The organism is Allorhodopirellula heiligendammensis, from assembly GCF_007860105.1.
Taxonomy (GTDB): Bacteria; Planctomycetota; Planctomycetia; order Pirellulales; family Pirellulaceae; genus Rhodopirellula; species Rhodopirellula heiligendammensis.
In genome coordinates this window covers 2,434,896-2,550,238 of the sequence record NZ_SJPU01000002.1, presented here as the reverse complement: position 1 = coordinate 2,550,238, position 115,343 = coordinate 2,434,896, and the positions used below count along the sequence as shown (strand labels likewise).

Genomic DNA, 115,343 nt, shown 5'->3' with positions numbered 1-115,343 from the left:
AGGTAGCTCGATTTGAAGGCTTGACGAAGACGGGTGCGGCGAGAGTGGAATCTCTCCAGCAATGGCAAACCAATCTTGCCAGTGCACAAGCTTCGATTGCCGAAAGCCGCGCGAACGTCAAGAAGGCACGTCTCGCGTACGAATCCGATATCGACGGTGTGAATACGCAAGTCGCTGAGATCCAGGCCAAGTTGCAGCAGGCGGAATACTACTTGGAACAAACCACGATCTACGCCCCCGAAGATGGATTCGTGATTAACCTCCAGGCGCGGCCTGGACTTGTAGTGGGCGCGCTCCGCATGGGGGCGATCGCCAGCTTCATCTGCGACGAAGATCCGTATGTGTTGGCTCCCTTCTGGCAGGAACACTTGAAGTACGTTAAGCCCGGCCAAGACGTCGAAGTCGCCCTGGACTTTTTCCCAGGATATATCTTCAATGGAAAAGTAGAAGCGATCTGGTGGGCGACGGGTCAAGGTCAGATGACACCGTCAGCAAACTTGCCAGAATTCGGAGCTCAACCGATACCCAAAGGAAAGTTTGCGGTCCAAATTCGCATGGACGCAGACAAAATTGACCGCCTAAGTGCTGGGGGGCAAGGGGCTGTGGCGATCTATACAGGCAACAACACATCGCTCAAGCCGTTTCGCAAGATCGAAATTCGGGCTTACAGTTGGGGGAACTGGTTGTATCCATTGCCATTCTAACGGTCATGGCGTTCAACAGGCGGGGGTGGAGACCGTCCTGTCAATTGCGTTAGCGGAAGGGACTCAATGAAGACGGGCTCTTCGATCATCTCGACGGGGAAATTATCGATCTCGATCATGGGAAGGTAGTTTCGCCAGTCAACCTGCCAGCCGCCCCCGATTGCCTTGTAGACAGACACTAGGTTGGTTGCGACGTCACCGCGTACCTCCGCCAATTGGTTCTCCTGAGCGACAAGCAGACGTTCCATCACGAACACACGATTGAAGTCTGCCGTGCCTCCCTGGTACTCTTGGTTAGCGGTGGTCACCGCTTGCCGAGTCGCCTCTACGGCGTCGTGTAACTGCACTTCCTGTTGCTGTGAATTCAGGAACGCCACTAGCGAATTTTCAACGTCAGCGTTGGCCTGCAGCGCCGTTTCCTGATAATTCAATACCGCCTCTCGGAATCTGGCGGTTTGGCCATCGACTCGGGCAAGAAGCCGTCCGTAGTTCAACACGTTCCATTGGAATCCAGGTCCCACACCACCGGTTACGCTGGAGGCACCAAACAGGTCGACGAGTTCTTCGGAAGCCACACCGATCGATCCGGAAATGGCAAAGCTGGGAAACATCTCTGCCGCAGCGATGCCAATTCTGGCGCTTTCGGCAGCGGCTTGCCGTTCCGCAGCCCGCACATCAGGGCGGCGGCGAAGCAGTTCGGCTGGGATTCCGACGGCGACTTCACGGGGGGCCATGGGGATCGGAGCGCTGCCTAACTCGGGCAACAAATCGGTTGGCGGGATGCCCTGCAGAATGCAAAGCGAAATCACTGCTTGACGCAGTTGAGTTCTCAAACTGTAGACAGATGCTTGGGTTGCGGACAAGTTAGCCTGGGCTTGATCAACATCTAACCCGGTGGCAACTCCACCCTCAAGCCGACGGCGGGCTAGATCGAGTGATTTTTGCTGGGTTTCGACGTTGGCTGCTGTTAAAGCCAACCGCTCCTGCAGCGTTCGAATCTCGATGTAGGTCGCAGCTGTCTCAGCGATCAGAGTCACCAACACGTCGTGGTAGTCGTCGCCCGATGCCGCCAATTCAGCGTCGGCTGCCTGTAGATTTCGACGGTACTTGCCCCATACATCGATTTCCCAAGAGGCATCGAATCCGGTGGACCAACTGTCAAATGACCGCGGTAGAAATCCAGGCGGATCGAGACTCTGTGGTATCGTCGTCGTGCTGATCTGGTCACGGCTGTAGTCACCGCGGATCTGCTGGTGTTGTGGGAAGAGCCTACTCGCAGCAATTTGCCGTTGATATCGAGCTTGCACCACTCGGTTGTATGCGATCCGCAGTGTCAGGTTTTGCTGCCGAGCGCTGTCGACCAGCTGTGCCAGCATCTGGTCGTTGAAGACGTGCCACCAAGCGTCGTCGTCGACTCCTTGCGAATCACTGATGACAGCTGGGTTGGTCTGGTCAATCCATTGCGCAGCGATCGGCGTCGCGGGCGGGCAATAGTCGGGACCCACCGGTTTTAAGAAGCCGTTGTAGAACCGGCAGCCGGACAAACAGGTCACTGATGTCACGAACATCACGATCGCTGCGATGCATCCTTGTCGATTGAGCGATTGCATGATTGTTCGTTTTCCATTTCCGCCAGCCTAGACCTGACCTTTCCAGGAGCGCTCGCGCCCAGCTTGCATCAGCCTGACGTTTCAAGCGGAGCTATGCGTAGAATCGGCATAACATTCATGGCAGTTCAGCCAAAGATGGCATCGCACGCCTGCGAGCCAGTGACGAACCGGCGTAATCCGAATAGATTGCCATGGGGCTGGCAGGCCCCTGGATAATCCACGGAATTGTACTAAGCGTTAAAGATGGCGCAGTCGTGCACTTTCGGCGCGTCTTAGCGAGCGATCAGTACGCTGCAGTGGACGTGATGGAGGACGTAGCGAGAGGTGCTCCCGAGGAAGATCCGCGAGATGGCCCCTCGTCCGGTGTCGCCGACAACGATGAGGTCGCTGTGGCTTCGGGCAGCATACTCAACGAGCCCTTTCCCCACGTGTTCGACCTCGATGCTGTGCCCTTCTGCGTTCGCACCACACTCCGAAAATCGTGCAGCGGCGGCGTCGGCACAACGACGCGCTATGGTGCGTCGCCGGGCAGCCTCTTCCATGGTCGTCGCGAGAATATCCTCTCGGAATACTTCCAGCTTGACCGATGCCGTGACTGCAGTGAGATGATGATCAGCGGTCCACGCGAACTGGCAAATGCGATCCAGCAGCTTATTCGATACCTCTCGTTCGTCCACCGCGATGATTGCTTTGCCGATGTTTCCAGCGGCGACGTCCTGCGCGGGTTGGCCATCGGAGGTCGTTGGAACACGGACCACTAGCACGCTGCAGGTGGCATGTGTGGCGACGTAGTCACTGACGCTGCCGAGCAAGACTCGTTCGAATGCGGAGTGTCCTTTGGCAGCAACGACAACGAGATTGACCTGCTGCTCCTTGGCTCGCTCGACGATGCAGTGGCCGATGTGTCCCGTCATCTGGTGGGAGGTGACCATCGCATCGAGTTTGCTAATCGCAGCGCGTGCCGACTCGATTGCTTGCCGTGAAATCTCCTCTTGGTGCTCGATGAACTGTGGATACCAAAGCTCCGTTTGCCCGGTGAGCACCACGTCGGGTGGATTGACCACCGTCAAGATTTCCACCTCGGTCGACGCAGGCAATGGAAAAGTCGCCAAGTACCGACACGCAGCGAGTGAGTGGGCCGATCCATCGACGGCAAGCAGTATCTTCATCGGTGTTTCTCTTGTTGATATTGGTTGTAACCGTAGGTTGGGACCCATTGTCCCATCCAGAATTTTGTCCCCGCCAAGATTTTGTTTTGGTGAGCCGAGTTCGGTAGGGCATGAGGTGACAGCGCCCAACCGACTGCTGCTGCGTCTGAGCACGCCACATCAAAGTCCCCGCAAGATCATAGCCCCCGCCATCTGCTGGAGGCGGCCCTAAACGACACTGATCCTTGCGAAATCTCGCACGTCTTCTTCGAGGGCGGCGATCCGATCAATTAGCCGGGTGTCTGCGGCCTCCAGATCTTGAGACTCGATCGCATCCAATCGCGTGAATATGTAGAACTTGACTTTGGGTTCCGTACCGCTCGGACGGACCGCCACGTAGTTGCCTTCCTCCATCATGTCGAGGATAATCAAGTTGCCGACCGGGCCCTGTAGCGAATCGACGACAGGAGAATCGCCTAGTGTTGTTCGCGTTTGAGATTCATAGTCGCGGACATACGCGACTGTCATGCCGCCGAGACTGCGGGGCGGATTCTCTCGAAACGCCTTCATCAGCGATTTCATAGCGGCCATGCCCTCGCTGCCCTCCATGAATACGTTGATCAAATCTTCGCGGTGCAGACCGTGTTGCCGGTATAGCTCGCCAAGGTAATCGTGCATGGACTGCCCCTTGGCTTTGAGTTCAGCGGCTAGCTCGCTCATTAACATGCAGGCCACCGCCCCGTCTTTGTCACGTGCATAGGAGCCAACGAGGTATCCGTGGGACTCTTCACAACCGTACAGAAAGTTTTCCGGTCCCTCGTGGTCCATGGTTTCCGCAATGTATTTGAAACCGACCAATAAATCGCCCACGCAGCGGACCTGATGGGCGGTCGCAATCCGGCGTACCAATTCGCTCGTGACGAGCGTCTTGACGACATACGATTGGTCGTTGATCGTTCCCGCCGCAGCCGCTTTATCGAGTATGAAGTTCGCGAGCAAGGCGGCGATTTGGTTCCCGGTGAAGGTGCTCCAAGGACCCTTGGAATCGGTGCCCAGCGGCGCGGCCACGCCCAGCCGATCGCAATCGGGATCCGTTGCCATGATGAGATCGAAACCCTCTTGTCGGGCCTGCTCGATCGGTTTCTCGAAGACCGCTTTGTTTTCCGGGTTCGATACGTGTCCGGGCACGTTGGGGAAGTCGCCGTTGGGCTGGCGATGAGGCTCGTAAACCACGACGTCTTCAAATCCATCCCGCTGCAGCAGCGGAACCACGGCGGCCTCGCCGACGCCATGCAAGGGTGAATACAGGATTCGCACATCTCGCGGGCCGGGGAAGCGACATTCCGACGCAGCGTCGATGTAGGCGGCATCGATGCGGTCGGTAACTATTTCAACCTGTCCGTCAGCCAGCGCTTGCTCGAAATTTGCCCGCTTGATCTCCTGGCAATTCATCACACCTTCGATGATCGCTTTGTCGTGGGGCGGCAACACCTGAGCGCCGCTGGACCAGTATACCTTCACCGCATTATCGCTCGGCGGGTTGTGGCTGGCTGTCACCATGATCCCACAGTCGCACTGGAGATGGCGAACCGCAAAGGAAAGTTGTGGTGTCGCCCGGTAGTCATCAAGCAGATACACATTGATGCCCGCGGCCACCATGATCTCAGCACACAATTCCGTAAAGTGTCGTGAGCGGTGTCGAGTGTCGTACGCGATGGCACATGACAGTGATTTTTTTCCGCCATGATATTGGACGACGTAATCGGCCAGGCCCTGAGCACTCTCACCAATCGTACGATCATTGATCGCGTTGGAGCCAATCTCGTACATCCGCCCCCGGCGGCCACCGGTACCGAACGGAATAATCGTCCAGAAGACGTCATCGAGTTTCTGCCACTGCTGGTCGGAGATGTGCCGCAGAACGCTCTCTCGGTAATCACGATAGCGGTTTTCGGTCAACCAGCAGCGGATGTTCTCTACCGCACCGGCTGTGATTTTCCCATCCTGGCAAGCCATCTCGACGGCAGTCAACGCGGTTTGGACTTGCGGCGATTCGGAAAGTGCGGGGTCGGATGCCATGATGGTGCTGCTCTCAGGAAGAGGGAATCGGAAGACGCGATGTCCCACTAGTCTAGAACTTTGCAGGCCTGCCGACCACTAAGCAGGTCCGAGGAATTCGCTCAGCTAGATTGCATTGGCTGTTCACTCGTCTCAGTGCGGTCGATCGAAGTGATTTTGCTGATGGAACGGTGAGCAGCCTGCCTTTAAGCTTGGCCACTACTACGTCTCGCCTCACAAAATTAACGGCTAGGTATCGCTCCCGCGGATGATTAAAAACCGCCCGTCATGCCAGTTCAGCTGACGAGGCCCTCAGTCACGGTCATGAAGACGTCCTCGAGCGTTGGGTCGCGGTCATTGAACGATCTAATTTTCACACCCTGAGTGATCAGATAGTCCAGTAGCTGGGCAAGTCCTGCGTCGTCGGTCTCGAGTTCGGCGATGACGCGGTCCGGGCGAATCTCGAGATCCCGTAGCGCGGGGCTACTTCGCAGAATCGAAATGCCCGCTTCGCTATTCTCGGTAAAGGCGATCTCGACCATGCGGTTGCGGCGAATCTTTCGGTACACCTGCTCGATCGGTCCGTGCATTAGCAACTGACCGCGCTCGATGATTCCAATGGAGGTGCAACAGTCGGCTAGCTCCGTCAGAATATGGCTGCTGATCAAAATCGTCTTGCCCATTTTTCGGAGTTCCTTCAGCAACGCCTTGACCTCCACTCGAGCTCGCGGATCAAGCCCACTGGCGGGTTCATCTAGGATCAGTACCGGTGGATCGTGGACTAAAGTCTTCGCCAAACACAGCCGCTGCTTCATGCCCCGGGAAAGCCCGTTGACATAGTCATTGCGTTTGTGCCCGAGGTCGAGCAGCTCCAAAACGTTGTCGATGATCGGCCCTCGGGCCGCACGATTGATGCCGTAGGCGACAGCGAAAAAATCAAGAAACTCCCACACCTTCATGCCGTCGTACACGCCAAAGTTGTCGGGCATGTATCCGATCGAGCGTCGCACACCCATGGGGTCGCCCATCACATCGAATCCCGCAACTTCACCGCTGCCACGGGTCGCTTTGAGCAGCGTTGCGAGAAAGCGAATGGTTGTGCTCTTGCCCGCTCCATTGGGACCGATGAACCCAAACGTCTCCCCTGCCTCAATATTTAAGTCAATTTTGTCGACGGCCGTGAACTCGCCGTAGTCTTTGCCAAAGCCTTCAAGATGGATCATGCGAAACTTTTTGTGGAATTCAGGCAAACGGAAGGAACGGGGCGTCGCTGAAACGTCATCATACAGCAGATCGCCCCCATACCGTTTCACGGAATAGGGGGAGCATTCCGGACCGGCGATAAATGGCCAATGCGGGTGGATTGGCTTGATCCACCGCCAAAATCAATCGCTCGGTGCCGTGCTGCTGACAGACCTTGGTGATCATGCGGATTATCGCCTGCCCATAATCGCGTCCGCGGTACTCGGGAATAATGCCCATGTAGACCAACTCGATCACACATGCTGGATTTATCTGCGCAGGTTGGCTTGCGGAGGGGGCAGGATGGCGAGCTAAAATGACGCAGCCGATTGTGCTTGGTTCGTCGCCCGCCTGGCATACTTCTGCAACGGTGTACCACAGATCGGGCGAGTAGGTTTCAACGGAGCGGTAGTTTCGGACGATGTCTTGCGCGGTACGGAACTGGACCAGTGGTGGGCAGTCTAGTGAATCCACGTAGGTTCGCTCGACCAGGTCTTCAAAGGCGGTCATCTGAGTAGCATCGGTCGCGTCGAGCGGGATCGCAATGACGTTTCGCTGTTCCCGAGCGCCTGAGTTTTCATTGGTACCCTGCCGCCCTCGATGGGGCCCTCGATGGGGCCATGACCCCGTCGCATCGGCATTCAATGACAGGTACTGAAGGGTTCCCAGCCGAGTAAAGCCCATGGCGCGGGGCCAGCTTCCGACATCAGGCCTCGATTGGATCTCAGAAGATAGGACCTCAGGAGATTGCATGCCAGAAGTTGCCTCGGTGGTCGCTGAATCTGCTGACTGGGGGGCCGTCGGTTGCGGTGCTACTGCATCAGTTGCCCATTGGATGAATCGAACATCAGCTCGCCAGAAATTCAGTGCTAGTTGCTGCCAGATTGCGATCGCATGGGATTTTGACACACATGGTGCGGACAAACGTGTGTCCCCCCTAACTGTCGCAGGAGTGCGGCGAAGCGGAAAGCTGGGCTGGACCCAATCCACATGGAGTATCGTGGCGGTGTCGCTCTCAGGGGCCAGAAACGCGATTGCCATCACGCTTTCATTCAAATCCGGTTGCCCAGCCCCAGCGGCGAGACATACCAATCGCTCCTTGTGTTCCGACCGCAAAATATCCTGGATTTGGTCCGTGATCAGACTTGCTCGGGTCGGCGATAGTCGACTGAAGGCATGCGGGAGCAGGGTCGCGAGTTCTGCCAGCGTCACATCCCGTACGGATAACGAGTTAACTTGCTCAGCGTGGCTTTCCCCTGCTGCGGCGGCTAAATTAGAGGGTAGCGACGGATTTGACTCGCGGGTCATAGAGGCGAATCTACTTACCGACGCCGAGGTAACGATGGGGTTCAGCGACGTCGTGGAGGGAAGATGGAATCAATCTTTCGTGCGTTCGACGTCCTCCATCCTACTGATCACAGAAGTTAATAACATGGGATCTCAACCCAATCCTCTCGAGTACCTTTCATGACTAAGTCCCCTTCGCAACTGAAAACACGCTTGCTCAATATCCTGTTGACCGGTGTCATGCTGGCGATGGTGTGGCAGGGCGCGTTGAGCCAGCCTGCATCCGCTCAGGGGTTGATGAACCGCATTCGAGCACGCATCGAGTCGCGGATGGGGTTTCCTCCCCCTCCTCCGGGAACGCCCGCGCGACCGCTCGGGTATCGTCCGCCTGCAAGTGTCGCTCCGCCGGGAGGAGTCGACGGTCGACAATCGTCAAATTACCGGCTGCCCGCTGGCACGCCGAATTCTGCTCCGACAGCATCGTTGCAGCGGCCCCGCGTCTTGGCGACGCCAACGACGGATCAAAATCAGGCATCGCAACAAGCCCTTTCCCAGCGTTTGGGGGGCGGCGACGCTGCGGCGGAGCCTACTTTGGGAATTGAGATTGTGCCCGTTGCGATTGGCCGCGAACGTGGTTTGGAGATACAAGGATTCCGTCCTGACTCCCGCCTTCCAGAGGTCGGGATACGTCGTGGTGATGTGATCGTTGCCATGGATGGTCAACGCACGGATTCGATGGCATCGATGATCGCTGCTCGGCGTCAGATCCCACCCGGCGGACGAGCGACAATGCAGATCGTCCGAGCCGGGCAGCTCTATCAAGTCCGATTACCTGCGTGGCCAGCCGCCGACGCGGCCGGCATGCAGAGCGATGCTGTCGCCACGGCCGATCCCGCACGAATGGACTCTGCACTACGTTCTGCCGCGAAGCCGCCGGTCGAGGGCGAGCCCGCTGAGGACGGCGCCGTGTGGACTTCGCCCATCGAGTCGCCAAACGATCAGGCTGCGCAGCGGGACGTTCCGAAATACCCGGATCTGCCCGCTGGTCCCACGCTGGCGCGTCCTCGTGCGTCGCTGGGTATCAAAGCTGGCGACGCCAGTCCTCAACGTGGTGTGATCGTCGTTGAGGTGTCGGATGGATCGGCCGGTAAAGTCGGTGGTCTCCATGTCGATGACCGTATCGTGTCGGCCGCCGGGCGGTTGGTTCGAGATACCGGCGGACTGATCCGCGAACTCGCGCTCACCCAACCGGGAGACTCGCTCACGCTGGGCGTTGTTCGCGGGGATACGATGCGAGAACTGGTCGTGGAGATGGGTGACCGCGAGGGCCGACCGGTTCAGGGAGCCAATAGCCTAGCGAAAGCAGCTCGCGACCAGACCGTCACTCCCGCCGAGGCATCTGACCAAGGCGGTGCAGAGAGTCCTCAGAGCAATCTCCTCAATGGTGTCGGTGCCGCTCTGGGCAATTTCTTCGGTGGTGGTGCTTCCACTGACTCTGCGTCTCCACAAACCTCAGGCAATGTGGACGCCGCTGCGGGACAGAGAGCGTCTCAGAGCGATCAGGTCGAAGACGACTCAGCGGAGGAAAGTGCCAACGTGTTTGAGTTGCCAGCGCCTGCACCGGAGGGCGGGAGCCAACCGAATGACCCGTTGGCGCTTCCTGATGACGAGTGATTGTTCATGACCATGCGTCGCTCGCAACTCTTCAGAGTCGCGTACTATTTTGCATTTGCAGGGACGTCGATCGCATCGTAGATCGTGTCTTTTAACTTGAACTCCGTTAGCCATTGGTAGGGCATGATCTGCTCCAGTGTCACGACGACGATGCGATCCTGGGGGGATATCCAGTAGTGGGTGCTGGCGGCGCCGCCCCAACCATACTCACCAACTCGGCCATCTGGGTCCCAATCGCTCATCTGCTCACGAACACAGAAACCGAATCCAAATCCGACGCCGGTGCGCACTTCTTTGCCAAACTTGATCCAACCTACGTCTTGTGGCAATTGGTTGCTGGTCATCAATGCGACGGTCTCCTCTCGGAGTAAACGCACGTCGCCGAGTTGTCCGCCACCATCGATCATCAGCAGAAATCGCATGTAGTCACTGGCTGTGGAAACCAGCCCACCGCCACCGGAACAAAATGCGGGCTTGGCTAAATAGCGGCTTGTCTGCGGGGCATCAAGGATTGTCAGGTTCCCGCTCTTGTCTCTGCTGTAGTTGGCGGCGAAGCGGTCGACTTTGTTTGGCGGAACCCAGAAACCGGTGTCTACCATTTTCAGCGGAGCAAAAATCCTGGTTTGAAAGAATTCGTCGAGCGATAGTCCCGAGGCGACTTCGACGACCCGCCCCAATACATCCGTCGATATACCGTAATGCCAATCCGTACCTGGTTCGAACAACAGTGGCAGATCGGCGAGACGGGATTGGAACTGTTTGCTCGATACATCTCGATCGAGCAAACCGAGATTGCGGAAAGCATCATCGTAGGCGGCAACGCCCGCATCGCCGTAACTGTATCCCGAGGTGTGACGCATCAAATCAGCAATGGTCATCGTTTGCTTTGCCGGTCGGGTGCTATCACCGTCAATGACCTGGACGTGCGCGAGTTCCGGAAGGTACTTGGCCACTGGATCTTCGATACCGAGGCGTCCTTCTTCGACCAACATCATCGCGGCAGCGGTGGTGATCGCTTTGCTCATTGAATAGATGCGGAAGATCGTATCGTCTTGCATCGGTTGGTCGTCTGCGATGTCGCGTTTGCCGTATGCTCGCTGCAACACAACTTTGCCATCGCGAGCGATCATCACTACCCCGCCTGCAATTGCATGCTCAACAATGGACTGCTGCATCAATCCGTCGATCTCACTTAGTTTGTCCGACGACATTCCGACGTTCGATGGCGCGGTCGTGGGTAGATCGGCGTCGGGGATCGTAGCCATTGCGTCGGTGGGGGCTTCGACCAGTAACAGGTTGCGAAAATGGTATTCTTGAGGCTGCCGATTGCCATGCAGCTGAAGTCCGATCGGCGACGATTTCAAACGCTCAGCTGTGTCGATAAAGTCCATCACGAACTGACCGTTGGCGGCTACGCGAATGCGATTTCCTAGCACCAGAATTTCGATCTGATTCCACTCACCTACGTTCTCTAAATCGGGGTGATAGGGACCCCCATGCCCAGAGGGAAATACTCGATTACGGCCGTGGGCGTCCCACATCCCCCAGTCCTGGCAGAACATCAACAGCGGCCCCCGGAATCCAAACGCCTGGCCGGCATCTTCTATAATTTCACCGAGGCAGCACACCGCTGAATGCATGGTCGAATACTTATTTCCGGTCGTTTGTCGCACGTCTAACAACAACCGGAAATTGCGGTAGGACTTCTTGGTGAGCAGGTAGGTGCTCGCCGGATTGGGCTGATCATTTTTGGCGACAATCATCCCATCTTCAATCGACCAATACTTATCCGTCAGGCCCTGCCAGCCGGCGAAGCTAACACCGTCAAACAGCGAGGTGCTAACTTCGCCAGCAGGCAAGTTGATCTCGGCTCGAGCATCCCCGGGCGCCAGGGCGATGGTCCATCCAATGGTCAATACGACGAGGCAGCTTGTAATTCGACTCATGGGGATACTCTGGGATGGCAAATGGAGGGGGGCGTCGGTTCGCATTATCTTACTTGTTTCGAACCAACATCGCACGGGCTTCCGCCCCAATGCTCCGAATCCAACAGGCTGGAAAGCCCCTTCTTCGTCAAGCATAATTCCTGTCGATGACAACAGCGGGCAATTGGGCTGAGGTAAACTAACGTGTTCCCTTCATCGACCATCAATTCAAAATAGGAATCTGTACATGCGTTCGTCACAAAAGACGCAAACTACTGGCGACCCGTCGCGGCGGAGTTTTCTAGGCCAATCGTTGACCGCGGGTGTCGCGGCGGCGAGTTCGCTCGCCATTCCGCGGTTCGTCCGTGCTTCCACCCTCGGGTTGGGTGGCGCGGTTTCGCCGAGTGATCGTATCACCGTCGGCGGCATCGGAATTGGTCGGCGCGGCACGTACGATCTGGGGTGCTTTTTAGAACAGTCCGACGTACAGTTTGTCGCGGTCGCCGACATCAAAGAGACCCAGCGGGTGGCCGTCAAGGATCGCGTCAACGCCCATCACAATAACACTGATTGCGACACGTATCGAGATTTTCAAGAGCTGCTCGGTCGCGACGATATTGATTCGGTCTTGATCGCGACAGGCCCGAACTGGCATGCCACGGCTGCCTGCGCGGCGGCGCGAGCGGGCAAAGATATCTACTGCGAAAAACCCTGTACAAAGAACATTGCTCAGAGTCTTCAGTTGGCCGACACGATGCGGCGCAGCGGTGTCGTATTCCAAGCTGGTACCCAGCGACGAAATTTGCCGCATTTCGAATTCGCATGCATGCTCGCGCGCACCGGGCGGTTAGGCACGCTGCGGAAAGTGCACGCTCAACCCGCTGGTATGAAAACGAAGATGAGTGGTTGGCTGCCGGCTCAAGACTTGCCGCCGATCGAGGAAGTCGATTGGGACATGTACCTCGGCCCAGCAGCTTATCGGCCATACAATAAAGCGTGGTTAGACGGGTTTAATTTTGAGAAAGGCGGCGGGCTGACCGGTGGCGGCGTGCTGGAATGGGGCTCGCATTGTGTTGATCTGTGCCAATGGGCGGCCGGCGCCGACGCGACCGCTGCTATTCATTACCACGCTCCCAAGGACAAGCGGATTCTGGCCGAGTATCCCAGCGGTGTGCAGCTGGTGATTCGCGATGATGGTTGGCTACCGCTGGGGTCGTGCCCGGTTCGTTTTGAAGGTGATGACGGCTGGATCGAGACCGGGGACAGCGGCAAGTTCGTGCTCAGTTCGCCCGAACTGCTCGCCGGACGTGAAGTCGCGGAGATCGGTGGTTATCCCGCGACGTTCCATGTCCGCGATTTCCTGGACTGTGTCAAAACTCGCAGCAAGCCGCGAGCCAACGCGGAAGCCGCCTGTTATGCGCACATCACCTGCCATGCCGCTAACGTGGCCGCATTCTTGGGACGCGACGTCAATCTTGACCCGGACACCTACGAGTTCATCGACGATCCAGAAGCCAATCGATTGCGCAGTGAAGCTTTCCGGGAGCCGTGGCAAATTTGAAATCTCCGCCGTTTCCATTGACTTCACTGCCTATCCACACATCTCAACCATCATTGATCACAGCCATGTTTGTTAAACAATCCATTCTGTTAATACTCGGTTTCCTATTAACTTGTTTCCCCGCCGTCGGTCGGGGTGAGGATGTTCCCACCGAAGAGGTGATGATCGCGACGCTGACGTCCGCTGATGCACCGCCGGCTGATAAAGCCATTACCTGCAAACAGTTGGCGGTGTATGGCTCAGCAGACTGTGTGCCTGCAGTGGCCGCCCTGCTTTCCGACCCCGAACTCACTTCCTGGGCGCGGATCACGCTCGAAGCGATTGAAGACGATGCCGCCGAAGCGGCGTTGATCGAGGCAGCACCGAAACTCGAAGGCTTGCCACTGGTAGGTGTGATCAACTCGCTTGGTGTCAAAAAATCCTCGGCAGCGATCGACTTGCTCACCCAACATCTCGGCAGTGACAACGAGACGATCGCCCGAGCTGCTGCGATGTCCCTAGGTAAAATTGGCGGCTCGGATGCTATCGCGGCATTGAAGGTAGCCACGGGTGCGCCGAGAATGAACGTGCGATCGGCTGCCGCCGAAGGATTGATTCGCTGTGCCGAATTGCTACCAGCCGCTGAGGCCGCCGAGCTCTATGATTTCGTGCTTGAGAAAGACGTTCCAAATCCGCGTATTGTCGAGGCCACTCGCGGCGCCATCCTGGCACGGGGCAAGGACGGCATTGAACTGCTCGTCAAGAGTTTGGGATCGGACAATCAACGGATTCGCTACATCGCGCTGACGGCAACTCGCGAACTCAGTGGTGAGGGGGTCGCCGACGGTTTGCTTGCTGCCCGGTCTGATGTGCCGCCATCGCAAGCCGCTCTGTTCTTGATCGCATTGGGTGATCGGGGCGAAGCTACCATGCTGCCGGCCATGCTAAAGATTATCGCACAGCCCGCACCGACCGACACCGACATCGATGTAAAAACGGCAGCTCTCGGTGTTGTCCAGCGGATTGGTGATCCATCGTGTTTAGATGCCTTGATCGCCGCCGCCACGGATGACAATGATGTTGTGGCTGCGGCGGGGCGTACGGCGTTGCAAAACGTGGGCGATGAAGACATGAATTCGGTCATCGTGGAGCGGGCTCAGAAGGCGACGGGCGATGCGTTGAAAACATGGATTGAGGTCATTGGAGCACGCCGCATTAACGCTATCGAGCTCCTTGTGGCCGCAACCAAGCAGAATGATGTGTCCATTCAATCGGCAGCCTTAGCGGCACTCGGTGATGTCGCAACTCTCGACGAGTTGCCGATCTTGAGCAAGGTTGCGTTCTCGAATGACAGTGGCCGAGACAATGGTGTTCATGCTACCGCACTCAAAGCGGTTCGCGCTGCGAGCGTGCGGATGACGGATAAAGCTGCCTGCGTCGACCAGCTCGAAGCCGAGATGACGAATGCCGACCTAGCAGCTCAGCTCGAAATACTCGAAATCTTTGCCGCCATGGGTGGCCCGGATGCGTTGCAGGCGATCGAGAAGTCTGCCCTCAGCAGTTCGGCCGCACTCCAGAATGCGGCGACGCGTTTACTCGGTGGTTGGATGACGGTCGATGCTGCGAACGTCTTGGAGAAGGTTGCTGCGCGACATGATCACCCCTATCGGATTCGCGCAGCCCGTGGTTATCTGCGGTTGCTTCGCCAATTTCCGATGCCGCCCGCTCAGCGCAATGAGATGGCCGAGACGGCCATGTCGTTCAGCGACCGCGATGATGAAAAACGTTTGATTTTAGATGCAGCCGGGCGATACCCGAGTCCCAAGATGCTGCAACTCGTCGTGCAAATCGGCGAGAGTGAATCGCTCAAAAACGAAGCACAAGCGGTGGGCATGGCGATCGCCCGCGATCTCAAGCCCTCGGATCAAGTTGCCAAACTGCTCGCTGAACTCGATATCGAAGAAGTGAACGTGGAGATTGTCCGGGCAATGTATGGTGCCGCGGGCGAGCAGGTCGATGTCACCGAACGGTTGCAAAAGCAGGTTGGCAAACTACCCATCATTCGGCTTGCCAATCCGAACTACAACTCCAACTTCGGTGGCGATCCTGCACCAGGGAAACCCAAGCAGCTGACCATCGAGTATCGTCTCGATGGCAAGGCTGGAAGTTCGGTGTTCAACGAAAACGATCCGATCGTGCTGAACATTCCCGATTGATTGAATTTGTTTGCAGGGACTACGGTTTCATCCACGAGCGGTTTGCCCGCTCGGGACAAGGGGCCTCTGCTATGTTCCCTCAGCGCCTATGTTCCCTCAGCGCCGCGCGATCACCGCGTCGCTGAGATCTTTCAGGATCAGCTTCGTTTCTTCCCAATTGATGCACGCATCGGTGATGCTCTGACCGCGAACGAGTTCGCCCTTGCCGAGACTCTGATTGCCTTCGACGAGGTTGCTCTCGATCATGACGCCCATGATCCGCAAATCACCGTCACTGACCTGGCTGCAGATATCGCGACAGACGTAGCGCTGCCGCGTGTGCTTCTTGCGACTGTTGGCGTGACTGGTGTCGATCATGATGCGGGCCGGTAGATTGGCTTTGGTAAGCAGATCTGATGCTGCATCGATACTCGCGGCGTCATAGTTAGTGTGCGTGCCGCCGCGCATGATGACGTGACAATCGCTGTTGCCGGTCGTTGCGAAAATGGCCGAGGTGCCCTCTTTCGTCACAGAGAGGAAATGGTGGGGGCGTTGGGCGGAACAGATCGCATCGACAGCGATCTGCACATTGCCGCTCGTACCATTCTTGAACCCTACCGGGCACGATAACCCGGACGCCAGCTCACGGTGACCTTGACTCTCGGTGGTCCGCGCCCCGATAGCTCCCCAGCCGACCAAGTCAGCGATGTATTGCGGGCTGATCAGGTCCAAGAACTCCGTGCCGGTGGGCAAGCCGAGGGCATTGATGTCTCGCAGTAGGCCGCGGGCAGTACGTAAACCACGATTAATTTCGAAGCTGTCATCGAGTCCAGGGTCATTGATCAGACCTTTCCACCCGACGGTCGTCCGCGGTTTTTCAAAATAGACCCGCATCACGATCAGCAACTCGCTAGCATGTTCTTCTTGCGCTGCGGCCAGCAGGTTCGCGTACTCGATCGCTGCTTCAGGATCGTGGATCGAACACGGCCCCACGACGACAACCAAGCGGTCGTCTTCTTGGCAGAGGATACGCCGGATTCCATCACGCGCCGCAGTCACGGTTTCGGCGACTTTCGGCGAGCTCGGGATTTCGCTCATCAGTTCCCGCGGCGGCATCAGTGGCTTCATCGCTCCAATCCGAAGATCGTCGGTTGCCGGAGTCTGGGTCTTTTCGGTCATCAAGTCGTCTACACGAATAGCTGGGGCAGTGGGGAAACAGAGCTTCTGGGAAAAGGGAATTGCCCCTTATTCCCTTACGACTATCGTTGATCAACGCCAAAGATCAACGGGGGCCGCGTAAAAATACCGGAACGCGGTCGGTGGAAGATTCCGCATCATAACGATAACCATCCTCAGCAAATTGCGTCAGCTTGGCGAGCGTCCTCGCCCGCTGGCGGATCACCCACGCCGCCATCGTGCCGCGTGCCTTTTTGGCAAAAAAGCTGATGATTTTGTAGCTGCCGTTCTTGAACTCCTTGAACGCTGGTGCCACCACGGGAGCGGGAAGAGCGGACGCTTTGATCGAACGAAAATACTCGTTCGAAGCCAAATTCAGTAGGAAGCGGGAATTGTCAGCCCGCATCGATTCAGCGATCCGCGTGGTGATGCGGTCACCCCAGAATGCATACAAATCTTTGCCGCGCGAATTTGGTAGCGCGGTCCCCATCTCCAACCGATACGGCAGGATCCGATCAAATGGTCGCAGCACACCGTAGAGCCCTGACAGCATTCGCAGTTGAACCTGAGCCCGTTCGAGTTGTTTGTCCGTGAAGGTATCAGCCTGCAACCCTTGGTACACGTCACCTTGGAAGGCAAAGATCGCCTGTTTGGCGCCTGGTTGCGGGTGGGGCACGCACCAGTCCTGGAATCTCGCGTGATTGAGTTCAGCCAGCGACTCGCTGATGCCCATCAAATTTCGCAGGTCTCCCGGCGTCTGCTGCTTCAGCAATCCGATCAACTCTTGGCTGTCGGCAATGAGTTCCGGATTGGTCGCATGGGAAACGGGCGGCTCGGAATCAAAATCAAGCGTTTTTGCGGGCGAGAGGACAATCAACATGACTCATTCAGTTCTGGAAAGACGCCCGCATCGAGATCTTGGCGGGCGATGATCGCTTTGATACGAGTAAGAAAATCGCTTTTGAGGTTCGCCACCTGTTGCTGCGTCAGGTCCAACCGTTTTGCGACGTCGAGATTACTGCGTCCAGCGACAAACAACATTTCGATCGCTTGCAGTTTGGCGTAGTTACCGCTCTCCCGCCAGTGAGCGATCTGGTCAGCGATCGCGGCAGCCACGACATGTTGCTCGAGTTCCATTCGCTCGGCACTACGCGCAATCGAACTGGCTACCCGTCCGCGACCGGCAATGGGCAACTCGCCCAACGTGCCGTCGTCGGTACCGCCGCGACCGTAGAGCGGTAGGGTCGGTCGCCGTCCCATTTTTCGCAGATGGTCGGTGAGCTTGTAGCCGCAGATCGAAAACAAGTAGTTTTCCAATCGACGGCGGCGGTCGTAGTTGGGCAGCGAAACGAGAAAGCCGATCAAGGTTTCCTGAACGATATCTTCGCTCACATTGCGATCGTGCAAGCGGCGAAAGACGAAGGCGAGCAATCGACCTTCGTACTGGTCGATCAAACTCCGCCACGCCGATTCGTCGCCGGCCTGGATGGCATCGATCAAGGCGGCCTCGTCCGCGTCAGGCAGCGTACTGGTCGATGCGGGGTCCAAATGGGATCGGGAGGAAGTCATACCCACCAGTCTAGCAATGCGCGTGAGTCTGCACGATGCGTCATTTTCGACCGAGGGGGCGGCCGGTCACGAGTAGCCGGCATGTATCCGCTCAGATCAACGGAGCTATTTCGCTACAATCATCCTTTCATCTGTTACTGCCCTCGATCTCGAGAACGATTCCTTGACCTCATCAGCTGATTCCGCTCACTCAGACCAAACCCCAGAAAAACTGCGAGCGTCGTTGATACGCGCACGCTGTGCCGCGTGTGAGGGCGGCGTCGACCCTCTTCCGATGGAAACGGCCCGCGAGTACCTCGTGGCGCTCTCCAGCTGGCAACTTGACGAATCAAGCGGCAGTATTTCTCGCCAGATCCAGGGTGGATCGTTCGTCCAAGTCATCGACATCGTCAATCGCATCGCTGTCCTGGCGGAAGATCAGCAGCATCATCCCGATTTGCACGTGACCGGCTATCGACATCTGAAGGTCGTCTTGACGACTCATGCGATCGGCGGGCTGAGCGAGAACGATTTTATCGTTGCTGCGAAAATCGACGAGCTGCTGGCGGCGTAGTGGGCGTCATTATCGATCGACGGCTTCGTCCCTGGCAAGTCCTTGCAGGGTTAGCACGAGCTGTCTGGAAGACGCGTGATCACGATGTTCACAGAGGTAGATTCCCTGCCAGGTCCCGAGGTGCAATCGCCCGGCCCGGATAGGAATTGTCACAGAAGCGCCCATCATCGACGCCTTTACATGGGCGGGCATGTCGTCAGGTCCTTCGAGCGTGTGAAAATAGGCAAGATTCTCGGGGACGACGTGATTCATCGCGGTTTCAAAATCCACCCGTACGTCCGAGTCAGCATTCTCATTGATCGTCAGTGAGGCGCTGGTGTGCTGAATGAAACAGTGCAGCAGCCCGATTTGAACCTGGCCAAGTTCGGGCGTGGCGGCTTCGATGGCGGGCGTGATCAGATGGAATCCGCGGCGGTGAGGCGGCAGTCGGAGCTCATGTTGCGTCCAAATCATCGTCAGAAATGTCCCGAAAGGAGAAGACTCGGTAAAAAAAATAAAAATATTTTGTGTTCGCGCACGATCACGCAGGTTGTTTGAGATAGCGCGAAAATCGGGTCGTGGAGGCGGTTCGGCCGATTCGTGTAGCAATCATCGCTTTTCTGTCAACCACAACTAGGGCCCCTTCACATTGGAGGCAAAGTAAGATACTGCCCCCTTGATCAAACCGCTCCATTTTGCTTGGCATTTTGGCCCGCCCGTTCGCGTCACGAATTGCCTGTTCGTTGCCAACGGACCAGTCCCGGTCAGCGTCATGCGTGAGTGACTTTACGCGTGTTCGTGCCGGAAAATTTTCTTGACTACCGGTCGATCTCGCCAATAATCCTCTCGTGTGATGTCCGCCATCGAAACGAATTCACTGGCGAACGGTCAAGTTAAATTTTTGTAGCCGCGAATCCCCCGGACGGGGCGCGGTGTCTCTGGGAACTCAGAAAACGCATGACTCATTGTAAGAACGTCTTCGAAGCAATCCTTCGTTATGGTCACGATGAAGACTTCAGCCCGCAAGAGGATGAACACTTCATCGCTACGGACGCCCCCGCGGGCAGTCCTGAGAAAATCGAGGTGCTCCGCCGCCGAGTCGAACTTGGTCAACCGCTTTGGCATACCACCGACCGCGTGGACTATAGCGGCTTGACTGGCGCAATTCGCCCCCGCGAATAGTGTTGCTCCTTGCTCACAAATCCAAATTGACCCAGAAACCTCGGTTGCCTCCAAGCAGCCGAGGTTTTTTGTTTGCCCAAGTCGGCGACTGCCCACCTTCGCTTTCCGGCGTCAGCGATGCTAAGTAGGCGAGTCTCTCCGAGTCTCGTGTTCGAGTCCCACACTCGAGTCTCGGAGAGACTCGGCTACTCGCAGCGGGTATACTTCGGTCGGCACTTCGCCTCGCTTTTTCATTGGGCATCGATGGGGAGAACCAATTTCAAGTTCCGGCGCTTGCGATGCTAAGTAGGCGAGTCTCTCCGAGACTCGTGTTGGAGTCCCACACTCGAGTCTCGGAGAGACTCGGCTACTCACAGCGGGTATACTTCGGTCGGCACTTCGCCTCGCTTTTTCATTGGGGCATCGATGGGGAGAACCAATTTCAAGTTCCGGCGCTTGCGATGCTAAGTAGGCGAGTCTCTCCGAGACTCGTGTTCGAGTCCCACACTCGAGTCTCGGAGAGACTCGGCTACTCACAGCGGGTATACTTCGGTTGACACTTTGCCCCGCTTTTTCATTGGGGCATTGATGGGGAGAACCAATTTCAAGTTCCGGCGCTTGCGATGATAAGTAGGCGAGTCTCTCCGAGACTCGTGTTGGAGTCCCACACTCGAGTCTCGGAGAGACTCGGCTACTCACAGCGGGTATACTTCGGTTGGCACTTTGCCCCGCTTTTTCATTGGGGCATCGATCGGGAGAACCAATTTTAAGTTCCGTCCGACTACCACCTCACTCCTAGGATTCGTCTTTCGTGAAGCTTCGCGTCGGCCTGATCGGTCTTGGAGACCACTGGCAATCTCTTCATCGCCCTGCCCTGCGGATGCTCCACGAGCGTTTCGACGTTCGCGCCATTTATTGTTCGGTATCGAAACTTGCTGAAAACGCAGTTGCTGAGTTTCAGGCTGACCCGGTCGATGGTTACCAGGCGATGGTCGGTCGCGATGACATTGATGCCGTGTTGGTACTCGAGCAGTCCTGGCTCAAACATCTGCCGGCACTGGCCGCCTGCAGTCATGGCAAAGCCATTTACTGGGCGGGTTGTTTAGATTTTGACCCTGTCACAGACGCTGGGTTTCGCCGGTCAGTCGAGGACTCGGGGGTCGCGTTCATGGCCAGTTTCCCACGCCGATTTGCTCCTGCGACGCTCCGTTTAAAGGAGCTTATTGCGACACATCTCGGTCCGCCACGATTGCTGTTTTGCCACAAACGACTCAGTCTGCTAGAGCAGCAGACCCGTTTGTCTCGGCGTGGAGACCCCACCGATCCGGTTCGCAGTCGCCATCACGAACATCACGACGGTGAGCATTCCACAGGCGCTGCGCGTGGCCACATCGAGGCTCGGGCAACGATGAGAAATCAACTCATCGAGCTGATTGACTGGTGCAGCTATGTCGTCGGCAGTCGTGCCGAGAGCGTGATGTCGGCGAATTGCTACGCATCGAGTCCGTGGGACTACCGCGCCTTGAGCCTTCGTTTTGGGTCGGCCCATGACGTGTTGAGCGCTTCTCAGACTCCCCATGTGCTGGCCAATTCCGACGCGGTGACGGCCCAAGTGAGTTTCGGGAACTACATTCCCGCGAAGTGGCAGGAAGCGATTGGCTTTCGTCCGCCTGCGGCGATGCAGGTGTGCTGTGAAAATGGCGTCGCCTTCGTCGACCTACCCGGCACGCTGGTGTGGTTCGACGACATCGGGCGTCATCAGGAGTCGCTGGAGAGCGAGTCGCCTGTGGGTGAGAAAATGTTGGCTCAATTTCACCGCGCTGTAACGAGTCTGGTGCGGAATCTCAGCGGGCTCGAGGAAGCTTTCCAAGCCTCGGCTATTCTACGGGCTGCGGAACAGAGCAGTGCCAATGGGCAACGTGTCCTGGTTTGATGTCTGGAGGCGGACAAAAAGAACTTTCCCACTTCATTGAGTGAATTAATGGCTAAATCCGCTCATCCCGCCCTCAGAAACACCCGATCAATCTTGCAGCAAACGGCTTCATGCCTAAAATGCACTTAGCAAGCCTTGTGAGGCTTGTCAGGACTCAGCCCATCACATCGGCAGAGGGATCATTTTCAGGGTTCGTCTGAGTCAATCCAAGGCACGTGCAGTAGCACGCCGAGACTCACGCGTTTCTCCCAGCGGCTCCATTTGCCGCCGCGCGGCTGAGACCGAATTGGACCGGCAGGTCGTCTCGATGGAGACAGCCTGTCGGTTTTTTTATGCGCTCACGTTTCGATGCCACGCCACCACCTCGATACATCGCTAGCACGTCGAATTCGAAACTGAATCGCTCAGGCGTTCCCAGAGCCCAGATGAGGATCGCCTCGACGGCATGGGGTGGGTGCATCCATGCTGTGATCCTGGATCATGTCGAGCACTGGCCCGGCTGGCACTGGCCCGGCTGGCACTGGCGCAGATGTTCGTAGAGGACGATTCCAGCGGTCGTGGCAAGGTTCAGGCTGCGCACGACGGGTTGTGTGGGTAAACGTACCGCCCGCTCATCGTGAGGATCGAGAATCTGTGCCGGCAAGCCGCTCGTTTCGCGACCAAAAACAAACACATCGCCCCGGCGAAGTGGCGCGTCCCAGAGCATGCGCTTGGCAAATCGCGATAAAAAGTAAAAGCGGGCGGGATCGAGTCGCTCTGTCAGGGCATCCCAGCTCGGTACCATTTCAATATCGAGATGCTGCCAATAGTCCAGGCCAGCTCGGCGGAGCCGTCTCTCGTCAAAGGAGAACGCGGCGGGTTGCACAATCCACAGTTTTGCTCCGACCGCGACACAGGTGCGGCCGATATTACCCGTGTTCTGTGGGATTTCCGGCTGGTAGAGCACTACGTGCGCGGGCGGATCGATCGGCGGGGAGGCGGTCGCGGGAGACGTTTTTTCCATATCACTCATGTGGGCAATCTCAGTGCAGCAGCATTCGTCACAGCGACAGGGCCCAAAACAATGCTATCATCAATAGCAGCGTCCAGGCGGTCCATTTCCAAATCGCGGGTAGGTGATTGTTCGAGTTGGTCGTCTCCGGAAACTCATTCTGAATGAATTCATCATAATCGTCATCGTCCCAGTCATCTGTGTCGTCCCAGTCTTGCGTCATGGTGATGTCTCCAAAATGCCCTCTCCAGGGTGATGCCAGCGAGCATGATGTCGATTATTCTATCAGTAGTGGCGCACCAACGCGTACGCCGCTGCCCTCCACGATTTTCTGGATCACCCCCGCACTGGATGATTCAACGCCTCGATTCCAACCGGTTCTCTTGAAGGTCCCTCAATGAAATCCATTCCCGCCCTGTTGAGCGACGCTTTCTCCCGCAGGAGCCTGGCGTCTTGGCTGGCGATTTTCGTCATCGGTGTTTCGCTGTCCAGCCCGCTGGCAATTTCCACGGCGATCGCTCAAGACGATGCTGCTGCAGAGTTTGGCGGTGGTGACGACGTTGAGCCACCGGCAGAGCAACCCGTCGATGCGGGTGGTGATGCGGTTGCTGGTCAGGAAGCGGCGGGCGAAGCCGACGGCGGCCAAGCGGATGCTAATGGTGCTGCGGAGACACAGAAGAAAGATCAATCGTTGTTGACGTGGTTCATTAAATCGCTCGGTATCCCGTATGTGATCGTCTTTTTGGCACTTTCGGTGACACTCGTGTCGCTGTTCGTGATGAACATGCTCGCTGCCCGGCGGGACACGCTCTGTCCACACGATTTGGTGGAGGAATTCGGTCAGCGACTCGATGAGAACGACAATCAAGGTGCCTACGATCTCGCCAAGAATGACGAATCGGTGCTTGGCCAGGTCCTTGCTGCCGGCCTCGCAAAGGTCTCGCGCGGCTATCCCAAAGCACTCGAGGGCATGCAGGAAGTCGGTGAAGAGGAAAGCATGAAGCTCGAGCACCGCCTCAGCTACATGGCGTTGATCGGCAACCTCAGCCCCATGATCGGATTGTTCGGTACCGTGCAGGGAATGATTGCATCGTTCCAGGTGATCGCTAACGGTGGCACGACGCCCGAGCCCTCCGCGCTCGCCGAAGGGATTTCAACGGCGCTGTTCACCACTTTGGTCGGCCTGTTTATCGCAATTCCCGCGATCGCCGCCTACAATATCCTGCGCAACCGGGTCGCGCGATTGCTACTTGAAGTGGGCGTCGAAAGCGAAAATTTGATGAGCCGATTTGAAGATACGACGCCCAAGACCGGAGCTCGCTGATCATGCGTGTCAAACGAAAGTCGGTTGACATGGCCGAAGGCGATATGACGCCGATGATCGACATGACGTTCCAATTGATTGCCTTCTTCATGGTGCTGATTAATTTCGCTCAAACCGAAGCTAACGATCACGTCGTGCTGCCTAACAGTCAGCTCGTTAAACCGCCCGAAGCACCGCTGGAAGCACCCATTATTCTGCACGTGGCCGCCGATGGACGAATTTATGTCGGCGGCGATGACTACACTGCCGAGACGCTGCGCCTTGGTCTTGACCGGGAACTCGCGGTCATTCGTGGCGAAGGCAAGACCCCGGCGGATGCCAACGTCGTGATTCGAGGTCACAAAGACTGCGCCGCGGGTGAGATTCAGGAAATCGTGCGAGTTTGTCAGGATTCGCAACTCGTCAACTTTGCTCTGCGTGTGAAAGAGGATAAGTCATGAAGATCCGCAATCCACCCGCTCCAGAGAAGAGCGAGCTGAACATGACGAGTATGATCGATATCGTGTTCTTGTTGCTAATCTTCTTCGTGATGACTTTCAAAGTCGTTGAGCTCGAGGGCGACTTCAGTATCAAGATGCCGTTGGCGGGTACTTCCAATTCAACCATCGATCCCACCGACTTGCCGCTGAAACTGCGTTTGCTGGCCGATGACACCGGCAACCTCGCTGGTATGAAGCTCAACGACATCCAAATGGGTACCGGGACTGCAGGTTTTGACAAACTGCGGACCACGATCGTCGGACAAATCGCCTCGGCAGGCCCCGTCGCTGAAGAGGCCGGCGAGGGACCGGAAGTGGAAATCGATACGGATTACAACCTGCGATATGAATACGTGATCCGGGCAATCACAGCGGTGAGTGGCTACAAGGATGGAAATCAAGTCGTCAAATTGATCGAGAAAATTAAGTTTGCTAAGCCCCGTCGCTGAGTCTCCATCCGAAAAGGGGTCTGACCCTTCTGAAACATTTACCAGAGGAGGGTCAGACCCCTTTTTAGTTTGGCTGGATTTATCGTGATCGTGCTGCTCGATAACTACGACTCATTCGTGCACAATGTCGCCCGTTACCTCCGACTCGCCGGGAAAGCGACTCGCGTGATCCGCAGTGATGAAATCACGGTCGATCAGTGCTATCAATTGCAACCCGAAGCGATTGTGCTCTCACCGGGGCCCCATCGACCCGAGCAAGCAGGATGCTGCCTCGATGTCGTTCGCTCGCTCGCAGGTGAAATCCCTATCCTCGGAATCTGCTTGGGGCACCAATCGATTGCCGCTGCATATGGGGGCGACGTGATCGTCTCTCCGCCTGCTCATGCGATGGCTTCGATCATCAGCCACAACTCAACGGGCATTTTCAGTGGCTTGCCACAATCGATTTCTGTGGGCAGGTATCATTCTCTCTGCGTCGACGCGAGGACTTTGCCGGCGTCACTGGAAATCACTGCCACGACGTTGGCGGCGCCTGAATCGCCGTCGATTGTCATGGGGATTTCCGACCATGCCCGATGCGTTCATGGGGTGCAGTTCCATCCGGAGTCACTGCTGACCGAACATGGTCATGATTTGTTCCGGAATTTCTTCGTTCTGGTCGATCGTCACCATGAGCGAGCTCGGCGCATTTTCGGTGCAAACGGTGGTACCGGTCGGCCGGTGGTTTGGATGTCGCGAACCGGGTTTGCACATCATGGATCCAAGACCGACTTAAGCTCGCATGATGTCTCCTCACCGACCCTCTACCGCAAATCACCACTGCCCACCCTGTCCATCGCCCCACCTCGACCGCTGCCGGGACGTCCCAATCCACTCACTGGCAATGCGGATCAATGATCCTGGAATCGATCGTCACGACCGTCAGTCCGGAAGGACGCGTGAATATCGCACCGATGGGCCCGATCGTCCGGCCACCGAGCGGCGATGCGGCTTTCCCCACCTTTTGCTTGCGTCCCTACGAAGGTTCGCGAACCTGCGGCAACCTATTAGACAACGGCAAAGCGGTCATCCACGTGACCGATGACGTGCTGTTGCTCGCTCGCGCCGCAATTGGAACTATCGACCCGACTGGGCTGGTTTGCCAAGCCGAAGGAGCCTCCCGGGAGCACGTTCGGCTGGTCGACTGTCACCGCTGGTTCGCGATCGAGGTCACTCACGCGGGCGGAACTCCTCCCCGACACGAGTTGGTTGCGACCTGCATTGCCGAGGGGACGGTACGTCCATTCTTTGGATTCAATCGCGCCAAGCACGCGGTCATCGAAGCAGCGATCCTCGCGACTCGGATCGGCATGATTGATTCGACACAGATCAAAGATGAACTGCAGCGACTCGCAGTCCCCGTTCAGAAAACGGCGGGACCGGACGAGCTCGCCGCCTTCGAGCTCGTGCAAAAGTATATCGAGCAGCGAATGATCTCTCCTGCCGAGTATTTGGCATGACACAGCGGCTCCGAATTACGACGGGTGCACGGTTGCACTTCGGTCTCCTTGACGTCGCGGCGCCTTTCGGAGGTTGTGGTGTGATGATTGATGCGCCGAACACCGTTGTCACGGCGAAAACATCGGTCGAGTTTTCATTCACAGCAACTATGAATGGCTCCGAACACCGCGTCCGTGAGCATCACAAGCGAGCTCACGCGATTGCTCAGCGGATTGCGGACGCCACCGGCTCGGCAAAGCGGCTGCCGCCTGTCCATGTCGAGGTGCTCGACGCAGCACCCGCGCACACCGGACTCGGCAGCGGCACGCAGCTGTCCTTGGCAATCGCCGAAGCGATATTGAGGGTGTCACCCGGCGCGATGGCGTCGGAGTTGGCTGGTGACCTGCTGGGTATGCCGCCGCGAGCGGGCGAACTTTGGCTGGCTGCTGCCGACCGTGGCAGACGCTCAGCGGTGGGCACCCATGGCTACCTGGCTGGCGGGTTCATTGCCGAGGGGTTGAAACCCTCAGGGGAACATGATCCGCTCAATCCGCTTGACGTGCGGCTTGAGATGCCACCGGCCTGGCGCGTCACGATCCTGTTACCAGTTGCGACGCCTGACGATGCTAGCACCGTCAGTGGTGAGCAAGAGCAGGCCAAGTTCGAAGCTCTCAGGGCGGCTGCGGTTGATTGCCGTAGCGCCCTTGCCGACATTCTCACAACGCGGCTTGTGCCAGCCATTGAAGATGCTGACTTTGCTTCCTTTTGCGCCGCGACGACAGAGTACAACCAGCGAAGTGGCGAGTTGTTTGCGTCCGTCCAGGGAGGCGCCTACAACGGAGCTGTTACCACACGTCTCATCACGCGACTGCGCACGGCGGGTTTTGCCGGAGTCGGCCAAAGTAGCTGGGGACCAGGCGTGTTTGTCTGGCATCCCGATGCACAAGCCGCTGCGCAGTTTGAGCAGCAATGGAGCAGCGCCGAACTCCAGGTTTTCGTCGCCCGCCCGCTCTCGACAGGTCGCCTGGCGGAGTTGGCCTAACGTGACCCTACCTCAAAAACTGCGGTAGCTTCCTGAGCGGTTTGGTTAGTCGCAGGCCCCACGGTGGTGGCAGCCCGTTGCTGGTCCACGCAAGGCGGTCATCGGCGTTGGCGTTCATGCGATTGCGGATACTTGCGTTGCTAGCACCGCCCATTCGCATCTTGACCATCACCTGCGGTACGTAACGCATCGAAATTTGATGCTTGACCATCATCCGCACCAGTAACTCGTAATCCGCCGCCGTCTTCATGTGATCGTTGAATACTCCAAAACGATCGTAGCACGATCGCCGCAGGTACACCGTGGGATGCGGTGGCATCCAACCGCGACGAAATTTGGTGACTTCGTACTCTCCTGAGACCCACTTTCGACGAACGCGCTCGGGCGACTCTGCGTCGACATAGTCCAAATCCCCATAGACACCGTCGAATCTCGGGTCAACCAAGCCATCGGCAACTCGCCTCAGCACGTCCTCATCGGCGAACCAGTCATCGGCATGCAGGAATCCGATCACATCTCCAGTAGCTGCCGCAATGCCCTTATTGAGCGCGTCGTAGATTCCATTATCCGCTTCGCGAATGGATTTCGTGATTCGGTTGCCGTAGTTAGTGACCACGTCGGCGGTACCGTCGGTTGAATTTCCGTCGACAACGATGTATTCCAGATTCACTTCACGTTGAGCCAATACTGACTCAATCGCAACACGGATCGTGTCGGATCGATTGTACACCGCGGTAATGACGGAGATCTTCATCATTCCATGTGTGCTCTTAGGCGTGCGATGGTAAGAAGCGCGGTCGCCCAGTGGATCAAGGATTTAGGCCAAGCGTGTTGAACGCTACTAAGTACCCAAAGCTGAAAAACGCTTAACAATCCGCTCACCCCGGCTTTACCTGCCGGTCGATTGAGCTTTTCTTTTGGAACGCTTCGGGGAAATCGGCTCGATGTCGGTCGATGATGCAGTTGCCTAGCACCAATGCATCCATATCAGTCCGCAAGAAGCATGAGATGGCCTCGGCGGGTGTCCGCACTACCGGCTCGTTCTCATTGAGTGAGGTGTTTAAAACAATCGGCACGCCCGTTTTCTCGTAGAAACGCGTGATTAGCGCGTGGTACAACGGATTGGTGGATTTGGAAACGGTTTGCAGGCGGCCGCTGCCATCGACATGAGTAACCGCCGGGATCAGTTCTCGTTTCTCGCGTCGAATCGGGAACACTTTCTCCATATAAGGCGTGGGTTCATTGATTTCAAACCACTCGCCGGCATGCTCCTCCAAGATGCTCGGCGCGAACGGTCGAAACTTCTCGCGATACTTTATTCGTAAATTAATGATATCGCGCATATCGGTCCGTCGCGGGTCCGCGATTAGTGAGCGACTGCCCAACGCCCTGGCGCCAAACTCCATTCGTCCTTGAAACCACCCCACAACCTTCCCGTCTAGCATCAAGTTGGTCGTTTGATCCACCAGGTCTGCTTGGTCCACGCAGTCGAACGGCAGTTCTGCCGTGCGGATGGCGTTGGCACATTCATCGTCAGTGCTTTCGCAGCCCCAGTATGCGTGATCTTGCACGAAGCTGCGTGGATTACCGAGGACCTTGTTCCATACATAGAACGCTGCTCCGAAAGCAGTCCCGTTATCGGCCGCTCCCGCAGGAATATAGACGTGTTTAAAAGGAGTCTGAGAGGTGATTTTTCCATTGGCAACTGAGTTCATCGCCACGCCTCCTGTCATGCACAAATTCTCACATTGGGTTTTTGCATGCAATCGAGTGAGCATGTGCAAGATGATCTCCTCCGTGACGACTTGCAAGCTCTTCGCGATATTATCGTGTCGAGATGTCATCGGTTCGTCTCTCGCTCGCATCGGTCCGAGCTCAGCAATCAGCTTCTGTGAATGAAATGGTTCGATGATTGGCGCGCCATCATTCCACTTCATCTTGACACCCGTTTTTTGGTGCGTGAAATACTCTAAGTTGAGCTCAAACGTGTCTCTTTTAGGGCGGATCATCTTGCGGATGGAATCTGCAAACTCCGGTTCTCCGTATGGGGCGAGTCCCATGACTTTGTACTCGTCACCATAATAGGGGAATCCCAAGAACATCGTGATCGTGCTATACAAAAATCCGATCGAGTGTGGGAACCATACACGATCGAATTCTCGCCAGCCCGTGCCCTTTGCGTGGGCAGTCATCGTCGACGTGAAATCACCCATGCCATCGACCGACAGCACAGCAGCCTCCTCGAAAGGCGAGAGCAAAAAGCCAGCCGAAACATGCGTCTGATGGTGCTCAATGCGGTGGAACTGAGCACGAACCGTCGATCGGTCCACACCGAGTCCCCGAGCCAACTGATCCTCCAGACCGAGCGTTTTTCCTTGGCGTTTCACACGGTCGAGTATCGCTCGGGCGCTGGGGCGGTGCGAAGCCACGAAGGCCAACCGCCGCGCAAGATTCGCTCGCGGGTCGAATGAGATGGCCACGTGATCGACATCGCTGATGCTGATCCCCGCCACCTCGAGACAGTACTGAATCGACTGCGCAGGAAACCCAGCCCAATGTTTGATCCGGTTAAACCGCTCCTCCTCCACCGCGGCAACAAGTTGTCCATCGACGACAAGTGACGCCGACGCATCACCATGATAGGCGTTGATTCCAATAATGTTCATGAGGCGGTGAGCAAGTTATGAATTGCAGACAATGCGTCCGCATGGGTTGTTGATCGCAATCAATCAACGCGGGCAAAGGGAGTCTTCTTGAGAACTCGGCCAGCCACGCGATTTTGAGATAATTGTCTGAGCGTGCATTTACGTCGTTGTGGTATCGTCTAATCCACAGGCTCGTTCTGCTGGAATCGCGAGTGTATTGAATCTGCAGGAATCGATTCTTATTGGATCCACCGCATCACCGTCGAATAGAACGTATTTGTTCGCCGAGAATACTGCAGCAACATGCTCGCTCTGTGCACCGGATACTTCAATATAGAAAGACGGTCGATGTACACTCAGTATGTGTTGCGCTCCTCGCAAGACCTGCATCTCCGCACCCTCTACATCAACCTTGATGAAATCTGGCACTCCAAAGGTTTCAACCAAATCATCGAGTTTGAGCGTTGGCACGTACTGGGCGTATCGCGTACCACCCGCCTGCGTACGGTGGCCAGATTGTTCAAGCGAGTTCGATGCACGGCCTCGATTTGCGATAAGAAACCGGGCAACGCTCGTTTCATCAGATGCCGCACAGCACAGCACCCTCACGTTCAAGTCAGAATTGGACGGCATCTGCGCCGACCTTTGCAGCAAATCGGCGAGAAACGGATCAGCTTCAACGGCCAGAACTTTTCCAGGCGAGCCAACTCGATGGGCTGCAGCGAAGGTGAACAGCCCTACGTTTGCACCGATGTCCCAAATCGACTGTGCAGTCGACAAAGTTGTCGCGATCCGCAGTAGGCTGGGGTCACCACGCTCAAGATTGGGGAACAGATACTTCAGTGCAGCGTCGGGAGATACATGGATAGATCGCCTCCCAAAAGCCTTCGGCAGTCGCCGTCGAACAATCTTGCCACGGCCCCATCTCTCAATCAGAGTTCGAATCATTGGCCGTTCACCATTGCGTCCTTGATCGAATCATTTTCGAGTACTTGCCTGCTCGAACTTACTCGCTCTGGGAATTTACGTTCAATCAAAACCAAAGACAGCAATAATTCGGCAAACACTCGCTGCAGCGAGTAGAAGCATCCGGCCCATCCATCGCGAACGAGTCGCTTGACGAATAGGCAATAAAATAGAGTGAGCCACGGCGCAAACACGATTCTTTTTCGCAATCTGTCCTTCCAGCCAAGTGTTGAGCTGTCGCCCGCGAGTAGTTTGTCCGCTTCAAGATTTGCATACTTTATCTGCGATGAGCACCAACGCGCCAAAGACTTATGATCATCGTGAGAAACGATTGACGCCAAGTGCCCAACATCTACCTCCGAAACGTCAAGTGTCTGTGTGTGTCCGTCAGCGATATATGTGCAGTGAGCGGGGCGGAATAGCACCACCCTTGGAGGATAAAGCGACGCGTGCAGTGGGCGTCCGTAGACGCAATATCGAAATTGTACGTCAAATGCCTGTTGAGACGTTTCCAGTTTTTCTAGTTCCAGGGGGAAATCGGATCCAAACACGTAGTCAGCGTCCAGGGCAAGCACCCATTCGCTGTCGATTTTACTCAAACCAAAATTCCATTGATTGGTGTGGTTGTCAAAATCTCGATGAAATAGGTCGACGTGTGAGAACTCTGCTGCTATCGCTCGGGTCCTGTCGCTGCTGCCACTATCAACGATTACAATTCGGGAAGCCCAGTCGAGCGCCCCCAAGGAAGTGCGCAGGTTTGCCTCCTCATTGTAGGTAAGAATCAGTGCCGTAACGTGGGATAGATTCAACGGTAGCTCTGGCGTTGCTTTAGAATGTTTTTAAAGTCGGATAAAGTCGCACGGGGATTCAGGCTGTGCTCTTCTCGAGATCAGCCATTGATAGAATCGTGACATTTGTTCAGCAATTGCAGGCCACTCAAATCGATTCGCCGCCCATTGAGCGGTATGCTGACTCATCTCTAACCTTGCCTTTTCGTTTAAAGAGCAAGCTTTCTGAATCGCATCGGACAATCCTTCAACGGTCGGCTCGACGCACCAGCCGACTTCGTCATGTGCCAGTGTGCTCCAAGGGGTTCCCGTTGTCGTGATGACAGGAAGTCCAGATACTAGTGCTTCAGCGACAACGATACCGAAGTTTTCGCTGAACGAAGGAAGTATGAAAATGTCGGCGTTTGCGTACTGCTGCCATTTTTCCAGTTCATTGACTTCAGGATGAAACGATATCTCAGAGGATAGACCCAATGCAGTGATCTGTCGCTCGACTTCGCCGCGGTATCCGGCCTCGTCCGGACCAACCAATAGCAGTTCCCAATCTTGAGGATTGACTTGTTGCCAAGCTGAAATGAGATTTAGGAGTCCCTTCTTGGGGTGAATCCGAGACAGGAATAGCATGCGGTTCTTTCCATCGCGTCGATCACGGTTCGGCTTGGAGGCTGGAGGCTGTACTCCGTTTGGAATGACAGCGATCGGCTGTCGCATGCCAAGCCGCCGCAATTCGTCCGCTTCCAATTCCGAAGTGGCATGGAATGCTGTCGCCGACTCCAGGTGGCGCTTTTGATAGAGCGACCAGGCAATTCTTTTTTTTCGACTTCCATGCTCGAGTGCCCATTCCGACACCATGCCTCTGGGGGAAACAACTCGAATCCAATCTTTCTTTTTTGCCGAGCGTGCAACTGCACGATTTGATGGCAGCCAGATACCGTGGTCATGAACGAGGCAGGGGCTCGGTGCTCTCGCATGCAGTGAAGTTATTAGCTGAGAGAATGGGCCGGCGTTGAGTAGGCGGCCGAAGTAGGCAGATTCCTCGACGAAATGCACCGGAACGGAGTTGTCCGGAAGGATGGATTGGACTCCTCGCGTACGCCCCGTCACCAACTGCACATGAACGCCGCAGTTCGATAATGCCGTGCACAACGCCGGCACACTGCGGGAAGTCCCCCCATGATCGATCCGAGTGCTGGCTATGACTTTGATAACACTCACGTGAGGCTTGGTTGGTGCGTCGTCGCGTTGTTCGTAAATCAAATGATGGACTTCGTTTTACGCTTGTCGATAAACCACCGCCGCTTGCCAGCAACATTCGTCTCAACATCACTCACAAACCGAACGATGGAGCCTCCGAGTGCAGGGTGTACTTCTTTCAAGCGATCACGAATTCGAGTAGCCATCGCGGGGTCGTTTCCAGTCTCCGACACTAGGCGTATCTCCATCCGGTCGGGTAATAGTGCCATCTGAATGTTTCGGACAGCCGTTTCCTGATGGATACAGTGGAAAATCGCTACGCTATGAATTGAATTTCCGTCGTCTAATAAGATCACGTCATTCAGCCGACCGGCAATGTTTTTAAACTGGGACACATTGCCATGTTTTTGCACGCTCGCCTCGCCGATAGCGTCACCAACCTTGTAGCGGATAAGAGGAAGGTACCTGCGATACAGACTCGAGATAAGAATCGGCTTCTCGTCATCATCACTTTCTGTTGCTTCGCATTCTACATAGTTCAAATCCGAATACACCTCGAATGGAGCATCACCAACCTTAAAAGCAACTTGGCCAAATTCGGCTCCGCCATATTCCTGCACCACCGGACACCCGAATAGGTCGCTAATCATTGGGAGACTGTCAGGGCGATTGGGCGGTTCGGCAGTCGCCAGTACAAACTTCAACCCCGCCGCATGGAATCGTTCACGATACTCATTGGTGTACTGCGAGAATAGATCCAGAGCAGTTGTGTAGCCGACGAGTCCAAGCGGCCGAAATCGCAGCAATTGTTCTGCGTAGCGATGGCAATCTGATCGGTTTAGTCGGTAGGCATCGACACGGTGATAGCCAAGCAGTCGGTCCTTCGACTTTCGAATCAGATGATTCATTCGCCCTCGAATTCCTGTTCCGAGTAAGTGCGAGTGTCCCCAGATGAGAAACATGCGTGAATCCAGCGAGTACCCGAATCGCTGCCAATCCGCTAGTTTGACAACTCGCATCAAGTCGCGTTCTGCAGGACTGGATCCGATTCGTAATGGGGTACCTGTTGATCCTGCCGTTCTGGTGAAGCTGTCAGGTGGGCCCGAAGCTCTGACGAAATCCTGCGGGCGATTCTGTAATATTTGCCGTGTCAGGATTGGAATGGAACGCAGTTCGTCCCAAGAATTAATTTCGGCTGGCGCATTTTGTGCTTCGACGAGTTTCCTGTAGTAGGGAACGTCGTTTGTTGCGTCCTGCCAGGTCAACGCAATCAATTCAAGTTGCTCCGCACTTGACAGCGATTTCAATCCTCGCCGGCGTGTCGCTTTATCAAAGTCACTTCGCTGCTTTTTAAAGAGCGACGCCATGTTCATTTTGGCGGCCTTTTCGAGTTGAGAGCAGACCACATCGAGGTGGCAAATCGGTCGGGACCCCATTGCTGCACGATAGCTTCAGAACGCAGTCCCATCGAAACGCGATTGTCTACTGGCGTCCTGTGGAAGTCTATGAACGCTTGGCAAATTGATTCGGTTTGCTCTGGGTAAAAACTGGCGCCATTATGTCCTTCATCGAGGAGCACCGACGCGCAGCCACAGGTCTTTGAGATGAGGATGGGTAGTCGCGAGGCCATTGCCTCGTTGACGACTAGTCCCCATTGCTCTGTTGTGCTGGCATGCACAAACGCACTGGCAAGTCCGTAGTAAATGGGCAGTGTTTCGTACGGAATTAGCCCGGGCAGAATGATATGATTCTCCAAACCAAGTTGCTTTCGTTTTTCCAGCAGCAGTCCCTTGTCTGGGCCATCGCCCATCAGGACCAATTTCCACGCCTCCTCTCCCATCGCAACGCGATATCTCGCATAGGCCTCGAGCAAGCGAGGCAGATTCTTTTTGGGGACGAAACGATTTGCGGCGATCCAGTAATGAGAAGGCAGATCGAATTGTGCGGAATAGGACGCACGACGGCGGCGTGCCTCAGCGGCACCCGTACGGAAGTGTTCGTTGTCGACGGCATCGTATCCTGGAAAGCAGCAACTTCGATCGATGCCGAAAGACGCAGCATACTCAATATGGGGAGGCCCCCCAACGATAGCAGCATCGAACCGACCGTAGATTTCACGCTTGGCTCTTTCTTTCCAGCTTTTTCGGGGCGCATCATCGAGTTTGCTCTCCGAAAACAAAACCATGGGAATACCTCTCTTCACGCCCCATAACCACGGTCCGAGATATGCCATTGACGGCATGCCGAAGGCAATGGAATCGGGTTTCAGTTCCGATAATGCGTGATGGACAAGTCGACCTGAACGAAAACTCTGTGGTTCGGTATCGTTCTCGTTGTACGCTCTCACCACCTCGAATGGTAAAGCTCCCGGATCCGCAAACCACGGGTACTCCGCAATTCTTCCGTTTCGTAAAACCAACGCAAGTTGGCAACCGTGCTTTTCGAGTAATCGGTGCAAGGCTGTCAGGCGGGCAATGTGGTAGGGACCCGTTGCACCGATAATTACAGCAAGTTTTCCTTGGAATCTGTCGGTCTTCTGTTGGATGGGTTTAGCTGCCAATGTAGATCTATCTCTCATGAACACTCAGGGAGCCAAAGAAGTTCTGGTAAATTGCAATCACCAAAAACCAACCAACAATGCCGTAGCTCATTAACACCAAATCGATGCCAGATCGAGTGCCCGCGAAGAGAGCGAGTACGCCAATGCCGTAGACAATCAAGCCGCCGGATTTCGAATAGAGTTCGAATGTTCTCACGAGACTGATTGCCAGCCATCCAATGAACACCCCTCCCGTAGCGCATCCCAAGAAACCGAACGCCATGTAAAGTTCGCCAATTATGGATGATGAATACGAAACTCCTTTTACGCCCAGGTACCGTGGCAGATTGAAGCCCGGGTCAACAGGTTTTCCTGGCCAGAAAATACGAGGTATCGGCCGCACTGCAATCCAAAGCGGCCATTGCCAAGTCACATAGGGGTGTTTTTCCGGTACGATTTGCGTCAATTGAGTAAGACGAAGAAAGTTATCGTCCACGTGAAGATAATTTCGCTCTGTCATTCGCTCATTGAAATCACCACCAAACGCCTTCGCAATTCCAACGTTGCGATAGGTAAGGATCACTTGCATGACGAACAATAGTGCAAACGCGCATAGACCAATCGTGATTAGGGAGCGTAGGCGAACACGGGGGTTTGATAGAAGCCAAACGGTCAAAGCCGAACCAACCATCACCCCGATGATGCGCCTGCCACCGCCCACAGCCATGAACGCAGCGATGATTAGGGTCAATGATAGTGCGACTAGCGTTCTCGAGTGAAGCCAGCCCAACTGACGTGCAAGTAGGGTTACTAGCACAGGTAGTATGTAGCCAAAATACGCAAAGTGATCTAGAAAGGCGTCCCATCCACCCATCGCTCCTCGCCCCCAGGGAGACGCCCAGCGTCCTCCATTGAAGGCACCTACCATCGCGTACAAGTCAAACTTGGCTGGGACTGCGAACTTGAGGAAGGCCAGCGAAAAGGCGATGATGATCAAAGTCGTCAGCTGCCTCGGTGTCAGTTGCACGCTCAAGCCCGCCCGCAAGCGACTCGGGATGCGACCAGGTGGCAGCATGCCGCCAATCCAGACACCGCCTGTGAACAAGGCAATGCACACAAACGAATTAATGACGTCGGCCTGACTGATTCGTAGCAACGGATACGCCCCCTGAATCATATCCAATAGTAGCCAATAGACAGGAGATGCAGCGGCAATATTGAGAGCATGAAAGGCCGATTTGGGTGCGTGTTGCAGTTGCAGCAACGTAGGTACTACGAGCGCCACCGAGAAAATCGTCGCCGGTAACCGAAGCGCTCCAGCGGCTGAACATTCAACTGGAATCGTCAGGATCGCCAATCCAAGCGCAACGACCACCATCGCCAGTCCGAGCTGAGGATTCGTTTGCCAGTCAACCGTGCTTGTGCGGGAAGGTAGGTGAAGCTGCACGCTTCGAGTGCCCCAATTTGGCGGGTTGCTCGGCATGCTCATTGTTTTCGATTCCGTAGCAATTTTGGATTCACTCTGTACTTCATTGACTTGTGCAGGGAATTGATCGAAGAATACAGGGTGTCCTGCACGAGCAGTTCGGCAATGCCCAGTAAGGTGAGTGCAAGTCCTCTGCGGGCGTTTGTTACACCATGGATGCAGAATTGCATGATCAAAGCAGCTCGCTCAGGGCGTGACTCATCCGATTGGTGCTATAGGTATCGGTTTGACACGACTGCTCGGACCATTGCCGCAGCAAGTGAGGCTGCTCAAGAATCGCCTCGATAGCTTCGACAATGGCGTTAGATGAATTAAAATCCAATCGTCGTCCATTGATGCCGTCTTCTATGACATCACCACAGCATCTAGACGCAACAACAGGTAATTTCCAGGCTTGAGCTTCCAACTGGGTCAGGCCAAAACCGTCCGAGTGCGTAGGGAACAGGAATATGTCCGAATTACGGTACCATTTGTTCGTTTCGCTTCGCGGGATTGGTCCGATGAACCTAACATTGGGGATTCGGCTCCATTGCTCAGGGATCAGTTGGGGATGAGAACCAACCACTGAAAACTCAACGGGCTGCTGCAATAGTTCCTCTGCTGCCTTCAACAGTTCCAAGATACCTTTTCGGACAGTCACTTGGCCCAAGAATAGAACCTTGAGAGGGCGACGTGCAGAAAAGCGAGGAGCGAAGTCGCGTACGAAGGCCGTTGACGCCGGTGGAGGTGAGTAGGCAAGCGGAATCACTGCAAGCTTCTGAGGGGCGACTCCGGATTGTGCTACTAGCGATTGCGACCAATTTGAATTCACGACGACTCGATCTGCTAATTTGCATTCATCATGCCATTGGTCCCAGTACTGTGAAGGCGCTGGCCTCCAGGGGTTGTCCTCGAAATTTTGCTCAGCTCTTAGTTGGCTGATGAGTCGCTCGTCCTGGAATCCACCATCGATTTGGCCCAAGACAGTCATCCAACCTTGGGATTTTGCCCAGCGGAAAAGCGACAATGCAGCGTAACTATACGCGAACAGAATTGGCTGACGTTCGCTTTTCACGCTAGGTCCTGACTCGCTAGCCAATCGTATCTGTGGACGGCTTGTCAGCCACTTGATCGCTCTGCGCTGAAACCAATCATTTCGCGCAATGATGGCCTCCCATCCGCCTCGACGCTGCAGTCGCAGTCCCAACTCAAACAAAATAGACTGGAAATTCGCATGACCGACTTCAGCTGATGCTAGATCATGGCAATAGCGATCCGCCAGCCGCCGTCCCATAGATAGCCCACTCAACCGGCGGGCAGTTTCAGGAGCAATCCATGCGTCGGTGAATAGTCCGTTGAGACATCCACTGGCGTGCAGAGCCGCTGCGACCGAGTAATGCTCTCGTGCGCCAAGTTGGCAAACAGTCCAGTGAGCGTGCATGCTAGGAGGCGACTTTCCAATGTTTGAGATTTGGCAATTCAGAGTTCCATACTTTAGAGCAGGCGGGAATTAATTTGATCGTCGGTGTGCTCAGTCCGCACGGCGGTGAGAGATCGAGGGATCGGTAGTCGGCTCCCATGACATTCTGACGGGCGTACGTCGCAACTTGAGGTATGAGTGAACGCTCGTCGCACGTAGCGCCGAACGATAAACGCGGTGTCCATACAAGTGTGATGGAACGTTGAGTAGGCCTTTGACAATTCCCCGGCGTCGTCCATTGTGAAGCAGCCATTTAACTCGTTTGAGAAGCTGGCCGACTCCGATCGGCCAGCAAACAACAGGGTAGCGTAGAAACGTTAGTAGCGCAATGTTCGCGACGCTCGCGGCAGTAACTCCAGGATCTGCATGCCGTCCTAGGTCTGTATCGTGAAACACGCGCAGCCAAGGCGTATGCATAATTCGATGTCCATCCGCATGCATCCGCAGCGCCAAATCTACTTCTTCCATGCCATAGGCCATCGCCAACGGGACATAGCCCGATGTGGTTAAAAACGCGGATCGGCGGTAGATACAGGCTCCTCCCGAAAAGTCAGAGACCAAGCTAGCGTGCTGTTCGTCAGGTTTGGCGTGTTCCCCGCGATGATGCACCGCGGCATTCAAAATGGAAACATCTGGGAATGTTTCCATGAGTACAATCACTCTGGCAAAATAATCTCGCTCGACAGGATAAGAGTCGTCATCGAAGCTTGCCACGTACTCGTTTGCTGCCGTTTCGACCATCTTGTTGCGTGCTCCCCCGGGGCCTAGATTGCCGGAGCTGACGATTACCTTGGCGTGAGGGAACTCAGTCCTGACTGCCTCCGCTGTGTCTTCCTCACCGCCGTCGACATGCACCATAATCTCGTCTGGTGGAGGACTGCACTCACTGATGCATCGCATGGTTTTAAGAACCATCGCTTTCCTTTTGTGGGCGGCCACAATCGCAGATACAGGCGCTACATGCATCACTTTATAGTCTGTGTTTCAATATTTCAGTGCGACGTAGATTCTCGCTCATGACGAACGAAAGTGCCGCCACGTTTGGTGCGCAATCTTCAAACCAGGCGCGGTCAGTGTGTTTTGCGTTTTGAGTGCAAATGTCTTTGCTGCCAGGTGGTTTATTGTTGACGTGGACTCTTCGAAAAGAAGCTTTGCATGATCGTAGAGCAATTGGTCATATATCGTTAGCCGGTCAATGCACTCAATATCCTGACTGGAGAGTGGCTCAGTCGCCAACCGTCGATTGCGTCGTTTCACAACGTAGTATCTTGGTGTCTTGGACCATCGCAAAACATGGGACATGGCAATGAGGCTTTCGTCAAATCTCTCGAGAAGGCCGAAAGCAGTGAACTTGTTGTCGAGATTGGATTTTGCGATATCGAGGATTGCCTGATTACACTTGCCGAAATCAAAGTCAATGCCGGCCACGCGACGAACCTGATCATTGTCAATGCACTTGTCTTGAAATTCGCTCGCGTAGTCCTTCAGAGGAGTTCTCTTTCTTGCAGATTCATACCACCAGCCACCCTTGTCGTGATGCACTTCGGCCTCGTGACGCATGTGGTAGATGTAGGACTTTAATCTGTTTGCAGGGTCTCGTAGAAACGTTAGATATCTTACGCCTCCTTCGACTAGTTGATGGACGCCATAGCCGAAATGTCCGCGAATTAGACTTGCTTTCGAGATCTGCTCTTTTGGAGTCCGGGCTAAAAACGAGGGCACAAGCGACAGTTCGTTCGAAGGAACTTCAATCCGAACGCCACTCGCATACTCTCGAGACAATATAAAGTTGAACGTCGTGCCCGCTGTTTTGGGGATATGGACAAAGCAAACAGGCTGATTCATCTTATTGCCAAGTGATTGAAATCGTGGTGCTGGGCGACTCGGAAGCCGGCTTTAGGTTCTCTGGTTGACGTCGTGATCCGTTGTACTGCTTATCGGGACCTTGATCCAGGATGTGCGATCTCGGAAGTTACTTTCGTCGCGAATCGCCAGCAAATTTTCGAAAGTTTTGGTTTCGTATGTGGTGGAGATAGGCGCGTATTCGTTCTGGTGAACGTGCTTGAAGAGGTGGAAGCCAGCTGTTGTGAATTGCTCCAGCAACTCGCCAGTTTTGTATCCAAAGCGTGCGAAATGAACGGAACTCACCTCAAAGAAAACGCATTGAGTTCTTTCAAGCAGTTTTGGAGCGCCCTCCACCACGTACTTTTCGTAGCCCTCAACGTCGATTTTCAGAAGCGCTACTGGTTGTGGGCGGCTGGCTATGTTGTCCAGCCTATCCACGGGAACCTCGAGGCTGCCTATTCCAACGCGATTCATATCATCGCGGCGATCGTCTGAGAATCGGAGTACGCCTCGTTCTGCGCCCACAGCTGAATTGATAGCTGACACATTCGTGATTCTGTTCAGTCGCAAGTTCTCGGTAAAGAATGCAAAAGTACGCGGGTGAGCTTCGATGCCAATCACGTGACCTTCGGGTCCGACACACCGAGACGATGTCAGCACCGTATCGCCAATGTTCGCCCCAACGTCAACAACATAGTCGCCCGGTTTAAGATAGTCGACGAAGAATCTGAGCGAATCTTCTCGGCTGCCTGGGTCAATCCACAGTTGAGACGAAAGGTTTGCTGGATGAAACCGCAGCAAATATTCTCTTTGTTTAATTTTTAGGCAACGGCACAGTCCTGTTGCCATCAGCAGTCTGGCCAGCACGAACCGCATCGGGCTCTGCTGATTTCGCAGGATCTTAAAGTAACGTTTCATTGGCGGGTTTCTTCCTAAGTTGTTGTCGAGCCGAACAGGATTCTGGCGAGCGCACAGAACCGTCCACACGTTCGAGAGAAGAATCCGTCTGAATTAACTCGTCGAATACATCCTACGAAACTGCTGGCAGTCTCGACAGAGAAATACAACATGGCCAAACCGAAAGCGCCCGCGGGAGATCGCATCTGGGTGCGCCGCATGATCAGGTAGCGGTTGTAGAGATCATCCTCTGCAGCATACCGTGCCGACATCCGTCCACCTGGTGCGTGGAAGTGCCCTAGCCGAGCGGTTGGGCAGAATATGATTGCGCCCTGGCGGGTGAGCTTAAGGCCAAGGTCGACATCTTCATTCATGGTGCATCGGCGAAGAAAAAAATCGGAAAATCCACCGGAGGCGTGATATGCGGACGCTTTGACAAGGCTCATTCCAGCGCCAAGCCACTCCATCGGCATCGGTTCAGCGGGAGTAGGGTTATAACCGTATCGGAGCAAGGGGCCGATAACACGCCCCTGCCATTCTCCTTCGCTTAAGCCACAGCACAGCTTTAAGTATGTCTTCCACGCGCGAGTTGGCATTGCCCACGTCTGGTTATTGAAATCGGCCACGACTGCTACCGTGTTGGATGACTTAAGCATGGCATTCATCATCTCAGCGATGCAGTCTTGTTCGAGCACCACATCATCATCAAGTAGCAGTAGACACTCTCCTGTCGCTTGAGAGATAGCTGCCTTTCTTTGGCGAACTGCGTTGGGTGGGCTGACTTGAATGTGGTGAACAGTTAGGCCCAAGTCTCCCCAGCGAGGATCGTGGGCGACTTCGTGTATCCGCGTGCTCTGACTTCCATCTGCGATGAGGACTTCGGTCGGAAGTTGCGTTTGGAACGCAAGTGAACTAAGCAATTGCTGCAAGGACTCAGGTCGTCCAATGGTAGGCACGATGACGCTAACACGTCGAGTATCATCTTCTTCGGTTGCAGTGCCAGCTTCGGTTTCTGAGGTAGGATCCTGAGGCGATGTTAGCTGCATCGGAGTAAGTCATCCAATTCCATTAGACGGTCCGCTCTGGTGTGGGTGTGGTGCCGCGAATTATCTCCGACCCAGCTAACGAATGTGAATGGTGGATTTGAGCTGATTGGCATGGCGAGAAGTTCCAAACGCGTAGTCTCCCGAGTCCGGGGCAGCTCACCGGGATGCGAGCAGGGAGAGCGGAATGAACTTTGCAACAACTCGCTCGAATGCTGTTGAGTCTGGGGCAATTTTGGTCTCTCACCCGAGGGAACTCCGAAGCACGCGAAATGAGACCGCGTGATCAAACTCCTGGCGTCCTATCTCAAATGCCCGCCTTCCGAGCAAGGTGCGCTGCTCGACACACTCCAGCGCGGTCAGCGCTGCGGGAAGTTCTGAGCGGTGGGTGGCCGTCAGCGTGCTGCCGATCCGATCGCGTGTCCACATAATCCCCGAGGCATCTATCGGACCGTACACCAAAATTGGTAAGCCCGTCGCAGTGTAGTCGGTCATCTTGCTGGGGAAGTGCACTTTCATGTTTGCGCGATCATTTCCAGAGAATGAGAGCGGTAGGAATAAAACATCCGCACTCTCTTGAAGCCTATTCACAATTTCTTGCGCTGGTATCAGTCCACCAAACACAGCACGATCGGAGCTGAATCCGCTGGTTCGTGCTTGGCCTTCTGTAAATGGGCCGTACAGCTGGATTTCCGAATCAACTCCGTGGCAGGTTAGTGCACTGTCTAATTCATTTAAGCATTGGACGGCACCACTTGAATTTAACGTCCCGGCATACGCGAATCGAAGCTTACTATTTTTGGTATTTGAAGGCGTTCGATAGGGAATCTCGGAGACTTGCTTTGAGCGACCGGGATACAATACCGCACCCTCAGCGCCGTAACGTTGTTTGTAGGCGTCTACCATGTATGGGGAAACGCACAATCGGGATTTAGCATCTCGGTATGCGTTGCGAAATCGATGCTGATACAATCGCTTTACCGAGGCGTGTAAATGGATCAACTCGGGTACGTCATCGTGGACAATGAAATGGAGTGGGATGTTCAGTCGCTTTGCGACTTGATCAGCCAGCATCCACGAATATCCGTGCCCCACCGTTAGAATCGCGTCGGGCTGAAATCGCGATATGGCTTGAGTGGTTTTGGCCGCCTGGTAGGATATATAGCGAACAAGGAAGGAGGCATGCATTCGACTGAACCGGCTGTTTCGCAATCTCGTCAATGGATACGCTTTGTGCCGATATTCCGCAGCGACAAGGCGTCGCGACGGATCCGAATGCTGACCACACTCGTAAATCATCAATCGCCCTGCAGGGTAGTCCTCCAGCAGTCTGTATAGCAGCGCGGATCCATGGTAGGAATTCTCTACTGGAACATCGCCGATATACAACAGCTTGGGAAGCGTATCAGTCACAGCGTATGCCGTGCTTCCTTCCTATCTGTCCGTGAGCCGAACGAGCCGTCGATCGTCTCCGACCAGATCCTGCGAGCTGTGTCCAAGCTCAGTTGGTTCTTAACGATGTCGTTGGCTCTCAATACGATCCGACTACGCAGGTGTGAGTTCTTTACAGAGTGAAATGCTTCTCGCATCGATGTGGCATTGACATCTGTCACGACAATCGCTGCTTGCTGCTCCCGCAAGTATCGAATCATCGCAGCTGAATCAGGTCCGACAGCTAGCACAAGATTCCCCGATGCCAGGTACTGACTTAATCTTGTCGCAATATTCAAATCAACCATGTGCTTGTCCCTATTCTGGAAACTCATGGGCAGTACCAACCCGTCATAGGACCGCATTGTTTCCAATAGCTCGTCTTGAGGAGTTCGTCCCATGAACTCGATCGGTTCCCACGCCGAAGTTTTCGTTGGTTGACTACCCGCGCTGTAAACGGCAAGGCTGATTTTATTCGCTATTAGGAACGGTGCGATCGCGAGCAGTGCGTCTGCCGCCCACGATGAGAGATTTCCGAAATACGCAAGGCGAGTCGTTCCAGGAATACTCGTCGTCATCGGTGGAGCAAGTTGCTCAGCGGGCGGAATCAACACGATTGAATTCTTGATTCCGAATTCTCGTTCGTAGAACTCTGCCATCGAGGAGCTGATTACAAATACTGCACGTGCTTCGTTTAGGTGCTTCTCGAAAAGTGGACGAAAGTGCAAGGGATACTCCCATCTGCCGTTGGTATGGCGGACCACATGGTCGTCCATTACCCAGCTTACGTATTCGACGGGACGCTGGATCTTTAAATGCTCCAAGGTCTCAACGCTGCGCTGTCCCTGCGGACAGACGATGGCTCGAGCCGGTCGCCCCGAAGCCAGCATCGAGTCGATCCTATTCGCTGCACTCTTGGCGTGAACCGTTGTCATCCGCCGGTCTTGAGAAAGTTTCATTGCTGCGGTGCAACCTACAATGCGCTTCAGCCAGGCCTGTTCGAACCATGAACAAAGGTCCACAGTTCGGTCCTGAACTGCTTGGGCAGGTGGATAGTCGTTGCCGAATTGCGACAAATGAAAAAATCGATCAATGTTGCGGAGTTTATCTCCCAGCAATCGCTGTAACGTGATACCACCACCGTGTGCGTCAGACACCGACATTTCAGACAAGAAGAAATCAAAATGGACGTTACTGCTCGGATCATTCGATCGACGCATACTCCGCTGTCCAGGAATGCATTGCTCAGGCACGGCTGAATGTCCAATGGCATCGCGGAAGGGTGCGTTCGGCAAAAACAATTCGGTGACGCGATGCGGCGCCCTGGTCATCTACCATAGAAGAGAAGTCCGGCATTGCATGAAATTCGATGTCAAGTTGCGTTCATCGGAACGCTCGGCTCCATAATTACTCTTCGCATCTAACCTAGTGTCTCCCTGAACCCAGCCAGACGCTTCATGATTCATGCTCAGAGAATCTCGATCACGCTCGATCGCGTGACTAGTTCGCGGCTTGGCTTATCACAACCGTACGCGTATCGCCGTGTGTATTGATCGATGAATACGTTCCGGCAAAGTGATCTGCGCTTAAAAATATTAATGATGAGTGGGATGTACTACCATGGCATGGTGGTGGCGTCTGTCTCGCTCTGTCGTTGTAATCCAACGGTGGTAGTATCGATGCACTGGGCGGATCGGCAGCAAGCTCCGTTGCGAAGCGACCTGACGAGGAATGTCGAGGATTAATGTGATCGAGGTAGATCGATATGTTCCTTCGGCTGACTATGGACCCATTCGCCGTCAGTGTTGTTTCAGCCGCGCATTGCTCATTCAAGCCGTAGGTGAGATGCGTCCAAAGTCTACCATCCTCGAACCACCGCTGAGGATTTACGACTGCGTCCTTTAAAACCTTGATTTTCAAGGAAGCTGACATTGCAGAGTTTTACATTGTTGTGTTGCGTCAGCAGATCGTCTGCAGTCTCTTGAAGTAAGGCGTTCATTGGTGTCGAGACTTTGCTTCTCTGTATGCCAGCACGTACTCACTCAGCATATCATGGAAATCACGAACCTGTTTTCGAACCGCCTCGGCTGACGGCCGCCTGTCGTTCTCAACGAGCTCGATTGCCTTTTCCACGAAACCATCGAAATCTTGATTACGTACTAACCACCCATTGCTCTCGTCTTCAATAAGTTCCTTGGTGCCACTGTTATCAAAGGCCAACACTGGCGTGCCGCAAGCCTGTGATTCCAGCACTGCGTTGGGACAATTGTCTTGTAGTGACGGAAACAGCATCAGGTCGGCTGCGGAGTACGCCACCGGAAGAACGCTGGGAGGAAGACCGTCAGTCACCGTAACCTCCGGTCGTGATCCAATCCTGTGAGTGGTTTCACCGACGATCAACAAGTGAAACGGTAGCTTGTGCAACTGGTCAAGCTTATCCAGCACCTGCCAAATCCCTTTCCTTCTCGCTGTCCCATGACTTGCAAAAATCAAAGCGACTGGACCGGCGTCAGGGATTCGGAGCAAATTGCGGCAAAAAAGGCTGTCTAACTGCCTGAACACGCGTTTATCGACCCCGTTAGGAATGAAGACGCGAGGGAACCGTTCGAAAATCGGACTTTGCTCGATCAGAGATTCGATCCAACGGCTTTGTGCAACAATAGTCATCTGTTCCGATGGAATGCGTTCAATGCACTTTTGTTTCAAATGATAATTCGAAGCAATTCGCCGCTTAGCTTTCGTACCGCCTATCTGCGGGCAAGCATGGCATCCGGTCATAAAACCTTTGCACGAATCGGGGTAGTGACAGCCACCCGTCATCGGATTCAAATCGGCGAATCGCCAGACGATCGGAAAGTCAGGGATGCATTGAAAGAAATCCTCCCAATCGATAAGACGGGAGATCCAGTTTAGTTGGACGATATCGGTATCTGGAGGGATCTGACGCCAGAGATTACGAGGCTGTGCCTCAATGTCAGAAAAAATCTCTATGCCGACATCGTCAATCGCAAATTGACGGATTGCGAATTCCCAGTTCGGTGAAAAAACACGCTTGAAAATCGACCGTTTCTTCTTGTGACCTGCCCGAATGATGCCGTCTGCATTGGCAGGTCCATCCAAGCAGAGTAGGTGCGATTCAACTCCGATTTCAATCAGACCTCTGTGAATCCGATTTGCAGCAAGGGATGCGCCGCCCAGCTTCTCATAGGTCGATAAGTGTACAATTTTCAAGTCAATATTCACGTGGTCGCTGGTTTGGTGCACTCGACAATTAGCGAATCAGGCTTGTATATACTGCCGTCAGAATTGGTATCTAACTGAAATTCTTCCCAGCGCGCGATCGCACTTTCCAGATGGTGAACGACACGTATTTCAGAAAAGCCGACATCTTTTAGTACAGCCTTTAGCGATATTCGGTCATACATCCACTTGTGCGGTTCTCCGGACATGCGGAAGTTTCCAACCTCGCTGTTATGTTTACGTGGCATGGCTTTTGGCAGGCGGCGGACCAACGACGCTATTCGGCGCAATCGAGCTGTGATTGTCGGCGTGCTCGACGCTGATCTTTTATTTGCACTCGCCTGACGGCAGCGAAGGTGTTCCATCGCAGTGCTACTTGTCGCTGAAAAGGTCTTCAGGTTCTCGATGGGGACATCCCTTAAGAACTTGACCATCTCCCCACCACTCGTTTCCCTCGTGCACTGATCAACTAGCTGAATAATGGACCACTGATGTTCAATCAAGGATGCATCGTTCCCGATGTCGGCGGCACTCAATGTTTGGAGATATCGAGTAGCCAGTAGTTCCAGATCGGGGACAACGACTCGTAAGGTACCAGATGTTCGAAGGACTCGGAAACACTCTCCAATGAACCGACGTCCCTCCGAGGGAGTGAAGTGTTCCATGACATGTGAGTGGTAGACAACATCGAATGTCGTGTCTGGAAAAGGCAAGTCATAGCGAAGGTCATGGACCTGTATCGACGGGTCTGCAGGGCAGAAATCGACATTCTGCCAATCGGAATGAAAGTGATTGCCACATCCTAGATTCAGGCATTTCAAGGTAGTCACACTCATAAATAAATGGGTTAGATTCGCCAGGACACGGGGAGCATCTGGATTGCACCGCGGTAGGGACGCTGCGCGCAGCCAACGTTGCTGTTTGGATCGCTCCAATATCCATCTGATCCTTAAAGAACGCGTCGGCTGCGAATGGATCTTTGCTCGGGCCCGGTGGCATCGTCGTGTGACGCCGTCCGGAGCGCTACTTGCCCGCACATGTCACTGCGGAGAGCGCGGGTGTTTCTCGCAGAAGTATCAGCCAAACACCGGCCATTACATCCTCGAGACAATTGATTGCCTGCTGAGCACATGTTCAGAAAATATTCGCCGCGCCCTTTTACTGGTTGAATCAGAGGAGACCTACATCCAGATAGTGCCACCCGCTATCAAGGCACGTCTCCGCATTGTAGTTGATTGTATCAATCACCGGCCAATTCAGCGTGTTTTTGAAATTCTACATAGATACACTGACCTGTAAGTAGTCGTCGGAAGGGCGTGCGCGTTGCTAACTTGACACAACGCTTTGCTACACTGCGGATCCTACGTGGGGTCTGGGGGAATTGTCGGTCAATTTTACTGTTCTGCACAGCCTCAAAACCTGATCGGTGTAACAAGGAGAGTGGTTCGCGGCGAATGCGAGAGACGTTGACGGGAAGGAGCGTGGTCAGAAATCGGATCGATGCTTCTGACCACTGAAGCATGTGGTGGGGAGGGATATCCAAAAGATTGTCTTGCTGGCCAAGAAAGCTGTCACTGTTGGGAACTGCAATGACGAGAATTCCCCCAAGCTTGAGCTTGCTGATCGCATCGGTTAAGAAGGCAAGTGGGTCTGAGATGTGCTCAAGGACCTGGAACGCGCAAACAACGTCGAATGACTCAGGAGCGCACGCTGAGGCAAATTCAGAGATAGTCCCATGAAACACATCCAGGCCACTCTGCTTTGCATGGGTGACCGAGGCCTTGTTCAGCTCCACGCCCATCGCGTCAAGATTGCGTCGGCGGCAAGCATTGAGGAATGCTCCTGAGCCGCACCCTACCTCAAGGATTCTAGGGTGTCCCGAGAGGCGTGATAGCAGTTCGTGGTGCTCCCAACGCGGCTGGTTATAGTATTCGTCGCCCCAGTGTTCGAGCTTATAGGCGTGAAAGCTTGAGTAGAAGTCGTCGCTGCCCGCTATATCCGCTGGTGCAAAAAATCGCAGCATTGAGGTTTGGCCGCGCATCAAATGAATGTGAGGTTCACTTGCGATTGGTTCGTTCGAGATGTCGATATTGTAGTCATCTCGCCACCTCCGGATGATCTCTTGGGTATCAATTTCCTGAAGACAACGGACATCTTCGTCTCCAAGAGGGCTTTTATGGGATTTCATAGGAACCTAGCTTTCATTCTGGTGGTTTTGTTGACCATCCACATGCTACCTGAACGACTCCAATGTCCGCTCCCGCGTACCTGCTGAAATGAAAACCGTCGTCAAATGCAGAGAATCGAACGACATCCTTTAAACTCTGAAATATTTGACTATTTGGAAGAAATGCCGCAACGGTTACTGAGTATTCACCGGCAACGAAGGTGTCCGCTGGAATTACTACGGACTCGCTACACATTCCGAGAGATATCTGTTGCGTGAAGTGTTGTGATCTCTCAGTCGTAAACAGACGCGTACCGTAGCTATTGAACAGTGCGACAGCAATTTCGAGACCAGGAATCAACTGTCGACATTCATATGTAAGATCGATCCGGACGGAATCGTTTATGCTACACTTCGTTATCTGCTGGCCATCGCTATTGCACATGGCTATTGAGTGGAATTGAAAAGGACTGGACGGGGTGAGCAAAAAGTGGGCACTCGTTTCTGAACCTGACGAGTGCTCATTGAGGTTCAGATATTGTCTAATTGCAACCTCCGTTGCCGTGGGAGGCTCGGCTCCTCCATTGATCAAAACACAGGCACGAGTGCACAGACTCATTACCGATCCCATATTGTGGCTGACGAACATCACAGTTCGTCCCAGTTGGCTGGCGACTTGTTTCATCTTGCCGATGCACTTCTTTTGGAATTCGGCATCTCCAACCGCAAGTACTTCATCCACCACCAAAGTCTCGCATTCTAGGTGTGCAGCCACGGCAAAGCCCAGTCGCACCATCATTCCACTGCTGTATCGTTTCACCGGTGTGTCGATGTATTTGGCGCAGCCGCTGAAGTCGACGATCGCGTCAAGTTGATTGGAAATCTCGTGTCGATGCATGCCAAGGATCGCACCATTGAGATAGATGTTTTCGCGACCTGTCAGTTCGGGATGAAACCCGGTGCCGACTTCTAGCAAGCTGGAGATGCGGCCTTTGGCCTTGATACTGCCGGTTGTGGGAGCGGTGACTCGTGAGAGTAGCTTCAGCAGTGTGCTTTTTCCAGCTCCGTTGCGACCGATAATCCCGAGAACCTCGCCTTGCTGAACATCGAATGAGACGTCTTTCAACGCCCAGGTGTAATCGGCGTCTACTGCGTTTTCGGATTTCAGTAGGCAGTTGGGTGAGTTTGCCGACTGAGCGATGCCGACTGAAAGCTTCTGCGTCCGGTCGTTGATTTGACCCACTTTGGCAAATGGGTCGGGCTTTCCACGAATTTTGGCCCACGCTCGGTGGAGGTCATGAGAAAGCGTACCCGTACCGACTTCACCAAGGCGGTATTGCTTCGAGACGTTTTCAATGCGGATGGCGATGGCCATTGTTTTTCAGTGGGGAGGGTGGTTGCAAGAAGCGTCGACAGGAAAAACGTATTGCCAGCGAGTGAGGGGGCACATGGAGTTGTCTGTAGCCACCTAAGGAAGTGTGGAGCCGTCTTCAACTATCTGTGATTGCAAGGTTTGCCTCGATAATCTGGCGGATGGTGTCTTCGAGTGAGATCCGTATATCCCACCCTGGGTAATTCGCCCGCATCTTGGACAGGTCGCTGTAGTAGCATATGTGGTCACCAATGCGGTTTTCATCAACGTAGGTGTGATTCATTTCTCGCCCGGTGATCGATCGAGTGATTTCAAAAGCTTCCAGAATCGAGCAGCTGTTGGCCTTACCACCACCGATATTATAGACCTCAGCAACGCGAGGCGAGTCGATGAACGCGGCAATGAAGCGAGCAACATCTTCGCTGTGGATATTGTCGCGAACTTGCTTGCCTTTGTATCCGAAGACGTTGTACTGGCGACCTTCGAGGTTGCACTTCACTAGGTAACTCAAGAAGCCATGCAGCTCAACGCCGCTGTGGTTGGGGCCGGTCAAGCAGCCGCCTCGCAGACAGCAGGTGGGGATGTCGAAGTACCGGCCGTATTCTTGGACCATGACATCTGCGGCGACCTTCGATGCGCCAAAAAGCGAGTGCTTCGATTGGTCGATTGAGAACGTCTCAGGAATACCTTGTTCGTAATCCGCATCGTCGAAGTCCCAGCGAGTTTCAAGTTCCTTTAAAGCAATCGTGTTGGGCCGATCACCATAGACTTTGTTGGTTGACATGTGCACAAACGGCGATTCTGGGCAGGCTTGCCGAACCGCTTCGAGTAGATTCAATGTGCCCACGGCGTTGGTATCAAAGTCGTCGAAGGGGATCGCAGCTGCCCGATCATGGCTTGGCTGGGCGGCGGTGTGGACGATCGCGTCAGGCTTGATTTTTTTTAGCAGTTCGAGAACGTGTTGGCGATCGCGAATGTCGAGTTCATGGTGCTCAAATTTGTCAATTGCTTGGGTAAGCCGCTGTTGATTCCACCGCGTGTCTCCGCTGGGTCCGAAGAAGACCGCTCGTTGATTATTGTCAACTCCATGAATCTTCCATCCGCGGGTGGCGAAATGCATGCAGACTTCTGATCCAATCAGTCCCGAAGATCCGGTGACGAGTATGGAGTTCATAGAAGGCCAGTTTCCCTGAAGTGAACTAACATTATTCTTTGTCTGTCTGCTTCTCAAGAGCCTTGGCTCGTTCCAAGGCGACTGATTGGAACGGCGATGTACCTGTCTCGAACATCAACGTGGCGATGTGCAGCTAGACCGTGTCCATGAAAGTACGTTCGACGCGGTTAAAGATGACCGTGGAGAACAAAAACAGCACGACCGCAAAGATGACGGAGTAGATGATGCCAAGAGACGTAAAATTACCTGCACCAAGGAACCCGTAGCGTGTGGCCTCGAAGAGCGGAGCGAGTGGATTCCAAGCGAGATACTTTGCGACGCTTTCGGGCATCTGAGAGAACGGGTAGATCACAGGGGTGGCGTACATCAATAACTGCACACCGAAGGTCAGCAGGAACACCATGTCGCGGTATTTCGTCGTCATTGCTGAAAACAGCATTCCAAAGCCAAGTCCCATCGCCGCCATCGTGAAGACAATGATCGGAAATAGCATTACCATCGAATTTGGATGTATTTCGCCCTTCGCCCAGTACCAAACGAAAATTACCAAGAATAGTGAGAATTGGATTGCGAAACGCAGCAGATTGGAGATCACGATCGAAAGAGGCGAAATAATCCTCGGGAAGTAAACTTTGCCAAACAGTGGGGCGTTGTCTTTAAAAACCGTGGCGGTCTTATTAAAGCATTCAGAAAAGTAATTCCAGAATGTGATGCCACACAGGTAGAACAGTATTTGTGGCAGGCCATCAGTGGAAAGGCCAGCAATCTTGCCAAATACCAAGACGTAAACGAGTGTCGTGAAAATGGGCTGGATGAAGAACCAGATCGGACCGAGGATCGTTTGCTTGTAGAAGGAAACGATGTCACGACGCGTGAACAGGTACAGAAGATCTCGGTACCGCCAAACTTCGCCTAACTGCAGTGATAGCAGAGAAGAGTGAGGTTCGATAATGAGATCCCAGTCGTCGTCATCAAAAGCCGAATCGCTTGAGACTTGCGGGGTTTCGGTTGGTGTGCTGTCAGTTGCCACGGTTTTCAGGTTTCATCGAGACGTGTGCGCTTGTGTTCATCAGGAAGATCGCACGCCACTACAATCTATTACCAAGTTTCCACGGAGCTGACTCACGAATCCCTCTTCGCATTTGCTTGAGAGGTACTCCGTAACGGGCTTGCTTGTTCTTGGTGACGCCACCCAAGTTCTGTGCAGGGCGATTGGCGACCAGTGTGATGTGGTGGTTATGGCCCATCAACACGAGACCACTGGTGAACAAGACTCTGTGAGCAATCGCGTAGAGCGTTTGGTCAGATCTTAAGAATGCGGCTTGGCGGCATGGAGCTTGGCTTCGATGGGAGCAGACTTCGTCCACTTGGGTGACATTCGTTGCTGAATTTCGCACCCCACATTGGTCGGCTCTAGACGAACGCCGAAAAGCGTTGGAAGAACCTGCTTCACCCCGAAAGGATACCCTATCGGTAAGGTTTGGCAGGCAAATTCATGGGTAGCCCATCAAGGTATGCTCATGCTAGGTCAAATCTAGGGGTTTTTCACGTTGATGGGATTGTTCCGCCTGCGATTGTCGCCCGATGATTTTCAGGACATAGAGGGGGTCTGCGTTAGCCCACATGATCCCGCTCTCGTGGGTTCGGCGAGATGCAAGAATAATGATGGTGATGGTGGCACTGCCCGGAGAGGCGGTCAGGCCGATTTTACCAGCTCACGCCGGTGGGGGCTTGGCTATCGTGTTGCGGGGAGGCAGCCACGCAAGGCGGTGACAACCTCGCTGAGATCGTCTGTCGACAGCCCCAATCCGCTGGGGAGATAGAAACCTCGCCGGGCGAGGGTCTCGGCAACCGGGTAGGATTCATTCGTGAACAGGTTCTGGTTTAGAAACACGGGCTGTTCGTGAATCGGCCAGAAGAAGGGACGCGTGCCGATGGCTTGGTTAGCCAATTGTTGCATGATGCCTGCCGCATCCTGATCGATATTTGTGCCAAGCACGATCCCGAATACCCAGTAGATATTCTCTGCGTAATCGGTCGTGGCCAGGGGCAATTGGATATTGGCGGTATCACTCAACGCGGTTTGGTAGGCGGTGCCCATTGCTCGTTTGCGTTGGACGTGGGCGTCCAGTCTCTCCAGCTGCGCCAATCCGATTGCCGCTTGCATGTTGGTCATCCGGTAGTTCCAGCCGAGTTCCTCGTGCACGAACCGTCGTCCAGGTTGAAAACACAGGTTTCGCAACCGGCGGCAGTGCTCGGCGACGTCGTCGTCATCCGTCACGACCATACCACCTTCGCCACAGGTAATATGCTTGTTTGGATAGAAACTGAACGTGCTCATCAGGCCGAAACTTCCACATGGCTGTCCGCGATAGGTTTGACCATGCATCTCAGCAGCATCCTCGATCACGATGAGGCCATGTCGCTCGGCGATTTCCAGCAACGGGTCCATGTCGACAGGTAGCCCGTACAGATGCACCACGAGAATTGCTTTGGTGCGGGGGCTAATCTTGGCCTCGATCTGACCCAAGTTCATGTTCCAGGTCACCGGGTCGCTGTCGACGAGGACGGGAACTCCTCCCGCCCTAACGACGGAAGCTGCAGGCGAGATGATCGTGAAGGTCGGCATGATGACTTCATCGCCTGGCCCGATACCCGCGGCGGCCACGGCGATGTCGAGAGCTCCCGAACCATTCGCGCAGGCAACACCGTGCTTGCGTCCTACGGTCTCGGCGAAGGCTTGTTCGAACCGGGCCACGAATGGCCCCTCATTGCTGATCCATCCACTGTCGATGCATTCGAGCAAATACTCGCGCTCGTTGCCGTCGAGTAGCGGCGTATTGACGGGAATCATGAGCGACCTTTTGATGAGTGCTTGCGAGCGACGTAGGTTACACCCCAAGTGTCTGGCGATGGCTTGTTGGCGGTCATCCATTCTTCGCTGTGGACCAATTCCAATCCTGCCTGTTCAGCGATCAGGTGGAGTTCAGGCGAAAAGTAATACCGCATGGGATGACGCTCGGTAAACTGCTCAACTTCGCCGGAGGTTTTGTCACTGATAATCATTGTGTAGTGGACGTCAACGCGATTGGCTTGCGTGTCAACCGTGGGCTCGGCAATCCGCAGAACACGAATGGTGTTATCTTCGAGACGCTTCACGCGCACGGCGGGCTGTTGGGCCAGGACAGCGGGCCCGTACCAGACGTCGAACACAAAGCAGCCACCGGCCTGTAAATGGTGGCTGGCGGTCTGGAACAAATTCAGGATGTCCGCATTGCTGACTTGGTAGCTGGCGACATGGAACAGAGAAATGACCGCATCGAAACGCTGGTCAATGCGAAAGTTTCTCGCATCGCCCTGATGAATGGAGAATCCCGCTGTCGAGTTGGTTGAGGCGACTCCCTGGGCGCGATCACTCGCGATCTCGAACATCCGAGTGCTTAATTCCACGCCGGTTACCTGCAGGCCGCTGGCGGCAAACAATTCCGCGTGGCGTCCGGTTCCCGATCCCAGTTCCAGAATCGAATTGACTGCTGGGTGAAATCGGTGGAGCAAATCTCGGACGTAGTCTGATTCGCCCCGGTAGTCCTTGTCTTGATAGAGCAGGTCGTAGTAGCGACTGTAATTATCGAAAGGTTCAGCCATTGAGTTTGATCTTGTTTGCTGCAATAGGTTCGAATCGTGTTTTGTCTTGATCGCCACAATAGGGGCCCTGTTTGACCTCGATCATCTCAGTGGGCTCGAGCATTTCGAACCCATGTCCGCCTGCTGCCAACAGAATCACGTCACCTGTGATAATCACGCGGCTTTCGAGGTAGTGGCGGCCATCCGTGAAGAAGTCGACACGGACTTTACCGGACTTGATAAACAATACCTCTTGCGTCCAGACGACTGCTCGCTCAACTGGATTGTGCACGTGGGGTTCGATGGTGTAGCCAGCCGGTCGATTCATGTAGCCGAGTTGCTGAGAAAACATGTCCGGTGTGAAGAACTCGATGCCTTCCTTATGAAAGTTCGATCGAATGATGATCCCAATTGTTTGGTCGAGATGCTTGATGGTTTCGATCATACGTTGCCTGCCTCTTGTTTGGCTAAGTCCATATCGCTTTGAATCATCAACTCGGCGAGCTGGCGGCAACTCGTCGTCGGTTCCCAGCCCAATTTAGCTTTGGCTTTGGAGTAATCACCAAGCAGCAGGTCGACCTCTGCAGGGCGGAAATAGCGTGGATCGATTTCGACGTGTTTCTGCCAATCCAAGTCAAGCGATTCGAAGGCGTAGTCGAGGAAGGTGCGGATGGTTTGGGTTTCGCCGGTCGCCAGGACGAAGTCGTCAGGTTCATCGTGCTGCAGCATCCGCCACATGCCGTCGACGTAATCCTTCGCATATCCCCAGTCTCGCTTGGCATCGAGGTTGCCGAGAAACAATTTGTCTTGCAGGCCCAGTTTGATTCGCGTGGCGGCACGTGTGATTTTGCGAGTCACGAATGTTTCGCCGCGGCGTGGCGACTCGTGATTGAACAGGATCCCGTTACTGGCGAACAGATCGTACGACTTGCGGTAGTTCACGGTTTGGTGGAACGCGTATACCTTGGCACACGCGTAGGGGCTTTGCGGGCTGAAGGGGGTTGTCTCGGATTGTGGCGTCTCCACGACCTCGCCGAACATCTCGCTGCTGCTAGCTTGGTACACGCGGGTCGGCTTGGTTTTATTGAGTTGCCGGGCAGCTTCGAGGACGTTCAACGCACCCACGCCGGTAGTCTGGACCGTGTAAGCGGGAGCATCGAAGGAGACCCGCACGTGCGACTGGGCACCGAGATTGTAGATCTCATCAGGTTGCACATCGAGCACCAGATTGGTCAGATTCTGGCCGTCGGTGAGATCACCGTAATGCAAAAACATCCTCGCACCGGCGTCATGTGGGTCGCGGTAGATATGGTCGATACGGTCGGTATTGAAAGTGCTTGAGCGGCGCACGACACCGTGCACGGTGTATCCCTTCTCAAGTAATAGTTCAGCGAGGTAGGAGCCATCTTGACCCGTGATGCCAGTGATTAACGCAACTTTGGAAGACATGATAAAAGTTCAGAAAAGGAAGCAAAAAGGGTCAGTGTTCAGCGTTCAGGCTGTGAGATGCTAGGAACGATTGATAGGTGGCTTGCAGGCCTTCGTCGAGATCGATGGTGGGAAACCAGCCTGTGGAATTGATGAGGGTGGTATCGGTGCGTTTGACGGGGGTGCCATCGGGTTTCGATAAATCCTGTTTGATGCGACCTTCGTAGCCCACCACGCCAGCGATTTTCGTTGCCAATTCGGCGATCGTTAGATCGGTACCGCTGCCGACGTTGACCCAATCGGGCGGGTTGGGCAAATCGATGAGATGCAAGATCGCACGGGCGAGGTCATCGACATGTAGGAATTCCCGCCGCGGAGTACCGGATCCCCATACCGTGACCACTTCGGCGTCTTCGCGTTTGGCGGCATCGATACGGCGAATCATACCGGGAATGACGTGTGAGTTTTCGGGGTGGTAATTGTCACCTGGTCCATACAAATTTGTGGGCATGGCGGAATGAAACAATACTCCATATTGCTGGCGATAATATTGGCACAATTTCAGTCCCATGATTTTCGCGAGCGCGTAGGCTTCGTTCGTCGGCTCAAGTGGACTCGAAAGGAGGCAGGACTCTGCCATCGGCTGGGGGGCATTTCGAGGGTAGATGCAGGTGCTTCCCAAGAATAGGAACCGTTGGACGCCATGGCGGTAGGCGGCGTGGATGGCATTGACCGCCATGACGGTGTTCTCGTAGCTGAACTCGGCCGGGTACGTTGCATTCGCATGGATCCCTCCTACCCTCGCTGCGGCGAACAGGACACAGTCGGGCTTTGCTGACGCGAAAAAGGCGTCCACCGCGGCTTGGTCGCAGAGATCGAGTTCCTCACGGGAGCGAGTCACGATTTCAGCTGCGGGCCAATTCGCTGTTGCCTCGGCGGCGGCGAGTTGACGCAGGATGGCACTACCCACCATGCCCCGATGCCCAGCGACGAAGATTTTATGGAAAGGCATAATTATTAAAGTTCAGGAATGGAGACTGGCGGAGCTCATCGCGTTTTGCAACGATCGTTCACGAAATTTTGCTGAATCGAATGCCCACCCGTCTGGCGGATGGCTAACGCGGGGCGATCCGACCTCGAGCCAGGACGCTCCCTGATGCCAGGAAGCAGGCACATCGCAGGCTTCGAAACGCTAGTCGCTGACTGATAATAACTTGCTCCGATCGTGGTCAACCATTCTCTGAGCAAGTTCTTGACAGCTGCTTGGTGGCTGCCAGCCGAGCGTGTCGATGGCTTTGGAGGGGTCCCCACACAAGTCCGCGACATCGGTCGGGCGGATGAACTTAGAGTCAGCCACAACGAACTCTCGCCAATCCAATCCCACGTGTTCAAACGCGAATTGAAGGAAGTCGGCGACCGAGTGCGTGCGGCCGGTCGCGAGTACATAGTCGTCGGGGGTGTCTTGTTGGAGCATCATCCACATCGCCGTGACGTAGTTTTGGGCATCGCCCCAGTCTCTTCGGGCATCGAGATTGCCCAGCCGAAGCTCTGATTGTCGGCCCAGCGAAATCGCCGCAGCGGCACGCGTGATTTTGCGGGTGACGAAGGATTCGCCGCGACGGGGCGACTCGTGGTTGTAGCAAATCGCATTGCACGCGAAGCAATCGAACGACCGGCGATAGACTTGCACCATTTGCGTTGCAAACGCTTTGGCGACGCCGTAGGGCGTTACCGGCCGCATGGGCGTCAATTCGTTTTGCGGTGAGCTCTCTGGTCGTCCGAAGATTTCGCTGCTGCTGATGTGCAACAGTTTCGGTTGCTTATCGAGATCGCGGATCATCTCTAACAATCGAAGTGTGCCCATCGCGGTGAACTGGCACGTCGATTCTGGAATCTCGAAACTCAGTCCCACATGGCTTTGCCCCGCCAAGTGGTAGATTTCGTCCGGCTCCGTTTTTACCAGTATCCGGCGAATCGTGGTGATGTCGTCAAGGTCGCCGTAGTGCAAGAACAGCGTGCGCTCGTAAATATCTTTGTTGCGAAACAACGCGTCGAGCCGGGAGCGCACGGTGTTGCTGGTCCGGCGTACCAGCCCATGGACGACGTAACCCTTTTCTAGCAGCCATTCAGCGAGATACGAACCGTCCTGACCGGTGATGCCGGTGATCAGGGCGACTTTGGCGGGAGGAGAGGGGTAAGGGTTCAGTGTACTGGACCATTGGGGGTTGGAGGGGCGTGGGCGAGGAGCTGGTCTGCTCCCCTTGTCGCTGGGGGGACATAGGCCGATATTAGTCTGCCTACGGCTGGCATTGTGCCGTTTGACGCTTTTTAGCAGATCGGCACGCACTCGCTGCCCTCTTCACATTCAATACCTTTACAACCCCTAAAATCGCGATGACCGCTTTTCCAGATGTGCCCGTCATTCAATACGAAGGCCCCCAAAGTGACAATCCACTCGCCTTCCGCTGGTACAATCCCGAGGAAGTGGTGGAGGGCAAGACGATGCGTGAGCATTTGCGTTTCAGCATCGTTTACTGGCACACCTTCCGTGGTACGGGCAGTGACCCATTCGGCCCTGGTACCGCATTGCGACCTTGGGACGATGGAAGTGAGAGCGTCGATAATGCGAAAAAACGCGCCGTAGTGGCGTTTGAGCTGTTCACCAAGCTGCAAGCACCTTACTACGCGTTCCATGACCGTGACGTTGCCCCGGAAGGTGGTTCGCTCGCAGAGTCGCACGCCAACCTGGACGCTGTTGCTGACGTGCTGGCGGAGCAGCAACAGTCCACGGGCGTGAAGTTGCTCTGGGGCACTGCGAATATGTTCAGCAATCCGCGATTCATGCACGGTGCGGCAACGTCGTGCAACGCCGATGTGTTCGCTTACTGTGCCGGTCAAGTTAAAAAGGCCTTGGAAGTCACACACCGATTGGGTGGCGAGAATTACGTGTTTTGGGGCGGCCGGGAGGGCTACCAAAATCTCTACAACACGGACATGAAGCGGGAGCTCGACCATCTGGCCAAGTTCTTCCACATGGCTGTTGATTATGCCAAGGAGATCGGTTTCAAGGGTCAGTTTTTGATTGAACCTAAGCCCAAAGAGCCGACCAAGCATCAGTACGATAGCGACGCGGCGGCCTGCATGAATTTCCTGCGCAGCTACGGTCTGGAAGATCACTTCAAGCTCAATTTGGAGACCAACCATGCCACGCTCGCCGGGCACACCATGATGCACGAACTCGATTACGCAGGGATGCAGGGTGCCCTGGGCAGCATCGATGCCAATACCGGTGATATGCTGTTGGGTTGGGACACCGATCAATTCGGCACCGATTACTACCTGACGGCGCAAACGATGCTGATGATTCTCAAGCACGGTGGCCTGGGCAGTGGCGGGGTGAACTTTGACGCAAAGGTGCGGCGTGAATCGCATGAGCCGATCGATCTGTTTTATGCCCACATCGGCAGCATGGATGCTTACGCCAAGGGACTGAAGATCGCTGCGGCGATTCGCGAGAGCGGTGAGCTGTGCGATTTCGTTAAGAATCGCTACGCGAGCTGGGATGAGGGGATCGGCGCCAAAATCGAGAGCGGTAACGTGGGCTTCGCGGAGCTCGAGAAGTACATGCTCGACAAGGGCGAAGTAACCGCGAACGCGAGCGGACGCCAAGAAATGCTTGAAAACTTGTTCAACAAGCACATCGATCGCGTCTAAACGCTCAGCGTTTCCCTTTTTTCAGTCGGGTGTCTCTCGAGGCGTTGCCGTTCAGCACAAGTCAGTTTGTGCTGAACGGGTTCAAGGTGGTATCGACGCCGCCCGGCGAATTTGGGACGGATGACCGAACGATCGCGTTCACGTGATCAAGATGAGAGCCCAGCTGAGCGATGTCACGAAGACGAGTCTGTTGGGGGGGTGTTGACATGCGATGACAGGAGGGTTCGGGCTACCGGCCCGCCCGCTGCGTCATCGATTTCAGCTTGTCCGCCAGAGCGGCGTTGAGGGAGGTGTCGTCCATTCGCCACGTCCAGTTACCAGCGGCCTGGCCGGGAATGTTCATACGCGCCGCGTTATCCAGGCCGAGTAAGTCTTGCATGGGGACAATGGCGATGCTGCTAGGTGATTGCAGCACCGCGTCAATCAGTTGCCAGTGAACCTGTTCTCCTGGCGGGTGTTCGTGCGTGGCGATCCACTCGGCGAGCGGATCGGGCGACGAGGGTTCGCGTTTTTTCAGCCAGCCGACGAGTGTGTCGTTGTCGTGCGTGCCCGTATAGGCAATCGAATCCTCGGGGAAAGTGTTTGGTCGATGGAAGTCGTCTTCCATTTGGTCAAACCCGAACTGTAGCACTCGCATGCCGGGGAATCCGAGTTGTTCGCGAAGTTGGTGGACTTCTTCGGTGATCAGTCCCAAGTCTTCTGCGATAAACGGCAGTTCGCCGAGTTCTTCGCGGGCAGCGTCGAATGGTTTGGCGCCCGGGCCTTTTTTCCAGGCTCCGGAAACGGCCGTTCGTGCCGTGGCGGGCACGGCCCAATAGGCTTCGAAACCGCGGAAATGGTCCACTCTCAACAGGTCGAACTGTCGCATTGCTTCGCCGAAGCGTTCCGTCCACCAGCGATAGTGGGTCTTTTCCAGAGCATCCCAGTCGTATTGCGGGTTTCCCCAGAGTTGCCCGGTTTTGCTGAAGTAATCCGGGGGCACGCCGGCGACGAGCGTGGGATTGCCGGTCTCGTCAACGGCGAATAGAGTTTGGTTGGCCCACACGTCCGCGCTCTCGTGAGCGACAAAGATGGGCATGTCGCCGCAGATCTGTACATTGTGCTCGCCTGCGTAGCGTTTCAGTGCGTGCCACTGGCGATCAAACACAAACTGTTTGAATTTCGAATACTGGATCGCTTCGGCGAGTTCTTCGTCCCATTGGCTCAGGGCGGCGGGTTGCCGGGTGACAAGTTCAGGGGGCCAATTCGTCCAGGTTGCGTCGCCGAGTCGCCGCATCAACGCCTCGAAACGGGAGAATTCGTCCAGCCATTTGGCTTGTTTTTTACAGAATGCGAGCAGGGGGGCACGCAATGGGTGCGATGCTGTGTTCTGAAATCGCTCGAATGCGATGCACAGTGCGGCTTCCTTGTGCACGGCGGCGGCAGCAAAGTCGCAGTGCCTTTGTGAAGCTGGCGAGGTGGGTGCTGGCATCGCAGTCGTGGCGTCTGACTGCGTCGGGGCTGGGGAAGCCTGGGATAAGTCGTTGGCGGTGAGTAGGTCATCGTGAATCAACTGTGGCAGGCTGATCATCAGAGGATTGCCGGCGAACGCGGAGTAGGCGCTGTAGGGAGAGTTGCCCTCAGCGGGTGGCGAAAGCGGTAGAATCTGCCATACTTTCTGGCCAGCGGCGGCGAGGAAATCTACAAATCGGTATGCTTGTTCCCCAAGATCGCCTGTCCCGGGTTCTCCCGGCAGGCTGGTGATGTGCAGGAGGACGCCGGATGATCGGGGGAATTTCATGGCGTGGGTATCAAAGTCAATGAGCTCGGAAGATGCAAACCGCATGAGTTTGCCGTGAAAAATCGTGATATCAGGCGGTCCCTGGCCCTCGCTGGCGGGGCGTCGCTGGCGTCTAGAGCATAAACGGGACCAAAATCAGGGTGTTGCCCTTTGCGAAACTGGAAAATGGGGTTACATTTCAGTTTCGACTATCGCCACCCGGTATCCCACAACGCGCGCCCCGACCTCTGCTGCCTTTCTCTCCGGATGCAAACTTTTCGTGGAAATGTGCCCTCCACGGCAAGCCTGATTCATTTCGTGAGAGGTTTTCGTTTCCATTTTCCGCGATTACCGCAGGGTAATTTCGCCGTCATGGAGTCGATTGGGCTATTTTTGTAGAGATTGACTCGCAGAGTGACTCCCCGCACAAGATTATCGCCGGTTTCGATAGCCAAACTTAAGTTTAGTCATCTCACTCGTTTCCGGCGTTGAACGGAACTGGCCTCACTCAAATGGTGGCAGTTCCTGACTCGGACGCGTGGTGATTTTGTTCTTCCCCGCGAAGGAGCTTCCCTCTCGATGGCAACCACCACTCAGCGTCGACTCGAGCCCACCAGTATTCGTAATTTTGGAACCGGCCTTGGCCAGTTCGAATTGCCGGACCTCACTGCCCTGCAGACTGCATCCTATTCAGCGTTCTTGCAAGCCGATGCGGCGAGCACCGAGCGTAAGAATCAAGGCCTGGAGTCGGTGCTGAAAGAAATCTTCCCGATCGCCAGCTATGACGGCAACACCACGCTGGATTACCTGCGCTATGATCTCGGTAAACCCCGTTACACCGTGCAGGAGTGTCGCCAGCTCCGCCTGACCTATGGGCGTCCGCTGCGGGTCTGGCTGCGGCTGAATCGGGATGAGCCGATCGAGGAAGAGGTGTATCTCGGCGATCTGCCGATCATGCTTGGCGGTGGAGAGTTCGTGATAAACGGCGCCGAACGCGTTGTCGTGAGCCAGTTGCACCGCAGTCCCGGTGTTGACTTCGTGCTCGAGCAGGACACGACGACCGATCGTAAGTTGCCTTCGTGCCGCGTGATCCCTGAGCGGGGTTCGTGGATCGAAGTGAACGTGACGAAGAAAGATTCGTTGACGGTACGGATCGACCAGAGCGGTAAGTTCCCCGCCACGATGCTGCTGCGTGCGATGGATCCGAAGTACAGCACCGATGCGGAATTGCTCGAAGCGTTTTACGAAACCAAGACCATCACGATTTCTGGTGGTGCCGACGCTGCGAAGCTTGAGAACAAGATCTGTGTTGACGACGTGGTTTATCCCAGCGGCCATGAGCGGGCTGGTGAGATCATCGTCGAGCCAGGCCACAAGATTAGTGCGGAATTGGCTGAGATTATCTGTGCGGCCGACGTCAAGAGCGTCGAAGCGATGGACCTGCCGAAGGTTCCGTTGATTTTCCATACCCTCGCCGAGGACACGACAGCGAGTCACGAGGAAGCGTTGTTGCGAATTTACCAGCGGTTGCGCCCGGGAAATCCGCCGCAGTTGGAGAAGGCGCGCACGCTGTTCCAAGAGAAGTTCTATGACGAGAATCGATACCGTCTCGGTAAGGTTGGTCGGTTCCGGTTGAACCGTAAACTCGGTCAGGACGTCAGCGAAGAAGTGATGACGTTGCGTCCCGACGACATGATCTCGGCAATTCGTTACCTCATCGATCTGTTCGATGCGGACAGCGACGCTGAGATTGATGATATTGACCACTTGGGTAACCGGCGGTTGCGGACGATTGATGAGCTCGCCAGCGAAGAGCTTCGCAAAGGCTTTTTGAAGCTCCGTCGTACCGTGCAGGAGCGTATGAGTGTCAAGGATGCTCAGGACATGACTCCACGTAGTTTGATCAATCCTAAGAGCGTTTCTGCAGCGATTGATTATTTCTTCGGTCGGGGCGAGTTGTCCCAGGTCGTCGACCAGACGAATCCGCTCAGCCAGTTGGCGCACGAACGCCGTTTGTCGGCACTCGGTCCCGGCGGTTTGAACCGCAAACGGGCGGGCTTTGAGGTTCGCGATGTTCACATTTCTCACTACGGCCGGATCTGCCCGATTGAAACGCCGGAAGGCACGAACATTGGTCTGATCAGTTCGCTGGCGATTTTTGCTGGCGTGGATGATTATGGGTTCTTGATCACACCGTTCCGTAAGGTGATCGATGGCAAGATCAGCGAACAGACCGTGTGGTTGCGTGCGGACGAGGAAGGCGAGTCCTACGTTGCTCCTGCCGACACCGAAGTCAAGGATGGGGCGCTCGTTCCTGGCCCGAACTTGATCGCTCGATTCCGCAGTGACTTCGCGATCGTGCTGCCCGACCAGGTCAGCTACATGGATGTTGCCCCGGCACAAATGGTCGGTGTTTCAGCAGGTTTGATTCCGTTCCTCGAGCATGATGATGCTAACCGAGCGTTGATGGGTTCGAACATGCAGCGGCAAGCCGTTCCGCTGTTGGTTGCCGAACCGCCGATCGTGGCCACCGGCATGGAGCGTGAAGTTGCCAAGAACAGCGCGATGGTTGTGCGTGCTCGCCGAGCAGGCAAGGTCACCTATGCCGATGCAACCCGCATCGAAGTGGGGAGCGATCACTACACGATGAAGAAGTACCAGGGGCTCAACGAGCGTACCTGTCAAAACCAAAAACCACTCGTGACGGTGGGCGACAAGGTCGAGAAGGGTCAGATTATCGCCGATGGTGCTGCGACTCGCCTCGGCGAACTCGCTCTCGGACGCAACGTTCTGGTCGGCTTCATGTCGTTCGACGGGTTCAACTACGAAGACGCGATCATTATCAGTGAGGAACTCGTTCGCAACGATACCTACACATCGATCCACATCGAAGACTTTGATGTCGAAATTCGCGAAACCAAACTTGGTCGTGAAGAGTTCACCCGTGACATTCCAAACGTTTCCGAGAAAGCCCTGCGTAACCTCGACGACGGTGGCGTTGTGCAGACAGGAACCTATGTCAAACCGGGTGATATCCTCGTCGGCAAGGTCAGTCCGAAGAGCAAGACGGAATTGACACCCGAAGAGAAGTTGCTGCACGCGATCTTTGGCCGTGCCGGTGAGGATGTTAAGAACGATTCGCTGGAGGTTCCCTCGGGAATCGAAGGCATCGTGATCGACACGCAGAAGTTCTCGCGTCGGATGAGTCTCGGCGATGACGAGCGTAAGGCATTCGAGAAAGAGCTGAAGCAGCACGAGACCGAAGGCAACGAAGCGATCGCGAGCACGTTTGAATCGTTGGTTCGTGATCTCGAAGAAGCCGCGGGAACGAAGCTGAAAGATGCCACGGGAACTCCTTTGGCAGATGGCCAAGATCCCAAGTTCGTTGCGGAGCGAGCGACGAGCTTCCGGATCGATCAGGTTCTCGATCAAGTTTCCGATGCGAAAAAGGCAGACGTTGAGAAGGTCTATGCTGCTCAATGGCAGAATGTCGAGAATGAAATCGACGAGCGTGACCGCAAGCTCAATGCGATGAAACGTGGCGATGAACTTCGCAGCGGTGTGTTGCAAATGGTCAAGGTCTACATCGCAACCAAGCGAACGATTAGCGTCGGTGACAAGATGGCTGGTCGTCACGGGAACAAGGGGGTGATTGCGAAGATCCTGCCGATCGAGGATATGCCGTTCTTACCCGATGGAACGCCGATCCAGATCATGCTCAATCCGCTCGGCGTGCCTTCGCGAATGAACGTGGGGCAGATTTTGGAGACACACCTGGGTTGGGCGGGAGCCAAACTCGGGTTCCAGTCGATCACCCCAATTTTCGATGGTGCCGTGGAATCTGAAATCAACGATTGCTTGGCCGAAGCAGGATTGCCCGCCCACGGCAAGATTCGCCTGACCGATGGACGCACCGGCGAGCCGATGGAGCAGGAGACAACGGTAGGTTACATCTACATGTTGAAGCTGCACCACTTGGTCGACGACAAGGTCCATGCCCGCAGCACCGGGCCGTATTCGCTCATTACACAGCAACCCCTCGGTGGTAAGGCTCGCTTCGGCGGTCAGCGCTTCGGGGAGATGGAAGTTTGGGCACTCGAGGCGTACGGGGCGGCCTACATTCTGCAAGAGCTGCTCACGGTCAAGAGCGATGACGTCGAAGGACGAACCAAGATCTACGAGTCGATGGTCAAGGGTGAGAACACCCTCGAAGCTGGCACGCCCGCCAGTTTCGACGTGTTGACTAACGAAATTCGCGGTTTGGCCTTGAATATGCAACTCGAAAAGAGACCGATCTAGCTGGCTCCGCCGCTGATCACCTGTCACACGCGGTTCGCTACGAGCGGTCCGCGTGTGCGATCCGGTGAGATTGCATCTTCCTTGAAACAGTTTTGATGTCGGGCAACGCCTGACTCTATCGCGACAAAGATCGCTTGAAACCTTCCACCTCAAATCGCTCAACGCGTTTCACGTCCCGGCACCGACCGGCGAAATTGCGAAGAGCTAAAAGCTAAAAGCTAAAGGCTTCTTTCATGTCAGTTGGCGAAACCAGTAACTACGATCGCATCAACGATTACGCTTCGGTACGCATCTCTTTGGCCCGTCCTCAGGACATCAAGAGTTGGTCGTTCGGAGAAGTCAAGAAACCTGAGACCATCAACTACCGTACCTATCGCCCTGAGAAAGACGGTTTGTTCTGCGAGCGTATTTTCGGCCCTGAGAAGGACTGGGAGTGCGCCTGTGGTAAGTATCGTGGGATGAAGTACAAGGGCATGATCTGTGACCGCTGCGGTGTGAAGGTCACCCACTCGCGCGTTCGTCGTAAACGCATGGGCCACATCGAATTGGCCGCGCCCGTCGTGCACATTTGGTTCTTCAAAGCGATGCCATCGCGACTTGGCAACCTGCTGGCGATGAAGACCAGCTCGCTCGAGAAGGTGATCTACTTCCAAGACTATGTCGTCATCGATCCAGGCGAGACGGACTTGGAATCGTTGCAACTGCTCACCGAGGAAGAGTATCGCGCCGCACGGCAGCAGTACGGTCCGGGTTCATTCGAAGCCGACATGGGGGCAGAAGCGGTTCGCAAGTTGCTCAATAAGCTCGACCTCGTGCCGCTCTCCGAGCAGCTCCGTGTCGACCTTGCCGAAACCGGCAGCAAACAGAAAAAGAAGGACTTGATCAACCGTTTGAAGATCGTCGAGTCGATCCGCGACAGTGACAACCGTCCTGAATGGATGGTGCTCGACGTGATTCCCGTGATCCCGCCAGACTTGCGGCCGCTCGTGCTGCTGGACAGTGGGAACTTCGCGACGAGCGATCTCAATGACCTCTATCGCCGGATCATCAACCGTAACAACCGGTTGCGGAAGCTTGTCGATCTGAACGCGCCCGAGGTCATCATTCGCAACGAAAAGCGCATGTTGCAGCAATCGGTCGATGCGTTGTTTGACAATAACCGTTGTAAGCGACCAGTCCTCGGTTCATCGAACCGGCCGCTGAAGTCGTTGACCGACATGATCAAGGGGAAACAAGGTCGTTTCCGCGAAAACCTGCTCGGCAAGCGAGTCGATTACTCCGCCCGAAGTGTGATCGTGGTCGGCCCGCGGTTGAAGTTGCATCAATGCGGTTTGCCTAAGAAGATCGCCCTGGAGCTCTATCAACCGTTCATCATCCGCCGATTGAAGGAGCTCGGTCACGCCGACACGATCAAGTCCGCCAAGAAGATGCTTGAGCGTAAAGATGAAGAGGTGTGGGATATCCTCGAGCAGGTCATTAAAAATCACCCTGTGATGCTCAACCGTGCCCCCACGCTGCACCGGATGGGGATCCAGGCATTTGAGCCGACTCTCGTTGAAGGTAACGCGATTCACTTGCACCCACTGGTTTGCAAGGGGTTCAATGCTGACTTCGATGGTGATCAGATGGCCGTTCACCTGCCACTTTCGATCGAAGCTCAAGTCGAAGCCCACACGTTGATGCTCAGTACGAACAACGTGTTCGCTCCGTCGAATGGTAAGCCGATCATGAGTCCGTCGCAGGACATCGTCATGGGTTGCTACTACATGACTGTCGAATTGCCTGGTCGTAAAGGCGAAGGGATGGTCTTCAGCGGTTACGACGAAGTGGACTACGCACTCGCTCAGGGCAAGGTCGAACTGCACTCCAAGATTAAGATGCGGTTGCCGAAGTTCCAGAAGCTCAAAACCGATGATGAATCGGGTGTTTATGGGGCTGTCATCGAGACGACTCCGGGCCGTGTGCGGTTCAACGAAATGCTTCCCGACGGGATGGATTTCTACAACCGTGCGATGCGCAGCGGTGACTTGGCAAAATCGATCAGTGACTGCTATCAGCGTCTCGGTCGTAAGCCGACCATTCACCTGCTCGATGACATGATGCAGATGGGCTTCCGCGAGTCCACTTGCAGCGGTCTGTCCTTCGCAACGGATGACTTGGTTACGCCCGACACCAAGCAGAAATTCATCAAGGATGCCGAAAAAACGGTCATGAAGCACAAGAAGGCTTATGACCGTGGTTTGATGACAGGCAAGGAACGCTACAACCAAGTTCTCGATGCTTGGACGCACGCTCGCGAAGCGATTACCGCGGACATGATGAGCGCCATGGAAAACGACATTCGTGAAGGCGGGTGGTATATCAACCCCGTTTTCTTGATGTCGCACTCGGGTGCACGGGGCGGTATCGAGCAAATTCGTCAGCTCGCTGGTATGCGGGGTTTGATGGCCAAGCCAACCGGCGAGATCATTGAAACGCCCATCAAGGCAAACTTCCGCGAAGGCCTCTCGGTGCTCGAGTACTTCTCGTCCACTCACGGTGCACGTAAGGGCTTGGCTGACACGGCGTTGAAGACGGCTGACAGCGGTTACTTGACTCGGAAACTTGCTGACGTCGCGCAGAACGTCGTGGTCACGATGCACGATTGCGGGACCACCCAGGGCATCACCAAGGGTGTCGTTTACCGTGGTGAAAAGGTGGAAGTGTCGCTGGCCGATTCGATCAACGGTCGAGTTAGCTTGAAGGCCATCGTCAACCCGGTCACCGACGAGTTGATTGTCGATGCCGCCCAGATGATCACGCCGGAAATCGCCCGCAAGATCGAGCAGATGGGACTGGAGAAGATCCAGGTCCGTACCCCGATGGCTTGCGACGCGCCGCTGGGTGTGTGCCGCTCTTGTTACGGTATGGACATGGCGACGGGATCGATGGTCGAAGAAGGCATGGCCGTCGGTATCATCGCCGCTCAGTCGATCGGAGAGCCCGGCACGCAGCTAACGATGCGGACGTTCCACATCGGTGGTAGTGTAAGTAAGCAGGTCGAAGAGTCCGATATCAAGTCCGCACGTGACGGTGAGGTTCGCTTCACACGCATGAAGGCGGTGACCAATACCGAAGGTCGCGACGTCGTGTTGACCCGCAACGGCCAGGTGATGTTGGTCGACGATCGGGGCCGCGAAATTGAGTCGTATGACATTCCGACAGGTTCGACTCTGATGGTTAAGGAAGGTGACAAAGTCACCGCCGGCCAAGTGCTCTGCGAGTGGAACCCATACTCGATTCCAATTCTCTCGGAAGTCACCGGTCGCATTCGATTCGAAGACGTTGTCGAAGGCGAAACGATGCGGGTTGACCGCGAGGCCAGTGGTAACATGCGGATGGTCATCATCGATCACAAGGGCGATTTGCACCCGCAGTTGGTCATCGAAGATGGCGATGGTCGAGCGTTGCACGCTCAGTACTTGCCCGAACGTGCCACGATCTCGGTCAAGGAAGGCGATCAAGTGATCCCCGGGGCCGTGCTCGCGGAAATGCCGCGGGAGACCGGCGGTGTGTCGGATATTACGGGTGGTCTGCCTCGAGTTACCGAGATTTTCGAAGCTCGCAAGCCGAAGGATCCCGCCGTGATCGCGGAAGTTGATGGCGAAGTCGAGATCCTCAGCGAACGTAAGCGTGGTAAACGCACGATTATCGTCCGCAGCGATTCAGGCATCGAGCGGGAACACCTCGTGCCTCACGGCAAGCACTTCCTCGTTCATACCGGCGACATCGTCAAAGCAGGGCAAGCCCTCGTTGACGGTGCCTTGGTGCCTCACGACATCCTGCGAGTCACCGGTGAAGAGGCTGTCCAACAGTACCTGTTGCATGAAATCCAACAGGTCTACCGTAGCCAGCGAGTTGAGATCAACGACAAGCATGGCGAAATCATCATTGCCCGCATGTTGCGGAAGGTGAAGATCGAGTCGGCCGGCGATACCAACTTGTTGCCCGGCAGCGTGATGGACCGATTCCACTTCCGTCGTGCCAACCAAGAGATGCGGAACTGTGTAAAGATCGCCAACCCCGGCGATACGGACTACACCGAAGGCACGATCGTACCGAAGGAAGCATTCGAGCAAACCAACGCAGAAGTCGAAGCGATGGGTGGTGCAACAGCGAAGAGCAAACGCTGCAAGAGTGCGACGGCGAGTACCCAGTTACTCGGTATCACCAAGGCTGCTGTGCAGTCGAACAGTTTCATCAGTGCTGCATCGTTCCAAGAGACGACCAAGGTGCTGACCGAAGCCGCTCTGGCCGGCAAGGTCGACAAACTTGTCGGTCTGAAGGAAAACGTGATTCTCGGTCACTTGATCCCAGCTGGTACGGGTTTCCGAATCTTCCAAGAGTCGGAAGTCAACTACCGCCGCGAAGCGTTGGAAGAACTCGCCGCGACCCCCGTGTCGGCGCTCGAGGAATCCTTCCCACTCCTCGGCGGCGACGGCGAAACCGCCGAAGCCGGTGCGTCGAGCAGCGAAAACTGATCGAGGCTCCTTCTATACTGATGATCATGGCTCCCCCGATGCGTTGCGTCGGGGGAGTTTCTTTAACCAGTTGGAACAGCGTGGAATGGCAGAAGAGCAAACGCCCTTCGCACCATCATTGGCGACCGCAGAGGCGTCGCGTCCACTTAGTTCGACGCGTAGTGCCGCATGTACCGGAATTTGGTGCCTAGGCACTTTCATGTTGACGGCACTCGTTGTCACCGCTGCGATCTCGGATAACTTCATTCCGGGTGCTCGGTTCGCAGATACGTACTTCCTTTTCCAAGGGCGATTTCGCATTGGATTGGTGATAGACGCTAGCAAAGCTCTTTGGCGTCGGCGAGGAGAGCATCAATGTCCATCGGCTTCTTCCTCTGTGATGATTGGCTCGCCAGCGCCAACCTCGGCTGAGCCATCGCCATTCCCAGAGCGAGACCATGACGACAAATTGCTCGCGATATCGCTGAATCACAAGCGGCCAGTCGGTTGCGGCGACGTGCGACAACATCAAATTGCCAAACAAAATTTGGCGATTTGTGTGGCGAGACGGCATTGTGGTCGCACCATTGTGCTCACACTTCTTGATTTCGAGTCCTGGCGTCCGTGCTGAAATTGGAGGACGAGCAAGGGAGACCAGTGGCATGATGAAGAGTGTTGCCAAGCCAAAATTGCTTTCTGTTGATGTGTCGTTCGCACCGATTGACCTGCAAGGAAAATTTGCCCGCATTGTTGAAACTGTGTGGCAAACAAATACACGTCAAGACAAATGCGATGCCCATTCCGACAACCTCTTCAACCCCCTCGTCCAGCGTTCCCTCCGAGCCGAACTATAACCACCGCCTATTTGGGGCGATCGCCGAGGAGCTTGTTCGGATCTCTGAGAATCGCCTCGGGACGACTCGCCAATTCGGATAATTGCATCATCTTTTCGCGGCACATCTTCCGGGCACCTTCTGCGTCTCGAAAAGCCGGGGCAGAAAGTTCAGGAATAACGACGTGGCCCTTCACGTCATCGTCCCTATCGGATCGGACGGTCAGCCCGATTGTTCGCAATTCACCCACATTCACTTGGACGAAACCTGCCTCGGACTGTTTCACCGGATCGGCGATGAAGTCCACGATCGGTTGAACGCTGCCGAGGCAAGACAGGCGATAGAGACTGATGCCCTCTTCGTCGGGCTGTGATCCACCAGTCCTTGGCTCGAAAGCACCCGGTGAAACGTAAGGCTGCTTGTGGTCTCGAAATCGGTCGTAGCGAACTCGCCGAACCAGCCATTCGTCATCTGAGATTGGTTCGGATTCATTCTTGAGCAGCACGACCAGACCACCAGCATAATTACTTCGTGATCGTAAACGTTTTCAAAACCTCGCCACCTACATAAAGCTCCGCATCCGTTTCCGACAACACTTCCAACGTAGTGATTGGAAACGGCTCGCTCTCGCTCGCAGAAGTCTCGAACGTAATCGTTCCATTGCACGTCATCGACACGGCATCGGGCGCAGGATGCAACGCGTCTCGCTGGGTCAATGCGATACGGATAGCTGCTCCAATCACGGTTGCACTCGCTGCAGCACCATCCATGCCATCCCAATCGTCTTCATAATTGAAGAATGAAAGAAGCTTTTTCAGAATCTCATCCCAACGAGGGTCAATCAGCTCGTGATCTTCAAACGCCACGGCGGGAGGCTGGTCCGAGCAAATCGAAGCGGAGCCACAGAACGCGGTTGTGCTATTCTTTCGATCGTCAAGTGTTAAGCTCATTTGTCCTTTTCTCCCCAGTCTTTTCTCAAGTCGTCATCGACCAGAGCCAAAAACTGATTGACGGAAGTGCGATGACCTAAGTCTAGCCCATCGCGGTAAGTCGGTGTTTCGCCTGAATGAAGTGGACCGCGCGACGTTAGTGTCAGCATCAAGGCTTCGTCGCTTGGGTCAGGACCACGAGTGACTGAAGTATTTACGTGCAATCGTCCAAGCTTTGGCGTGATCTCAAACGCCCATTGAAGTGCTCGCCCGTCCATCTTTAAGCCATCCGCCGTTGCTGGCTCTTCGTTTGGGAAAAGACCCGGCAAAATTTTGCCCCAGTCGGAGGGTGATTCCCAGAGCTCTCCGCGTGGGAATCGGTCGACGTAGGTGATTTCCCACTGGTTAATTTGCGGAGGAGCGATTCCTATATTTTCGCAGAAACGGTGCAGTTGGCCAACCGCTTTCTCAAATTCAACGATCAGTGCTTTGTAGCTCGGATAGGACGACTTCGCTTTGACGCTACGCCAATTCAGGTGCAAGCGAGTCGGTTGAAACTGAATCAAGCGGTCGCGTTCTTCGTTTGCGCTGATGAGGGTTAGTCTTGGCAGCGGCGGCGTCGACTCAAGTTGCAACTTCAGCTCGGCTGCGATGGGCTTGCGATCAAATCGTTCAAAAGCTTCTTGAATTGGCGGCTGGTCTCTTGGACCCGTCCAGTCATCGCGGCCAATGACGTCCCAGAATTGCCCGTAATGGGCAGAACTCAGCCCCGCCAACGCATCAAACTGAATCCCAAGTACAAACTCGACGATCGGTGGTGATTCAAAGGTGGGAGTTTCAGCGGTCATCCGGTCTCAAAAGGCCACTATCTGGCCGTGGAATGGTTGTTCGATGGTTTTATCCGTAGAATACTGAATTCGCAGCCAAATTGTTCGTCAAACACCATCCCGTCGCAGGACGGCGGGCCGTCAACGCTGCCTCTCATACTAATACAGTTTATCGGGCAGCAGGACCACCGAGAATGACGGGCAATTTTGAATTTCTGGCCATTGTGGACCGAACGGCCGAACAGTTGCAGACGCTGCAGAAATCACTCGCGGTCAAAGACAAGGCGTTCGAGGATTCGCAGGCAAAGCTGGTCAACGTGGTCAAAGAGAAATCTGACGAGAATGCTCGGGTGGTGTTTTCGACATATCCGAAAATGATGAACTTGGTCGAAGACACCAAGAACGATGGCCAGCGTCGCTACGGCGTCGGGAACTTCGATTTGATCATCATCTACAAGGCTCGCCGCAGCATCTACCAGAAGTTCTGAACGATCTTCGAGTGCTTCGATTCGCTGTTGCTAGGGCGGACAGCGACGTCCTGGAGCGAGGTCGATTACGACACCTACGGGTAGTTTGGTTTGGAAACGGTCAACCCGACTTACGTCAACGAGGTGGACCAAGTGATACGTGATGGTCTTCTGGCTGGTTTTAAGGCTCTGTTGGTGTCGCTGAAGTTTCAACGCGACGGTGTGAAGTACGACGACTTGTCGAACGGCGAAAAGGAAGAGTATGGGGAGAAGTTCTACGATGAGGAGGAAATGGCATGGTATTTTTGAATGCCGTCACAGCTCGCCAAATGTCATTCCTCAATCGATTGGAAGCTAGAAATGATTCGCCTTGCAATGCTGACTTTCGCAATCTTTACCGTTTCCTCGTCGCTCGCCATGCCGCTACATGCTACTGAGCGTGAGAATTTGTCTCTGATGCAGATGATCTCGCCATGGAGGTACCCGGATGCACAAGGCCAAGGTGCTCAGATGTCGGACGCGGCCACCATTGATGTTAATGGCGCTCGGACGACCCAGTCGATTGTTGGCAAGACTGTGATGACAACGGATGCGTCCATCGATAAGGTGATTGAATTCTACAAAGCGAAACTCGATCCCACGTCGTCTGAAAATAACAAAGATGGCATCGAGGTCGATCCATCAGGGAGATCGGTCATCTTCAGCGACGATTCGAAAGGCCGCCCGTTTGCGATGCATACGATTTTCATCAACACTCGCAACATGTCGACGGTCCTCGTGATAACGCGAGGCAAAGACGAAACGAAGACGCACATCAGCTGGAAACAATACCGGCGTTTGGACTGAGCGTAGGGCCGGTTCCACCGGCCGCATGGGTTGGTTTTCCGGTTCGGATGTTTGCTTGGGAGGGGATGGCCGGCGGAACCGGCCCTACGGTGCTGGTGATTCTAGCTTCGGCAAGAACGCGGTGATGATCCCCATCAATGGTAGATACGCACACATCTGGAAAACGTTCTCGAGACTCGTATGATCTGCCCACGCTCCCAGCAGAGCCGCAGCGATTGCGCTGATCCCAAATGCGAATCCGAAGAATAGGCCTGCCACCGCGCCCACGCGTCCTGGTAATAGCTCCTGCGCGAACACCAGGATCGCGGAGAAGGCTGATGCCAAGATCACTCCAATGAAGACCGTCAGCACAATCGTTCCGATCAATCCCGCGTGAGGCAACGCCAGTGCAAAGGGTGCGACACCCAGAATCGAAAACCAGATCACGACCTTTCGCCCAAAGCGATCACCTAGCGGACCACCGGCAAACGTCCCCACCGCCACAGCAAACAAGAACGCAAACGAACAAAGTTGAGACTGCTGTTTCGTAACGCCAAATTTGTCTTCCATGTAGAGAGCGTAGTAGCTGGTGAAACTCACCAGATAGATGTACTTCGACAACACAAGTGCCACCAGCACGCCCATGGCACCGGTGACTTGGCGCCGGGTGAGGTAGCTGTGTCTTTGCGGTTTCGACGAGACACCTTTCGCTGCACGACTGGCGAGTCTTGCGTGATACCACGCCCCGACCTTGGTCAGTACGATGATTCCCACCAGCGCGATCAGTGCAAACCAAGCGATCGAGGTCTGGCCAAATGGAAAAATGATTGCCGCGGCCAGCAGTGGTCCTAGCGAAGTCCCAAAGTTACCACCGACTTGGAACAACGACTGCGCGAACCCGTGCCGTCCACCGGCTGCCATATGAGCCATCCGCGACGCTTCGGGATGGAAAATGCTCGATCCCATGCCAATCAGGGAAGCGGAAGCCATCAACGTGATTAGCGATCGCGCCTGTGAGAAAAACAACAATCCAAAGAGGGTCAATCCCATGCCGATCGCCAGCGAATACGGCTTGGGTTTGCGGTCGGTGTACATCCCTACAAACGGCTGCAGCAATGACGCGGTCAGCTGGAAGGCAAACGTGATCAGACCAATGTCGCCGTAGCTCAATTGCAACGAATCACGCAGCAACGGATAGGTTGCTGGAATCAACGACTGAATGATGTCGTTGAGCATGTGAGCGACACTAATCGCTGCGAGCACCTTCAACGCAGTCTGCTCGATTGCCGGCGGAGACGGGGAGGGATCGCTGGACGCGATCGATGCGGCGGGCGTGCTCATGAGCGGGTAGCGGCGGAGTGCTGTCGTGAATCGTGCGGATGGCTGGCGAAAAATCGAACCTTACGACTGGAATGACCACCCGACGAGGCGGAAGGTTCACCGGAACCGGCCCTCACTGATTGCCGATAGGTTCAACCGTAGACGTCTGCAGGATCAACGAGTCTTGGCTCGTGAATCTCGATTGAATTATCCGCACCCACACTGCGGAAAAAACAACTGGCGTAGCCTTCGTGGCAGGCGGCACCGGTTTGGTCCACATGCAGCAAGATCGTATCGGCATCGCAGTCGACCTGCACGCGACGGACGAGTTGCTGGTGACCACTCGTTTCACCCTTACGCCATAGCTTGCCACGCGAGCGACTGAAGTAAACCGCGCGGCCGGTACTGAGTGTCTCTTTCCAGGCGGATTCATTCATCCATGCGAGCATCAGCACGCGGCCAGAATTAACGTCCTGGGCAATCGCTGGTAACAGTCGGTCTCCGCTGGCTTCGCATAGCACGCCGGCAGCGAAGTTGGGCAGCGACGCGGGTAAGTCGCTCATGATACGCTGCTTTCGCTGTTGATCACGACAACCTTGCCGCACAGTTGATCGCTATCACCCAGCGTGGCGGATTCTTGCAAGCGGTGCGCGGCGGCGGCTTGATCGAGCGGGAACCTCGCACCGATGTTTGCGCGGATCTTGCCAGACTTCAGCATGCGAGTGAGATCTTCGGCGGCAGTCCGCATTTCGATCGGGGTGGCCTTGAACATGACAAACCCATGCAGGGAACACTCCTTAACGTAAAAGGGGCCGACCGGAAACGGGGGCTGCGCATCGCGTCCGGCCATCAGCACCATCCGGCCCCGCTCGGCCAGCATCCCCACAGCGGAGGCGAAGTCGGGTTCACGTCGGGTTTCCCACAGTACGTTGACACCTTGGGGGGCGAATCGCTGGACTTGCTCGGGGATCGACTGATCCTTGTAGAGAATGACCTCTTCGGCCCCAAAGCTGCGAACCTTGTCCGCCTTCTCTTTGCTGCCGGCGGTCGCAATCACGCGGGCACCGTGAGCCGCTGCCATTTGGACGACGAGTGAGCCCACGCCTCCGCTGCCTCCGATTACCAGCACGGTCTCGCCGGGCTCCAATGCTGCTTCACGGAACAGACCGAGATGCGCCGTCACCCCTACCAACGCACATGCGGCCGCATCCTCGAAGGAAACTTCGCGCGGAAGTGCGTACACCCATTTCTCGTCGACTGCGATCTGCTCGGCAAACGTGCCTTGGCGTCCGAGCAAACCCTGATTGGTCGTCCATACGCGGTCGCCGACCGCGAATCGCTTGACTGCCGAGCCCACCGCTTCCACAACGCCCGCGGCGTCACAGCCGGGGAAATACGGCGTCGGCAATTCCATGGCGATGACGCCCCCGCGAACATAAGTATCGATCGGGTTGACGGAGCTCGCTTCGACGCGGATCAGCACCTGATCTGGACGCAGTTGGGGGTCAGGCACATCGCCGAACTCGATAATATCGGGAGAACCGGTGGCGTTGATGAAGGCGGCCTTCATAAGATGTCATGCCTTGCAAATAGGGAACCGAAGCTTGGGACCATTGTCCCGAGTGAGCAAACCAATCTTGGACGGGAGGAAACGGGTTTCGGACATGGGCAAATTGGTTTCAGACGGGACGCGGGTCCCATCCTGAAGAGTCAGCGCAGCAAAAAACGTTCACCGAATGCGATTGATTCGGTGAACGTTCGATTGGGTTTCCGAAACCACCTGTGGAACTACTTGAGTTCGACGGTACCGCCGGCTTCTTCGACTTCGGCTTTGATCTTCGCAGCGTCTTCTTTCGAGACAGCTTCTTTGAGGGTCGCAGGAGCGCCTTCGACCAATTTCTTGGCTTCCATCAGGGAAGCGCCGGTGATGTTCTTGACGACCTTGACGACGTTCAGCTTCTTATCGCCGAAGCTGGTCAGGACGACGTCGAATTCAGTTTGCTCAACGGCTTCGGCTGCTCCGCCGTCTCCGCCTGCTGCCATCATCACAGCTCCACCGCCGGATGCAGGCTCGATGCCGTGTTCATCCTTGAGGTAGTCGCTCAATTCTTTGGCTTGCTTCAGGGTCATGTTGGCGATCTTATCGCCGAGTTCTTTGGCTTCGGCGCTGTATTCGGCGACCGCAGTTGCTTCATCGGACATGTCAAACTACCTCAAAAACGAAAAAGGTGATTCGGAAAAGTTGAATTGGGAAAAGCTCGGGTGAAATGAAGGCGTCGTTACGACTCGTCGCCTTCGCCCTTGCTCTTGATTTGGCTGTTGAGCGTACGCCCAGGACCGAGCAACGCACCGCTGAGGTTGGCACCCGGCGAAAGGATTTGACCAACCAGCATCGAGACTTGCTCTTCGCGACTGGGCCACTTGCTGATCGCCTTGACACCATCGGAGTCGAGGCGTTCGCCATCCATGACACCGCCAGTGGCGGTGAACTCGTCGTATTTTTCGCTGTCTTTATCCAGCCGCACGACTTCTTTGACGAGCGAGACAAAGTCATCCGCTCCCCACATCACTGCGACTTGACCACGGGTGTCATCGAACGCAGGGGCGAGCGTGGAGCCTTCGGTTGCCCGACGAGCCAGCGAGTTCTTAACAACCATCATGTGGATGTTTTTCTCGCTGAGTTCGCCACGCAATTCGTTGGTGGTATTCGCGTCCATGCCGGTGTAAGTCACCAACACAGCATCGGAGACCCCTTCGAAACGACGCTTCAGGTCACGGGTGACCAGCTCTTTAACGTATTTACTCATTTGATTTTTTCGCTGACGAAACTCACTACCGCGACAACGCGTGGCTGGGCAGAAACTTGAATTCGCCGATCCTTCTCGATCGTAATCGACGCTTTAGGTAAGGACTCGGACGCTGGGGGTCATCGTTGCACAGATGGCAACGCCTTTGATGTACGTGCCCTTGATGGACTGGGGCTTCATTCCAGAGATGTAATCAACGAACGCGGTGATATTCTCTTCGAGTTTTTGTGAGTCGAAACTCATCTTGCCGACCATCGCATGGACGTTTCCGCCCTTGTCATTGCGGAACTCGACTTTACCAGCCTTGTATTCACCAACGACCTTGCCGACGTCGGCGGTCACGGTTCCAGCACGAGGGCTAGGCATCAGGCCACGAGGGCCGAGCACACGACCAAGTGGGCCGACCAAGCCCATCATGTCGGGAGCAGCGATACAGACATCAAAGTCAGTAAAGCCGTCTTTGATTTTTTTAGCGAGGTCTTCTTGGCCGACTTCGTCAGCACCAGCCGCTTCAGCAGCCTTGGCTTGATCGCCCTTGGCAAACACGACGACGCGTTGCGTCTTGCCGATGCCGTGGGGCAGTACGAGTGAACCGCGAATGATTTGATCCGCTTGGTTGGGATCAACACCCAAACGCATGTGAACTTCGACCGTTTGGTCAAACTTCGTCGCGTCGTAGGTCTTGAGCGTCTCCACCGCCTTGGGAAGCGGCTGAAGCTCTTTGGGTTGTTTAGCGAGCGCGGAGCGATACCGCTTGGATTGTTTTGGCATATTGGTCACGACTCTTGGTGTCGGGTGGTTCGGCGAAACGACTCTGCCTCGTTCGGGTTTTAGCCGTGGATGGCTAATAACCGGTGAGCGGTCGCTTCTCCCACTTGGGGTCTCACGAGATTCCGACCAGCTCAATGAGATGCTCGACTCGTGAGAAGTGGCGGAGTTTGGCGAACCTTTCGCAGATCGTCAACCTCAACTCGCCCCAGGGAAGGGATTTTTTCAAACTTAGCGGCGGTGGGAGACGGAAATGCATCCCATGAACACTCACTGCCGTCTTGCTCGCGGCGGTGAGCCGGCTCCGGAAAGGGTCACTCGCGACCGAGGAACTTTGCCATCATGATCCAGCCGGGATCGAAGATGAGACCTGAGGCATTGGCGGTCACTTCGTCATAGGTCTGTGCGGCATCAGGTGTGACACTCTTGCCCGCCATGACCAACGGCACGGGGCCATGGGTGTGTTTCTTCGTGCGGCAGTACGTCGGGTGGTCCGGCAAGATGAGGATGCGGACGTCGTCACGCTCGCTGGCGGCTTTCCACAGTGGAGCGGCGATGAATTGGTCGATCTGCTCAAGTGCTTCGACCTTCGCGTCGGCGCGGCCTTCGTGGGAGGCTTCGTCGGGAGCCTCGATATGGACACACACAATGTCGTACTGGTCCAACGCCTTCACGGCGGCCTGTCCCTTGCCCGCGTAATTCGTATCGAGATATCCCGTCGCCCCGTCGACTTCGATGCGATCCCAGCCCGCCAAAGACGCCAATCCGCGTAACAGATCGACAGCGGTGATCATCACGCCTTTTAGTCCATAGCGTTCGTCGAATGTCGGTAGTCCCGGCGCGCCGCCACTGCCCCACAACCACACGTTGGTGGCAGTCGACTTGCCCGCCGCTGAGCGAGTTTTATTAATCGGATGGTCAGCGAAAATCTCTGCCGACGCAGTCATCAGGGCCACCAGCACATCGCTGCCAGGGCCGCGAGGAAAATCGTCGGCGATCGACAGGTCCGTCAGATCATGTGGAGCCGACGAACGCGTCGTGGGCGTGAAAGGCGATGGATGCTCGGCGTCTCCGCGATAGATCAGTAGGTTGCGGTAGCTGACACCGCTGACGAACTCCAGTCGCTTGGCCAGGTCTGCGGAAATCGCTGGGTGGTCACCTCCGAGGAGCGTTTTGTTCAGCTCTGCGAGCAGTTCGCTGCCTTCCTCGGTGCTGATATGACCGGCCGTGAAATCCATCATGATCTGATCGTTGACCGTGACGAAATTACACCGAATCGCACAGTCGTACGGCCCCAGCTGGATACCCGTTGCCGCCGCTTCAATAGGCGCTCGACCGGTGAAGAATTCCTTCGGGTCGTAGCCCAATAGGCACAGGTTGGCGACTTCGCTGCCGGCCGGAAAGTCGGCGGGCGTGTTGTCGGTCACGCCCACGCATCCCGCCGCCGCAATCGCGTCCATGGTCGGCAAGTTTGCGGCCTGCAGCGGCGTCTTCCCGCCCAGGGTTTCGAGCGGTTCGTCGGCACAGCCGTCGGGAATAATGATCACATACTTCATGGCGATTCCTCCGCCGGTTCATTCGTTCGGACATTAACGCAGAGCGTCAAGTGTCGTGGAAGCGAGGAAATTGCGAAAGGGCACGCACTGGCTTCATTATGATCGGAACTTCAAGATGGTTGTCTCAAAAGGTCGTCCCGCAAATTGTCGTCGAGGAACTGCGCTACACTTAATAAATTCACTTTCGCCGGAGCTGCCAATGGCAGTGAAACCGAGCCGTCGCCGCGAATTACCATGCTGGGGCGATGCAGTCCCGCGACCGCACTGGCTCGGTACGCGCCGGCGAGTGCTGGGCCGGGATCGGAGCCGCCAAGCTGTACTTTTGCGGTCCGGGATTCAGTGCTGAGCGGCGAACCTATTCGGAGATCAAATTCGACTTCTTGACGGCCCGCGTCCGTTTGACCGCCGGCGTCCGTCGCGTCAGGACTCGTGTTACTGCTCCACAAGCAAACACTTCGCAGCGTTGCAGCCGCATCCAGCGTCAGCAGCACGCAGCGTTCCTTCGCGTTGCGGAGGCGAGCTAAACGTGCCAGCATGGTTGCACTGAGCGATTCCTCACCGCTGGCAAAGGCTCCCGGACCAACCAGTATGGCGGCGTACTTGGACGACATCCAGTGGTTCGCATTTCTGGCCAGTTCACCGGTCGCGGATGATGAGGCTTCCCCATTTTCGATGGCAGTGGCCAGACCTGTGAGCTCATCGGCGGTGCATTGCGAGAACCGCTGCACTTGTTTCGCATTGGAGTCGCTGCTGCCCAGTCGCAGTTTTTCAGTAATTCGTGGCCAGGTTTGATCGACGCGGCCAATCATCCACACGAGATCCGCATGGGTCGCGACATCGGCGAGCGTGGCCGAGACAATCCCGTCCCGGCTGGCCGTCTGCAACAACGCCTCGATGCTCGGATCGGACTCGATCGTCAGCGAAATCCGTCCCGCCGCTTGCCAGCTCGCTAATTGTCTCGCCGTCAACAGATCGACGCCTGTCGTGACGACGCGAAGTGGCCTGGACGGTTCACTCGAAATCACAAATTCAGCCCGGTCAGGTGGTGAATGCTCCACCGGGAGGGCTGACGCGACGATCGGGCAACCGTTCGCCGCCAGCAATCCCTGATCATCGATTTGAACATCGTCGCAGTGTAGGGGGCACAGCGGGCAGACGATGCTCGTCACGCGTCGGACTCCTCGGCAGAATCGTCCCGCACCGAAAGCTCCTGGACCGCTTTGACCAGTTCGATCGCATTCTCAACCGGCGTCATCTGCATCACGCCGTGCCCGAGGTTGAAAATATGTCCAGGTCGGCCACCGACCTGATCAAGCAGCTCTTTCGCGGCCGCGCGTATGGTAGCTGGGTCGGTCAGCAGTACCGTGGGATCCATGTTCCCTTGGACGGAAATGTCGTGGCCGATGCGTTTCCAAGCGGTCGCCATGTCGATTCGCCAGTCCACGCCGACGACGGTGCGGCGGTCACCGCGCAGCAGTGGTAGCAGCTCTGGATTTCCCGTGGCAAAGTTAATCAGCGGTACCCCGGGCGTGACACCGGCGATGATCTGCCGCATCCACGGCAACACGAACCGGCTGTAGTCCGCAGCCGACAAGCAGCCCGCCCAGCTGTCGAATAACTGCACGCACTGTGCACCGGCAGCAATCTGTTCATTCAGATACACAATGATCGCTTCGGTCAATCGATCCATCAGCGCCGACCAGCCCCCATCGTCGGCCCGCATCAGTTGTTTAGTCGCTGCATACTGCTTGCTGCCGCCGCCCTCGATCGCGTAGCTGGCGAGTGTGAACGGGGCACCGGCAAAGCCAATCAGTGGAATCCCTGCGGGCAAATCCTTTCGTGTTTGACGCACCGTTTCGTAGACGAAACCAAGGTCTTGGGGATTGTCCAGCCCTTTGACGCGATCGATATCCGCTGCCGTCCGGACCGGGTTATGGATGACGGGGCCGTCGCCTTTGACGAATTCGAGATCGAAGCCCATCGGCACGAGAATCGGCAAGAGATCCGAAAAGATGATTGCCGCATCGACGCCCAGCCGATCGACGGCTGTGCACATTACTTCGCTGCAGAGAGTCGGATTGGCACAGAGTTCGAGAAAGCTCTGCTGCGAGCGAACGGATCGATACTCTTGCATGTACCGCCCCGCCTGACGCATCAACCACACAGGCGTCCGCGGCGTGGGTTCGCCCCGGCACGCTTTCATGAACAGGCTCGACTGCGAGGGGTGATCGTCGATCGCCGTCAGCGGTTCTTGATCTTCGGCATCGGTCACGCTGACGCGGAGTCTCGGATCCCCTGTGGATAGCACTCGCCGTTTTTCGACAAGCATTGCCGAATCTCGAGCCGCTTCACTGACGAGGTGTCCCATCTTGGGGTGTGACGGCTCCATGTCGACATGGATGTCACTCTCGCGAAGCATGTCGCTCGTCGTGGGGCCAATCGAGGCGACGACGGTTTGCTCGAGCCCCTGCCGCAATGCGTCAGTGAGGCTCAGTGAATCGGCCATGCGGAGCATATTGACGACCTGATGGGCACTGGTCAGCAGCAGCATATCACGCTCGCCCGCCGCGATCGCGCGGACGTTGGCCTCGAGTGGCTTGGTGTCTTCGGGGTATTCCCAGCCATAGACCCGTACGGTTTCGGGGATCGCGCCGCGTGTTTCCAGGCCCGCGATCAACGATGTGTTGGTCACGCCATACTCCTGCACGCCGACCACCTGATTGGCGATCGGGATGCCCTCGTCGATCATCTTGAGTAGATCTCGCCACGTGTTCGGCTCAGGCACGCGGAATGTCGGTGTGACTCCCACCTCACGCATTGCCGCAGTCGGCTTGGGGCCCCGGCAAATGGTCGTGATGTCGCTCAACGCATCGAGAAATCGCTGAGGTTGAACATGCTTTTCGATACTTTTCAGTAAATATCTGAAGCCACCGCCCGTCATGAAGATCATGATCGGGATCTCGCCCGTGATCACGCGATAGGCAAAGTCAATCGCAGCCCGATTCGGCTCGATCGGAACTTCACGCATCGATGGGCTGACACTGGCGTCCCCGCCAAACTTCGTGATCAGGCGAGCCATATCCGCCGCCCGACGGCTTTCGAGCGAGGCAATGCGAAGTCCAGAGAAAGGCATAGTGAGGGCAGAGGGCAGAGGGAGGGGACGGGAGATAGGGAGGCGCGGTGAGGGGCAGGCAACCAGCGACTTTCGAGCTCATCGTTGGGGAACCAACCCTTTGCAGATTGTAGGGGAATCCGCGGCGTTGGGGATGGCGGGCAATTATTCTCGCTCGGGCATTGTCACTCGGTTCTTCGAGCCGACAGCGAATTTCCTCCAACGCAATCCGCTTCGAGCGTCGAGAGACATCGATTGCTCAAGCCATATTCGCCCTCATGGCGTGCACTGAGTCAGCCGCGGGATCTTCTGCGCCGTTTTTCCCCTGCGATACCCGCAGCTAGCGCCGTCAGTTCGCATCTAAAATCGCGCAAGTCGACACTATTGCGGCTTCGCCCGCCGACGATCCTGGTACACGCAGAGGATCACGATCGCGAGTAGGATGAGCATCGCCCACAATAACCAATGAACGCCGCCATGGATTCGATTGCCCAACCGAATCGGAACCTCGAACAGTTTTCGATACTTCTTTGCGAAGGCTTCGTCCACATCAACGCCCTGGGCAATCCAGGCGACCTCGTCCGCGGCGACCTGCTCCTGTAAGGCTGCTGCATCTGCCAATTCTCCCCGGAGCTCGGCTTCGACTTGATCGATGTCGTGGCCGACTTGCATCGACAAAGCCGATATAGCTTTCTCTCGATATTTTGATCGAGCGGGCTCGTCGCATTGATACGACGCGACCAAATAAGCCCGCGCCGCAAGCTGCTTGGCACCCTCTGAGTCCCCGTAGTTCCATCCAGTCTGATCGAGCAGCAAATCGCCGAGTGTTTCCAACGGGACTGGCGAATCGTGGTTGCCGAAACGCAGCATGCCGAGTACTCCCTCCATCGCTTCTTGCTGCGATTTTCCTGGATTGTGTTCCCAAGCGTCAACATCCTGTTGGCGAAAGAAGCCTGTCGCGCCGCTTCCGCTCTCCGGCCAAGCCGGAAGCTATGCCGGATCGTCCTTTGCGAGCAATGCCTGCACCAGCATTCGCTGATAAATTTCGCGACCGAAGTGCGCATCGGGGTTGATCTCCAATGCCCGATCGATGTGATTAAGCCCCTCCTGCAATCGTCCTGCGTGAATGAGGAACGTCGCCAAATTCGCTTCGGACTGATAGCGATCCGTATCCGGCCACCGCTGGATTTTGTCTTCGATCGTGCGGATTGCGGCGTCATGATCGCCCAGTTTTTCATGCGCCACAGCAATGTTGTCGTAGTCCGCCGGCCGGCGTTGCTCAACCGGCACCGCCGATCGATCGTCGATGCGCCATCGGTAATAGGCTGGTGAATGCCTCGCAAAATGGCCCACGATCATTTCGTGGGCCCCCGGAAACGCTTCGCGTTCTACCACGATGGTGTCATCGTCCCACAAGCAGGCAAATGGCAGTTGTAGAGCTAGAGTACCGATTAGAAAACAAATGCTTATCAATTGCACCGGACGTTCATCCCATGATCCATTTCGCGCTCTGGGGCCTTAACTTGCAAATAGTTGCCTGAGTTATAATCGATCAAACGACTCAATCGTTAGGACAAACGCAGAATTCCACGAGGGGGTTTTCGTTCCGTGTCCACCCGTTTTCATCCCGGATGGATTGTCAGACAGTAGCCGGGGATCAGCGTAGCGCCATCCCCGAAATCCGAAATGCTGTACACCGTCGACCCCGAAGAGTGTCGCAGGTGCTCGATCTGTGACACCCTTCGGGGTCAGTTGCAGATGGATGATAGCCGGTGGCGTTCGCTGCGCTCGACCACCGGCTATCATCTGACAATCCCTTCGGGATAAAAATTGCGTAAACAAAAAAACGTACAGTACCAATGATTTAGCAGTCGGGCTCGCGACACCGTCAAAAAAGGCGATGTCCGGGATCAACAACAACCACTCTCCTAAGGCAGTCGAAACCCATGACCAAAACATTCTTGACTTTGACGCTCCTGATCCCTTTCGCACTCTCGAGCGCTATCCGCGCCGACGATAACGGCACGCTGATTTTCAGTGACGATTTCGAGCGAACGGAGTCGCAGGAAATAACGGACGAGGTTGGGAATGGTTGGGGGACCAACAGCAAGTCACGTGCGGGCGGACACAAGCAGGTCGATTTAAAGAACGGTGCCATGCACATCAAAATGCATCCCACCGCCGACCACGCTGTTTCGGTGACCCACCCCGCTGAGTTTCGAGACGGCGTCGTTGAACTGCGGTTCATGTTGGAAAATGACACCGATCGACTCGGCCTCGACTTCGCCGATCTGAAGTTCAAAGGCGTTCACGCGGGGCACTTGTTCAAAGTCGACGTGACGACCAAGTTTGTTCAGATCAACGACATGAAGAGCGGCAACATGAACATGAAGTTCTATGATGCCAAGAAAGCCAAGGAGCTGACGGCGGAGCAGTTGACGTTTCTCAAGACGACGATCAAAAAGTTTCCTACCAAGATTGCCCAAGGCGAATGGCACGAACTTACGGTGCGGATTGTAGGCGAGCAGGTGACGGCCTCGGTCGATGGTACGGAGGTCGCGAAGTTCACCGCTCCGGGTTTTGCTCATCCCACCAAGCGTATGCTGCGTCTGGCGGTACCGCACAGCGCCGTGGTCGACGACGTGAAAATATACTCACTCGCGAACTGATGTTTGTTTAGGAACGCCAACTAAACGGGTGCTGCGCTGGGTGACTTCCGAAAGAACGACACCAGACGATCGAGGATCAGAATCAGCAATACTGACAACCCGAATAAAGGCAACAGCAAGCACAGCATCGCGATCGACACGATCACGGTGCGAGACACGTAGCCAGCAGGCGGCTTGCGAGGCAATCCACTACGGCCGGCGGGGCGACGTTTCCACCACATCCAGATTCCCGTAATCGGCAGTGCGACCAGGATCACGCAGGCCCCGAGCCAGATGATCTTGGAAATAATTCCAATCACGCTGCCAACATGCAATGGGTAGGCCCACCTATGCCACCAGTATCGTGGATTATCGGCCAGGTCATCGACCGCCATTACTTCACCAGTATCGCGGTGAATCTGAAAGCCGGTCGAGTTCATGGCTCCGTAGGTGCCGCGGGCGTAATCATTGATCGCAGAAACCGTGTAGTGGTCGGTTGTCCCTGAGGGCAGGTCGATGGTGATGTCGCGATCCGGATAGCGACTCGCTGCTGTGTCATAGGCCGCCTGCAGCGTAAATCCGGGTTGCACGTACGGTTCCGGCTTTTTCTTCGCATCCTCGTCGCCCCGCTGAGGCTGTGTTTCTTCGGTGGGTGTGGCGAAGAACTGCTTGCTCACAAGGTGGAACGACTCTCCCCAAATTAAGGTGTAAAACAGGCCAGTGACAATCAACAGCATGCATACCGGAAACAGATAGACACCCGCCAAGGTGTGCAGATCACGGAGAATCACATACGGTTTGCCACGAAGCCGGGGCAGCCAAACGCCGCGCACTTTTTCTTTGCGTCGCGGCCACCACAGATAGACACCGGTGAGAAACAGCACTAAAGACCAGCAAGTCGTCAGCTCGACAATGATTCGCCCGGTCGAGCCGATGAACAGCTGACGATGAATCTTGAGTACGGTTCGGAAAAAGGACTCAGTCCCCGTGTTTCCAGTCGCTTGATGTCGGACATCAGCCGTTACGGGATCAACATAAACTGCAATCGACCGATCTCGGCGGCGGTTGCGTTCGGCGTCTTTGGTCTCCTTCGGTGCATTTTGTGGTTCCACCCACACGATCGCGTTGCGGCGATTGTCGGCATGAAAGCGGATGCGAGATGCCTCGGTGCCGGGGACCGCTGCTTTGGCACTCGCGATCAAGTCGCTGCTATCGCGTGTCAACGGAACGTTGGGAGAAGACTCGCTCGCCCTCGCGGTCACTTCTCCGTCGGCAGGAGCGGCGATAAAAAGATAGTCCGCATGGATCGCATCATTGACCTCTGCGGCGAAAATATAGAGTCCGCCCGTCAGTGCGATGATGATCAGGATGGGCGTCACCAAGGCCCCTGAATAAAAGTGCCACCGCCACATGACACGGTACAGTGACGACGTGGGAGTGGCGGTTGGTTTGCGTTTAGGGGCCTTGATGGGCTCGATTGGCGGTGCGGACGAAGCCGATTCTGGTAGAGTGTCGAGGCTCATGTGAGGTAGCTCGGTAAAAAGTTGAGTTTGGTCGCAGGTCTAGTTCGAAGCTTCGACTGCCATCGGTGTTTTGGTACCGTTCTCGGGCGCCGGCAAAGCCAGCGAGGGACTGAAGAGCGGATGGCGAACGAGTTAAGCCAGCCCAGGTGGTTTTCCTGCCCCTGGACGCCGCGTCCTGCACCGACGATCTCGGCGGCGTGGGACTTCAGGTATCTTCCGGTTCATCGAACGGTGACGGGTTGCGGCTGCGCGACCTTGTCGTCGGTTTGATAATTTTTGCATCCGTGATCTCGATCGGTGGCAATTCCGTCACGTCCTCGTCGATCGTAAAGATCCACTCGGAGTCGCTGGGGGCTTCGAAAGCGCCGCCGAGTTGATCGGGGGAACCCAAGACGGAGGGGTTTTCCCGCCAGATAATCGTTGCGCGATACTCGCCAGCAGGAGAGCCATCTCCTTTTTCGTATGTCCTCAATTCATAAGTACCGGTTTCGTCGACCATTCCCCATGGTTTGGACTCGCGGACATCCACGGCACCGCCTGTCGGGTAAAACGTCACCTGGGCGCCCTTAGGGATTTCTCCGTTAATGCGCACCGTGCCGTGAACCGGAGACGTATCGACATGCCAATGTTCATGGTTGCCACATCCGACCGAGAAGACGCAGAGGCACGCCAGGGAGAGAAGGCTTTTCACCGACGGGGGTGTTAGTTGGGCGTGATTCATGACTAAAACTCTCCTACCACTTCGCCACCGTTGATGGAGGTCATGGCCTTGAGCGTGTCAAACGCGATGCTTTCGCCAATGAAGCGGACGGATCCATCAGCCATGCCCATTTGGATGCCACCGGTGTGGAATGAATAGGGTGCGCCGAACCAGTTGCTGACATTGAGAACTCGATTGCCAGCGGACCAATAGACCGCTGTCATTTCACCGCCACTTGGTGACATGTCGACGGCACAGGAGAACATCCAGCCCGCGTTCCCGCTTGAGCTCCATGCCGGTTTGTCAGTTCCCCAGGTGTGGGTGTATCCGGTTGAGAGGGGGTTTTGGCGGTGTTGGACGTACCAATCGCTTCGACCCGCTGACTCGTAAATCATGCATGTCGAGGACGTGCCATCGATGATGTCTCGCATTGAGCGGAACTTATTCCGTTGGAAAAGCGACTCGTACTTATCCCAGTCCGTGGCGTTTCGGAGCACCGAGTAATCGGTCGTTTGAAATCCGTTGCCGCTCAGTGTTCCGCCAGCCGATGGGTTTGACGCACACTGATAAACCGTCGGCATCTGAGTCGCGAGGTCAAGATTAACACCTTCGTCCCAGTCCAATGCGTCGTCGTACAGGTCGGCGACACTGGCGGCCTCCAACTGTGGCAGAATCGAAACTGACCAAACTGCGACCTCGGAGGTTTGTGAGGTGGGGAACTTCTGATAGGTGTCGTGGTAGTTGTGCATCGCGAGACTGACCTGTCGCATGCTGTTGCTGCATTGCATGCGGCGGGCTGCCTCGCGAGCGCTCTGCACGGCGGGCAACAGCAAACCAACCAGCACCCCAATGATCGCGATCACGACGAGCAGTTCGACCAGGGTGAAGGCGGCCCGGAGGCGGGCGGTGCGTACCAAAAGATGCAACGGTGTTTTAGGACCTAAATTCATACGAAAGTTCCGTAGAGTGGATGAGAACGCTGGTGGGAGGGGGCGCTGCTTCGGATTCACGGGGAAACTGCAGGCAGTGCGAGCGTTGCTGGCTAGAAAGCTGCCTCGACTCAGGTGAGGAGGGCATGCTGGTGGCTGGCTGGCGAGGTGTAGCCTGTGGCTACTGATAATCGTTCTCAAGAGCGTAAGGCGGCGTCCATGTGCTGGCAAGTGCTGAGCGATTAGGAATTGTGTAAAGGGAGATACGGCTCCTGTGTGCGGATGATTGCGGGGTTTTCTGCCGATTTGTTAAACGGGAATGCTCGAGGGGATCGATGGGCCCCGGTGCGGACCGCAGCGGTTGTTAAACAGCGTGTCCACTGAAAATTGGCGACGTCTCCGACATGGTTTGCAGCAGGGAGGCGCTCCGGCGTGTGTATCGAACGAACGCGAGTTCTCGCCGATAGCGCCGTTGCCCAATCATTTTTCAGTTGATTCGGTTCGGTCACCATAGGATGCTGGATCAGCCTGGACGATTGCGTTACGGGTATACTGAGGGGCGCCCTATGATGGAAGAGACACTTGCTGACGATCAGTTCCGCCGATTCAGCGGCCAGTGCTCAGGGAGTGCAGGTGTCATCCAGGTCGCGATAGATAATCGTTCGTGTGCAGTGTGTTTAACCTCGAGGAAAATAATGAAGTCCATGTCCCCATGTCGAATCCTGTCCCCATGTCGAATCCCGCTCCGCCGAATTTTTGCTGTCGCGTTGGTGACGACCATGTGCGCGGTTCTCCACGCTTCAGCTGATGGCGTGCTCAGGCCAGGCTCTCAAGCCCCCGACATTGATATTGAAAATTGGTTGAGCGATGGGGACGGCAAATTTGCTCACACGACCAAGCTCATGCCTGGATCGGTATATGTGATCGAATTTTGGGCGACCTGGTGCGGACCTTGTCTTGGAGAGATGCAACACCTCAGTGAAACTCAGGAAAAGTTTGCGGACAACAATGTGCAGATCATTAGTATTAGTGATGAGCCTGTAGAAACCGTTGAGAGCTTCCTCGACAAAAACGTTCTTGGTAAAGATGACCAGACCTATGCAGAATTGACCAGCAATTACTGTCTGACAACGGATCCCGACGGTTCAGTCTTGCAGGATTACCTTGCGGCGGCACGACAAACGAGTATTCCGTGTGCGTTCATTGTCGGCAAAACGGGCGAGGTTGAATGGATTGGAAACCCGGTGGCGATTGATGAGCCACTGCAAGCGATCGTTGACGGGAGTTGGGATCGAGCCGCCTACCTGAAAAAACGTGAGCTCGAAATGGCGGCCAAGCAACGGAGCAAAAAGCTCAGTGACCCGCCCAGAGTTGCCACGCATGCCGGAGATCAAAGCGTCGACATTTTTCGTCAATTGGAGGCGGAAAACCGACGTCATGCGGATGCGGTCCGAGCCATTTTGGGACAGGCAATGGGGCGGGCGGTTGCAGCGGAGAACGCTTCAGCAGCGGGGGCAGCAGCTGAGCACCATGACGGAGCCCCTGCAGGGCACGATGACCACGAACATCATGACGCGGTGCGTCGAACCACGATTCCCCCATTCGCGCGGGCGCGGGACGTTAAGGTTTTTACCCCACAACCTTCGCCAAAGGGACAAGCTCCGCGGGTGGAAACAGATCGCGACCGGAACCAGGAAAAGAAGTAAAGCCTGCTTTATCGACTTGAACTAATAAGCTGCGTTCGCTCGGTTGGCACGCGCACCAGCAACACACTCCGTCGCAACCAATGATGCGTTGGGCGGTAGGGGGATCTGCGCCGTGGTCACGGTGATGCGGCGCTATCGACCCCCTGCCCCTCCGTGGCGTTGGCACCCCGGGGTGTCAATAAAGTCCGAGACGGCATGGTGCGACCGTAGGCCCTCCGCTTCCGCCTCCGCATGCACCAAAATGGTTTTTGGTGAGTCGGTAAGCCCGATTTGAACCGGCCCTTAGAATCACGCACAATGGCAACGCCGGGCTAAACACTCGGTTCTCAACGGTTGCGGCTGATTCCCGCAATCTTCCAAGGGTAGGTCGGTAGCTCCGATCGCACGATTCAACCAGCCGCTGGCGTTATCTTTCCGCCGTGGCCGTTGAATCGGCTCGTAACGACAAGAAAGACGTCACATGGCCAGAAGTTTCGGCGATCAATATGAGCAAAGTAGTGACACCATTTACGCATGCGTGCAATTGAGGCAGAGGTTCGTTGAACTACTCGCACTTTACCGGAGGCGAAATCACTACGTCGGAGACGATCTGGTTGAGTTGGGTGGAAGATTCGAAGCGGAAGTCGTCGCCGCATCCGATTTGCTGGTTGAACTGCCGTGGGCGACCGTACTGGATGTTATCGAGCGAGACTTGGGAATTCTTGCGACTGATTTCACGCTCACGTACAGCTATGACGCGGAGCTGATGCCTGATGCTTTCGACGTCTTTCCGGGTTCGCCCCCATGCGAAGGCTCGGTGCAGTCGAGTGCTAGGGCATGCCAAGATTGGCAAAAGGTGATTGACGTTGACCGCGCGATGTATCCGGGGTGGGTGCTCTCTGAATGCGACCTATTCTTGGATGTGGCCAAAGCAACGATGAAGAACGGCGGTCCTAGCTGGATGGTACTGGGGCTCTCGAGCGAACGAGAAAGCCGACTTCTGCAACTCAACCAGCACCTTTTGAAAATAGTCGATAACGAAGAAGTGGGCACTTGCCACTTAGCCCAAGTTGCTCGCATTCCGTCCGAATCGCCCAGCGGCGCGGCTATATCGCGAAATCTCCTGGATTCGATTACTAACTGGCTGCAACTACCGCAAAAGGATAAGGGCCCCACTAAAGACCAAGGCAAGCTCGTGAAGTTTCTCATCGAAAGCGGAGGACGGGCGAAAGCGGCAAACATATCAACAGGATGCGGATTTGACTGGGAAGACCCGAGGGACGGTTGCCGCAAGATGATTAAGCGGCTGCGAACGCGATTAATGCAGATTGAGCAAGACTGGGATGTACTGCCGGAGGATAGGGGGGAAGTCGCCCTAGTCTCGAAACACTAGACGTCCCTCAAACGTCCTTTTCTCGTCTCTGATTCGTCGGAACCGTTTGTGCAAATTAAGCCTCACTCGATTTGGAGGCTTAACCAATGCAACAAAACCACAAGCGGGATCGTTCCCCGCTCGACTGTATTCCAATTGCTGACGTTGTTCGTCGGCGATTGCAGTCCGTCCTGACCGAAGCGAAGCGACTACGCCTTTTGCTCCGTATTGCTCGTGAACTTGAAGATCGATCCCCTCGGGATGAAACGGAGGTGGACCGTGGATAGTCAAGACATTCGGACAGTGATCGCAGCCGCCCGTCGTCGGTTTCTGCGGCGACTACAAGCCGGCCCCACCACGTTCACCGATGCCATTCGTGGCCTGCCATTGCCTGACGGCGTGGACGGTCGTGTGTTCGGTGCGATGGTCGCCCAGCTGCATCGGGATCGGATTATCCGGCCCGTCGGCTACGTTGCGTCCGCGAATCGATGTTGCCATTCCCGACTGTGGGAACTGGTGGACAGTTCGATCGGGGGTGCGAAATGACACTCTCGGATTTGAGTCCATCCGACATGGAAGTGTTGGCCAATATGGTCGCGGACCGTGTGGCCGATCGCATGTCGAACCGGCGGAAGCTACTCAACCGCAATGAATTGTCCGAGGTGATCGGCGTATCGGTGCCGAAGCTGGACACAATGTTGCGGGATGGTGAGCTGCCCGTCATTCGTGTCGGTCGGAAAGTGCTATTCGATCCCCATGCCGTGATTGCCCATTTGGCCAATCAATCGAGGGGGGCGTGATGCTGTGCCATTTCTGCAAGCGACGCGAAGCCGTGTTCCATGATTTCCGCGTGGTCGAGGGTTTCGCGAGTTTATGCGAAGCCTGCCTGCGCAATTCCATTGAACCGGAAAAAAGCTTGCCGTCCGAAGGCGACTTCTGCCTCGTGACTTCTGACAATCTCAACCAACAAAAAACGACCGGCATCGGTGATGACGATGCACGGTCGACAAGGAAACGAACCTATGACTGATTCTAGCAAGTCCACCAAACGGATGCTTAAGTCCAGCGAAAAAAGCAGTGCCGAAAACCTGCCCGGTATCGGAGAGAATGCCCAGGTGGAGGATAGCGGTCCACCACGTGAACTACCGATCCACGTGGCGGTGGTGACGGCACCGACACCACCGGATCCTCCTCGCGTGGTTGATCCATTCGACCCGGCGTCGCTGCGCATCAATCCGAATACGGCGGCGGGCGCCATCGGCGTGAAGCGTAAAATCGTGACGTTGAAAGTCGGCGAGCCGGACAAGATGAAGTTTTGCCGTGTGCATCCGTCCGAAACGTACCGGATCGACACCGCGATGTTGACCGGCGGGTTGCAAACCGTGTTCGGGTGGCGTATCCGCACCATTGGAGGCGACAACCCAAGATCCCTTGCAAACTTTCCCAATGCAGGCCAATGGAGCGGAAATGATGCGTCTGGCGTGCTGTATGGCGACCGAGGCCGGAGTTCGCGTGTGTTGCCCAGTTCACGATGCGGTTTTGATCGAAGCCGAGACGGAAGTCATCGACGATGTGGTGGCGGAAACGCAAGCGATCATGCGTGAGGCCGGCCGCATTGTGCTCGATGGTTTTGATCTGCAATCCGATGCCAAGGTAATCCGGCATCCCGATCGGTACATGGGTGACGATCGTGGTGTCGAAATGTGGGGCCGAGTTGTCCGGCTCGCCAGGGAAGCAGACCGCCAATAGCGAAATCGAACGTCGGACAACCCATTCCACAAATTGGAATGAGTGGTCCATAACATGGAACAAATTGTCCGAGCATTGGAACGAGTCGTCCCACCTGTACCCCCATAACTACTTAGTAGTCTCTTTTCTGGTTCTATTTAGACGTCTCTTTAGTAGGTAACCCGATCAAGCTGACACCGGCACTTCTCAGCGAACTCCGTGTCCTACTGAAGACCGGGAAGCGGGTTCTGACGCGGATGGCGGGCTTGGGGTTGGTCCTGTGCGAGTTCGCTCGTGGACGGTCGCCACTGGTGACGATCGTTTCACCAGAACCGGCGGAACCGATCGATTAGTTATTGGAAGTAATGGTTAAGCTGCGGAAGTATTAGAGCGGCCGCGACCCCGATGACGTCGATCAGAACTATTGCAAGGACGAAATAAAACGCAAACGCGCTTGATTTCCCGGCACCGAGCTGGGGGCGAATTTGGTTTGGTTTTCGAGCTGACATTTCGACTCCGATTTTTACGTCCTCTGCATTCACCCTAATATAACATCGCCACGGCTAGGCTGATCTCCGAAAAGCCGGTCCCATGCCGGCCCCGCCGTGGCAGTTCATTCATCTATATGGGAACAACTGATGGAGTTGATTCAATGGCTAGTCTCAGCCGAGAAGAGAAGACTGCGAAGCGCACCGGCGGGTTTGGGTTGCAGTTTCGGGATGCGTCGAAACGCAAGCGATCTATTTGGTTAGGTGACGTGACCGAGGCCAAGGCCGAGGACACCAAGGTCCACCTTGAACACTTGCTCGAGCAGACCAAGAAAGGCCGACCACCGGAGAAGGCAACGGCGGATTGGTTGGCGGGGATTGATGTTGATCTGCGGAACAAGCTGGCGACCTGCGGCTTGGTCGAATCGGTGGAAACACGTGTTGCTCGTGTCCTGACAATCGCCCAATGGATCGATGAATACGTGGCCGAGCGAAAAGACGTGAAGCAATCGACGCGAGAAACGTAGGAAAAGGCGCGCGCGAATTTGCTCGACTACTTCGGTCGCAAGAAACGTCTGCGCGACGTGACCGCCACGGACGCCAAAAAATGGCGGGTGTGGCTCAAAACGCAAGGCAATCGGCGTGATACCAAGTTGAAGAGAACCGACATGGCCGAAGAAACTGTGCGGCGGCGGACGGCGACTGCCAAGCAATTTTTCATCGAAGCGGTTGAACGCGGTTTGGTGGAGTCCAATCCATTCGACAAACTGCCGTCGACTTCGCAGGGGAATGAGAAGCGTCAATTTTTCGTTCCGGTCGAAGCGATCGAGCTGTGCATGGGGCACTGCCCGTGCGATGACTGGCGGACGATATTGGCGTTGGCTCGTTTCGGTGGACTCCGTTGTCCATCGGAGTTGGTGGCGATGCGGTGGAGCGACATCGACCTGGAGACCGGCAAGATGACCGTCAACGCGTCCAAGACAGAACATCACTCGACGGGCGGGGTGCGCGTTTGCCCAATCTTTCCTGAGCTGCGTCCCTACCTCCAAGCGGCATGGGATCGGATGCCAGACGGACCGACGTCACCTTTCGTCGTCACCCGGTATCGGCGGCCCGACCAAAACCTGCGGGAGACATTTCTGAAAATCCTGAAACGTGCTGGTGTAGAACCGTGGCCGCGTCTTTTCCAGAATCTGCGGGCGTCTCGTGAGACTGAATTGATGGCTCGGTATCCGGCCAAGGACGTGTCGGCGTGGCTCGGTAACAGCGTGCCCGTGGCGATGCGTCACTATGCGATGGCCACCGACTCGGCATTCTTGGCGGCGGCGGATCCATCGGGTGCGACTGTGGCCCGTAAGCCCGCTGGTAGTTCCACTGGTGGTTCCATTTCGGACATATCCGGCGCTATTGAAGACTTGGGCGAAAACGAAGAAAGCCCTGTTTCCGCTGGGAAAACAGGGCTTTCTATAGTTCAGGATAGCAGTGGCAACTACTATCTGATGGGCGTTGAGGGACTCGAACCCCCGACCCTCTCGGTGTAAACGAGATGCTCTAGCCAACTGAGCTAAACGCCCTTGGGAAAGCTGCTGGTCGCTGGGGAGCGGGCAGCTTGTCGTTAGGTTTCTTAGCGGGCCAAAAGTTGGGTGCGTTTGTTGCGGCGTTCGGCACGCAAGCGGGCGCGGCGGTTTGTTTCGCTGGGCTTTTCATAGAATTCACGGCGGCGCATCTCTTTTTTGATGCCGCTGCGTTCAACCAACTTCCTGAACCGTCGTACTGCCTCTTGAATCGTTTCCCGATCTCGCACCAATAACTTTACCATATCCGCTTCGTAAACCCTTCGTCTGGAATTTTGTGCATTTGAAATTCGCCTCCGTTTGAGGACTGTCTGAAAGGGGGATTACCGTGCTCCAGACGTGCTGAAACGTACCTCGGGCCGGAATCTCCCTCGTGAGAAGCGAGGATCATAGCGTTACCGGGGGATCATCGACAACCGAGGATCACGGTGATTTTCAGAAATTCCTGTCGATCTTTCGCGAATCCCACTTTACAGGGCATCCCAGTCGACGGTTTCTCGGCGGACTCCATCGCTGCCGTAGTACACCATCGAGCGGGTCTTCAGGTCCGCGATGGCGGTTAATTTGACACTTCGGGGACCGTGCAGGCAGAAGTAGATTGCACAGGTTTTGCCGCGGCGAACGACTTCCCGTTGGGTCAGAGGGAATTGTTGCGGTTCGAGCGCTCCCAATTCACAGAGTTTGATTTCGACTTGCTGCCGCATCCGCGACAGGTCCATTGATTGGAGGGAAAATCCGATCATCGACAACTTCCGAAAAAGAGCCCAGCAGCTTGGGGAGGCCGCTACCTTGATAGATGCCCCCACGGCCATCCTGGCATCGTGGGGTTCTCCGCCGCCCATCCACGCAACCCAGCGAGTGTGGATTTCGTCAAATCCATTGTCGCAACTGCGAGGTCGAACGACCGATAGCGAGGGTATCGGCGGTACCGGGGCCTCAGTTCAGCTTGCCTGGGACGCGTGGCCCAATTTTCCTGTCCCAGTGACTGGTCGGGATAATTCAGCACCAAGACGCCAGTTGTGCCGATTGTGTGGCCGATCAGCGAATGAACTTTTAGGTAATCCGCGGATTCGCTGAAGGCGGTGCTGATACGTGATCATCGACTCCTTGCAGGGCATGTGGGCATCGCCCGAGTTGCTGCTGGGTGGGAGTCGGGGCGGCCACTCAATGGCCTCGACTGCGGTGAGGGAGGGTCCCTCACAGCCTGTTAAATTAATTGTATTTGCCATCCGAATGCACAATCACTCACCCGGCGTGCCACCGCGGGATGAGCGGGATTGCCTCGCTGGCGGGTGGGGTTGGTAAATAAAACAGGCAGCTGAGGTACTGGGCAGCGTAGCCGGCCAGTCCGCTGGCCCATCCCAATGCTCAGATTCGCTGACTCGTTCGCACTCACTCGACGATGTGCAGATTTCCAGTTGGGGCGATAACGACGAGGTAGGTGTTTCGCCCATTGGCCATGCGAATGGTGGCAGAACGCTCGGGGCCGATCGAAAATCCGTCAGGACCAACGGGTGCGAGTTGGATTTGGTGTTCGCCGACAGGCAACTCAGCCCGCAGAACTTGAATTTCTCTGGGTAGCAGTCCCCAGCAGCGAGTGTCGGCCTTTTCGGTGGCCGTCCATGCGGTCGAGGCTGCGAATTGCACCGCACTGCCCACTCCTCCAGTCAACCCAAGTCCTTGGCGAACTTTGCTCACGGCCATTTCCTTGCTCGCCTGCCGAAGAAAACTGCGGGCGATCGTCCAGGGCTGTTCGGCGGTTGCTTGAGCCTGGACCATCTCAGCGACGTCGGTCAGTGACTGGGTGGCCCCTAGCATCTCAGCCCCTAGCATCTGGTAGGCCCCTGGCATCTGAACGGAACCGCTGGGGTGGGCAGGCACATTGCGTTGGCCACCGGATCGCTGGGTAGAGCGGGTGACGGTGACCGCAGCGATGGCCGAGGGCGGGACGTAGACCGTTGGAATCTTAACGCTTGGGATCCGGGGCAAACGCGTGATATCGTCCTCTTGGTCTTGATCATGAAACATCAACATTGACGCGATGGACACGGCCGCAGACGTGACGGGCGCGTCGGTGGGTACGAGGACTGGGCCGCGGCCGACCAGTGCGAAGACATAGAGGGCACCGTGGCCGGGCTGGCTGTGGTTGCCGACGGCGGCTCGCTGCAGGTCGTCCTGGGCGGGCCGGAAATCAGGCTTGATGGCGCTGACGAGGCGGTAGTTTCGCTGCGCGTCGTCGAAATCATGATGCGTCGCCTCTCGCAAAACGCCTCGGAGGTAGGGCGCCAGGGCGAGTTCTTGGTGTGGGGTCGCATCCAATGCGTCTGGGAAGATGTCTCGCTGGCGTGCCTCAGCGACTTCCCGCAATTTCGCTTGGTGCATCGCCGCTTGGTTGATGTAGCTCTCCGCATCCATCCCATCACCGGCGAGCGAGCAGATCGCTAGCATCGTGCGGATCATCACCTCTTCATAGCCAGCGGGCTTGAACACTCGCGCAGTATCATCGGTGACCATTGACAGCGCGTCTCCCGATACCGACTTGGCACTCGCAATCAGGCCGCCATCGCCGCCGCCAATCGCCGCCGCTTCGCTGGTTTTGTCGAATCGATCGCGCAGGCTGCGAAGGCCTGCGGTGGCTTGATCAAGGTCACCGGAGGCGAGCTGGACAACAGCCAGGTCCAGGCGGGCAGGGTCGGAAAATCGGCTATGGGAATCAGCAACCTCACTGAACATCGTCGCGGCAGTCTCGAGATCGCCTCGGGCGAAGGCGTCGCGAGCGGTGTCGATGGACGCTAGGTGGGTGGCGCAGCCGGACAGGAGTAGCAGGCTAGAGAGCACGCAGGAGCTCACGACGGCCGGAGCCGTGGGTAGACAACGGCAGTGCCGCCAACTGGCGAGCCAGACGTTTCTGCCCGTCGGTGCTGGGGGGCTCCGGCGGGGTGTGGCGATATTCGCTCTAACCATCGGCTTGGTCGAAAATGCCGAAATTCCACCATTTACCCGCGCGGGTGTGGTGGTAGCCTTTACGGATTTTCGAGGATTCTTTGATGTAGTCACCCGTCCTCAGATTCACCATCTCCAGTGTCAGGAGGTAATCTCGCTGCGTCGATTTGTTGCGATCGGTCGTGCCCGTGGTGATCGTGGCGTAGAGCAAATAGTCGACCGGTGAGCCCTGACGACCGAGAGCTGCGGCGAACGCGGCCCGGTTATCGGGTAGGAACAAGGAATCGGGACGCAGTCGCGTCTCGATCAAGGCGGCGTCAATTAATCGCCGACTGATGCTGCGAAACGACTGGCTTTCATTGATTTGTGAATCGATGCGCTCATAGAGTTGGTCCTTGAAATCGACCAATTCTTCGGCGCTCTTGTTCTCGATGCCGATGAAGCACACTCGTGCGGGCCCGGTGACGAGTTGCGTGGGCTCGTTGGGATCGGGCATCCCGAAGACTTCTTCAGGGTGGGCACCAGGAGGTGGTAATTCGCCTGTGAGGTTGTGGCTGGCTACCTTGGCTGGCGTGGTTGTCCCACCCGCACCGGGTGCCTTTGTCGGTGCGTCGGAGGCCGCAGCGGCGAAAGAGCCCTCGCCAAAGCCGGTGCCCAAGGACGTTGGGGGTGCAACCGGCGGGCAGCGCCCGAGCAACTGGGCGACGGACGAGTCGACCAAAGGATTCCAGGTCGCTGCACCTGCCTCGTGGCTGCCAACCATGTCTTTGTCATCGCTGGCGAGCAGTTGTCCGTACTGATGGGACGCGCATCCGCTCAGCAGAGTGATGGCGACCGCACATGCGATCAGCGGCAGCAATAGCAGGTGTGTGGAGTCGCGGAGATCGTCGCGGTTTGCGGTGAGCAATGCGACGTTCGATTTGCGGGTCTGGAAATCACCATCCATGGCAATTTGAGCTCTCAATTGGTGAAAATGCCAAAATTCCGGCGCGGGCGGCTTGTGATGATTGCACCAGTTAGCAAAATGATCGGCATGGTGTCGAGATGTCGCAAGAAATGCCCAGCTCGTAGGAAAACTCGACCCAGTCGCCTTAAGCCGCGCAGGTGACTTATTCTGGCTGTTTAGCCAGGTGTCGGGATCTGGCCTGGATTCAACCGATCTGGTCCACTACCACGGCTGACGAAACCATCCAAAAAACGGTTGGCGAATTTCGCCGTCCGCCCGTTCTCGCACTTTCACTTCTTTTGACTTCCGTGTTGATTGACTGTACATGACTGTCACGATCCAGCCAAAATCTCCCTCCATCGATTCTTATCAACTCGCTGCGGGAAGCCCCCTGCCCGGCGTGAGCGCGCCGTTGCACACGCCGACTCCCGTGCTGATCGACCATGATGACGATGATGACGATGAAGATTCGACGTCAGATCACGACGATGATGACGATGAAGGCGATCACGGTGGGTTTGGCGACGACCTGGACGACGACGAGGATGACATCGACGAGTTCGATGACATCGATGAAGATGATTTCGACGATGACTTTGACGACGATTTCGAAGAAGAGCTCGATGACGATTACGAAATCGAAATTGATGACGAAATCAGTGCCGAGTTTGGACTCAATACCGCTGGCGACGATCTCGAAGAGGAAGAAGATGACCTCGACGACTTCGACGACTTTGAAAATATCGACTGAGAGAAAAGAACGTGCAACAAGTCAAACTGTTTAAAGGCGTCGACAACGATCTGCCAGAGTTAGAGCGGCAAATCAATCGCTGGATTCGTAAAACCGGCGTGAAAGTGCTGTCGATATCTGGAAATTTATCCAGTCAACCGGGCGCCAGCGGGGGCCCCATGAGCAGCTTCGCCGCTGGCGATGTGCTGATTATTGTGCAGGTGGAAACCGACAAGCCGTTGGGTTGAGGGGTTAACCTAGCGAAGCAAGTCCACGCCATTGCTCCCAAGCTTCGCTCGGGAGCGTGAAGTCAGGACGCTGGTGACGCATCCATTTTCACATTGGCCCAGCTGGAGGATTTCGATGGTTACGATCAGCAATCGTGCGGTGCTGATTCTCAGTTTGCTCGTTTCGATGACTGTATGGGCTCAGGAACGAGACAAGCCAATACCTGCGACCGATTCTGCTGACCAATTGATTGCTGAGACCATTTGGTCGCTCGTTGATCTCGAGACGATGGAACCTCAGAATCCTCAAGCGGCGTTCGAAAATGCCGTTAGAGCCTATCCTGAATCCGCTGAGGTCGCTTACTGGCGGGGGCGTTTGGGTGCTTATACCGCCGACCGAGATCGGATCACTCGCCAGATTAGTGAGACGCTGAAAAAGCTAGCTGAATCTCAGGCAGATGATTCCGAGATTGCCGATCCCGACCTCAAGCGAAAAATGCGTAGCGTTCGGAGCTACGCAAAGGTGATCGGCGAACGCATTCAACAGCGTGCCAACGACGACTCGAACGCCGATATTGTGAGGTCGCCGGAGGAGTGCTTCCTCAATGCTGTCTCGCTGGATCCGTCCTTGATCGCCGCGTGGGCGAGATTGGCGGCAAGCACTGACCTTGAAATCGCAGTCGCTGCGATCGATGCTTGGGCGGAACAAGAACCGGACAACGCATTGCCGTTCTACGCCAAGGCGATCGTGCTGATGCGAACTGGGAATCAAAGCGACCCGTTGGACTTGGCAGTGATCGAAGCATTGGAGGAGGGGAACAAGCGGTCAGACTGCCGAGTGCCTGAGGAACCTTGGCCGGTTGATTTTCGATTGAGCTTTCCCCAGTCGCTGCCCGAGGACGCCGCTGAATTGGCTGGTAAGCCAATCAGTCCGTACATGTGGCGAAGCATGATCGAGAACCTATTCTCTCAGCTTTTGGCTATTGATGGCGGCACCACCGTTTCCGAGTCTTCGCTTCGCGGCCTTGGCAGCGTGATCTTGCAACATTCACATCAGTTATCACCTCAGGAGGACGTGCGATATCTCCGCGCTTTCGTCGGTGTTGGATTGCACTTGATCGACTCCAACCGACTTATATTCGGGGGTACTGCAGCCGCCGTCGAGCGGGTCCTCCACCGTCTTGAGAACATCGCTGTCGTTCAAGGCGACTTCCAGCATGCCGACGAGTTGTCGAACATTGAGAAACACGTGCGGAGTGTTCAACGCCAGGTTTTCGACGAATATCGCGCCGCCGAGATGGGTGAAGATCCAGGTCGCAATGATCGCGAAGCGACCAAGATCATGGCAGCAAATCGGAAGGAATTGACGGTGCCATCGATTCAGTTCGCCCGTTCGGCGGAACCCATCATGGTTATTTCGGACGCGGATGAGGCTGGCGAAAACGGCTGGGTGCTCATGAACCTATGTCTTTCTGACGACCGTGACGTGATGGTGCGTCCGTCCCACCATCAACCACCAGACCCCATACCGGACGCGGATGCTTTGTCCGATCTTGGGTATCACACACTTGACCAAGCGATCAACCGTGTCCGCAAATCGAATCTGCAAAATCGTGATCGGAAAGGAATCTTTTTAGTCGTCGACCAGCCCTATCTTGAAACTGATATCGCGGGCGAGTGCTTCACGAAGGGATACGTGGGACGGCGTGATTCTTGCATCGTTGCGTTCACTGAGCGAGAGTCGCTTGAGTCGTTTCGCGACATCCACTACACGAACGTGCGGGTCGCGCAGATTTTGAGCCCTGATGGTGACTTGGATAATGAGCAGATCGACATGGTCTCACCGAAGGCTGATTTGCTTGTCGTGCCGCTGGCGAGTCTGCTGGCCCCCGATGGTGGGGTTCTATCCACGGTGAAATTGAGCGAGCGGCGGTTCGTTGTCATGGGAGCGGCACAAGAGAAACTGATGCACGCGGCAACGAGGGTGCCGTCGATCGTGGGCGTGGTTGTATCGAAATTGTCGACACGTTAGATGCTCCACTGTTTTCGTAGCTCGGGACTGTTGTCCCGAGCGATCAGTTTAGCGGTGGTTTTCTGAGAAGTTGCGCCCGGACGGGACCATGGTCCCATTCGACGGTCGCAAGGGCCTCGTCTGCTCGACTACTTCACTTCGATAAGGTCGATGGGGCTGAACTTGCCGACTTCCATGCTGGCGCCGCCAATCATCAACAGTTCATGATCGCTCAAGGGTAACATGCGATGGAAGAAGCGTTCTCGGTCGGTCTTGGCGATGGTGTGCCAGCTCTTGCCGTCTTCGGAAAGTTGGTTGACGAAGCCGTCCATGGTGGTGACGTACAAGTGACCGCCGGTGGCGAATGACGAGGAGCCGAATCCGGACATGCCTGTGCCGGGCAGTTCTGGGCCTTTGCTCCAAGAGTCTGACGCTGGATCGTAGACGGCTACTTCCGTCGTGGTCTCGTTATCCGAGGTCATGCCGCCGATGACATAGAGTTTGCCCTGGTGTGCTGCCACGCTGATCGCTCGGCGTTCAAAGCCGGGCGAGGCGAGCGGTTGCCACTTGGCCGATACATCGCTGAGGTCGAGTGACCACGCGGTGTCATGCCATTCACTTTGATCACTTTCACCTTGCAGGTTCCAACCACCAAACACATACACTTTGTCGCCGAGGACGGCGGCATCGAGCGACGAGCGAGGCTCGGGGAGATCCGCTAAATTGGTCCATGTTTGCGATTTAGGATCGAAGCTGGCGACGGTGCTTTGCGACTGGAGATCATGATCCTCGCCTTCCTCGTTGACTGCCGTGAACCCGCCGATACGGATTAAGCGACCATCGTGAGCGACCAGTGCCAGGCCTTGCAGCGTTGGGCCACTGGGTAATTTTTCCCACTGTCCGTCCTTACCCTGGGACAAATCCACGCTCCATAGCCGATCGGATTGTTCCTCTTTGGAATAGGAGTGAGCACCACCGGTGTGGCCGCCGTACACATACACACGCCCGCCTGTGATTGCGGCACCAAAGCTCGTCAGGTCCTCTGGCAGGTCCGGCAGGTTTGCCGGTCCGGTGCTCGCACCGCTGTTGGGGTCAACTTGAGGTTCCGGCTTGGATTCCTCTTTCGGTTCGGATTCATCGTTGTCAGAGGTAGGCATGCGGAAGGTTGCCGTGAGGTAATCCGTGGTGCTGGTGTAGCTTTCACCGTTGAGGCTGCCCTCTGCTTGGTCGTTTGAGTAGCCCACGATCACCGCATTGAGCCCCGATTCCACTTCTTTGTTCGTGAAATGAACGCTGCCTTTGTCGTCGGTTTTCCGATCGGCTTCCTCATGACCTTCTTCACAGTACAGTTTGACATCGATGTCTGGAAGCGGCTTGCCATCGCGTAGCACGGTGACCTTGACGCCACCTTTGTCGTCGGCGTGGATCACGGTTTGCAAAGGACACTCGGCCCGAGCTTGCTGGGGCCACTCGGCGGGATTGGATTGCGGTAGGTGTTCGACGTGGTAGGTTAGCTTGGTGCCGTGATACAGACCGTAGGTAACCGTTCCCGCGAGTTCGGAATCATCGTCGATGGTCTCAACACTTTGGATGCCGACCAAGTCGTCTTCGTCAACCGGTTGGGTCGCGATCGGTTTGCCTGTCGCGTCGCCGCGCAGTTCAATCGCTTGGATCGATTCCGGCATGGGGTAGGTTCGATCGTCGGTTGATTCACCGAACCACATCACCGCGTGCCCCTCGTTGTTGGTGGCCAGCCATGGAAAGTGGGCCAGGGCGGGGTGGGTGAATAAGACGCCGCAGCTTAGCAGCGTGATCGGTAAAAGCAGATTGGTTTTCTTCATCATTGAGTTTCCGTGAGGGTGAGGGAGCAGGAGGGATGACGGCCTCCGAGTCAGCCGAGTTCGAAATCAAACAAGGTTTCGAGCGATTCGACGGGGGGAATCGGAGATATCCAGCAAAACAGGGGGCGCACGCGAAAGAAGGATCAGCGGTTGAAAATTGTATTTCATCACTGGATCGAGCGTGGCTGGCTAATAGGCGAATTGAATGCCTGTCGCTTGCTGCGTCGTCGATGACACTTCGCTTATTGCGAATTGATCTCAGTAAGTATTGCTGGGAATTGAGTTCGCTGCAAGTAGCTGACGGCAGGATTATCGCCACATGCGGGGGAGGCGATCCCGCAAAGATCGCTGCTCATTAGCTGCGAATAGCCAGTGCCGTCTGCCGAACTTCGGGTTAGGATTGACCAACAAAATGTCGCCCTTGGATTTCGTGGTCTCGTTGATGTCGCTGTACGCCGAACTGCTTGCTCGCTGGTGGGGAGTTATCGTCCCGGTGTTATTTCTGATTTCGCATGGGCTCGCCGTCATCTCGGCATGGCATGCGATTCGGTACACCCGGACCAGCCAAGCGGCCGTCGCGTGGACGGTAGCGTTGTTGGCGCTTCCCTCACTCACCCTACCTGCATACTGGGTGTTCGCGCGCCATCGCTTCGCAGGTTACCGAGAAGCGGTGCGCGATGTGGGGCGGCAGCATCTGGCCTCACTCAACGCGATCGAGCGGGAGACGATGACAGCGGTAGATGCTCGAACGACATCTCTGATCTCGCCGCTCGATCAAGTTGCCGATGTGTTGGACACGCCGATATGCGTTGGAAATCAATTTCAGTTGTTGATCGATGGTGGTGCATTCTCACGCGCACTCCTGGATCAAATCTCCTCGGCTGAGACATACGTATATGCCGAGTTCTATATCATTCGCGACGATGCGTTCGGGAATCGGTTTGCCGATGCGTTGATTGCCCAGGCTCGCGCTGGGCGGACCGTCCGGTTGCTTTACGACGAGGTGGGATGCCTGAAGTTGCCCTCGTCCTACCTGCGTCGACTGCGTGATGCGGGGGTTGATGTGCGGGCGTTCAACACTCGGCAGGGTTGGGTGAATCGTTTTCAATTGAACTTTCGCAATCACCGGAAACTGCTCGTTGTCGATGGTCGTCGAGGTGTGGTGGGGGGACTCAATATCGGTGATGAGTATCTTGGAGGCGATAGCGGGGCGACTCGTTGGCGGGACACGGCAGCATTCGTGGCTGGCCCGATCGTCAAGAAAATTCAAGCGGTGTTCGCATCCGATTACTACTGGGCCAGCCGCCAGGGGTTGCCAGAAGCAAAGTGGTCTCATGAGGAAACGGGGGAGGCCGTAGAGGTTGCAAATGCGACTGGTTTGGCGGCGATCTGTGCTACAGGACCGGCTGATAAGCGCTCACGCGCAACGATGATGTTCGCCGCTGCAGCGGGGGCCGCGCAGGATCGCTTGTGGATCAGCACACCCTACTTGGTCCCGGATGAGACGACGCTCAATGCCCTTTCGATGGCGTGTGCCCGTGGCGTGGATGTACGTATTTTGTTACCCAACGACGCTGACCAGTGGCTCGTTTATCTGGCCGGATTTCATTTCGAATCAGAATTAGAATCGCTAGGCGTCGCTGCGTTTCGCTACACCGACGGCTTCATGCACCAAAAGTGTGTATTGGTCGACGACAAACTCGTGTTGATTGGCTCGACGAATCTCGACAATCGCTCGTTGTATCTCAACTTCGAGATCATGTTGGCGATCGAACAGCCTGATTTTGTCGCGGAGGTCACCGCGATGCTGACGCAGGATTTTGCCAACGCGACTGATTCCGGCGTGATGTCCGATCGACTCCGTCCTTGGTACGGTCGGATCGGAACGATTTTGGCGCGTCTGTTCAGTCCGGTTTTGTGACGGCATTTCATCCCGGGCACACCTCGCACTCCATTTGTGGCCACCTTAGGAACGGGGTATGCTGCACCCAGAGGTCGGCGGCGTGTTCGCTATCACGTAGGATGGGACCCTCGTCCCGTCCTTGACCGATCTGCTCGCTCGGGATAACGGTCCCGAGCTACGGACTATTTACTCTGACCTAAGCATCTGACTCATGGCTAATCCTCTTCAATCGCTCATCGACACTGGCACAAAACTTTATCTGGACTCGGTCGAGCCGAGCGAAGTTGACAAAAACCTGAGTTATGGAGCGGTCGGGGCCACCAGCAACCCGGCCATCATTTCGGGGATTGTTGCCGAAGGAAATCTCGACGGACAAATTGAGTCATTGCTCGGCGAAGGTAAGACCGACGAGGAGATCGCGTGGGCGTTGACGGATCAATTGGTGAGTGAGGCCGAAGCGAAGTTTGCCGACATTCATAAGCAAACCAAGGGCGACGCGGGCTGGGTCAGCTTCGAGCTGGATCCATTGCTCGAAGATCCTTCGCTGAATTTGAAAGAGGATGATGTTGTCGAACGGTACGTCGAACTGGGCAAGAAATGGGCCGCGGGGCATACCAACCGCATGATCAAGGTACCAGCGACACCAGCAGGCCTACGGGCTCTCGAACCGCTCGCGGCGGCGGGCATCACTCTCAACGTAACGCTGATGTTTGTCGCTGACCAATATCACGCCGCTCGCGAAGCAATTTGGCGGGGTGCCAACGGCAAGGTCGACCCGGCCACGTTCAAGTCGGTCTACAGCATTTTCATCTCGCGGATCGATGTGTATACAGAGAAGAAGCTGCAGCTTTCCGATGCCGCTCAGGGGCTGGTTGGATTGGTCAATGCCAAGCGGATTTGGAAAGAGAACCAGTCGTTCTGGGCGGATAAGGGATTGGCGCTGCAGCAGGAATTGATCTTTGCCAGCACGGGCACCAAAGACCCGAAAGATCCACCCTGGAAGTACGTTCAGGCCCTCGCGGGTAGCGATATTCAAACGAATCCGCCAGAAACCAATGAAGCTGTCGCTCAGAGCGATCTCACCTTCTCCCGCACCGTCGAGGAGATGCCCTCGCAAGCTGTGCTCGATGAAATCGACGCCGCAGTTGATCCCGTGAAGATGCACGAGTTTCTAATGGCCGAAGGCATCGATAAATTTGCCAAGCCGCAGCGCGCCTTGCTCGCATTGATCGCCGACAAGCGAAAAGAACTTTCGCCCACCTCCTAATTCTGAGAGCGGGTAGCGGATCTTGGGACATACCCTGACGCCGCAGAATCTTTCGCCAGATCCGCTACCTCCCTCTCTCTTCCCGCTCCTTGTCTTCCCTCGTCCGCCATGCTTAGCCGCACCTGTGAACCGCCTGCTGACGACCCCAAATTAGAAGCGAAGGTCTACCGCGAGATGGATCATGGCGACGTCAATCGTCGTTTTGTGACCGACCTGTTTCGGAGCGGACCGGTTGGTCCGCGCGTGATCGACTTGGGGTGCGGGCCAGCATTAATTCCGATCCTGCTGTGCGAGCATGCCGAGCAGATCACCTGCGACGACGTTGAGTCGGACGATCACTCGGAACTCGTCGTGATGGGTGTCGACAACTGTGCCGAGATGTTGGAACTTGCTCGTTTCGAAATCGAGTTCGCCGGTCGATTGCGGCAGATCCAGCTCCAGCGGATTGACCTGAGTGACGACGAGTCATTGGACGCGGAGTTGGCCGATACGGTGATTTGCAACACGGTGTTGCATCATCTCGATGACCCGGCGGCTGCCTTGCGGCTGGCGATTCGAGCATTGCAACCGGCCGGCCGGCTGTTCATTCGTGATTTGGTGCGCCCGGAAACCGAGACCGAAGTCGAGCGGCTCGTGGCTCTTCACGGAGGCGCGGTGGAGGAGAATGCGAGCGGCGTCTCCCCTTCGCAGCTACTGCGTCAATCGTTTTATGCCTCGTTAACGCTGGCCGAGATCCGCGGTCTCGTGTCGGATCTCGGCATTGACGCAGATTGTGTGAACATGACGAGCGATCGGCACTGGACACTCGATTGTCGACGGCCAGAGCGTTCGTAGGATGGGACCATTGGTCCGTCTGAGCTACTATTTCCTGAGGATCCCATGTCTCGCTCGGGACGAAGGTCCCTAGCTACATACACCCTCATTGATCGACTGTTCATGCAAGGCTATTTAGACCTCCTCGCCGAAGTGCTCGAGCAGGGGACCGACCGCGGTGATCGCACCGGCGTTGGTACCCGCAGCCTGTTTGGTCGGCAAATGCGATTTGATTTAGCCGACGGGTTTCCACTGTTGACTACCAAAAAGCTGCATGTCCGCTCGATACTCTATGAGCTGCTGTGGTTTTTGCGAGGCGATACCAACACGCGGTGGCTCAAAGACCATGGCGTTTCGATTTGGGACGAGTGGGCGGATGCAGACGGTGAATTGGGGCCGGTTTACGGGCACCAGTGGCGGAGCTGGCCAGTTAGTGGCGAAAACTGCGAGTCCATTGATCAGATTGCCTGGGTGGAGAATGAGATTCGTACCAACCCAGAATCTCGCCGATTGATTGTCTCGGCGTGGAACGTCGCCGACGTGCCGCAGATGGCCCTGCCGCCCTGTCACCTGTTATTTCAATTCTACGTTGCCGATGGACGGTTATCCTGCCAGCTCTATCAGCGCAGCGCCGACCTTTTTCTTGGGGTTCCATTCAACATCGCCAGCTACGCGTTGTTGACCACGATGATGGCGCATGTGACAGGACTGCGACCAGGGGAGTTTGTACACACCCTTGGGGATGTGCATTTGTATTCGAATCACTTTGAGCAGGCGAAGTTGCAACTCGCCCGCGAACCGCGGCCGCGCCCGCAGCTGAAAATTGTTCGCCAAGTCGACTCGATGGACGATTTCCGGTTTGAGGATTTCGAGCTCACCGACTACAACCCCCATCCCCACATCAAGGCACCCGTGGCGGTGTAGTGAGTAGCCGAGTCTCTCCGAGACTCGCATTTGATTTCTGAGGTAGCGGGAATCTTGACGATTTTCCGCTGCAGTAACTCATAGCGTCTCGGAGAGACGCTGCTACTCAGCGATCTGCAGCACTCGCTCTAGATCCATAACGCCATCGTAGAGCGAGCGGCCGATGATCGCTGCGGGCATGTTCATCGCCACGAGTTTTTCGACATCTTCGTAGGTTGTCACACCGCCGCTGGCTACCAGTGGGATGTCGGTGGCGGCAGCCATTTCCGCCAGTCCTTCGAAATTGGGGCCTTGCATCATGCCGTCTTTGGCGATGTCGGTATAGATAATCGCGGCGATGTTGGCGGTCTGCTCCCGGAGTGTTTTCGCCAGTTCGATGGCTGTCACTTTGCTTGTCTCCAGCCACCCTTGCGTGGCCACCAATCCGTTGCGGGCATCGATCCCGGCGGCGAGTTTGCCCGGGAAGCGATCGCACATCTGCGTGAACCACTGCGGATCTTTGAGTGCTCGTGAGCCGACGACCAGGCGGGCGACGCCAGCATCGATCAATGCTTCCATCGTCTCTTGATCACGAACCCCGCCGCCCATTTGGCATGGCAGTCCGGTCGCCTCGACGATCCGTCGGACCGCAGCTCGATTAGCAGCGGGATCGTCGCCTCGGGCGGCATCAAGATCGACCAGGTGCAATCGCCGCGCGCCAGCCGCCTGCCACTTCTGAGCAAATTCGACAGGATCCTCGCCGAAAGTGGTTTGTTGGTCATAGTCGCCCTGGCGCAGCCGGACGGGTTTGCCATGACGTAGATCGATCGCGGGCCAAATTTCCATGCAGCTGATCCGAAGAGAGGGAATGAGAGAGATTGGGAGACGTAATTGAGTGGCGAAGCGACGACAGAAAATCAGGAGCTGCCTAGAGCTTCGCCCGCATTCTGTCGGAAATCTGGCTTGTCCGGAACCGGGAGATTGTCAGAGTAGCCGAGCCTCTCCGAGGCTCGGGATCAACCTCTCGGAGACTCGGATCAACCTCTCCGAGACTCGGGATCAACCTCTCGGAGACTCGGGATCAGCGTCTCGGAGAGCCGCTGCTACTTGTTCGCCATCTTGGCGGGTTCGGGGATTTCAACGTCTTGGAGCAGTCTCTTCACGATCGCGTCGGTGTCCATGCCTTCGGCTTGAGCTTGAAAATTCGTCGCGATGCGGTGTCTGAGGACGGGCAACGCCACCCGGTGAATGTCGCCGGGTTCAACGTTGAAGCGGCCGTGCATTGCCGCGATGGCTTTGGCGCCCGCAATGAGATTCTGGCCCGCCCGCGGCCCGGCTCCCCAATCGACGAGTTCGCGGACGTATTCCGGTGCCGAGGCATCGCTCGGACGGGTTGCCCGTACCAGCCGCGATGCATAGCGGATCACCAGTGGGCCGGCTGCGATACTGGCAACGAGTTTCTGGCAGGTTAGGATCGCCCGTCCCGACAAAACTTTGTTGACCGTGGGTGACTCGCCACGGGTAGTTGCCGTCAGGATGCGTTCTTCCTCGTCCGCTGACGGATAGTCAATCTTGATGTTGAACATGAACCGGTCCAACTGGGCTTCAGGCAGCGGATAGGTGCCTTCCTGCTCGACCGGGTTTTGGGTGGCGATCGTGAAGAAGGGATCGGGCAGGGTATGGGTTTCGCGACCCACCGAGACCTGACGCTCCTGCATCGCTTCGAGTAACGCCGCTTGCGTCTTAGGCGGGGTACGATTGATTTCGTCGGCGAGCAGGATATTCGTGAAGATGGGGCCTTCAACAAATCGGAAGCTGCGCCGGCCCGACTCCGATTCCTCCAGGACCTGCGTGCCCGTGATATCTGAGGGCATCAGGTCGGGCGTGAACTGAACACGTTTGAAGGACACGTCGAGAATATCGGCGAGAGTGCTGACCATCAGTGTTTTCGCGAGTCCCGGTACGCCTTCGAGCAGGCAGTGGCCACGTGTGAAAATGGCAGCCAGCAATTGTTCGATAGTCTCCGACTGGCCAATGATCACTTTGCCCAGTTCGTCTCGCATTTTCTGCTGGTATTCGGCAAACTCACGCAGCACATCAGCCAGGTTGCGTGGTTTCCCGGTGGCTGCCGCCGGCGGGGGCGGATTTGCGGCCTCCGGGGATTTCGGGGAGACTGGCGGAGTGCCAGATGGCTTGACCACGGGCGGTGGGGTGGGCGAAGACGAATCTGTCATCGAGAACTCGGCGCGTGGATAGGACGGCAGGGACGAATGGGATCTACTCAACGTTATCAGTCTAGGCGTTGCCAGGGAAAATCAAAATCGGTATCCGATGAAATTCAACGTAATGAAACCATCTTGCTGGAACTCACGCTTTGTGGCGATTTCGCTCGCATGCATGCTGTGGATCTCGTCTCCGCTATCGGCGCGAGCGGAAATCGACGCCATCACGGTGCAACGATCGATTGATCGAGGGATCGACTATCTGCGGAAATCACAGACCCAGCGTGGCGGTTGGCGCGAATACAGTGGCTACAACTGTGGTCTGACGGCCTTGTGCACGTTGGCGTGGATCAATGCAGGCGTGTCGCGTCAGGACCCGGATCTCGTCCGCGCCATGGAATACCTGCGCACCTTTCCGCCGCAAGACACTTATTCGGTTTCATTGCAAACGATCGTCTTCTGTACCGTCGGCGCACTCGAAGACGTGCCCCGCATCCGCCGCAATGTGGAGTGGCTGACGGAGTTGCAAAAACCCGCCGGCGCTCGAAACGCTGGCGCGTGGGGGTATACCCGAAGTCGCGGATACGGCGACCAATCGAATTCGCAGTTCGCTGTGCTGGCTCTCGGTGCCGCGGTGGAACGTGGAATCGAGGTCCCGAGGCCTGTGTTTGAGGCCGCTGCCGGATACTGGCGAAAAATGCAGTTCCCGGAAGGAGGTTGGTCCTACGGTTCAGGGCTGCGCCCAAGTGGATCGATGACCTGCGCCGGCATTGGATCGCTGATCATCTGTGGCAGCAGCTTGAGTGATCTCAGTGATGCCAACGTGGCCCATTTGAATTGCTGTGGAGGCGATGCGAGTGACGAAGCCGTCGATCGCGGATTGGAGTATCTCAGTCGGATTTTCACTGTAGGAGCCAATCCCGGCGGGGAAATGCTGAGCTATTTCTACTACCTCTATGCGGTTGAACGCATTGGTCGTTTGTCGGGTCGCCGCTTGATCGGCAATCGCGATTGGTACCGCGAAGGAGCCGAGCGTTTGGTGAGTCTACAGGACAACTTTCAAGGATTTTGGCAGGGAGGTGGTGTTGTCGAGTCCAATCGTGACGTGGCGACATCCTTTGCGTTACTGTTTCTGGCCAAGGGCAAGCGTCAGGTCGTCATCGCGAGGCTGGATCATCCTTCGCTGCACAGTACCGGTGGGGCGGCCCCGCCCGCTGCTGCGAGACGAGCACGGGATCCCGAGTCCTCCTCGCTACCGCTCTCGGGATCACTTCATTCTCTGGTGCGACACGTTGAACGAGATTGGTCACGTGAACTGACATGGCAAACCATCGCATCGGAGCAAGCCACGGCGGCCGATCTCCTGAAATCGCCAGTGCTGGTGATTACTGGCAATCAATCGTTCGAGTTTGACCCCCAGTTGCGAGGCGACCTCAAAGCATATCTCGACCAGGGCGGCACGGTTCTGTTTGATGCATTGGCAGGCGACGGTTGCGGTGACGGGGATGCATTCGAGCAGAGCGTCACTTCTCTGTGCAATGAGTGGTACCCACAATCGAAGTTGGAGCGGTTGCCGCTGACGCATCCTGTGTGGTTCGCCGAAGCCCCGGCCGATCCGCTCGCGATTGCGGATGACTACTGGATTTACGGCATCGGTGCTTGTTGCCGCACGCCCGTTTTTTACTCACCCCGTTCGCTTGCCTGCCGCTGGTCAGAGGGCGGGCCGTTACTGCGTGGCGCCGATCTAGCACCGGGCATCCACGCAGGCGTCGTCGCGGGCATCACGCTCGGCGAAAATATTCTGGCGTATGCCACCGGACGGGAGCTGAAGGATAAACTGGACAACTCGATTTCAGTCCTCGCTGACGATGCACCGATCCCCACCCGTGGTGCGATTCCAATTGCCGCAGGAGCTCTCGGTGCGGGCGAAGAGCAAGTTAACCGGGCCCTGCCTCACGCAGCTACGATCATTCGCGAAAAGATTGCGGTCGAAGTCATCGCGGTGGATAAACCGATTGCGTTGACGGACCAGTCGCTCGCCCGAGTGGGGGTGCTCTTTCTGACCGGCCAAACGGAGTTCGAATTGGATGCGACATCGCGGCAGGCGTTGAGCAATTACATCGATCGCGAAGGGATTCTCTTGGCTGCTCCCATCTGCGGGAACGAAGCTTTCGCGGCGTCATTTCGCCGTGAGGTGGCCTCGCTCGTCCCGACTGAAAAGTTCGAACCGATGGCGAGCGACCATCCCGCGTGGACCACTCGTTTTGGAGGTTTCGATTTAACGAATGTTGAAATACGCATTCCCAACCGGACGTCGACCGCAGGGAAATCGGTCAAGGTGGCACGGCGGTCCGGCGCG

General features: G+C 55.8%; 100 protein-coding genes and 1 tRNA gene (2 of these 101 cut by a window edge). 35 read left to right on the top strand and 66 right to left on the bottom strand.

Annotated features, from left to right (window positions below; all coding sequences use genetic code 11):
• On the top strand, positions 1-704 hold the 3' portion of the coding sequence (locus Poly21_RS19720; RefSeq protein ID WP_146408539.1) for an HlyD family secretion protein. 445 nt of this gene lie to the left of the window's left edge; the window shows 704 of its 1,149 coding nt (coding positions 446-1,149); its start codon lies off the left edge, out of view; the stop codon is at positions 702-704.
• Here Poly21_RS19720 and Poly21_RS19715 read toward each other — a convergent pair.
• The 5 genes from Poly21_RS19715 to Poly21_RS19695 form a co-directional block, all read right to left on the bottom strand.
• Complete coding sequence (locus tag Poly21_RS19715; protein ID WP_146408538.1) at positions 701-2,314, bottom strand: efflux transporter outer membrane subunit; 1,614 nt, start codon at positions 2,312-2,314, stop codon at positions 701-703. The two genes, Poly21_RS19720 and Poly21_RS19715, sit on opposite strands and share 4 nt — an antisense overlap.
• 272 nt (positions 2,315-2,586) lie before the next feature.
• A complete protein-coding gene (locus Poly21_RS19710; RefSeq protein ID WP_302119678.1) occupies positions 2,587-3,483 on the bottom strand; it encodes a universal stress protein in 897 nt (298 codons plus the stop codon).
• Positions 3,484-3,690: 207 nt separating this feature from the next.
• A complete protein-coding gene (locus Poly21_RS19705; protein WP_146408536.1) occupies positions 3,691-5,541 on the bottom strand; it encodes a phospho-sugar mutase in 1,851 nt (616 codons plus the stop codon).
• Between the two features lie 275 nt (positions 5,542-5,816).
• Positions 5,817-6,743 (bottom strand): ABC transporter ATP-binding protein, encoded by a 927-nt coding sequence (locus Poly21_RS19700; RefSeq protein ID WP_146408535.1) that lies wholly within the window; start codon positions 6,741-6,743, stop codon positions 5,817-5,819.
• Between the two features lie 58 nt (positions 6,744-6,801).
• Complete coding sequence (locus Poly21_RS19695; protein WP_146408534.1) at positions 6,802-8,070, bottom strand: GNAT family N-acetyltransferase; 1,269 nt, start codon at positions 8,068-8,070, stop codon at positions 6,802-6,804.
• Positions 8,071-8,229: 159 nt separating this feature from the next.
• Here Poly21_RS19695 and Poly21_RS19690 point away from each other — a divergent pair, with 159 nt between their 5' ends.
• A complete protein-coding gene (locus Poly21_RS19690; RefSeq protein ID WP_146408533.1) occupies positions 8,230-9,723 on the top strand; it encodes a PDZ domain-containing protein in 1,494 nt (497 codons plus the stop codon).
• A gap of 44 nt (positions 9,724-9,767) precedes the next feature.
• Here Poly21_RS19690 and Poly21_RS19685 read toward each other — a convergent pair whose 3' ends face one another.
• Positions 9,768-11,669, bottom strand: a complete 1,902-nt coding sequence (locus Poly21_RS19685; RefSeq protein WP_302119676.1) for a serine hydrolase — start codon at positions 11,667-11,669, stop codon at positions 9,768-9,770.
• A 226-nt stretch (positions 11,670-11,895) separates the two neighbouring features.
• Between Poly21_RS19685 and Poly21_RS19680 the strand changes: the two genes are divergently transcribed.
• The gene (locus tag Poly21_RS19680) at positions 11,896-13,209 is read left to right on the top strand and encodes a Gfo/Idh/MocA family protein (protein ID WP_146408531.1); all 1,314 of its coding nucleotides are present in this window, start codon (positions 11,896-11,898) and stop codon (positions 13,207-13,209) included.
• Between the two features lie 65 nt (positions 13,210-13,274).
• Positions 13,275-15,404, top strand: coding sequence for a HEAT repeat domain-containing protein (locus Poly21_RS19675; protein WP_146408530.1), 2,130 nt, complete (start codon positions 13,275-13,277; stop codon positions 15,402-15,404).
• Positions 15,405-15,500: 96 nt separating this feature from the next.
• Here Poly21_RS19675 and Poly21_RS19670 read toward each other — a convergent pair whose 3' ends face one another.
• The 3 genes from Poly21_RS19670 to Poly21_RS19660 form a co-directional block, all read right to left on the bottom strand.
• Positions 15,501-16,562, bottom strand: a complete 1,062-nt coding sequence (locus Poly21_RS19670) for a 3-deoxy-7-phosphoheptulonate synthase (RefSeq protein WP_146408529.1) — start codon at positions 16,560-16,562, stop codon at positions 15,501-15,503.
• A gap of 103 nt (positions 16,563-16,665) precedes the next feature.
• Complete coding sequence (gene yaaA / locus Poly21_RS19665; RefSeq protein ID WP_146408528.1) at positions 16,666-17,439, bottom strand: peroxide stress protein YaaA; 774 nt, start codon at positions 17,437-17,439, stop codon at positions 16,666-16,668.
• Positions 17,433-18,128 carry an RNA polymerase sigma factor gene (locus tag Poly21_RS19660; RefSeq protein ID WP_146408527.1) on the bottom strand — a complete coding sequence of 232 codons (696 nt, stop codon included), beginning with the start codon at positions 18,126-18,128 and terminating at the stop codon, positions 17,433-17,435. Before Poly21_RS19660 ends, yaaA begins: the two co-directional genes overlap by 7 nt.
• Positions 18,129-18,291: 163 nt before the next feature.
• Between Poly21_RS19660 and Poly21_RS19655 the strand changes: the two genes are divergently transcribed.
• A complete protein-coding gene (locus tag Poly21_RS19655; RefSeq protein ID WP_302119673.1) occupies positions 18,292-18,681 on the top strand; it encodes a 4a-hydroxytetrahydrobiopterin dehydratase in 390 nt (129 codons plus the stop codon).
• 9 nt (positions 18,682-18,690) lie between these two features.
• On the opposite strand, the gene Poly21_RS19650 is transcribed toward Poly21_RS19655, so the two are convergent.
• The gene (locus Poly21_RS19650) at positions 18,691-19,134 is read right to left on the bottom strand and encodes a secondary thiamine-phosphate synthase enzyme YjbQ (protein WP_146408526.1); all 444 of its coding nucleotides are present in this window, start codon (positions 19,132-19,134) and stop codon (positions 18,691-18,693) included.
• Positions 19,135-19,617: 483 nt separating this feature from the next.
• On the opposite strand from Poly21_RS19650, the gene Poly21_RS19645 reads away from it, so the two are divergent.
• The gene (locus tag Poly21_RS19645; protein ID WP_146408525.1) at positions 19,618-19,842 is read left to right on the top strand and encodes a hypothetical protein; all 225 of its coding nucleotides are present in this window, start codon (positions 19,618-19,620) and stop codon (positions 19,840-19,842) included.
• 790 nt (positions 19,843-20,632) lie between these two features.
• Positions 20,633-21,754, top strand: a complete 1,122-nt coding sequence (locus Poly21_RS19640) for a Gfo/Idh/MocA family protein (RefSeq protein WP_146408524.1) — start codon at positions 20,633-20,635, stop codon at positions 21,752-21,754.
• 478 nt (positions 21,755-22,232) lie between these two features.
• Here the strand turns inward: Poly21_RS19640 and Poly21_RS19635 are convergent, their stop codons facing one another.
• Complete coding sequence (locus Poly21_RS19635) at positions 22,233-22,766, bottom strand: tRNA (cytidine(34)-2'-O)-methyltransferase (protein ID WP_436967505.1); 534 nt, start codon at positions 22,764-22,766, stop codon at positions 22,233-22,235.
• A 28-nt stretch (positions 22,767-22,794) separates the two neighbouring features.
• A complete protein-coding gene (locus Poly21_RS27750) occupies positions 22,795-22,968 on the bottom strand; it encodes a hypothetical protein (RefSeq protein ID WP_302119670.1) in 174 nt (57 codons plus the stop codon).
• A gap of 174 nt (positions 22,969-23,142) precedes the next feature.
• Here Poly21_RS27750 and Poly21_RS19630 point away from each other — a divergent pair, with 174 nt between their 5' ends.
• From Poly21_RS19630 to Poly21_RS19605, 6 genes are all read left to right on the top strand, one after another.
• Complete coding sequence (locus Poly21_RS19630) at positions 23,143-24,069, top strand: MotA/TolQ/ExbB proton channel family protein (RefSeq protein WP_146408523.1); 927 nt, start codon at positions 23,143-23,145, stop codon at positions 24,067-24,069.
• Between the two features lie 2 nt (positions 24,070-24,071).
• Entirely contained in the window at positions 24,072-24,509 is a 438-nt protein-coding gene (locus Poly21_RS19625; RefSeq protein WP_146408522.1) for an ExbD/TolR family protein, read from the top strand.
• A complete protein-coding gene (locus Poly21_RS19620; protein WP_146408521.1) occupies positions 24,506-24,997 on the top strand; it encodes an ExbD/TolR family protein in 492 nt (163 codons plus the stop codon). Before Poly21_RS19625 ends, Poly21_RS19620 begins: the two co-directional genes overlap by 4 nt.
• Before the next feature lie 69 nt (positions 24,998-25,066).
• Entirely contained in the window at positions 25,067-25,894 is an 828-nt protein-coding gene (locus Poly21_RS19615; protein ID WP_302119669.1) for an anthranilate synthase component II, read from the top strand.
• Positions 25,891-26,496, top strand: coding sequence for a DUF447 domain-containing protein (locus tag Poly21_RS19610; protein ID WP_146408519.1), 606 nt, complete (start codon positions 25,891-25,893; stop codon positions 26,494-26,496). The genes Poly21_RS19615 and Poly21_RS19610 overlap by 4 nt, the downstream gene beginning before the upstream one ends.
• On the top strand, positions 26,493-27,518 hold the full coding sequence (locus Poly21_RS19605; RefSeq protein WP_146408518.1) for a beta-ribofuranosylaminobenzene 5'-phosphate synthase: 1,026 nt from the start codon (positions 26,493-26,495) through the stop codon (positions 27,516-27,518). The genes Poly21_RS19610 and Poly21_RS19605 overlap by 4 nt, the downstream gene beginning before the upstream one ends.
• Positions 27,519-27,525: 7 nt before the next feature.
• On the opposite strand, the gene Poly21_RS19600 is transcribed toward Poly21_RS19605, so the two are convergent.
• From Poly21_RS19600 to Poly21_RS19470, 27 genes are all read right to left on the bottom strand, one after another.
• On the bottom strand, positions 27,526-28,275 hold the full coding sequence (locus tag Poly21_RS19600) for a glycosyltransferase family 2 protein (protein ID WP_302119667.1): 750 nt from the start codon (positions 28,273-28,275) through the stop codon (positions 27,526-27,528).
• Positions 28,276-28,396: 121 nt separating this feature from the next.
• Positions 28,397-30,184, bottom strand: a complete 1,788-nt coding sequence (locus Poly21_RS19595; RefSeq protein ID WP_146408517.1) for a carbamoyltransferase family protein — start codon at positions 30,182-30,184, stop codon at positions 28,397-28,399.
• 138 nt (positions 30,185-30,322) lie between these two features.
• On the bottom strand, positions 30,323-31,111 hold the full coding sequence (locus tag Poly21_RS19590; protein WP_146408516.1) for an FkbM family methyltransferase: 789 nt from the start codon (positions 31,109-31,111) through the stop codon (positions 30,323-30,325).
• The gene (locus Poly21_RS19585; protein ID WP_146408515.1) at positions 31,108-31,938 is read right to left on the bottom strand and encodes a glycosyltransferase family 2 protein; all 831 of its coding nucleotides are present in this window, start codon (positions 31,936-31,938) and stop codon (positions 31,108-31,110) included. Before Poly21_RS19585 ends, Poly21_RS19590 begins: the two co-directional genes overlap by 4 nt.
• A 30-nt stretch (positions 31,939-31,968) precedes the next feature.
• Positions 31,969-33,132, bottom strand: coding sequence for a glycosyltransferase (locus Poly21_RS28330; protein ID WP_367302563.1), 1,164 nt, complete (start codon positions 33,130-33,132; stop codon positions 31,969-31,971).
• 38 nt (positions 33,133-33,170) lie between these two features.
• Entirely contained in the window at positions 33,171-34,484 is a 1,314-nt protein-coding gene (locus Poly21_RS19575; protein ID WP_302119662.1) for a phenylacetate--CoA ligase family protein, read from the bottom strand.
• Positions 34,481-35,689: a glycosyltransferase gene (locus Poly21_RS19570; RefSeq protein ID WP_146408512.1), complete on the bottom strand. Its 1,209-nt coding sequence runs from the start codon at positions 35,687-35,689 to the stop codon at positions 34,481-34,483. The genes Poly21_RS19575 and Poly21_RS19570 overlap by 4 nt, the downstream gene beginning before the upstream one ends.
• Positions 35,679-37,139 (bottom strand): O-antigen polymerase, encoded by a 1,461-nt coding sequence (locus tag Poly21_RS19565; RefSeq protein ID WP_146408511.1) that lies wholly within the window; start codon positions 37,137-37,139, stop codon positions 35,679-35,681. The genes Poly21_RS19570 and Poly21_RS19565 overlap by 11 nt, the downstream gene beginning before the upstream one ends.
• A 169-nt stretch (positions 37,140-37,308) precedes the next feature.
• The gene (locus Poly21_RS19560) at positions 37,309-38,556 is read right to left on the bottom strand and encodes a glycosyltransferase family 4 protein (protein WP_146408510.1); all 1,248 of its coding nucleotides are present in this window, start codon (positions 38,554-38,556) and stop codon (positions 37,309-37,311) included.
• 90 nt (positions 38,557-38,646) lie between these two features.
• Positions 38,647-39,561: a glycosyltransferase family 2 protein gene (locus Poly21_RS19555; protein ID WP_146408509.1), complete on the bottom strand. Its 915-nt coding sequence runs from the start codon at positions 39,559-39,561 to the stop codon at positions 38,647-38,649.
• Between the two features lie 48 nt (positions 39,562-39,609).
• On the bottom strand, positions 39,610-40,440 hold the full coding sequence (locus tag Poly21_RS19550) for a sulfotransferase family 2 domain-containing protein (RefSeq protein WP_146408508.1): 831 nt from the start codon (positions 40,438-40,440) through the stop codon (positions 39,610-39,612).
• A 51-nt stretch (positions 40,441-40,491) separates the two neighbouring features.
• Entirely contained in the window at positions 40,492-41,316 is an 825-nt protein-coding gene (locus tag Poly21_RS19545) for an FkbM family methyltransferase (protein WP_302119660.1), read from the bottom strand.
• Positions 41,317-41,372: 56 nt separating this feature from the next.
• The gene (locus tag Poly21_RS19540; protein ID WP_146408506.1) at positions 41,373-42,383 is read right to left on the bottom strand and encodes a glycosyltransferase family 2 protein; all 1,011 of its coding nucleotides are present in this window, start codon (positions 42,381-42,383) and stop codon (positions 41,373-41,375) included.
• 240 nt (positions 42,384-42,623) lie between these two features.
• Positions 42,624-43,793 (bottom strand): glycosyltransferase, encoded by a 1,170-nt coding sequence (locus Poly21_RS19535; protein WP_146408505.1) that lies wholly within the window; start codon positions 43,791-43,793, stop codon positions 42,624-42,626.
• Positions 43,790-45,031 carry a glycosyltransferase family protein gene (locus tag Poly21_RS19530; RefSeq protein ID WP_146408504.1) on the bottom strand — a complete coding sequence of 414 codons (1,242 nt, stop codon included), beginning with the start codon at positions 45,029-45,031 and terminating at the stop codon, positions 43,790-43,792. The genes Poly21_RS19535 and Poly21_RS19530 overlap by 4 nt, the downstream gene beginning before the upstream one ends.
• Before the next feature lie 775 nt (positions 45,032-45,806).
• On the bottom strand, positions 45,807-47,042 hold the full coding sequence (locus tag Poly21_RS19525; protein ID WP_146408503.1) for a glycosyltransferase: 1,236 nt from the start codon (positions 47,040-47,042) through the stop codon (positions 45,807-45,809).
• Positions 47,043-47,050: 8 nt separating this feature from the next.
• Complete coding sequence (locus tag Poly21_RS19520; RefSeq protein ID WP_146408502.1) at positions 47,051-47,887, bottom strand: class I SAM-dependent methyltransferase; 837 nt, start codon at positions 47,885-47,887, stop codon at positions 47,051-47,053.
• 404 nt (positions 47,888-48,291) lie between these two features.
• Positions 48,292-49,239 carry a class I SAM-dependent methyltransferase gene (locus Poly21_RS19515; RefSeq protein WP_146408501.1) on the bottom strand — a complete coding sequence of 316 codons (948 nt, stop codon included), beginning with the start codon at positions 49,237-49,239 and terminating at the stop codon, positions 48,292-48,294.
• Between the two features lie 13 nt (positions 49,240-49,252).
• A complete protein-coding gene (locus tag Poly21_RS19510; RefSeq protein WP_146408500.1) occupies positions 49,253-50,593 on the bottom strand; it encodes an ABC transporter ATP-binding protein in 1,341 nt (446 codons plus the stop codon).
• 115 nt (positions 50,594-50,708) lie between these two features.
• On the bottom strand, positions 50,709-51,764 hold the full coding sequence (locus tag Poly21_RS19505) for an NAD-dependent epimerase/dehydratase family protein (protein WP_146408499.1): 1,056 nt from the start codon (positions 51,762-51,764) through the stop codon (positions 50,709-50,711).
• 133 nt (positions 51,765-51,897) lie between these two features.
• A complete protein-coding gene (locus Poly21_RS19500) occupies positions 51,898-52,794 on the bottom strand; it encodes an ABC transporter permease (protein ID WP_146408498.1) in 897 nt (298 codons plus the stop codon).
• A gap of 705 nt (positions 52,795-53,499) precedes the next feature.
• On the bottom strand, positions 53,500-54,618 hold the full coding sequence (locus tag Poly21_RS19495) for a DegT/DnrJ/EryC1/StrS family aminotransferase (RefSeq protein ID WP_146408497.1): 1,119 nt from the start codon (positions 54,616-54,618) through the stop codon (positions 53,500-53,502).
• Positions 54,615-55,409, bottom strand: a complete 795-nt coding sequence (locus Poly21_RS19490) for a class I SAM-dependent DNA methyltransferase (RefSeq protein WP_146408496.1) — start codon at positions 55,407-55,409, stop codon at positions 54,615-54,617. The genes Poly21_RS19495 and Poly21_RS19490 overlap by 4 nt, the downstream gene beginning before the upstream one ends.
• Positions 55,402-55,833, bottom strand: coding sequence for a cupin domain-containing protein (locus Poly21_RS19485; protein WP_146408495.1), 432 nt, complete (start codon positions 55,831-55,833; stop codon positions 55,402-55,404). Before Poly21_RS19485 ends, Poly21_RS19490 begins: the two co-directional genes overlap by 8 nt.
• Positions 55,830-56,837 (bottom strand): GDP-mannose 4,6-dehydratase, encoded by a 1,008-nt coding sequence (gene gmd, locus Poly21_RS19480; protein WP_146408494.1) that lies wholly within the window; start codon positions 56,835-56,837, stop codon positions 55,830-55,832. Before gmd ends, Poly21_RS19485 begins: the two co-directional genes overlap by 4 nt.
• Positions 56,838-56,868: 31 nt before the next feature.
• Positions 56,869-57,828, bottom strand: coding sequence for a GDP-L-fucose synthase family protein (locus tag Poly21_RS19475; protein ID WP_146408493.1), 960 nt, complete (start codon positions 57,826-57,828; stop codon positions 56,869-56,871).
• A gap of 180 nt (positions 57,829-58,008) precedes the next feature.
• The gene (locus tag Poly21_RS19470) at positions 58,009-59,022 is read right to left on the bottom strand and encodes a GDP-mannose 4,6-dehydratase (protein WP_146408849.1); all 1,014 of its coding nucleotides are present in this window, start codon (positions 59,020-59,022) and stop codon (positions 58,009-58,011) included.
• A gap of 188 nt (positions 59,023-59,210) precedes the next feature.
• Between Poly21_RS19470 and xylA the strand changes: the two genes are divergently transcribed.
• Positions 59,211-60,530 (top strand): xylose isomerase, encoded by a 1,320-nt coding sequence (gene xylA, locus Poly21_RS19465; protein ID WP_146408492.1) that lies wholly within the window; start codon positions 59,211-59,213, stop codon positions 60,528-60,530.
• A 229-nt stretch (positions 60,531-60,759) separates the two neighbouring features.
• Here the strand turns inward: xylA and malQ are convergent, their stop codons facing one another.
• Positions 60,760-62,310, bottom strand: coding sequence for a 4-alpha-glucanotransferase (malQ, locus tag Poly21_RS19460; RefSeq protein ID WP_146408491.1), 1,551 nt, complete (start codon positions 62,308-62,310; stop codon positions 60,760-60,762).
• Between the two features lie 558 nt (positions 62,311-62,868).
• Here malQ and rpoB point away from each other — a divergent pair.
• Positions 62,869-66,588 (top strand): DNA-directed RNA polymerase subunit beta, encoded by a 3,720-nt coding sequence (gene rpoB / locus Poly21_RS19455; RefSeq protein WP_146408490.1) that lies wholly within the window; start codon positions 62,869-62,871, stop codon positions 66,586-66,588.
• Between the two features lie 233 nt (positions 66,589-66,821).
• The gene (rpoC, locus tag Poly21_RS19450) at positions 66,822-71,108 is read left to right on the top strand and encodes a DNA-directed RNA polymerase subunit beta' (RefSeq protein ID WP_146408489.1); all 4,287 of its coding nucleotides are present in this window, start codon (positions 66,822-66,824) and stop codon (positions 71,106-71,108) included.
• Between the two features lie 187 nt (positions 71,109-71,295).
• On the opposite strand, the gene Poly21_RS19445 is transcribed toward rpoC, so the two are convergent.
• The 4 genes from Poly21_RS19445 to Poly21_RS19430 all read right to left on the bottom strand — a co-directional run bounded on the left by Poly21_RS19445 (position 71,296) and on the right by Poly21_RS19430 (position 73,697).
• The gene (locus Poly21_RS19445) at positions 71,296-71,616 is read right to left on the bottom strand and encodes a hypothetical protein (protein WP_302119653.1); all 321 of its coding nucleotides are present in this window, start codon (positions 71,614-71,616) and stop codon (positions 71,296-71,298) included.
• Positions 71,617-71,948: 332 nt separating this feature from the next.
• The gene (locus Poly21_RS19440; RefSeq protein ID WP_146408487.1) at positions 71,949-72,425 is read right to left on the bottom strand and encodes a hypothetical protein; all 477 of its coding nucleotides are present in this window, start codon (positions 72,423-72,425) and stop codon (positions 71,949-71,951) included.
• 19 nt (positions 72,426-72,444) lie between these two features.
• Entirely contained in the window at positions 72,445-72,870 is a 426-nt protein-coding gene (locus tag Poly21_RS19435; RefSeq protein WP_146408486.1) for a hypothetical protein, read from the bottom strand.
• Positions 72,867-73,697: a TIGR04255 family protein gene (locus Poly21_RS19430; protein WP_146408485.1), complete on the bottom strand. Its 831-nt coding sequence runs from the start codon at positions 73,695-73,697 to the stop codon at positions 72,867-72,869. Before Poly21_RS19430 ends, Poly21_RS19435 begins: the two co-directional genes overlap by 4 nt.
• A 173-nt stretch (positions 73,698-73,870) precedes the next feature.
• Here Poly21_RS19430 and Poly21_RS19425 point away from each other — a divergent pair, with 173 nt between their 5' ends.
• The 3 genes from Poly21_RS19425 (at position 73,871) to Poly21_RS19415 (ending at position 74,989) form a co-directional block, all read left to right on the top strand.
• Positions 73,871-74,164, top strand: coding sequence for a hypothetical protein (locus tag Poly21_RS19425; protein WP_146408484.1), 294 nt, complete (start codon positions 73,871-73,873; stop codon positions 74,162-74,164).
• A gap of 90 nt (positions 74,165-74,254) precedes the next feature.
• Positions 74,255-74,452 (top strand): hypothetical protein, encoded by a 198-nt coding sequence (locus tag Poly21_RS19420; protein WP_146408483.1) that lies wholly within the window; start codon positions 74,255-74,257, stop codon positions 74,450-74,452.
• A 51-nt stretch (positions 74,453-74,503) separates the two neighbouring features.
• Positions 74,504-74,989, top strand: a complete 486-nt coding sequence (locus Poly21_RS19415) for a hypothetical protein (RefSeq protein WP_146408482.1) — start codon at positions 74,504-74,506, stop codon at positions 74,987-74,989.
• Between the two features lie 84 nt (positions 74,990-75,073).
• On the opposite strand, the gene Poly21_RS19410 is transcribed toward Poly21_RS19415, so the two are convergent.
• The 11 genes from Poly21_RS19410 to Poly21_RS19360 all read right to left on the bottom strand — a co-directional run bounded on the left by Poly21_RS19410 (position 75,074) and on the right by Poly21_RS19360 (position 86,010).
• Positions 75,074-76,309 carry an MFS transporter gene (locus Poly21_RS19410; protein WP_146408481.1) on the bottom strand — a complete coding sequence of 412 codons (1,236 nt, stop codon included), beginning with the start codon at positions 76,307-76,309 and terminating at the stop codon, positions 75,074-75,076.
• Between the two features lie 131 nt (positions 76,310-76,440).
• On the bottom strand, positions 76,441-76,851 hold the full coding sequence (hisI, locus tag Poly21_RS19405) for a phosphoribosyl-AMP cyclohydrolase (protein ID WP_302119649.1): 411 nt from the start codon (positions 76,849-76,851) through the stop codon (positions 76,441-76,443).
• Complete coding sequence (locus tag Poly21_RS19400; protein ID WP_146408480.1) at positions 76,848-77,858, bottom strand: NADPH:quinone reductase; 1,011 nt, start codon at positions 77,856-77,858, stop codon at positions 76,848-76,850. Before Poly21_RS19400 ends, hisI begins: the two co-directional genes overlap by 4 nt.
• Before the next feature lie 218 nt (positions 77,859-78,076).
• A complete protein-coding gene (gene rplL / locus Poly21_RS19395; RefSeq protein WP_146408479.1) occupies positions 78,077-78,490 on the bottom strand; it encodes a 50S ribosomal protein L7/L12 in 414 nt (137 codons plus the stop codon).
• Positions 78,491-78,567: 77 nt separating this feature from the next.
• Complete coding sequence (gene rplJ / locus Poly21_RS19390; protein WP_146408478.1) at positions 78,568-79,095, bottom strand: 50S ribosomal protein L10; 528 nt, start codon at positions 79,093-79,095, stop codon at positions 78,568-78,570.
• A gap of 93 nt (positions 79,096-79,188) precedes the next feature.
• A complete protein-coding gene (gene rplA / locus Poly21_RS19385; RefSeq protein WP_146408477.1) occupies positions 79,189-79,866 on the bottom strand; it encodes a 50S ribosomal protein L1 in 678 nt (225 codons plus the stop codon).
• A 311-nt stretch (positions 79,867-80,177) separates the two neighbouring features.
• Positions 80,178-81,419, bottom strand: a complete 1,242-nt coding sequence (locus Poly21_RS19380; protein ID WP_146408476.1) for a cofactor-independent phosphoglycerate mutase — start codon at positions 81,417-81,419, stop codon at positions 80,178-80,180.
• A gap of 110 nt (positions 81,420-81,529) precedes the next feature.
• Entirely contained in the window at positions 81,530-82,588 is a 1,059-nt protein-coding gene (locus Poly21_RS19375) for a molybdopterin-binding domain-containing protein (RefSeq protein WP_302119647.1), read from the bottom strand.
• Complete coding sequence (gene hemE, locus Poly21_RS19370) at positions 82,585-84,552, bottom strand: uroporphyrinogen decarboxylase (RefSeq protein WP_146408475.1); 1,968 nt, start codon at positions 84,550-84,552, stop codon at positions 82,585-82,587. The genes Poly21_RS19375 and hemE overlap by 4 nt, the downstream gene beginning before the upstream one ends.
• A 360-nt stretch (positions 84,553-84,912) precedes the next feature.
• On the bottom strand, positions 84,913-85,401 hold the full coding sequence (locus Poly21_RS19365; protein ID WP_146408474.1) for a hypothetical protein: 489 nt from the start codon (positions 85,399-85,401) through the stop codon (positions 84,913-84,915).
• A 120-nt stretch (positions 85,402-85,521) separates the two neighbouring features.
• Entirely contained in the window at positions 85,522-86,010 is a 489-nt protein-coding gene (locus Poly21_RS19360) for a hypothetical protein (RefSeq protein WP_146408473.1), read from the bottom strand.
• A gap of 467 nt (positions 86,011-86,477) precedes the next feature.
• On the opposite strand from Poly21_RS19360, the gene Poly21_RS19355 reads away from it, so the two are divergent.
• Positions 86,478-87,200, top strand: a complete 723-nt coding sequence (locus tag Poly21_RS19355) for a 3-keto-alpha-glucoside-1,2-lyase-like domain-containing protein (RefSeq protein WP_302119645.1) — start codon at positions 86,478-86,480, stop codon at positions 87,198-87,200.
• Positions 87,201-87,220: 20 nt separating this feature from the next.
• Here Poly21_RS19355 and Poly21_RS19350 read toward each other — a convergent pair whose 3' ends face one another.
• The 3 genes from Poly21_RS19350 to Poly21_RS19340 all read right to left on the bottom strand — a co-directional run bounded on the left by Poly21_RS19350 (position 87,221) and on the right by Poly21_RS19340 (position 90,352).
• A complete protein-coding gene (locus tag Poly21_RS19350; protein WP_146408472.1) occupies positions 87,221-88,702 on the bottom strand; it encodes a PepSY-associated TM helix domain-containing protein in 1,482 nt (493 codons plus the stop codon).
• A 205-nt stretch (positions 88,703-88,907) separates the two neighbouring features.
• Entirely contained in the window at positions 88,908-89,423 is a 516-nt protein-coding gene (locus Poly21_RS19345) for a hypothetical protein (RefSeq protein ID WP_146408471.1), read from the bottom strand.
• A gap of 2 nt (positions 89,424-89,425) precedes the next feature.
• Positions 89,426-90,352, bottom strand: coding sequence for a DUF1559 domain-containing protein (locus Poly21_RS19340; RefSeq protein ID WP_146408470.1), 927 nt, complete (start codon positions 90,350-90,352; stop codon positions 89,426-89,428).
• Positions 90,353-91,110: 758 nt separating this feature from the next.
• Here Poly21_RS19340 and Poly21_RS19335 point away from each other — a divergent pair.
• The 7 genes from Poly21_RS19335 to Poly21_RS27725 all read left to right on the top strand — a co-directional run bounded on the left by Poly21_RS19335 (position 91,111) and on the right by Poly21_RS27725 (position 96,131).
• Positions 91,111-92,037 (top strand): peroxiredoxin family protein, encoded by a 927-nt coding sequence (locus Poly21_RS19335; protein WP_302119807.1) that lies wholly within the window; start codon positions 91,111-91,113, stop codon positions 92,035-92,037.
• Between the two features lie 460 nt (positions 92,038-92,497).
• Complete coding sequence (locus Poly21_RS19330; protein WP_146408468.1) at positions 92,498-93,409, top strand: hypothetical protein; 912 nt, start codon at positions 92,498-92,500, stop codon at positions 93,407-93,409.
• A gap of 258 nt (positions 93,410-93,667) precedes the next feature.
• Positions 93,668-93,934, top strand: a complete 267-nt coding sequence (locus Poly21_RS27740) for a hypothetical protein (RefSeq protein WP_302119642.1) — start codon at positions 93,668-93,670, stop codon at positions 93,932-93,934.
• Positions 93,931-94,188, top strand: a complete 258-nt coding sequence (locus Poly21_RS19325; protein ID WP_302119640.1) for a helix-turn-helix domain-containing protein — start codon at positions 93,931-93,933, stop codon at positions 94,186-94,188. Before Poly21_RS27740 ends, Poly21_RS19325 begins: the two co-directional genes overlap by 4 nt.
• Before the next feature lie 222 nt (positions 94,189-94,410).
• Positions 94,411-94,992 carry a hypothetical protein gene (locus Poly21_RS27735; RefSeq protein WP_302119637.1) on the top strand — a complete coding sequence of 194 codons (582 nt, stop codon included), beginning with the start codon at positions 94,411-94,413 and terminating at the stop codon, positions 94,990-94,992.
• Positions 94,985-95,137 carry a hypothetical protein gene (locus Poly21_RS27730; protein WP_302119635.1) on the top strand — a complete coding sequence of 51 codons (153 nt, stop codon included), beginning with the start codon at positions 94,985-94,987 and terminating at the stop codon, positions 95,135-95,137. The genes Poly21_RS27735 and Poly21_RS27730 overlap by 8 nt, the downstream gene beginning before the upstream one ends.
• Before the next feature lie 631 nt (positions 95,138-95,768).
• Complete coding sequence (locus Poly21_RS27725) at positions 95,769-96,131, top strand: hypothetical protein (RefSeq protein ID WP_302119633.1); 363 nt, start codon at positions 95,769-95,771, stop codon at positions 96,129-96,131.
• Positions 96,132-97,104: 973 nt separating this feature from the next.
• Here Poly21_RS27725 and Poly21_RS19310 read toward each other — a convergent pair.
• The 5 genes from Poly21_RS19310 to Poly21_RS19290 form a co-directional block, all read right to left on the bottom strand.
• A tRNA-Val gene (locus Poly21_RS19310) sits at positions 97,105-97,178 on the bottom strand.
• Positions 97,179-97,228: 50 nt separating this feature from the next.
• Positions 97,229-97,423, bottom strand: coding sequence for a 30S ribosomal protein S21 (gene rpsU, locus Poly21_RS19305; protein WP_044256699.1), 195 nt, complete (start codon positions 97,421-97,423; stop codon positions 97,229-97,231).
• Positions 97,424-97,648: 225 nt separating this feature from the next.
• Positions 97,649-97,921 (bottom strand): hypothetical protein, encoded by a 273-nt coding sequence (locus Poly21_RS19300; protein ID WP_302119630.1) that lies wholly within the window; start codon positions 97,919-97,921, stop codon positions 97,649-97,651.
• 649 nt (positions 97,922-98,570) lie between these two features.
• Positions 98,571-100,016 (bottom strand): tetratricopeptide repeat protein, encoded by a 1,446-nt coding sequence (locus Poly21_RS19295; RefSeq protein WP_302119629.1) that lies wholly within the window; start codon positions 100,014-100,016, stop codon positions 98,571-98,573.
• Between the two features lie 118 nt (positions 100,017-100,134).
• On the bottom strand, positions 100,135-101,067 hold the full coding sequence (locus tag Poly21_RS19290; protein ID WP_146408464.1) for an LpoB-related protein: 933 nt from the start codon (positions 101,065-101,067) through the stop codon (positions 100,135-100,137).
• A gap of 325 nt (positions 101,068-101,392) precedes the next feature.
• Here Poly21_RS19290 and Poly21_RS19285 point away from each other — a divergent pair, with 325 nt between their 5' ends.
• The 3 genes from Poly21_RS19285 (at position 101,393) to Poly21_RS19275 (ending at position 104,056) form a co-directional block, all read left to right on the top strand.
• A complete protein-coding gene (locus tag Poly21_RS19285) occupies positions 101,393-101,818 on the top strand; it encodes a hypothetical protein (protein ID WP_302119626.1) in 426 nt (141 codons plus the stop codon).
• Positions 101,819-101,829: 11 nt separating this feature from the next.
• A complete protein-coding gene (locus Poly21_RS19280; RefSeq protein WP_146408463.1) occupies positions 101,830-102,045 on the top strand; it encodes a hypothetical protein in 216 nt (71 codons plus the stop codon).
• Positions 102,046-102,160: 115 nt separating this feature from the next.
• On the top strand, positions 102,161-104,056 hold the full coding sequence (locus Poly21_RS19275) for a hypothetical protein (protein WP_146408462.1): 1,896 nt from the start codon (positions 102,161-102,163) through the stop codon (positions 104,054-104,056).
• Positions 104,057-104,184: 128 nt separating this feature from the next.
• Here Poly21_RS19275 and Poly21_RS19270 read toward each other — a convergent pair whose 3' ends face one another.
• On the bottom strand, positions 104,185-105,879 hold the full coding sequence (locus tag Poly21_RS19270) for a Kelch repeat-containing protein (RefSeq protein WP_302119622.1): 1,695 nt from the start codon (positions 105,877-105,879) through the stop codon (positions 104,185-104,187).
• 409 nt (positions 105,880-106,288) lie between these two features.
• On the opposite strand from Poly21_RS19270, the gene cls reads away from it, so the two are divergent.
• The 4 genes from cls to Poly21_RS19250 all read left to right on the top strand — a co-directional run bounded on the left by cls (position 106,289) and on the right by Poly21_RS19250 (position 110,783).
• Entirely contained in the window at positions 106,289-107,797 is a 1,509-nt protein-coding gene (gene cls / locus Poly21_RS19265; protein ID WP_302119619.1) for a cardiolipin synthase, read from the top strand.
• Between the two features lie 193 nt (positions 107,798-107,990).
• Positions 107,991-109,046 carry a transaldolase family protein gene (locus tag Poly21_RS19260; RefSeq protein WP_146408461.1) on the top strand — a complete coding sequence of 352 codons (1,056 nt, stop codon included), beginning with the start codon at positions 107,991-107,993 and terminating at the stop codon, positions 109,044-109,046.
• A gap of 108 nt (positions 109,047-109,154) precedes the next feature.
• Entirely contained in the window at positions 109,155-109,880 is a 726-nt protein-coding gene (locus tag Poly21_RS19255; protein WP_146408460.1) for a class I SAM-dependent methyltransferase, read from the top strand.
• 102 nt (positions 109,881-109,982) lie between these two features.
• Positions 109,983-110,783 carry a thymidylate synthase gene (locus Poly21_RS19250; RefSeq protein WP_146408459.1) on the top strand — a complete coding sequence of 267 codons (801 nt, stop codon included), beginning with the start codon at positions 109,983-109,985 and terminating at the stop codon, positions 110,781-110,783.
• Positions 110,784-110,885: 102 nt separating this feature from the next.
• Here the strand turns inward: Poly21_RS19250 and hisA are convergent, their stop codons facing one another.
• Both hisA and Poly21_RS19240 read right to left on the bottom strand, forming a co-directional pair.
• Positions 110,886-111,608 (bottom strand): 1-(5-phosphoribosyl)-5-[(5-phosphoribosylamino)methylideneamino]imidazole-4-carboxamide isomerase, encoded by a 723-nt coding sequence (gene hisA / locus Poly21_RS19245; RefSeq protein ID WP_146408458.1) that lies wholly within the window; start codon positions 111,606-111,608, stop codon positions 110,886-110,888.
• A gap of 257 nt (positions 111,609-111,865) precedes the next feature.
• On the bottom strand, positions 111,866-112,858 hold the full coding sequence (locus Poly21_RS19240; protein ID WP_146408844.1) for an AAA family ATPase: 993 nt from the start codon (positions 112,856-112,858) through the stop codon (positions 111,866-111,868).
• 250 nt (positions 112,859-113,108) lie between these two features.
• On the opposite strand from Poly21_RS19240, the gene Poly21_RS19235 reads away from it, so the two are divergent.
• Positions 113,109-115,343 carry the 5' portion of a DUF4159 domain-containing protein gene (locus Poly21_RS19235; RefSeq protein ID WP_302119617.1) on the top strand. 168 nt of this gene lie beyond the right edge of the window, so the window shows 2,235 of its 2,403 coding nt (coding positions 1-2,235); the start codon lies at positions 113,109-113,111; its stop codon lies off the right edge, out of view.

Coding starts and splice junctions, on each gene's coding strand:
- Poly21_RS19715 (WP_146408538.1), bottom strand. CDS start 2,314: ATGCAATCGCTCAATCGACAAGGATGCATCGCAGCGATCGTGATGTTC.
- Poly21_RS19710 (WP_302119678.1), bottom strand. CDS start 3,483: ATGAAGATACTGCTTGCCGTCGATGGATCGGCCCACTCACTCGCTGCG.
- Poly21_RS19705 (WP_146408536.1), bottom strand. CDS start 5,541: ATGGCATCCGACCCCGCACTTTCCGAATCGCCGCAAGTCCAAACCGCG.
- Poly21_RS19700 (WP_146408535.1), bottom strand. CDS start 6,743: ATGATCCATCTTGAAGGCTTTGGCAAAGACTACGGCGAGTTCACGGCC.
- Poly21_RS19695 (WP_146408534.1), bottom strand. CDS start 8,070: ATGACCCGCGAGTCAAATCCGTCGCTACCCTCTAATTTAGCCGCCGCA.
- Poly21_RS19690 (WP_146408533.1), top strand. CDS start 8,230: ATGACTAAGTCCCCTTCGCAACTGAAAACACGCTTGCTCAATATCCTG.
- Poly21_RS19685 (WP_302119676.1), bottom strand. CDS start 11,669: ATGAGTCGAATTACAAGCTGCCTCGTCGTATTGACCATTGGATGGACC.
- Poly21_RS19680 (WP_146408531.1), top strand. CDS start 11,896: ATGCGTTCGTCACAAAAGACGCAAACTACTGGCGACCCGTCGCGGCGG.
- Poly21_RS19675 (WP_146408530.1), top strand. CDS start 13,275: ATGTTTGTTAAACAATCCATTCTGTTAATACTCGGTTTCCTATTAACT.
- Poly21_RS19670 (WP_146408529.1), bottom strand. CDS start 16,562: ATGACCGAAAAGACCCAGACTCCGGCAACCGACGATCTTCGGATTGGA.
- yaaA (WP_146408528.1), bottom strand. CDS start 17,439: ATGTTGATTGTCCTCTCGCCCGCAAAAACGCTTGATTTTGATTCCGAG.
- Poly21_RS19660 (WP_146408527.1), bottom strand. CDS start 18,128: ATGACTTCCTCCCGATCCCATTTGGACCCCGCATCGACCAGTACGCTG.
- Poly21_RS19650 (WP_146408526.1), bottom strand. CDS start 19,134: ATGATTTGGACGCAACATGAGCTCCGACTGCCGCCTCACCGCCGCGGA.
- Poly21_RS19645 (WP_146408525.1), top strand. CDS start 19,618: ATGACTCATTGTAAGAACGTCTTCGAAGCAATCCTTCGTTATGGTCAC.
- Poly21_RS19635 (WP_436967505.1), bottom strand. CDS start 22,766: ATGAGTGATATGGAAAAAACGTCTCCCGCGACCGCCTCCCCGCCGATC.
- Poly21_RS27750 (WP_302119670.1), bottom strand. CDS start 22,968: ATGACGCAAGACTGGGACGACACAGATGACTGGGACGATGACGATTAT.
- Poly21_RS19630 (WP_146408523.1), top strand. CDS start 23,143: ATGAAATCCATTCCCGCCCTGTTGAGCGACGCTTTCTCCCGCAGGAGC.
- Poly21_RS19625 (WP_146408522.1), top strand. CDS start 24,072: ATGCGTGTCAAACGAAAGTCGGTTGACATGGCCGAAGGCGATATGACG.
- Poly21_RS19620 (WP_146408521.1), top strand. CDS start 24,506: ATGAAGATCCGCAATCCACCCGCTCCAGAGAAGAGCGAGCTGAACATG.
- Poly21_RS19610 (WP_146408519.1), top strand. CDS start 25,891: ATGATCCTGGAATCGATCGTCACGACCGTCAGTCCGGAAGGACGCGTG.
- Poly21_RS19605 (WP_146408518.1), top strand. CDS start 26,493: ATGACACAGCGGCTCCGAATTACGACGGGTGCACGGTTGCACTTCGGT.
- Poly21_RS19600 (WP_302119667.1), bottom strand. CDS start 28,275: ATGATGAAGATCTCCGTCATTACCGCGGTGTACAATCGATCCGACACG.
- Poly21_RS19595 (WP_146408517.1), bottom strand. CDS start 30,184: ATGAACATTATTGGAATCAACGCCTATCATGGTGATGCGTCGGCGTCA.
- Poly21_RS19590 (WP_146408516.1), bottom strand. CDS start 31,111: ATGATTCGAACTCTGATTGAGAGATGGGGCCGTGGCAAGATTGTTCGA.
- Poly21_RS19575 (WP_302119662.1), bottom strand. CDS start 34,484: ATGAACATGGCGTCGCTCTTTAAAAAGCAGCGAAGTGACTTTGATAAA.
- Poly21_RS19570 (WP_146408512.1), bottom strand. CDS start 35,689: ATGAGAGATAGATCTACATTGGCAGCTAAACCCATCCAACAGAAGACC.
- Poly21_RS19565 (WP_146408511.1), bottom strand. CDS start 37,139: ATGAGCATGCCGAGCAACCCGCCAAATTGGGGCACTCGAAGCGTGCAG.
- Poly21_RS19560 (WP_146408510.1), bottom strand. CDS start 38,556: ATGCACGCTCACTGGACTGTTTGCCAACTTGGCGCACGAGAGCATTAC.
- Poly21_RS19555 (WP_146408509.1), bottom strand. CDS start 39,561: ATGCATGTAGCGCCTGTATCTGCGATTGTGGCCGCCCACAAAAGGAAA.
- Poly21_RS19550 (WP_146408508.1), bottom strand. CDS start 40,440: ATGAATCAGCCTGTTTGCTTTGTCCATATCCCCAAAACAGCGGGCACG.
- Poly21_RS19545 (WP_302119660.1), bottom strand. CDS start 41,316: ATGCGGTTCGTGCTGGCCAGACTGCTGATGGCAACAGGACTGTGCCGT.
- Poly21_RS19540 (WP_146408506.1), bottom strand. CDS start 42,383: ATGCAGCTAACATCGCCTCAGGATCCTACCTCAGAAACCGAAGCTGGC.
- Poly21_RS19530 (WP_146408504.1), bottom strand. CDS start 45,031: ATGCGTCGATCGAATGATCCGAGCAGTAACGTCCATTTTGATTTCTTC.
- Poly21_RS19520 (WP_146408502.1), bottom strand. CDS start 47,887: ATGAGTGTGACTACCTTGAAATGCCTGAATCTAGGATGTGGCAATCAC.
- Poly21_RS19515 (WP_146408501.1), bottom strand. CDS start 49,239: ATGAAATCCCATAAAAGCCCTCTTGGAGACGAAGATGTCCGTTGTCTT.
- Poly21_RS19510 (WP_146408500.1), bottom strand. CDS start 50,593: ATGGCCATCGCCATCCGCATTGAAAACGTCTCGAAGCAATACCGCCTT.
- Poly21_RS19505 (WP_146408499.1), bottom strand. CDS start 51,764: ATGAACTCCATACTCGTCACCGGATCTTCGGGACTGATTGGATCAGAA.
- Poly21_RS19495 (WP_146408497.1), bottom strand. CDS start 54,618: ATGATTCCCGTCAATACGCCGCTACTCGACGGCAACGAGCGCGAGTAT.
- Poly21_RS19490 (WP_146408496.1), bottom strand. CDS start 55,409: ATGGCTGAACCTTTCGATAATTACAGTCGCTACTACGACCTGCTCTAT.
- Poly21_RS19485 (WP_146408495.1), bottom strand. CDS start 55,833: ATGATCGAAACCATCAAGCATCTCGACCAAACAATTGGGATCATCATT.
- gmd (WP_146408494.1), bottom strand. CDS start 56,837: ATGTCTTCCAAAGTTGCGTTAATCACTGGCATCACGGGTCAAGATGGC.
- Poly21_RS19475 (WP_146408493.1), bottom strand. CDS start 57,828: ATGCCTTTCCATAAAATCTTCGTCGCTGGGCATCGGGGCATGGTGGGT.
- xylA (WP_146408492.1), top strand. CDS start 59,211: ATGACCGCTTTTCCAGATGTGCCCGTCATTCAATACGAAGGCCCCCAA.
- malQ (WP_146408491.1), bottom strand. CDS start 62,310: ATGAAATTCCCCCGATCATCCGGCGTCCTCCTGCACATCACCAGCCTG.
- rpoB (WP_146408490.1), top strand. CDS start 62,869: ATGGCAACCACCACTCAGCGTCGACTCGAGCCCACCAGTATTCGTAAT.
- rpoC (WP_146408489.1), top strand. CDS start 66,822: ATGTCAGTTGGCGAAACCAGTAACTACGATCGCATCAACGATTACGCT.
- Poly21_RS19445 (WP_302119653.1), bottom strand. CDS start 71,616: ATGTTGTCGCACGTCGCCGCAACCGACTGGCCGCTTGTGATTCAGCGA.
- Poly21_RS19435 (WP_146408486.1), bottom strand. CDS start 72,870: ATGAGCTTAACACTTGACGATCGAAAGAATAGCACAACCGCGTTCTGT.
- Poly21_RS19430 (WP_146408485.1), bottom strand. CDS start 73,697: ATGACCGCTGAAACTCCCACCTTTGAATCACCACCGATCGTCGAGTTT.
- Poly21_RS19425 (WP_146408484.1), top strand. CDS start 73,871: ATGACGGGCAATTTTGAATTTCTGGCCATTGTGGACCGAACGGCCGAA.
- Poly21_RS19415 (WP_146408482.1), top strand. CDS start 74,504: ATGATTCGCCTTGCAATGCTGACTTTCGCAATCTTTACCGTTTCCTCG.
- Poly21_RS19410 (WP_146408481.1), bottom strand. CDS start 76,309: ATGAGCACGCCCGCCGCATCGATCGCGTCCAGCGATCCCTCCCCGTCT.
- hisI (WP_302119649.1), bottom strand. CDS start 76,851: ATGAGCGACTTACCCGCGTCGCTGCCCAACTTCGCTGCCGGCGTGCTA.
- Poly21_RS19400 (WP_146408480.1), bottom strand. CDS start 77,858: ATGAAGGCCGCCTTCATCAACGCCACCGGTTCTCCCGATATTATCGAG.
- rplL (WP_146408479.1), bottom strand. CDS start 78,490: ATGTCCGATGAAGCAACTGCGGTCGCCGAATACAGCGCCGAAGCCAAA.
- rplJ (WP_146408478.1), bottom strand. CDS start 79,095: ATGAGTAAATACGTTAAAGAGCTGGTCACCCGTGACCTGAAGCGTCGT.
- rplA (WP_146408477.1), bottom strand. CDS start 79,866: ATGCCAAAACAATCCAAGCGGTATCGCTCCGCGCTCGCTAAACAACCC.
- Poly21_RS19380 (WP_146408476.1), bottom strand. CDS start 81,419: ATGAAGTATGTGATCATTATTCCCGACGGCTGTGCCGACGAACCGCTC.
- hemE (WP_146408475.1), bottom strand. CDS start 84,552: ATGCCTTTCTCTGGACTTCGCATTGCCTCGCTCGAAAGCCGTCGGGCG.
- Poly21_RS19365 (WP_146408474.1), bottom strand. CDS start 85,401: ATGCTGCGTTTCGGCAACCACGATTCGCCAGTCCCGTTGGAAACACTC.
- Poly21_RS19355 (WP_302119645.1), top strand. CDS start 86,478: ATGACCAAAACATTCTTGACTTTGACGCTCCTGATCCCTTTCGCACTC.
- Poly21_RS19350 (WP_146408472.1), bottom strand. CDS start 88,702: ATGAGCCTCGACACTCTACCAGAATCGGCTTCGTCCGCACCGCCAATC.
- Poly21_RS19345 (WP_146408471.1), bottom strand. CDS start 89,423: ATGAATCACGCCCAACTAACACCCCCGTCGGTGAAAAGCCTTCTCTCC.
- Poly21_RS19340 (WP_146408470.1), bottom strand. CDS start 90,352: ATGAATTTAGGTCCTAAAACACCGTTGCATCTTTTGGTACGCACCGCC.
- Poly21_RS19335 (WP_302119807.1), top strand. CDS start 91,111: ATGTGCGCGGTTCTCCACGCTTCAGCTGATGGCGTGCTCAGGCCAGGC.
- Poly21_RS19330 (WP_146408468.1), top strand. CDS start 92,498: ATGGCCAGAAGTTTCGGCGATCAATATGAGCAAAGTAGTGACACCATT.
- Poly21_RS19325 (WP_302119640.1), top strand. CDS start 93,931: ATGACACTCTCGGATTTGAGTCCATCCGACATGGAAGTGTTGGCCAAT.
- Poly21_RS27735 (WP_302119637.1), top strand. CDS start 94,411: ATGACTGATTCTAGCAAGTCCACCAAACGGATGCTTAAGTCCAGCGAA.
- Poly21_RS27730 (WP_302119635.1), top strand. CDS start 94,985: ATGCGTGAGGCCGGCCGCATTGTGCTCGATGGTTTTGATCTGCAATCC.
- Poly21_RS27725 (WP_302119633.1), top strand. CDS start 95,769: ATGGCTAGTCTCAGCCGAGAAGAGAAGACTGCGAAGCGCACCGGCGGG.
- rpsU (WP_044256699.1), bottom strand. CDS start 97,423: ATGGTAAAGTTATTGGTGCGAGATCGGGAAACGATTCAAGAGGCAGTA.
- Poly21_RS19300 (WP_302119630.1), bottom strand. CDS start 97,921: ATGATCGGATTTTCCCTCCAATCAATGGACCTGTCGCGGATGCGGCAG.
- Poly21_RS19290 (WP_146408464.1), bottom strand. CDS start 101,067: ATGGATGGTGATTTCCAGACCCGCAAATCGAACGTCGCATTGCTCACC.
- Poly21_RS19285 (WP_302119626.1), top strand. CDS start 101,393: ATGACTGTCACGATCCAGCCAAAATCTCCCTCCATCGATTCTTATCAA.
- Poly21_RS19275 (WP_146408462.1), top strand. CDS start 102,161: ATGGTTACGATCAGCAATCGTGCGGTGCTGATTCTCAGTTTGCTCGTT.
- Poly21_RS19270 (WP_302119622.1), bottom strand. CDS start 105,879: ATGATGAAGAAAACCAATCTGCTTTTACCGATCACGCTGCTAAGCTGC.
- cls (WP_302119619.1), top strand. CDS start 106,289: ATGTCGCCCTTGGATTTCGTGGTCTCGTTGATGTCGCTGTACGCCGAA.
- Poly21_RS19260 (WP_146408461.1), top strand. CDS start 107,991: ATGGCTAATCCTCTTCAATCGCTCATCGACACTGGCACAAAACTTTAT.
- Poly21_RS19255 (WP_146408460.1), top strand. CDS start 109,155: ATGCTTAGCCGCACCTGTGAACCGCCTGCTGACGACCCCAAATTAGAA.
- Poly21_RS19250 (WP_146408459.1), top strand. CDS start 109,983: ATGCAAGGCTATTTAGACCTCCTCGCCGAAGTGCTCGAGCAGGGGACC.
- hisA (WP_146408458.1), bottom strand. CDS start 111,608: ATGGAAATTTGGCCCGCGATCGATCTACGTCATGGCAAACCCGTCCGG.